The 115,343-nt window shown below is 52.4% G+C and carries 95 protein-coding genes, 6 tRNA genes, 6 rRNA genes, 1 pseudogene and 1 riboswitch (2 of these 109 running past the window's edge); of the genes and pseudogenes, 64 read left to right on the top strand and 44 right to left on the bottom strand.

Annotated elements, in window-relative coordinates; genetic code table 11:
- Positions 1–383, top strand: the 3' portion of a protein-coding gene (oxyR, locus tag SK33_RS22465; RefSeq protein ID WP_003028858.1) for a DNA-binding transcriptional regulator OxyR. Its footprint begins 535 nt before the window's first position; 383 of the gene's 918 nt are visible here — the last part of the coding sequence; the start codon falls outside the window, past its left edge; its stop codon occupies positions 381–383.
- On the opposite strand, the gene sthA is transcribed toward oxyR, so the two are convergent.
- A complete protein-coding gene (gene sthA / locus SK33_RS22460) occupies positions 366–1,766 on the bottom strand; it encodes a Si-specific NAD(P)(+) transhydrogenase (RefSeq protein ID WP_003028860.1) in 1,401 nt (466 codons plus the stop codon). The two genes, oxyR and sthA, sit on opposite strands and share 18 nt — an antisense overlap.
- Before the next feature lie 191 nt (positions 1,767–1,957).
- Here sthA and fabR point away from each other — a divergent pair, with 191 nt between their 5' ends.
- The gene (fabR, locus tag SK33_RS22455; protein ID WP_003028862.1) at positions 1,958–2,593 is read left to right on the top strand and encodes an HTH-type transcriptional repressor FabR; all 636 of its coding nucleotides are present in this window, start codon (positions 1,958–1,960) and stop codon (positions 2,591–2,593) included.
- Positions 2,594–2,608: 15 nt separating this feature from the next.
- Positions 2,609–2,968, top strand: a complete 360-nt coding sequence (locus SK33_RS22450; RefSeq protein ID WP_048220125.1) for a YijD family membrane protein — start codon at positions 2,609–2,611, stop codon at positions 2,966–2,968.
- A gap of 82 nt (positions 2,969–3,050) precedes the next feature.
- Here SK33_RS22450 and trmA read toward each other — a convergent pair whose 3' ends face one another.
- Positions 3,051–4,151 (bottom strand): tRNA (uridine(54)-C5)-methyltransferase TrmA, encoded by a 1,101-nt coding sequence (gene trmA / locus SK33_RS22445; RefSeq protein ID WP_003028866.1) that lies wholly within the window; start codon positions 4,149–4,151, stop codon positions 3,051–3,053.
- Between the two features lie 115 nt (positions 4,152–4,266).
- A riboswitch (cobalamin riboswitch) is annotated at positions 4,267–4,453 on the top strand.
- Between the two features lie 65 nt (positions 4,454–4,518).
- On the opposite strand from trmA, the gene btuB reads away from it, so the two are divergent.
- The 9 genes from btuB to birA all read left to right on the top strand — a co-directional run bounded on the left by btuB (position 4,519) and on the right by birA (position 15,122).
- Positions 4,519–6,375 (top strand): TonB-dependent vitamin B12 receptor BtuB, encoded by a 1,857-nt coding sequence (btuB, locus tag SK33_RS22440; RefSeq protein ID WP_003028868.1) that lies wholly within the window; start codon positions 4,519–4,521, stop codon positions 6,373–6,375.
- Entirely contained in the window at positions 6,320–7,171 is an 852-nt protein-coding gene (murI, locus tag SK33_RS22435; RefSeq protein ID WP_003847829.1) for a glutamate racemase, read from the top strand. The genes btuB and murI overlap by 56 nt, the downstream gene beginning before the upstream one ends.
- A gap of 377 nt (positions 7,172–7,548) precedes the next feature.
- Positions 7,549–9,090, top strand: a 16S ribosomal RNA gene (locus SK33_RS22430).
- A gap of 71 nt (positions 9,091–9,161) precedes the next feature.
- Positions 9,162–9,238 (top strand) — tRNA-Ile (locus SK33_RS22425).
- A 105-nt stretch (positions 9,239–9,343) separates the two neighbouring features.
- Positions 9,344–9,419, top strand: a tRNA-Ala gene (locus SK33_RS22420).
- Between the two features lie 206 nt (positions 9,420–9,625).
- A 23S ribosomal RNA gene (locus SK33_RS22415) occupies positions 9,626–12,530 on the top strand.
- Between the two features lie 92 nt (positions 12,531–12,622).
- Positions 12,623–12,738: ribosomal RNA gene (gene rrf, locus SK33_RS22410) — 5S ribosomal RNA — on the top strand.
- Together the 16S, 23S and 5S rRNA genes with 2 tRNA genes alongside form the textbook arrangement of a ribosomal RNA operon.
- A gap of 396 nt (positions 12,739–13,134) precedes the next feature.
- Positions 13,135–14,163: a UDP-N-acetylmuramate dehydrogenase gene (gene murB / locus SK33_RS22405; RefSeq protein WP_178317644.1), complete on the top strand. Its 1,029-nt coding sequence runs from the start codon at positions 13,135–13,137 to the stop codon at positions 14,161–14,163.
- Entirely contained in the window at positions 14,160–15,122 is a 963-nt protein-coding gene (gene birA, locus SK33_RS22400; protein WP_003031105.1) for a bifunctional biotin--[acetyl-CoA-carboxylase] ligase/biotin operon repressor BirA, read from the top strand. Before murB ends, birA begins: the two co-directional genes overlap by 4 nt.
- Positions 15,123–15,153: 31 nt before the next feature.
- Here birA and coaA read toward each other — a convergent pair whose 3' ends face one another.
- Both coaA and SK33_RS26505 read right to left on the bottom strand, forming a co-directional pair.
- Complete coding sequence (coaA, locus tag SK33_RS22395; protein ID WP_003031107.1) at positions 15,154–16,104, bottom strand: type I pantothenate kinase; 951 nt, start codon at positions 16,102–16,104, stop codon at positions 15,154–15,156.
- A gap of 290 nt (positions 16,105–16,394) precedes the next feature.
- A pseudogene (locus tag SK33_RS26505) lies at positions 16,395–16,475 on the bottom strand (hypothetical protein); the annotation flags it as partial.
- 19 nt (positions 16,476–16,494) lie between these two features.
- On the opposite strand from SK33_RS26505, the gene SK33_RS22390 reads away from it, so the two are divergent.
- The 13 genes from SK33_RS22390 (at position 16,495) to rpoC (ending at position 30,684) form a co-directional block, all read left to right on the top strand.
- Positions 16,495–16,570 (top strand) — tRNA-Thr (locus SK33_RS22390).
- 8 nt (positions 16,571–16,578) lie between these two features.
- A tRNA-Tyr gene (locus tag SK33_RS22385) sits at positions 16,579–16,663 on the top strand.
- A 114-nt stretch (positions 16,664–16,777) separates the two neighbouring features.
- A tRNA-Gly gene (locus SK33_RS22380) sits at positions 16,778–16,852 on the top strand.
- A 5-nt stretch (positions 16,853–16,857) separates the two neighbouring features.
- Positions 16,858–16,933 (top strand) — tRNA-Thr (locus tag SK33_RS22375).
- A 118-nt stretch (positions 16,934–17,051) separates the two neighbouring features.
- The gene (gene tuf, locus SK33_RS22370; protein ID WP_003031109.1) at positions 17,052–18,236 is read left to right on the top strand and encodes an elongation factor Tu; all 1,185 of its coding nucleotides are present in this window, start codon (positions 17,052–17,054) and stop codon (positions 18,234–18,236) included.
- 230 nt (positions 18,237–18,466) lie between these two features.
- Positions 18,467–18,850 carry a preprotein translocase subunit SecE gene (secE, locus tag SK33_RS22365; protein ID WP_003033128.1) on the top strand — a complete coding sequence of 128 codons (384 nt, stop codon included), beginning with the start codon at positions 18,467–18,469 and terminating at the stop codon, positions 18,848–18,850.
- Position 18,851: 1 nt separating this feature from the next.
- The gene (gene nusG, locus SK33_RS22360; RefSeq protein ID WP_003033125.1) at positions 18,852–19,397 is read left to right on the top strand and encodes a transcription termination/antitermination protein NusG; all 546 of its coding nucleotides are present in this window, start codon (positions 18,852–18,854) and stop codon (positions 19,395–19,397) included.
- Positions 19,398–19,551: 154 nt separating this feature from the next.
- Positions 19,552–19,980 (top strand): 50S ribosomal protein L11, encoded by a 429-nt coding sequence (gene rplK, locus SK33_RS22355; RefSeq protein WP_048219986.1) that lies wholly within the window; start codon positions 19,552–19,554, stop codon positions 19,978–19,980.
- A gap of 3 nt (positions 19,981–19,983) precedes the next feature.
- Entirely contained in the window at positions 19,984–20,691 is a 708-nt protein-coding gene (gene rplA, locus SK33_RS22350; protein WP_003033119.1) for a 50S ribosomal protein L1, read from the top strand.
- A 414-nt stretch (positions 20,692–21,105) separates the two neighbouring features.
- Positions 21,106–21,603, top strand: a complete 498-nt coding sequence (gene rplJ / locus SK33_RS22345) for a 50S ribosomal protein L10 (RefSeq protein WP_001207203.1) — start codon at positions 21,106–21,108, stop codon at positions 21,601–21,603.
- Between the two features lie 66 nt (positions 21,604–21,669).
- On the top strand, positions 21,670–22,035 hold the full coding sequence (rplL, locus tag SK33_RS22340) for a 50S ribosomal protein L7/L12 (RefSeq protein ID WP_003033114.1): 366 nt from the start codon (positions 21,670–21,672) through the stop codon (positions 22,033–22,035).
- A gap of 320 nt (positions 22,036–22,355) precedes the next feature.
- Positions 22,356–26,384, top strand: a complete 4,029-nt coding sequence (gene rpoB, locus SK33_RS22335) for a DNA-directed RNA polymerase subunit beta (RefSeq protein WP_003033111.1) — start codon at positions 22,356–22,358, stop codon at positions 26,382–26,384.
- A 76-nt stretch (positions 26,385–26,460) separates the two neighbouring features.
- Complete coding sequence (gene rpoC, locus SK33_RS22330; RefSeq protein WP_003033107.1) at positions 26,461–30,684, top strand: DNA-directed RNA polymerase subunit beta'; 4,224 nt, start codon at positions 26,461–26,463, stop codon at positions 30,682–30,684.
- 111 nt (positions 30,685–30,795) lie between these two features.
- Here the strand turns inward: rpoC and SK33_RS22325 are convergent, their stop codons facing one another.
- Entirely contained in the window at positions 30,796–31,113 is a 318-nt protein-coding gene (locus SK33_RS22325; RefSeq protein WP_003033104.1) for a PTS lactose/cellobiose transporter subunit IIA, read from the bottom strand.
- A gap of 4 nt (positions 31,114–31,117) precedes the next feature.
- Complete coding sequence (locus SK33_RS22320; protein WP_048219987.1) at positions 31,118–31,423, bottom strand: PTS sugar transporter subunit IIB; 306 nt, start codon at positions 31,421–31,423, stop codon at positions 31,118–31,120.
- Between the two features lie 1,092 nt (positions 31,424–32,515).
- Between SK33_RS22320 and cspG the strand changes: the two genes are divergently transcribed.
- On the top strand, positions 32,516–32,728 hold the full coding sequence (gene cspG / locus SK33_RS22315) for a cold shock protein CspG (protein WP_003033098.1): 213 nt from the start codon (positions 32,516–32,518) through the stop codon (positions 32,726–32,728).
- A gap of 119 nt (positions 32,729–32,847) precedes the next feature.
- On the opposite strand, the gene thiH is transcribed toward cspG, so the two are convergent.
- The 7 genes from thiH to SK33_RS22280 form a co-directional block, all read right to left on the bottom strand.
- Entirely contained in the window at positions 32,848–33,981 is a 1,134-nt protein-coding gene (thiH, locus tag SK33_RS22310) for a 2-iminoacetate synthase ThiH (protein ID WP_048219989.1), read from the bottom strand.
- Positions 33,978–34,748 carry a thiazole synthase gene (gene thiG, locus SK33_RS22305; RefSeq protein ID WP_003842025.1) on the bottom strand — a complete coding sequence of 257 codons (771 nt, stop codon included), beginning with the start codon at positions 34,746–34,748 and terminating at the stop codon, positions 33,978–33,980. The genes thiH and thiG overlap by 4 nt, the downstream gene beginning before the upstream one ends.
- Position 34,749: 1 nt before the next feature.
- Complete coding sequence (gene thiS / locus SK33_RS22300; RefSeq protein ID WP_003033088.1) at positions 34,750–34,950, bottom strand: sulfur carrier protein ThiS; 201 nt, start codon at positions 34,948–34,950, stop codon at positions 34,750–34,752.
- Positions 34,931–35,689, bottom strand: a complete 759-nt coding sequence (locus tag SK33_RS22295) for a HesA/MoeB/ThiF family protein (RefSeq protein ID WP_048219991.1) — start codon at positions 35,687–35,689, stop codon at positions 34,931–34,933. Before SK33_RS22295 ends, thiS begins: the two co-directional genes overlap by 20 nt.
- Positions 35,682–36,317, bottom strand: a complete 636-nt coding sequence (thiE, locus tag SK33_RS22290) for a thiamine phosphate synthase (protein ID WP_048219993.1) — start codon at positions 36,315–36,317, stop codon at positions 35,682–35,684. The genes SK33_RS22295 and thiE overlap by 8 nt, the downstream gene beginning before the upstream one ends.
- Entirely contained in the window at positions 36,317–38,215 is a 1,899-nt protein-coding gene (thiC, locus tag SK33_RS22285) for a phosphomethylpyrimidine synthase ThiC (protein WP_032950754.1), read from the bottom strand. Before thiC ends, thiE begins: the two co-directional genes overlap by 1 nt.
- Before the next feature lie 357 nt (positions 38,216–38,572).
- Complete coding sequence (locus tag SK33_RS22280) at positions 38,573–39,061, bottom strand: Rsd/AlgQ family anti-sigma factor (protein WP_003033077.1); 489 nt, start codon at positions 39,059–39,061, stop codon at positions 38,573–38,575.
- A 96-nt stretch (positions 39,062–39,157) separates the two neighbouring features.
- Here SK33_RS22280 and nudC point away from each other — a divergent pair, with 96 nt between their 5' ends.
- From nudC to SK33_RS22250, 6 genes are all read left to right on the top strand, one after another.
- Entirely contained in the window at positions 39,158–39,931 is a 774-nt protein-coding gene (gene nudC, locus SK33_RS22275; protein WP_003033074.1) for an NAD(+) diphosphatase, read from the top strand.
- A gap of 50 nt (positions 39,932–39,981) precedes the next feature.
- On the top strand, positions 39,982–41,046 hold the full coding sequence (gene hemE, locus SK33_RS22270; RefSeq protein ID WP_003826889.1) for a uroporphyrinogen decarboxylase: 1,065 nt from the start codon (positions 39,982–39,984) through the stop codon (positions 41,044–41,046).
- Positions 41,047–41,055: 9 nt separating this feature from the next.
- The gene (nfi, locus tag SK33_RS22265; RefSeq protein ID WP_048219996.1) at positions 41,056–41,736 is read left to right on the top strand and encodes a deoxyribonuclease V; all 681 of its coding nucleotides are present in this window, start codon (positions 41,056–41,058) and stop codon (positions 41,734–41,736) included.
- Positions 41,737–41,769: 33 nt separating this feature from the next.
- Positions 41,770–42,360 carry a YjaG family protein gene (locus SK33_RS22260; protein WP_003842015.1) on the top strand — a complete coding sequence of 197 codons (591 nt, stop codon included), beginning with the start codon at positions 41,770–41,772 and terminating at the stop codon, positions 42,358–42,360.
- A 186-nt stretch (positions 42,361–42,546) separates the two neighbouring features.
- Positions 42,547–42,819, top strand: a complete 273-nt coding sequence (gene hupA, locus SK33_RS22255) for a nucleoid-associated protein HU-alpha (protein WP_001044509.1) — start codon at positions 42,547–42,549, stop codon at positions 42,817–42,819.
- Positions 42,820–42,830: 11 nt separating this feature from the next.
- Entirely contained in the window at positions 42,831–43,523 is a 693-nt protein-coding gene (locus SK33_RS22250) for a DUF1481 domain-containing protein (RefSeq protein WP_003033064.1), read from the top strand.
- Positions 43,524–43,584: 61 nt separating this feature from the next.
- Here SK33_RS22250 and zraP read toward each other — a convergent pair whose 3' ends face one another.
- Together zraP and SK33_RS22240 are read right to left on the bottom strand one after the other, a co-directional pair.
- On the bottom strand, positions 43,585–44,028 hold the full coding sequence (gene zraP / locus SK33_RS22245; RefSeq protein WP_048219998.1) for a zinc resistance sensor/chaperone ZraP: 444 nt from the start codon (positions 44,026–44,028) through the stop codon (positions 43,585–43,587).
- 18 nt (positions 44,029–44,046) lie between these two features.
- Positions 44,047–44,235 carry a hypothetical protein gene (locus SK33_RS22240; RefSeq protein ID WP_128299017.1) on the bottom strand — a complete coding sequence of 63 codons (189 nt, stop codon included), beginning with the start codon at positions 44,233–44,235 and terminating at the stop codon, positions 44,047–44,049.
- A gap of 57 nt (positions 44,236–44,292) precedes the next feature.
- Between SK33_RS22240 and zraS the strand changes: the two genes are divergently transcribed.
- Both zraS and zraR read left to right on the top strand, forming a co-directional pair.
- A complete protein-coding gene (gene zraS / locus SK33_RS22235; protein ID WP_048220000.1) occupies positions 44,293–45,678 on the top strand; it encodes a two-component system sensor histidine kinase ZraS in 1,386 nt (461 codons plus the stop codon).
- Positions 45,679–45,683: 5 nt separating this feature from the next.
- Positions 45,684–47,009: a sigma-54-dependent response regulator transcription factor ZraR gene (gene zraR, locus SK33_RS22230; RefSeq protein WP_032937287.1), complete on the top strand. Its 1,326-nt coding sequence runs from the start codon at positions 45,684–45,686 to the stop codon at positions 47,007–47,009.
- On the opposite strand, the gene purD is transcribed toward zraR, so the two are convergent.
- Both purD and purH read right to left on the bottom strand, forming a co-directional pair.
- Positions 47,006–48,295, bottom strand: coding sequence for a phosphoribosylamine--glycine ligase (gene purD / locus SK33_RS22225; RefSeq protein ID WP_003033057.1), 1,290 nt, complete (start codon positions 48,293–48,295; stop codon positions 47,006–47,008). The two genes, zraR and purD, sit on opposite strands and share 4 nt — an antisense overlap.
- Before the next feature lie 15 nt (positions 48,296–48,310).
- Positions 48,311–49,900 (bottom strand): bifunctional phosphoribosylaminoimidazolecarboxamide formyltransferase/IMP cyclohydrolase, encoded by a 1,590-nt coding sequence (purH, locus tag SK33_RS22220; RefSeq protein WP_048220002.1) that lies wholly within the window; start codon positions 49,898–49,900, stop codon positions 48,311–48,313.
- A gap of 621 nt (positions 49,901–50,521) precedes the next feature.
- On the opposite strand from purH, the gene SK33_RS22215 reads away from it, so the two are divergent.
- The 3 genes from SK33_RS22215 (at position 50,522) to rrf (SK33_RS22205) (ending at position 55,412) form a co-directional block, all read left to right on the top strand.
- Positions 50,522–52,063, top strand: a 16S ribosomal RNA gene (locus tag SK33_RS22215).
- Positions 52,064–52,298: 235 nt separating this feature from the next.
- Positions 52,299–55,204, top strand: a 23S ribosomal RNA gene (locus SK33_RS22210).
- Between the two features lie 92 nt (positions 55,205–55,296).
- Positions 55,297–55,412: ribosomal RNA gene (rrf, locus tag SK33_RS22205) — 5S ribosomal RNA — on the top strand.
- A gap of 294 nt (positions 55,413–55,706) precedes the next feature.
- On the opposite strand, the gene SK33_RS22200 is transcribed toward rrf (SK33_RS22205), so the two are convergent.
- Positions 55,707–56,144: an acetyltransferase gene (locus SK33_RS22200; protein WP_048220004.1), complete on the bottom strand. Its 438-nt coding sequence runs from the start codon at positions 56,142–56,144 to the stop codon at positions 55,707–55,709.
- A gap of 156 nt (positions 56,145–56,300) precedes the next feature.
- On the opposite strand from SK33_RS22200, the gene metA reads away from it, so the two are divergent.
- From metA to aceK, 4 genes are all read left to right on the top strand, one after another.
- Entirely contained in the window at positions 56,301–57,230 is a 930-nt protein-coding gene (gene metA / locus SK33_RS22195) for a homoserine O-acetyltransferase MetA (RefSeq protein WP_003031605.1), read from the top strand.
- A gap of 268 nt (positions 57,231–57,498) precedes the next feature.
- On the top strand, positions 57,499–59,100 hold the full coding sequence (aceB, locus tag SK33_RS22190) for a malate synthase A (protein WP_032948287.1): 1,602 nt from the start codon (positions 57,499–57,501) through the stop codon (positions 59,098–59,100).
- 31 nt (positions 59,101–59,131) lie between these two features.
- Positions 59,132–60,436, top strand: coding sequence for an isocitrate lyase (aceA, locus tag SK33_RS22185; protein WP_003031609.1), 1,305 nt, complete (start codon positions 59,132–59,134; stop codon positions 60,434–60,436).
- 102 nt (positions 60,437–60,538) lie between these two features.
- Positions 60,539–62,287, top strand: a complete 1,749-nt coding sequence (aceK, locus tag SK33_RS22180) for a bifunctional isocitrate dehydrogenase kinase/phosphatase (protein WP_048220005.1) — start codon at positions 60,539–60,541, stop codon at positions 62,285–62,287.
- 21 nt (positions 62,288–62,308) lie between these two features.
- Here aceK and iclR read toward each other — a convergent pair whose 3' ends face one another.
- Positions 62,309–63,133, bottom strand: coding sequence for a glyoxylate bypass operon transcriptional repressor IclR (gene iclR, locus SK33_RS22175; protein ID WP_003031613.1), 825 nt, complete (start codon positions 63,131–63,133; stop codon positions 62,309–62,311).
- 194 nt (positions 63,134–63,327) lie between these two features.
- On the opposite strand from iclR, the gene metH reads away from it, so the two are divergent.
- On the top strand, positions 63,328–67,011 hold the full coding sequence (metH, locus tag SK33_RS22170; protein ID WP_048220008.1) for a methionine synthase: 3,684 nt from the start codon (positions 63,328–63,330) through the stop codon (positions 67,009–67,011).
- A gap of 239 nt (positions 67,012–67,250) precedes the next feature.
- Positions 67,251–68,882, top strand: a complete 1,632-nt coding sequence (locus SK33_RS22165) for a Na/Pi cotransporter family protein (protein ID WP_003031618.1) — start codon at positions 67,251–67,253, stop codon at positions 68,880–68,882.
- Between the two features lie 65 nt (positions 68,883–68,947).
- On the opposite strand, the gene pepE is transcribed toward SK33_RS22165, so the two are convergent.
- Positions 68,948–69,637 carry a dipeptidase PepE gene (gene pepE / locus SK33_RS22160; protein WP_003841421.1) on the bottom strand — a complete coding sequence of 230 codons (690 nt, stop codon included), beginning with the start codon at positions 69,635–69,637 and terminating at the stop codon, positions 68,948–68,950.
- Between the two features lie 213 nt (positions 69,638–69,850).
- Here pepE and SK33_RS22155 point away from each other — a divergent pair, with 213 nt between their 5' ends.
- The gene (locus tag SK33_RS22155) at positions 69,851–70,210 is read left to right on the top strand and encodes a type II toxin-antitoxin system RelE/ParE family toxin (RefSeq protein WP_048220009.1); all 360 of its coding nucleotides are present in this window, start codon (positions 69,851–69,853) and stop codon (positions 70,208–70,210) included.
- Complete coding sequence (locus tag SK33_RS22150) at positions 70,200–70,517, top strand: helix-turn-helix domain-containing protein (protein ID WP_003031625.1); 318 nt, start codon at positions 70,200–70,202, stop codon at positions 70,515–70,517. The genes SK33_RS22155 and SK33_RS22150 overlap by 11 nt, the downstream gene beginning before the upstream one ends.
- A 9-nt stretch (positions 70,518–70,526) precedes the next feature.
- Here the strand turns inward: SK33_RS22150 and SK33_RS22145 are convergent, their stop codons facing one another.
- Entirely contained in the window at positions 70,527–70,805 is a 279-nt protein-coding gene (locus SK33_RS22145) for an addiction module antidote protein (protein ID WP_008324306.1), read from the bottom strand.
- 57 nt (positions 70,806–70,862) lie between these two features.
- Here SK33_RS22145 and SK33_RS26500 point away from each other — a divergent pair, with 57 nt between their 5' ends.
- Positions 70,863–71,045 (top strand): hypothetical protein, encoded by a 183-nt coding sequence (locus SK33_RS26500; RefSeq protein WP_234400788.1) that lies wholly within the window; start codon positions 70,863–70,865, stop codon positions 71,043–71,045.
- A 51-nt stretch (positions 71,046–71,096) separates the two neighbouring features.
- Here the strand turns inward: SK33_RS26500 and SK33_RS22135 are convergent, their stop codons facing one another.
- The 8 genes from SK33_RS22135 to SK33_RS22100 all read right to left on the bottom strand — a co-directional run bounded on the left by SK33_RS22135 (position 71,097) and on the right by SK33_RS22100 (position 77,636).
- Positions 71,097–71,909 (bottom strand): shikimate 5-dehydrogenase, encoded by an 813-nt coding sequence (locus SK33_RS22135; protein WP_032948295.1) that lies wholly within the window; start codon positions 71,907–71,909, stop codon positions 71,097–71,099.
- Position 71,910: 1 nt separating this feature from the next.
- Positions 71,911–73,134 carry an L-sorbose 1-phosphate reductase gene (gene sorE, locus SK33_RS22130; RefSeq protein ID WP_003031639.1) on the bottom strand — a complete coding sequence of 408 codons (1,224 nt, stop codon included), beginning with the start codon at positions 73,132–73,134 and terminating at the stop codon, positions 71,911–71,913.
- A gap of 67 nt (positions 73,135–73,201) precedes the next feature.
- The gene (locus SK33_RS22125; protein ID WP_003031641.1) at positions 73,202–74,026 is read right to left on the bottom strand and encodes a PTS system mannose/fructose/sorbose family transporter subunit IID; all 825 of its coding nucleotides are present in this window, start codon (positions 74,024–74,026) and stop codon (positions 73,202–73,204) included.
- Between the two features lie 11 nt (positions 74,027–74,037).
- On the bottom strand, positions 74,038–74,835 hold the full coding sequence (locus SK33_RS22120; protein ID WP_003841402.1) for a PTS mannose/fructose/sorbose transporter subunit IIC: 798 nt from the start codon (positions 74,833–74,835) through the stop codon (positions 74,038–74,040).
- A 65-nt stretch (positions 74,836–74,900) separates the two neighbouring features.
- Positions 74,901–75,395, bottom strand: coding sequence for a PTS system mannose/fructose/N-acetylgalactosamine-transporter subunit IIB (locus SK33_RS22115; protein ID WP_003031646.1), 495 nt, complete (start codon positions 75,393–75,395; stop codon positions 74,901–74,903).
- On the bottom strand, positions 75,395–75,802 hold the full coding sequence (locus SK33_RS22110) for a mannose/fructose/sorbose PTS transporter subunit IIA (protein WP_003031647.1): 408 nt from the start codon (positions 75,800–75,802) through the stop codon (positions 75,395–75,397). The genes SK33_RS22115 and SK33_RS22110 overlap by 1 nt, the downstream gene beginning before the upstream one ends.
- Positions 75,803–75,811: 9 nt before the next feature.
- Entirely contained in the window at positions 75,812–76,618 is an 807-nt protein-coding gene (locus SK33_RS22105; protein ID WP_003031649.1) for an SDR family oxidoreductase, read from the bottom strand.
- Between the two features lie 70 nt (positions 76,619–76,688).
- Complete coding sequence (locus SK33_RS22100) at positions 76,689–77,636, bottom strand: sugar-binding transcriptional regulator (protein WP_048220054.1); 948 nt, start codon at positions 77,634–77,636, stop codon at positions 76,689–76,691.
- A 349-nt stretch (positions 77,637–77,985) separates the two neighbouring features.
- Here SK33_RS22100 and rluF point away from each other — a divergent pair, with 349 nt between their 5' ends.
- Positions 77,986–78,867, top strand: a complete 882-nt coding sequence (rluF, locus tag SK33_RS22095; RefSeq protein WP_032948298.1) for a 23S rRNA pseudouridine(2604) synthase RluF — start codon at positions 77,986–77,988, stop codon at positions 78,865–78,867.
- On the opposite strand, the gene SK33_RS22090 is transcribed toward rluF, so the two are convergent.
- The 7 genes from SK33_RS22090 to rtcR all read right to left on the bottom strand — a co-directional run bounded on the left by SK33_RS22090 (position 78,864) and on the right by rtcR (position 86,147).
- On the bottom strand, positions 78,864–79,136 hold the full coding sequence (locus SK33_RS22090) for a DUF3811 domain-containing protein (protein WP_032948299.1): 273 nt from the start codon (positions 79,134–79,136) through the stop codon (positions 78,864–78,866). The genes rluF and SK33_RS22090 overlap by 4 nt on opposite strands.
- Before the next feature lie 62 nt (positions 79,137–79,198).
- Positions 79,199–79,957, bottom strand: coding sequence for a DeoR/GlpR family DNA-binding transcription regulator (locus SK33_RS22085; protein WP_005132777.1), 759 nt, complete (start codon positions 79,955–79,957; stop codon positions 79,199–79,201).
- Positions 79,944–80,801: a Cof-type HAD-IIB family hydrolase gene (locus tag SK33_RS22080; RefSeq protein WP_044702271.1), complete on the bottom strand. Its 858-nt coding sequence runs from the start codon at positions 80,799–80,801 to the stop codon at positions 79,944–79,946. Before SK33_RS22080 ends, SK33_RS22085 begins: the two co-directional genes overlap by 14 nt.
- Before the next feature lie 17 nt (positions 80,802–80,818).
- Positions 80,819–81,658: a histidine biosynthesis protein gene (locus SK33_RS22075; RefSeq protein WP_044702272.1), complete on the bottom strand. Its 840-nt coding sequence runs from the start codon at positions 81,656–81,658 to the stop codon at positions 80,819–80,821.
- A gap of 27 nt (positions 81,659–81,685) precedes the next feature.
- Positions 81,686–83,272 carry a PTS sugar transporter gene (locus tag SK33_RS22070; RefSeq protein WP_044702274.1) on the bottom strand — a complete coding sequence of 529 codons (1,587 nt, stop codon included), beginning with the start codon at positions 83,270–83,272 and terminating at the stop codon, positions 81,686–81,688.
- A gap of 244 nt (positions 83,273–83,516) precedes the next feature.
- The gene (panS, locus tag SK33_RS22065; RefSeq protein ID WP_044702276.1) at positions 83,517–84,455 is read right to left on the bottom strand and encodes a ketopantoate/pantoate/pantothenate transporter PanS; all 939 of its coding nucleotides are present in this window, start codon (positions 84,453–84,455) and stop codon (positions 83,517–83,519) included.
- Positions 84,456–84,566: 111 nt separating this feature from the next.
- Positions 84,567–86,147 carry an RNA repair transcriptional activator RtcR gene (rtcR, locus tag SK33_RS22060; protein ID WP_048220013.1) on the bottom strand — a complete coding sequence of 527 codons (1,581 nt, stop codon included), beginning with the start codon at positions 86,145–86,147 and terminating at the stop codon, positions 84,567–84,569.
- 448 nt (positions 86,148–86,595) lie between these two features.
- Between rtcR and SK33_RS22055 the strand changes: the two genes are divergently transcribed.
- Positions 86,596–87,723, top strand: coding sequence for a slipin family protein (locus tag SK33_RS22055; protein WP_048220015.1), 1,128 nt, complete (start codon positions 86,596–86,598; stop codon positions 87,721–87,723).
- Positions 87,724–87,728: 5 nt separating this feature from the next.
- Positions 87,729–88,514 (top strand): nucleotidyltransferase domain-containing protein, encoded by a 786-nt coding sequence (locus SK33_RS22050; RefSeq protein ID WP_003031665.1) that lies wholly within the window; start codon positions 87,729–87,731, stop codon positions 88,512–88,514.
- A 42-nt stretch (positions 88,515–88,556) separates the two neighbouring features.
- On the opposite strand, the gene lysC is transcribed toward SK33_RS22050, so the two are convergent.
- Positions 88,557–89,906 carry a lysine-sensitive aspartokinase 3 gene (lysC, locus tag SK33_RS22045; RefSeq protein WP_003031667.1) on the bottom strand — a complete coding sequence of 450 codons (1,350 nt, stop codon included), beginning with the start codon at positions 89,904–89,906 and terminating at the stop codon, positions 88,557–88,559.
- Between the two features lie 314 nt (positions 89,907–90,220).
- On the opposite strand from lysC, the gene pgi reads away from it, so the two are divergent.
- From pgi to SK33_RS22020, 5 genes are all read left to right on the top strand, one after another.
- A complete protein-coding gene (gene pgi / locus SK33_RS22040; protein ID WP_003031668.1) occupies positions 90,221–91,870 on the top strand; it encodes a glucose-6-phosphate isomerase in 1,650 nt (549 codons plus the stop codon).
- 419 nt (positions 91,871–92,289) lie between these two features.
- Positions 92,290–92,532, top strand: a complete 243-nt coding sequence (gene yjbE, locus SK33_RS22035) for an exopolysaccharide production protein YjbE (protein WP_003826562.1) — start codon at positions 92,290–92,292, stop codon at positions 92,530–92,532.
- A 119-nt stretch (positions 92,533–92,651) separates the two neighbouring features.
- Positions 92,652–93,290 carry a YjbF family lipoprotein gene (locus tag SK33_RS22030; protein ID WP_048220017.1) on the top strand — a complete coding sequence of 213 codons (639 nt, stop codon included), beginning with the start codon at positions 92,652–92,654 and terminating at the stop codon, positions 93,288–93,290.
- A complete protein-coding gene (locus tag SK33_RS22025) occupies positions 93,287–94,024 on the top strand; it encodes a capsule biosynthesis GfcC family protein (protein WP_048220019.1) in 738 nt (245 codons plus the stop codon). The genes SK33_RS22030 and SK33_RS22025 overlap by 4 nt, the downstream gene beginning before the upstream one ends.
- On the top strand, positions 94,024–96,120 hold the full coding sequence (locus tag SK33_RS22020; RefSeq protein WP_048220021.1) for a YjbH domain-containing protein: 2,097 nt from the start codon (positions 94,024–94,026) through the stop codon (positions 96,118–96,120). The genes SK33_RS22025 and SK33_RS22020 overlap by 1 nt, the downstream gene beginning before the upstream one ends.
- A 97-nt stretch (positions 96,121–96,217) precedes the next feature.
- Here SK33_RS22020 and SK33_RS22015 read toward each other — a convergent pair whose 3' ends face one another.
- Positions 96,218–96,670, bottom strand: a complete 453-nt coding sequence (locus SK33_RS22015) for an acyltransferase (RefSeq protein WP_003031673.1) — start codon at positions 96,668–96,670, stop codon at positions 96,218–96,220.
- Positions 96,671–96,808: 138 nt separating this feature from the next.
- On the opposite strand from SK33_RS22015, the gene psiE reads away from it, so the two are divergent.
- Complete coding sequence (gene psiE, locus SK33_RS22010; RefSeq protein ID WP_003031674.1) at positions 96,809–97,219, top strand: phosphate-starvation-inducible protein PsiE; 411 nt, start codon at positions 96,809–96,811, stop codon at positions 97,217–97,219.
- Between the two features lie 75 nt (positions 97,220–97,294).
- On the opposite strand, the gene nhaC is transcribed toward psiE, so the two are convergent.
- The 5 genes from nhaC to malE form a co-directional block, all read right to left on the bottom strand.
- Entirely contained in the window at positions 97,295–98,746 is a 1,452-nt protein-coding gene (gene nhaC, locus SK33_RS22005; protein ID WP_047389614.1) for a Na+/H+ antiporter NhaC, read from the bottom strand.
- Positions 98,739–99,917 (bottom strand): MalY/PatB family protein, encoded by a 1,179-nt coding sequence (locus tag SK33_RS22000; RefSeq protein ID WP_032948311.1) that lies wholly within the window; start codon positions 99,915–99,917, stop codon positions 98,739–98,741. Before SK33_RS22000 ends, nhaC begins: the two co-directional genes overlap by 8 nt.
- Before the next feature lie 302 nt (positions 99,918–100,219).
- A complete protein-coding gene (gene malG / locus SK33_RS21995) occupies positions 100,220–101,110 on the bottom strand; it encodes a maltose ABC transporter permease MalG (RefSeq protein ID WP_003031677.1) in 891 nt (296 codons plus the stop codon).
- 14 nt (positions 101,111–101,124) lie between these two features.
- On the bottom strand, positions 101,125–102,669 hold the full coding sequence (malF, locus tag SK33_RS21990; RefSeq protein ID WP_003841377.1) for a maltose ABC transporter permease MalF: 1,545 nt from the start codon (positions 102,667–102,669) through the stop codon (positions 101,125–101,127).
- A 131-nt stretch (positions 102,670–102,800) separates the two neighbouring features.
- Positions 102,801–103,991: a maltose/maltodextrin ABC transporter substrate-binding protein MalE gene (malE, locus tag SK33_RS21985; protein WP_003031680.1), complete on the bottom strand. Its 1,191-nt coding sequence runs from the start codon at positions 103,989–103,991 to the stop codon at positions 102,801–102,803.
- Positions 103,992–104,351: 360 nt separating this feature from the next.
- Here malE and malK point away from each other — a divergent pair, with 360 nt between their 5' ends.
- The 9 genes from malK to SK33_RS21940 all read left to right on the top strand — a co-directional run bounded on the left by malK (position 104,352) and on the right by SK33_RS21940 (position 115,223).
- Positions 104,352–105,461, top strand: coding sequence for a maltose/maltodextrin ABC transporter ATP-binding protein MalK (gene malK / locus SK33_RS21980; RefSeq protein ID WP_003031682.1), 1,110 nt, complete (start codon positions 104,352–104,354; stop codon positions 105,459–105,461).
- A 78-nt stretch (positions 105,462–105,539) separates the two neighbouring features.
- Positions 105,540–106,895: a maltoporin gene (locus SK33_RS21975; protein WP_003031683.1), complete on the top strand. Its 1,356-nt coding sequence runs from the start codon at positions 105,540–105,542 to the stop codon at positions 106,893–106,895.
- Between the two features lie 113 nt (positions 106,896–107,008).
- The gene (gene malM / locus SK33_RS21970) at positions 107,009–107,956 is read left to right on the top strand and encodes a maltose operon protein MalM (protein WP_048220023.1); all 948 of its coding nucleotides are present in this window, start codon (positions 107,009–107,011) and stop codon (positions 107,954–107,956) included.
- Positions 107,957–108,136: 180 nt separating this feature from the next.
- Positions 108,137–108,634, top strand: coding sequence for a chorismate lyase (gene ubiC / locus SK33_RS21965; protein ID WP_003031688.1), 498 nt, complete (start codon positions 108,137–108,139; stop codon positions 108,632–108,634).
- Between the two features lie 13 nt (positions 108,635–108,647).
- On the top strand, positions 108,648–109,520 hold the full coding sequence (gene ubiA, locus SK33_RS21960) for a 4-hydroxybenzoate octaprenyltransferase (RefSeq protein WP_003031690.1): 873 nt from the start codon (positions 108,648–108,650) through the stop codon (positions 109,518–109,520).
- A 725-nt stretch (positions 109,521–110,245) separates the two neighbouring features.
- A complete protein-coding gene (locus SK33_RS21955) occupies positions 110,246–110,809 on the top strand; it encodes a fimbrial-like protein (protein WP_048220025.1) in 564 nt (187 codons plus the stop codon).
- 83 nt (positions 110,810–110,892) lie between these two features.
- Complete coding sequence (locus SK33_RS21950) at positions 110,893–113,427, top strand: fimbria/pilus outer membrane usher protein (RefSeq protein WP_048220027.1); 2,535 nt, start codon at positions 110,893–110,895, stop codon at positions 113,425–113,427.
- 15 nt (positions 113,428–113,442) lie between these two features.
- The gene (locus SK33_RS21945; protein WP_008324293.1) at positions 113,443–114,180 is read left to right on the top strand and encodes a fimbrial biogenesis chaperone; all 738 of its coding nucleotides are present in this window, start codon (positions 113,443–113,445) and stop codon (positions 114,178–114,180) included.
- Entirely contained in the window at positions 114,180–115,223 is a 1,044-nt protein-coding gene (locus SK33_RS21940; protein WP_178317652.1) for a pilus assembly protein, read from the top strand. Before SK33_RS21945 ends, SK33_RS21940 begins: the two co-directional genes overlap by 1 nt.
- Before the next feature lie 39 nt (positions 115,224–115,262).
- Here the strand turns inward: SK33_RS21940 and plsB are convergent, their stop codons facing one another.
- Positions 115,263–115,343, bottom strand: partial view of a glycerol-3-phosphate 1-O-acyltransferase PlsB gene (plsB, locus tag SK33_RS21935; RefSeq protein ID WP_003841366.1) — the 3' end only. 2,340 nt of this gene lie beyond the right edge of the window; 81 of the gene's 2,421 nt are visible here — the last part of the coding sequence; its start codon lies beyond the right edge, outside the window; its stop codon occupies positions 115,263–115,265.

Here is a 115,343-nt window from a genome sequence, read left to right as displayed (position 1 = left end):
ACTGTGTACCGATGTCCGATCTGGCGGGTGAAAAACTGCTGATGCTGGAAGATGGCCACTGCCTGCGCGATCAGGCAATGGGCTTCTGCTTTGAAGCGGGTGCTGATGAAGATACCCATTTTCGGGCAACCAGTCTGGAAACGCTGCGTAACATGGTGGCGGCAGGAAGCGGTATTACCTTACTGCCTGCGCTGGCTGTTCCGCCGGAGCGTAAGCGTGATGGTGTCGTTTATCTGCCATGCATTAAACCCGAACCGCGTCGTACGATTGGTCTGGTGTACCGTCCTGGTTCGCCGCTGCGCAGCCGTTATGAACAGTTGGCAGAGGCCATCCGTGGATCAATGGATGGCCATTTCGACAGTGCGTTAAAACAGGCGGTTTAAGCCATTTAGCGCTGCTACCCGATAGGCTTCTGCCATGGTTGGGTAGTTAAAGGTGGTGTTAACGAAGTACTCGATAGTGTTACCACCACCTTTTTGCTCCATTATCGCTTGTCCGATGTGAATAATTTCGGCAGCGCGCTCCCCAAAGCAGTGGATCCCCAGAATCTCTTTGGTTTCGCGATGGAACAGGATCTTCAGCGTTCCGACACTCATACCCACGATTTGCGCACGTGCCAGATGCTTAAACTGGGCGCGGCCAACCTCGTATGGAACTTTCATTGCCGTGAGTTGCTGTTCGGTTTTACCAACGGAGCTGATTTCTGGAATGGTATAAATCCCGGTCGGGATATCTTCAATCAGATGCGCGGTGGCTTCGCCTTTTACCAACGCCTGGGCGGCAATGCGTCCCTGGTCGTAGGCTGCCGATGCCAGGCTCGGATAACCGATCACATCCCCTACAGCATACACATGCGGCAGCGCCGTCTGGTACATGCTATTCACTTTGAGCTGCCCACGGCTGTCGGTTTTCAGGCCAATGTTTTCCAGCGCCAGCGAATCGGTATTACCGGTACGGCCATTGGCGTACAACAGGCAGTCTGCCTTCAGTTTCTTACCGGATTTCAGGTGCATGATGACGCCGTCATCGCAGCCTTCAATCTTCTCATACTCTTCGTTGTGGCGAATGACCACACCGCTGTTCCAGAAGTGGTAAGAGAGCGAGTCGGACATCTCTTGATCTAGGAACGCCAGCAGACGATCGCGGGTGTTGATTAAATCAACTTTGACGTCCATTCCACGGAAGATCGACGCATATTCACAGCCAATGACCCCCGCGCCATAAATCAGCACATGGCGGGGTTCGTGGTGCAGGCTCAGGATAGAGTCGCTGTCGTAAACCCGGGGATGCGAAAAGTCGACATCAACAGGGCGATAAGGACGCGAACCGCAGGCAATAACAAACTTATCCGCAGTCAGCGTTTCCACCGTACCGTCGTGACATTCCAGGGCGATCGTGTGTTCATCAACAAAACGGGCATTCCCCTGCAAAATTTCGCAGTGATTGCGCTCGTAAAATCCTTGCCGCATACGCGTTTGCTGATTAATAACGTTATCAGCGTGGTTGAGAATATCGGCAAAAGAAGAACGAAGGAGTCGGGAGTGGTCGCTGTACAGTGGGTTCTGATTGAATTCAATAATGCGGCTGACGGCGTGGCGGAGGGCTTTCGACGGGATCGTGCCCCAGTGGGTACAGCCTCCGCCGACGTTATGATAGCGCTCAATCACCGCGACGCGCGCTCCTTGCTTAACCAGACCCATTGCAGCGCCTTCGCCGCCGGGACCGGAACCTATTACTATTGCATCGTAATCGTAGGAATGTGACATGGTCAGGCTTACCTGTTCTTATACATAAAAGCAACAGAATAGTAACATCGTTGTCAGGATAACCCAATTATCGTTGTGCTTTTTTGCGAAGTCGAAGCACAAACTGCGCGTAAACAATCATTCACAAAGCCATGCCAACCGCCTAATCTCTGGTATAGTGCCAGCAAGGTATGTGGAAGGATTCAGACATCGTGATGGGCGTTAGAGCGCAACAAAAAGAAAAAACCCGGCGTTCGCTGGTAGAAGCCGCATTTAGTCAACTGAGCGCTGAGCGTAGTTTTGCCAGCCTCAGTTTACGCGAAGTTGCTCGTGAAGCGGGCATTGCGCCAACCTCGTTTTATCGCCATTTCCGCGATGTGGATGAACTCGGCCTGACGATGGTGGACGAAAGCGGTCTGATGCTGCGTCAATTGATGCGCCAGGCGCGCCAGCGTATCGCGAAGGGCGGGAGTGTGATCCGCACCTCGGTCTCAACATTTATGGAGTTCATCGGCAACAATCCCAACGCCTTCCGTTTATTATTGCGCGAGCGTTCGGGGACATCCGCAGCGTTTCGTGCAGCGGTCGCACGTGAAATTCAGCACTTCATTGCGGAACTTGCGGACTATCTGGAACTCGAAAACCATATGCCTCGTGCGTTTACTGAAGCGCAAGCCGAAGCCATGGTAACCATTGTTTTCAGCGCCGGGGCAGAAGCACTGGATGTTGGCGCTGAACAGCGTCGACAGCTAGAAGAGCGGCTGGTATTGCAACTGCGCATGATCGCGAAAGGCGCATTTTATTGGTACCGCCGTGAACAAGAGAAGATGACGCACCACTCCGAGTAACGAGAAGGACAAGCAATGAAACAGTCAGGTCAAGATAAAGGTACGCTGCTGCTGGCGCTGGTTGCTGGCTTATCGATCAATGGTACATTTGCGGCGCTGTTTAGCTCCATTGTGCCATTCTCCGTATTCCCGATTATTTCGCTGGTGCTGACGGTTTATTGTTTGCATCAACGCTATCAGAACCGCACCATGCCTGTGGGATTGCCGGGCCTGGCCGCCGCCTGTTTTATTCTCGGTGTTCTGCTGTACAGCACCGTGGTACGCGCTGAATATCCGGATATTGGCTCTAACTTCTTCCCGGCGGTGCTGTCGGTGATTCTGGTGTTCTGGATCGGCTTTAAAGTGAGTAACCGTAAACAGGAAATTGTGGAGTAATAGTTGTCGCTGTAGGCCGGATAAGGCAAAGCCGCTATCCGGCAATCTGAACCGGTAGTGCTTATCCGGCCTCCGTTCAGTCTTACTTCTTCGTTAACAGTACTCCGCACTCCATATGGTGCGTATACGGGAACTGATCGAATAGCGCCAGACGTGAAACATTGTGCGTCTGGCTTAACGTTTCCAGGTTCTTACACAGCGTCTCCGGATTGCAGGAGATGTACAGAATGCGCGGATACGCCTGCACCATTTTCTCCGTTTCGCTGTCCAGACCGCTGCGCGGTGGGTCAACGAAGATAGTTTCACACTGGTAACTCTTCAGATCGATTCCCTGCAAACGGTTGAACTCGCGAACGCCGTTCATCGCCTGTGTAAACTCTTCGGCCGCCATGCGGATAATTTGTACGTTATCAATATGGTTAGCCGCGATGTTGTACTGTGCAGCAGCCACGGACGGTTTGGCGATTTCAGTGGCCAGTACGCGGTTGAAGTTTTGCGCCAGGGCTAACGAGAAATTGCCATTGCCGCAATACAGCTCCAGCAGGTCGCCTTTTGAGCCCCTGGTGACATCAATCGCCCACTCCAACATCTGAATATTCATGGCGGCGTTCGGCTGGGTGAAGCTGTTCTCAACCTGGCGGTAGATAATCTCTTTACCTGCAACCGGCAAGCGTTCGTCAATGTAGTCCTGGTCCAGCTCAATTTTGGTTTTGGTAGCCCGACCAATCAAATGCACGTTCAGGTTTTGCGCCCGCAGCGCATCTCGCAGCGCTTCGGCTTCCTTACGCCATTCATCATCCAGCTTTTTATGGTACAGCATCGAAACCACCGCCTGATCGCTCAGGGTTGTGAGGTAATCAATCTGAAACAGTTTGTGGCGCAGGACGTGGTTGTTGCGAACGCCGTCGATCATTGCCGTCATCAACGTGTTGATGAGCTCGCTGGCTGCCGGGAAGCTGTCGACGCGAATACGGTTTTTGGTCTGGCTGTCGAACATGATGTGGTACAGGTCATCACCGTCATGCCACAGGCGGAATTCGGCGCGCATACGGTAATGGCTGACCGGTGAGCGAAACACTTCCGGAGCCTGTGCATAAAATGGCGTCATTAAGCTCTGCAGACGCACTACTTTCTCAGCTAACTGGGCGTCGTACTGTTCTGTCGGAAGGTGTTCGGGGGTCATGATGCGTCCTGAAAAATAAAAGTACGCGGGGATTGTAGGGATTGCTCAACAGATGTCCAGTCATTGATGATTTCCGATAATGTGATACGCGGTCTGGACACCAGGTTGTAACATACTGTAGCATCCGTTTTCCGGTCCTGTGAGTTAAAAGGGAATCCAGTGTAAATCTGGAGCTGACGCGCAGCGGTAAGGAAGGTAAGAGATGAGCGCACCTGGTGCAGACACTGCGGATTGCCGCGGGAAGTCATCGTCTCTTTAAGTCGCCTCCAAGCCCGAAGACCTGCCGGCTAACGTCGCATCTGGTTTTCATCATCGCGTACTATCGGTGGGACCTGCGGCATCCTTCTTAAATTGTGGATGCTTTACAATGATCAAAAAATCATTGCTGTGCACGGCGCTGTCCGTCACGGCATTTTCTGGTTGGGCACAGGACACTCGCCCGGATACTCTCGTCGTCACTGCCAACCGTTTTCAGCAGCCTGTTAATACTGTTCTTGCCCCCACCGATGTGGTCACGCGTGAAGATATTCAGCGCTGGCAGTCAAAAGATCTGAATGATGTCATGCGTCGATTGCCGGGGGTAGATATCTCACAGACCGGTGGGATGGGGAGCAGCTCTTCTCTATATGTGCGTGGGACTGAAGCGCGTCATGTGCTGGTACTGATTGACGGTGTTCCAATGGCACGGCCAGGCATTTCCAATGGTGTTGATATTGGCCAGATTCCGGTATCGCTGGTGCAGCGGGTTGAATACATTCGCGGACCGCGTTCAGCGGTGTATGGATCTGGTGCGATCGGTGGTGTGGTTAACATCATTACGATGAGTGATGAAGAGAAATCGCAGATCAACGCAGGCATGGGTAGTAACGGTTATCAGACTTACGATGGCGCTATCAACAAGCGTTTCGGCGACACGGTGGTGACCGCTGCCGGCGCATATCAGACGACGAAAGGCTTTAACATTCAGCCCGATTCACCCTACAGCGGTGACAGCGACCGGGATGGTTACCGTAACAAGTTGTTCTGGGGCGCGGTACAGCATAAGTTCGACAATAATTTCTCCGGTTTTTTCCGTGGCTACGGCTACACCGCGAATAGCGATTATGACCAAGGGGCGTGGGGTTATCCGGGCGGTAATGACGAAGCCCAGAATTACAACCAGTCCTGGGATACGGGTTTACGGTACAACTCTGGCATTTACTCTTCTCAGTTAATTGCTAACTACCAGCGCCTGAAGGATTACAACTACAGTAACGAGCTTGGCCGCTACGCAGGAGATGCCACGCTGGATGATATGGAACAGCGTTATATCCAGTGGGGGAATAGCATTGAGGTTGGACATGGGGCGATCAACGGCGGTGTTGACTGGAAACAGGAAAAACTGACCTCCAGTAGCACGACGTTATCCGACAGCTATAAACGTGATACGACCGGGCTTTATCTGACCGGACAGCAACAAATTGACAGCGTCACGCTGGAAGCTTCGGGGCGTGAAGATCATGACGAACAATTCGGCTGGCATGGCACCTGGCAGACCGCAGCCGGCTGGGAGTTTGTTGATGGTTATCGCGCAACGCTCTCTTACGGTACTGGTTTCCTGGCACCCTCGCTGGGTCAGCAGTACGGGGCGACGCGCTTTGCCTCATCCTATGGGCCGGGTATTGCCGCCAACCCGAACCTGAAACCGGAAGAATCCAAACAGTGGGAAGCAGGAATTGATGGATTGACAGGGCCGCTTGATTGGCGTCTTTCCGCATACCACTATGAAATTCAAAACCTGATCGACTACAAGAATAACCAGTACGTCAACGTTAAATCAGCCACGATTAAGGGGCTGGAATGGACCGGAAACATTACGACTGGCCCTGTAGAACATCATCTAACGCTACAATACGTTGATCCGCGCGATGATGACACAAACAAGGTGCTCTATCGCCGTGCAAAACAGCAGGTTAAGTATGAGTTAACCGGACAGGTCCAGGATCTGGGCTGGAACGTTGCGTATCAATATATAGGTGAACGTTACGATAATGATTACGACAATAATCGTGATGTTAAATTGGGCGGCGTCAGCTTATGGGATATCGGATTATCATATCCAATCACCTCACAGCTGACAGTTCGTGGTAAAATCGCCAACCTGTTCGATAAAGATTACGAGACAGTTTATGGCTACGCAACTGCAGGACGGGAATACACCTTGTCTGGCAGCTACACCTTCTGATCCCCGTCCCACCGTGCTGGTGTTTGATTCCGGCGTCGGTGGGTTGTCGGTCTATGACGAGATCCGGCGTCTTCTGCCGGATCTCCACTATATCTACGCTTTCGACAACGTCGCCTTTCCTTATGGAGAGAAGAGCGAGGAGTTTATCGTCGAGCGTGTTGTTGAGATTGTGACTGCTGTCCAGCAGCGCTATCCCCTTTCTCTTGCGGTCATCGCATGTAATACAGCAAGCACGGTGTCGCTTCCTGCGTTACGTGAGAAGTTTGCCTTCCCGGTTGTGGGCGTGGTGCCTGCGATTAAACCGGCGGCGCGACTCACGGCGAATGGCGTAGTGGGGCTGCTGGCTACGCGTGCAACGGTGAAGCGCTCGTATACCCATGAGCTGATTGCGCGGTTTGCTAACGAATGCCAAATTGCAATGTTGGGTTCCGCCGAGCTGGTGGAACTGGCGGAAGCGAAGCTGCACGGTGAAACAGTTTCTCTGGAAGAGCTGCGGCGTATTCTGCGTCCGTGGCTGCGGATGTCGGAACCACCCGACACGGTAGTGCTCGGGTGCACTCATTTCCCTCTATTACAGGAAGAGCTTTTACAGGTCCTGCCCGAGGGGACGCGGCTGGTGGATTCTGGTGCCGCGATTGCGCGCCGCACGGCCTGGTTATTAGAACATGAAGCGCCAGATGCGAAATCAACAGATGAGAACGTTGCATTTTGTATGGCAATGACGACAGAAGCCGAACAACTATTGCCCGTGCTACAGCGCTATGGCTTTAAAACGCTCGAAAAACTGTCAGTTTAAGTTGTTTTGATGAAAAAATACGCACTCGGAAGATTATTTTAAATTTCCCCTTGTCAGCCCGAAATAACTCCCTATAATGCGCCTCCACTGACACGGAATAACGGATTACAAGCCGCCGGGTCAGCGGGGTTCCACTGAGAATCTCGTAGAGAAAAGCAAAAATAAATGCTTGACTCTGAATGAGGAAAACGTAATATACGGGACCTCGCGACAGAGCGCTAAAGCGCGTCGCAACTGCTCTTTAACAATTTATCAGACAATCTGTGTGGGCACTCGAAGATACGGATTCTTAACGTCGCAAGACGAAAAATGAATACCAAGTCTCTGAGTGAACATACGTAATTCATTACGAAGTTTAATTCACGAGCATCAAACTTAAATTGAAGAGTTTGATCATGGCTCAGATTGAACGCTGGCGGCAGGCCTAACACATGCAAGTCGAACGGTAGCACAGAGGAGCTTGCTCCTTGGGTGACGAGTGGCGGACGGGTGAGTAATGTCTGGGAAACTGCCCGATGGAGGGGGATAACTACTGGAAACGGTAGCTAATACCGCATAACGTCGCAAGACCAAAGAGGGGGACCTTCGGGCCTCTTGCCATCGGATGTGCCCAGATGGGATTAGCTAGTAGGTGGGGTAACGGCTCACCTAGGCGACGATCCCTAGCTGGTCTGAGAGGATGACCAGCCACACTGGAACTGAGACACGGTCCAGACTCCTACGGGAGGCAGCAGTGGGGAATATTGCACAATGGGCGCAAGCCTGATGCAGCCATGCCGCGTGTATGAAGAAGGCCTTCGGGTTGTAAAGTACTTTCAGCGAGGAGGAAGGCGTTGTGGTTAATAACCGCAGCGATTGACGTTACTCGCAGAAGAAGCACCGGCTAACTCCGTGCCAGCAGCCGCGGTAATACGGAGGGTGCAAGCGTTAATCGGAATTACTGGGCGTAAAGCGCACGCAGGCGGTCTGTCAAGTCGGATGTGAAATCCCCGGGCTCAACCTGGGAACTGCATCCGAAACTGGCAGGCTAGAGTCTTGTAGAGGGGGGTAGAATTCCAGGTGTAGCGGTGAAATGCGTAGAGATCTGGAGGAATACCGGTGGCGAAGGCGGCCCCCTGGACAAAGACTGACGCTCAGGTGCGAAAGCGTGGGGAGCAAACAGGATTAGATACCCTGGTAGTCCACGCCGTAAACGATGTCGACTTGGAGGTTGTGCCCTTGAGGCGTGGCTTCCGGAGCTAACGCGTTAAGTCGACCGCCTGGGGAGTACGGCCGCAAGGTTAAAACTCAAATGAATTGACGGGGGCCCGCACAAGCGGTGGAGCATGTGGTTTAATTCGATGCAACGCGAAGAACCTTACCTACTCTTGACATCCAGAGAACTTAGCAGAGATGCTTTGGTGCCTTCGGGAACTCTGAGACAGGTGCTGCATGGCTGTCGTCAGCTCGTGTTGTGAAATGTTGGGTTAAGTCCCGCAACGAGCGCAACCCTTATCCTTTGTTGCCAGCGGTTCGGCCGGGAACTCAAAGGAGACTGCCAGTGATAAACTGGAGGAAGGTGGGGATGACGTCAAGTCATCATGGCCCTTACGAGTAGGGCTACACACGTGCTACAATGGCATATACAAAGAGAAGCGACCTCGCGAGAGCAAGCGGACCTCATAAAGTATGTCGTAGTCCGGATTGGAGTCTGCAACTCGACTCCATGAAGTCGGAATCGCTAGTAATCGTGGATCAGAATGCCACGGTGAATACGTTCCCGGGCCTTGTACACACCGCCCGTCACACCATGGGAGTGGGTTGCAAAAGAAGTAGGTAGCTTAACCTTCGGGAGGGCGCTTACCACTTTGTGATTCATGACTGGGGTGAAGTCGTAACAAGGTAACCGTAGGGGAACCTGCGGTTGGATCACCTCCTTACCTTAAAGAAGCGTTCTTTGAAGTGCTCACACAGATTGTCTGATGAAAATTAGCAGTAAGAAAATCTCTGCAGGCTTGTAGCTCAGGTGGTTAGAGCGCACCCCTGATAAGGGTGAGGTCGGTGGTTCAAGTCCACTCAGGCCTACCAAATTCTTTCTGATACCGCGTTGTGAAACGACTCGCATACTTCAGTATGCTTCGCCGCTCCACGCCTTGTCTCAGCAGGAATTAAGGTGAATGAGATAACTACGATGGGGCTATAGCTCAGCTGGGAGAGCGCCTGCCTTGCACGCAGGAGGTCTGCGGTTCGATCCCGCATAGCTCCACCATCTTTACTGCAAAAACACAAGAAAACTTCAGAGTGTACCTGAAAAGGTTCACTGCGAAGTTTTGCTCTTTAAAAATCTGGATCAAGCTGAAAATTGAAACGACACACTGTTTCATTTCTCCGTAATAAGAAATGAAAAGCGGTGTGTTCGAGTCTCTCAAATTTTCGCAACACGATGATGTTTTACGAAACATCTTCGGGTTGTGAGGTTAAGCGACTAAGCGTACACGGTGGATGCCCTGGCAGTCAGAGGCGATGAAGGACGTGCTAATCTGCGATAAGCGTCGGTAAGGTGATATGAACCGTTATAACCGGCGATTTCCGAATGGGGAAACCCAGTGTGATTCGTCACACTATCATTACGTGAATACATAGCGTAATGAAGCGAACCGGGGGAACTGAAACATCTAAGTACCCCGAGGAAAAGAAATCAACCGAGATTCCCCCAGTAGCGGCGAGCGAACGGGGAGCAGCCCAGAGTCTGAATCAGCTTGTGTGTTAGTGGAACGGTCTGGAAAGTCCGACGGTACAGGGTGATAGTCCCGTACACCAAAATGCACAGGTTGTGAACTCGAAGAGTAGGGCGGGACACGTGGTATCCTGTCTGAATATGGGGGGACCATCCTCCAAGGCTAAATACTCCTGACTGACCGATAGTGAACCAGTACCGTGAGGGAAAGGCGAAAAGAACCCCGGCGAGGGGAGTGAAAAAGAACCTGAAACCGTGTACGTACAAGCAGTGGGAGCCTCTTTATGGGGTGACTGCGTACCTTTTGTATAATGGGTCAGCGACTTATATTCTGTAGCAAGGTTAACCGTATAGGGGAGCCGAAGGGAAACCGAGTCTTAACTGGGCGTTAAGTTGCAGGGTATAGACCCGAAACCCGGTGATCTAGCCATGGGCAGGTTGAAGGTTGGGTAACACTAACTGGAGGACCGAACCGACTAATGTTGAAAAATTAGCGGATGACTTGTGGCTGGGGGTGAAAGGCCAATCAAACCGGGAGATAGCTGGTTCTCCCCGAAAGCTATTTAGGTAGCGCCTCGTGAATTCATCTTCGGGGGTAGAGCACTGTTTCGGCTAGGGGGTCATCCCGACTTACCAACCCGATGCAAACTGCGAATACCGAAGAATGTTATCACGGGAGACACACGGCGGGTGCTAACGTCCGTCGTGAAGAGGGAAACAACCCAGACCGCCAGCTAAGGTCCCAAAGTCATGGTTAAGTGGGAAACGATGTGGGAAGGCACAGACAGCCAGGATGTTGGCTTAGAAGCAGCCATCATTTAAAGAAAGCGTAATAGCTCACTGGTCGAGTCGGCCTGCGCGGAAGATGTAACGGGGCTAAACCATGCACCGAAGCTGCGGCAGCGACACTATGTGTTGTTGGGTAGGGGAGCGTTCTGTAAGCCGTTGAAGGTGTACTGTGAGGTATGCTGGAGGTATCAGAAGTGCGAATGCTGACATAAGTAACGATAATGCGGGTGAAAAACCCGCACGCCGGAAGACCAAGGGTTCCTGTCCAACGTTAATCGGGGCAGGGTGAGTCGACCCCTAAGGCGAGGCCGAAAGGCGTAGTCGATGGGAAACAGGTTAATATTCCTGTACTTGGTGTTACTGCGAAGGGGGGACGGAGAAGGCTATGTTAGCCGGGCGACGGTTGTCCCGGTTTAAGCATGTAGGCGGAGGTTCCAGGTAAATCCGGTACCTTTTAACGCTGAGGTGTGATGACGAGGCACTACGGTGCTGAAGTAACAAATGCCCTGCTTCCAGGAAAAGCCTCTAAGCATCAGGTAACACGAAATCGTACCCCAAACCGACACAGGTGGTCAGGTAGAGAATACCAAGGCGCTTGAGAGAACTCGGGTGAAGGAACTAGGCAAAATGGTGCCGTAACTTCGGGAGAAGGCACGCTGATATGTAGGTGAAGTGTTTACTCATGGAGCTGAAATCAGTCGAAGATACCAGCTGGCTGCAACTGTTTATTAAAAACACAGCACTGTGCAAACACGAAAGTGGACGTATACGGTGTGACGCCTGCCCGGTGCCGGAAGGTTAATTGATGGGGTTATCCGTAAGGAGAAGCTCTTGATCGAAGCCCCGGTAAACGGCGGCCGTAACTATAACGGTCCTAAGGTAGCGAAATTCCTTGTCGGGTAAGTTCCGACCTGCACGAATGGCGTAATGATGGCCAGGCTGTCTCCACCCGAGACTCAGTGAAATTGAACTCGCTGTGAAGATGCAGTGTACCCGCGGCAAGACGGAAAGACCCCGTGAACCTTTACTATAGCTTGACACTGAACACTGGTCCTTGATGTGTAGGATAGGTGGGAGGCTTTGAAGTGTGGACGCCAGTCTGCATGGAGCCATCCTTGAAATACCACCCTTTAATGGCTGGTGTTCTAACGTGGACCCGTAATCCGGGTTGCGGACAGTGTCTGGTGGGTAGTTTGACTGGGGCGGTCTCCTCCTAAAGAGTAACGGAGGAGCACGAAGGTTAGCTAATCCTGGTCGGACATCAGGAGGTTAGTGCAAAGGCATAAGCTAGCTTGACTGCGAGAGTGACGGCTCGAGCAGGTGCGAAAGCAGGTCTTAGTGATCCGGTGGTTCTGAATGGAAGGGCCATCGCTCAACGGATAAAAGGTACTCCGGGGATAACAGGCTGATACCGCCCAAGAGTTCATATCGACGGCGGTGTTTGGCACCTCGATGTCGGCTCATCACATCCTGGGGCTGAAGTAGGTCCCAAGGGTATGGCTGTTCGCCATTTAAAGTGGTACGCGAGCTGGGTTTAGAACGTCGTGAGACAGTTCGGTCCCTATCTGCCGTGGGCGCTGGAGAATTGAGGGGGGCTGCTCCTAGTACGAGAGGACCGGAGTGGACGCATCACTGGTGTTCGGGTTGTCATGCCAATGGCATTGCCCGGTAGCTAAATGCGGAAGAGATAAGTGCTGAAAGCATCTAAGCACGAAACTTGCCCCGAGATGAGTTCTCCCTGAGACTTAAAGTCTCCTGAAGGAACGTTAAAGACGATGACGTTGATAGGTCGGGTGTGTAAGCGTAGCGATACGTTGAGCTAACCGATACTAATGAACCGTGAGGCTTAACCTTACAACGCCGAAGATGTTTTGGCGAAGAGACGACATTCAGCTTGATTACAGATTACATCAGAACGCATAAGGCGGTCTGATAAACAGAATTTGCCTGGCGGCTGTAGCGCGGTGGTCCCACCTGACCCCATGCCGAACTCAGAAGTGAAACGCCGTAGCGCCGATGGTAGTGTGGGGTCTCCCCATGCGAGAGTAGGGAACTGCCAGGCATCAAATAAAAGCGAAAGGCCCGGTCGAAAGACCGGGCCTTTTGTTTTATCTGTGGTCTGTCGGTGAGCGCTCTCCTGAGGAGGACAAATCCGCCGGGAGCGGATTTGAACGTTGCGCAGCAACGGCCCGGAGGGTGGCGGGCAGGACGCCCGCCATAAACTGGCAGGCATCAAATAAAGTGAAGAAGCCCATCCTGACGGATGGGCTTTTTTGTGTGTGTGCGGGGTAAAAACCGCCGGGCTGAACGTATTGTGCAGGCCTGATAAGCGCAGCGCATCAGGCACATCACGACACCGCACCATCGGGTGCAAAGCAATATCCTGAGCCTCCATAACACAAGCCATTCTGCAGTATATGCGGTAAACTAGGCGCGATTTTGCATCAGGAAAGCGTCTATGAATCACTCCCTTAAAGCCTGGAACACCTTCGGTATCGATCAGCAAACGAATGAACTTGTCTGCGCCGAAAATGAACAACAATTACTGAATGCCTGGCAATCAGCCAATGCATCGCATCATCCAGTACTGATTCTGGGCGAAGGGAGTAACGTCCTGTTTCTTGATACCTTCCAGGGTACGGTGATCGTCAATCGTATTAAGGGTATTGAGATTACAGAGCAACCTGATGCGTGGCATTTGCACGTAGGCGCGGGTGAAAACTGGCATCAGTTGGTGTGCTATGCGCTGGAGCGCAACATGCCTGGCCTGGAAAATCTGGCACTCATTCCCGGCTGCGTGGGTTCATCGCCAATCCAGAATATTGGTGCCTATGGCGTAGAGCTGCAGCGCGTCTGCGAATACGTAGACTGCGTTGAGCTTTCGACTGGCAAACATCTGCGCGTTAACGCAGCAGAATGCCGTTTTGGTTACCGTGACAGCATCTTCAAGCATGAATACCAGGATCGTTTCGCAATTGTAGCCGTTGGTCTGCGCTTACCTAAACAGTGGCAGCCCGTTTTGACTTACGGTGACTTGACACGTCTGGATCCTACAACAGTTACACCTCAGCAGGTTTTTGATTCTGTCTGCCATATGCGCACGACAAAACTACCCGATCCGAAAGTAAACGGTAATGCGGGTAGCTTCTTTAAAAACCCTGTTGTCACTGGGAGTATTGCGCAGGAGCTCCTGGCTAAATTCCCAACAGCACCTCATTACCCGCAGGCTGATGGTTCTGTGAAACTGGCAGCAGGCTGGCTTATCGATCAGTGCCAGCTAAAAGGTATGCGCATTGGTGGCGCGGCGGTACATCAGCAGCAGGCACTGGTGCTGATCAATGCAGATAATGCGACGAGTCAGGATGTAGTGCAACTTGCACACCATGTGCGCCAAAAAGTCGGTGAGAAATTTAATGTCTGGCTCGAACCAGAGGTCCGGTTTATTGGTCCGCAGGGTGAAATGAATGCTGTGGAGATCATTGCATGAAGGATAATACCGTCCCTCTGACGCTTATTTCATTATTGGCCGATGGAGAATTTCATTCCGGTGAGCAGCTCGGTGAAACGTTGGGAATGAGCCGTGCCGCAATCAATAAGCATGTCCAGACGTTGCGCGACTGGGGGGTTGATGTCTTTACTGTTCCAGGTAAAGGATACAGCTTACCGGAGCCTATCCAACTATTAGATGCCTCACTTATTCATTCTCAATTGGATGGTGGAAATATCACTGTCCTGCCGGTTATCGATTCAACCAATCAGTACCTGATGGACCGAATAGGTCAGCTGGAGTCAGGGGATGCCTGCGTCGCTGAATATCAACAGGCCGGGCGCGGCCGCCGTGGTCGGAAATGGTTTTCACCGTTTGGTGCCAACCTTTACCTCTCAATGTTCTGGCGGCTGGAACAAGGACCGGCCGCCGCGATTGGCCTGAGTCTGGTTATTGGTATCGTCATGGCTGAGGTTTTGCGTGATCTGGGTGCGGATAAAGTCCGTGTAAAATGGCCCAACGACCTCTATTTACTCGACCGTAAACTGGCAGGGATCCTGGTTGAACTGACAGGTAAGACAGGTGATGCCGCGCAAATTGTTATTGGCGCGGGTATTAATATGTCTATGCGCCGGGTTGAAGAAAATGTGGTTAATCAAGGCTGGATTAACCTGCAGGAAGCGGGCATTAACATTGACCGCAATACCCTTGCTGCCCGACTGATACGTGAGTTGCGCGCTGCGTTGGTGCTCTTTGAGCACGAAGGTTTAGCACCGTATCTGTCTCGCTGGAAGAAACTGGATAACTTTATCGACCGCCCGGTAAAACTTATTATTGGTGATAAAGAAATATTTGGTATCTCTCGTGGAATAGACGCGCAAGGTGCATTATTGCTTGAACAAAATGGCGAGATCAAACCCTGGATGGGTGGAGAAATATCGCTGAGAAGTGCTGAATAATAAGAAGGGGAGCTGAGGCTCCCCTTTTTATTTATTTACGTAGCCTGACTTGCTCAACGGCATGATTGGCGCTTTTAGTCATAATCAAGCTGGCTCTTTCACGTGTTGGTAAAATGTTTTGCTTTAAATTCAGCCAGTTAATTTCTTTCCATAGCGATGTGGCAGTATTGATAGCCTCATCTTCTGATAATTTTGCATAGTTATGGAAATAAGAGTCCGGGTTGGTAAACGCCCCTTCACGGAATTTCAGAAAGCGGTTGATATACCACGTCTGGAGTAATTCTTCTGGCGCATCAACATAAATAGAAAAGTCGACAAAGTCAGAAACAAATACATGATGTGGATCGTGAGGATAGTCCATCCCGCTTTGTAATACATTTAACCCTTCGAGTATTAATATGTCGGGCTGGGCAACGGTTTTGTCGCCATCAGGGATCACATCATAGATGAGATGGGAATAGACCGGCGCCGTGACGTTAGGTACGCCTGATTTCAGATCGGAAACGAATTTAACCAAGCGATGCATATCATAGGACTGGGGGAAGCCTTTCTTCTTCATTAGTCCACGATCTTTCAATACCTGGTTAGGGTGGAGAAAGCCATCGGTAGTAATCAATTCAACCTTACGATGCTCTGGCCAGCGACTGAGTAAGGCCTGCAAAACACGCGCTGTCGTACTTTTACCGACGGCAACGCTGCCAGCAATACTAATAATATAAGGAATACGCTCGCCATTCGTGCCTAAAAATTGCTCCAGCACTGCCTGACGTCGCAGGTTTGAACTGATGTAAAAGTTTAGCAAACGCGAGAGAGGCAAATAAATCTCGGCAACTTCTTCCAGCGATAAGTCTTCGTTAATGCCTTTAAGACGAGCAATCTCTTCCTCGGTCAGGGTCATCGGCACGGAATCACGAAGCGCAGCCCACTGGTTGCGATCAAACTGTAGGTAAGGCGACGTTAACGCTTGCTCTTTTATACTCATACGCATGGTCTGGCTGTCATTGCTATATCAGGTCTGCGGTAAAAAACGAAATCATCCCCGGTACGCAATGGCACGCACATTTCAGTTAATTTGGACAATGGGCAGGAGGGTAACACCAGATGAAGGGGAATAATAAGAAAAAATCATCCTCTGAAATGCAATGTGACGGGTATTCCAGATGTATAAAGATGTGCTTTCTCTCTATCGACGCGTGCATGCTGGAGCAAAATTCCTCCCTGAGGTGGCACCTGGCGTTGGAAATTTGTCCAATCCAAAGAAGAAATAGATTATTTATCGGTCGCATAGTGCAAAATGTGAGCGATAGAACATTTTATGCAATTTTTTAGTTGCATGAGTGCGCATGTCTCCATAAAATGCGCGCTACTTGATGCCGACTTAGCTCAGTAGGTAGAGCAACTGACTTGTAATCAGTAGGTCACCAGTTCGATTCCGGTAGTCGGCACCATCAAGTCCGGTGGGGTTCCCGAGCGGCCAAAGGGAGCAGACTGTAAATCTGCCGTCACAGACTTCGAAGGTTCGAATCCTTCCCCCACCACCACTTTCTGGCAGCGTTATCGCCGCCTGAGTTGATTAAAAAATTAATCAGCTCGAACAGAAAAGAGAGAAATCTCTTTTTTGTTACAGAAAGAACTGGGTAGCCGAGTTTCAGGATGCGGGCATCGTATAATGGCTATTACCTCAGCCTTCCAAGCTGATGATGCGGGTTCGATTCCCGCTGCCCGCTCCAGACGTGCTGATATGGCTCAGTTGGTAGAGCGCACCCTTGGTAAGGGTGAGGTCCCCAGTTCGACTCTGGGTATCAGCACCACTTCACTTCTCCTTCCCGTTTCTCTCTGTTTACTTTTAAAAGCATTCAACAGCTCAGGTATATTGCCTGGTTGATGTGGTGATATCACCGATTTATCCGTGTCTTAGAGGGACAATCGATGTCTAAAGAAAAATTTGAACGTACTAAACCGCACGTTAACGTCGGTACTATCGGCCACGTTGACCATGGTAAAACAACGCTGACCGCTGCAATCACTACCGTACTGGCTAAAACCTACGGCGGTGCTGCTCGCGCATTCGATCAGATCGATAACGCGCCGGAAGAAAAAGCACGTGGTATCACCATCAACACTTCTCACGTTGAATATGACACCCCGACTCGCCACTACGCACACGTAGACTGCCCGGGCCACGCCGACTATGTTAAAAACATGATCACCGGTGCTGCGCAGATGGACGGCGCGATCCTGGTTGTTGCTGCGACTGACGGCCCGATGCCGCAGACTCGTGAGCACATCCTGCTGGGTCGTCAGGTAGGCGTTCCGTACATCATCGTGTTCCTGAACAAATGCGACATGGTTGATGACGAAGAGCTGCTGGAACTGGTAGAAATGGAAGTTCGTGAACTTCTGTCTCAGTACGATTTCCCGGGCGACGACACTCCGATCGTTCGTGGTTCTGCTCTGAAAGCGCTGGAAGGCGAAGCAGAGTGGGAAGCGAAAATCATCGAACTGGCTGGCTTCCTGGATTCTTACATCCCAGAACCAGAGCGTGCGATTGACAAGCCGTTCCTGCTGCCTATCGAAGACGTATTCTCCATCTCCGGTCGTGGTACCGTTGTTACCGGTCGTGTAGAGCGCGGTATCATCAAAGTTGGTGAAGAAGTTGAAATCGTTGGTATCAAAGAGACTGCTAAGTCTACCTGTACTGGCGTTGAAATGTTCCGCAAACTGCTGGACGAAGGCCGTGCTGGTGAGAACGTTGGTGTTCTGCTGCGTGGTATCAAACGTGAAGAAATCGAACGTGGTCAGGTACTGGCTAAGCCGGGCTCTATCAAGCCGCACACCAAGTTCGAATCTGAAGTGTACATTCTGTCCAAAGACGAAGGCGGCCGTCATACTCCGTTCTTCAAAGGCTACCGTCCGCAGTTCTACTTCCGTACTACTGACGTGACTGGTACCATCGAACTGCCGGAAGGCGTAGAGATGGTAATGCCGGGCGACAACATCAAAATGGTTGTTACCCTGATCCACCCGATCGCGATGGACGACGGTCTGCGTTTCGCAATCCGTGAAGGCGGCCGTACTGTTGGTGCGGGCGTTGTTGCCAAAGTAATGAGCTAATTGCCGAATAACATTTGACGCAATGCGCAATAAAAGGGCATCATTTGATGCCCTTTTTGCACGCTTTCACACCAGAACCTGGCTCATCAGTGATTTTTTTTGTCATAATCATTGCTGAGACAGGCTCTGAAGAGGGCGTTTAGTCCGAAACGCACCAGAGCATTTCGGTTTGGATCTCCTCGCTTACGCGGGGTGAAAATGTTTGTAGAATACTTCTGACAGGTTGGTTTATGAGTGCGAATACCGAAGCTCAAGGAAGCGGGCGCGGCCTGGAAGCGATGAAGTGGGTTGTTGTCGCTGTATTGCTGCTTGTAGCTATCGTTGGCAACTACCTCTATCGTGACATGATGCTGCCGCTGCGTGCGCTGGCCGTAGTGATTCTGATTGCCGCAGCGGGTGGTGTCGCGCTGTTGACAACAAAAGGTAAAGCGACCGTTGCTTTTGCCCGTGAAGCGAGAACCGAAGTCCGTAAGGTCATTTGGCCAACTCGCCAGGAAACATTGCACACCACATTAATTGTGGCTGCGGTTACCGCAGTAATGTCACTGATCCTGTGGGGACTGGATGGTATTCTGGTTCGCCTGGTATCCTTTATCACTGGCCTGAGGTTCTAAGATGTCTGAAGCCCCTAAAAAGCGCTGGTACGTCGTTCAGGCGTTTTCCGGTTTTGAAGGCCGCGTAGCCACGTCGCTGCGCGAATATATCAAGTTACAAAATATGGAAGAGCTGTTTGGCGAAGTCATGGTGCCGACCGAAGAAGTGGTCGAAATCCGTGGTGGCCAGCGTCGCAAGAGCGAACGTAAATTCTTCCCGGGCTATGTACTGGTCCAGATGGTGATGAATGACGCAAGCTGGCACCTGGTGCGCAGCGTGCCGCGTGTGATGGGCTTTATCGGCGGTACATCTGACCGTCCGGCGCCGATCAGCGACAAAGAAGTTGATGCGATCATGAACCGTCTGCAGCAGGTTGGTGATAAACCGCGTCCGAAAACGATGTTTGAGCCAGGTGAAATGGTTCGCGTTAGTGACGGTCCGTTTGCTGACTTTAACGGCGTGGTTGAAGAAGTGGACTACGAGAAGTCCCGCCTGAAAGTCTCTGTTTCTATCTTTGGTCGTGCGACCCCGGTAGAACTGGACTTTGCCCAGGTAGAAAAAGCCTAAACAGCGATCAAAAAAGCGGCGATTTAATCGTTGCACAAGGCGCGAGATTGGAATACAATTTCGCGCCTTTTGTTTTTATGGACCCTGTCCGTAAAACGAATTTAATCACGGGGAGCCTCCTTGAGGCGCTATAACCCAACTAGAGGAATTTAGAATGGCTAAGAAAGTCCAGGCCTACGTCAAGCTGCAAGTTGCAGCTGGTATGGCTAACCCGAGTCCGCCGGTAGGTCCAGCACTGGGTCAACAAGGCGTGAACATCATGGAATTCTGCAAAGCGTTCAACGCAAAAACTGATTCCATGGAAAAAGGTCTGCCGATCCCGGTTGTTATCACCGTTTACGCTGACCGTTCTTTCACTTTCGTTACCAAAACGCCTCCGGCAGCAGTTCTGCTGAAGAAAGCGGCTGGTATCAAGTCTGGTTCCGGTAAGCCGAACAAAGACAAAGTGGGTAAAATTTCCCGCGCTCAGCTGCAGGAAATCGCGCAGACCAAAGCTGCCGACATGACTGGTTCCGACATTGAAGCGATGACTCGCTCCATTGAAGGTACTGCACGTTCCATGGGCCTGGTAGTGGGGGACTAAGAAATGGCTAAACTGACCAAGCGTATGCGCGTGATCCGTGACAAAGTTGATGCAACTAAACAGTACGACATCAACGAAGCTATTGCTCTGCTGAAAGAGCTGGCCACTGCTAAATTCGTAGAAAGCGTAGACGTTGCCGTTAACCTCGGCATCGATGCTCGTAAATCTGACCAGAACGTACGTGGTGCAACTGTACTGCCGCACGGTACTGGCCGTTCCGTTCGCGTAGCCGTATTTGCCCAGGGCGCAAACGCTGAAGCTGCTAAAGCTGCAGGCGCTGAGCTGGTAGGTATGGAAGATCTGGCTGACCAGATCAAGAAAGGCGAAATGAACTTTGACGTTGTTATTGCTTCCCCGGATGCAATGCGCGTTGTTGGCCAGCTGGGCCAGGTTCTGGGCCCGCGCGGCCTGATGCCAAACCCGAAAGTTGGTACTGTAACCCCTAACGTTGCTGAAGCGGTTAAGAACGCTAAAGCAGGTCAGGTTCGTTACCGTAACGACAAAAACGGCATCATCCATACCACCATCGGTAAAGTGGATTTTGACGCTGACAAACTGAAAGAAAACCTGGAATCTCTGCTGGTTGCGCTGAAAAAAGCGAAACCGACTCAGGCTAAAGGCGTGTACATCAAGAAAGTTAGCATCTCCACCACCATGGGTGCTGGTGTTGCCGTTGATCAGTCCGGTCTGACTGCGACTGTGGCGAACTAATATTCGCCTTTACGTGGGCGGTGATTTTGTCTACAATCTTACCCCCACGTTTCTGCTAATTGCAGACGTATATCCGAGATATTCAGGCTGTGGCAAGGCGACAACTGAGTGAATCGCCAGGAGCATAGTTAACTATGTGACTGGTGTGAACGAAGGCAGTCAACGCCGGCACAGATTGAATAGCGACAGATAGACAGGATTTGTTCGTTGGAGCCTGGCCTATCCAGGCCTCCGTCGAAGACCGCAGGTGTTTCGTAAGAAACTTAATGCCCTGCGTAGACGGTGACAGAACGCTAAGATTATTTCTGATACTCTGGCTTGTTTCTGCTCACCGTATTTAGACGCTCTCTCCGTTGGGGAGAGTGAAGTGAGTTCCGGAACATGAGTTCCGGCAAACATCCAGGAGCAAAGCTAATGGCTTTAAATCTTCAAGACAAACAAGCGATTGTTGCTGAAGTCAGCGAAGTAGCCAAAGGCGCGCTGTCTGCAGTAGTTGCGGATTCCCGTGGCGTAACTGTAGATAAAATGACTGAACTGCGTAAAGCAGGTCGTGAAGCTGGCGTATACATGCGTGTTGTTCGTAACACCCTGCTGCGCCGCGTCGTTGAAGGTACTCAGTTCGAGTGCCTGAAAGACACGTTTGTTGGTCCGACCCTGATTGCATACTCTATGGAACACCCGGGCGCTGCTGCTCGTCTGTTCAAAGAGTTCGCGAAAGCGAATGCAAAATTTGAGGTCAAAGCCGCAGCCTTTGAAGGTGAATTGATCCCGGCATCGCAAATCGATCGCCTGGCAACTCTGCCGACCTACGAAGAAGCAATTGCACGCCTGATGGCAACCATGAAAGAAGCTTCGGCTGGCAAACTGGTTCGTACTCTGGCTGCTGTACGCGATGCGAAAGAAGCTGCTTAATCGCAGTTATTTTTCTCAAGCATCTGCTTACGTATAAACTTATTCTGATTTTCAGGAACAATTTAAATGTCTATCACTAAAGATCAAATCATTGAAGCAGTATCCGCTATGTCCGTAATGGACGTTGTAGAACTGATCTCTGCAATGGAAGAAAAATTCGGTGTTTCCGCTGCTGCTGCTGTAGCTGTAGCTGCTGGCCCGGCTGAAGCTGCTGAAGAAAAAACTGAATTCGACGTAATTCTGAAAGCTGCTGGCGCTAACAAAGTTGCTGTTATCAAAGCAGTACGTGGCGCAACTGGCCTGGGTCTGAAAGAAGCTAAAGACCTGGTAGAATCTGCTCCGGCTGCCCTGAAAGAAGGCATCAGCAAAGACGACGCAGAAGCACTGAAAAAATCTCTGGAAGAAGCTGGCGCTGAAGTTGAAGTTAAATAAGCCAACTTTTCTGGTTGCAGCCTAAGAAATTAGGCTGATGGCTGGTGACTTTTTAGTCACCAGCCTTTTTGCGCTGTAAGGCGCCAGTAGCATTTCACACTGTTTGACTACTGCTGTGCCTTTCAATGCTTGTTTCTATCGACGTCTTAATATACTGCGACAGAGCATCAGTTCTGTGTAAATCGCAATGAAATGGTTTAAGCGTGATAGCAACAGGCATTGCGGAAAGTATTCGATTTTCCGGTCAACAAAATAGTGTTGCACAAACTGTCCCTTCGTCGGACAGATGGGTCGACTTGTCAGCGAGCTGAGGAACCCTAATGGTTTACTCCTATACCGAGAAAAAACGTATTCGTAAGGATTTTGGTAAACGTCCACAAGTGTTGGACATACCTTATCTCCTTTCTATCCAGCTTGACTCGTTTCAGAAGTTCATCGAGCAAGATCCTGAAGGGCAGTATGGTCTGGAAGCAGCTTTCCGTTCCGTTTTCCCGATTCAGAGCTACAGCGGTAATTCCGAGCTGCAATACGTCAGCTACCGCCTTGGCGAACCGGTGTTTGACGTTCAGGAATGTCAGATCCGTGGCGTGACCTATTCCGCACCGCTGCGCGTAAAACTGCGTCTGGTGATCTACGAGCGCGAAGCGCCGGAAGGCACCGTAAAAGACATTAAAGAACAAGAAGTCTACATGGGCGAAATTCCGCTCATGACTGACAACGGTACCTTTGTAATCAATGGTACTGAGCGTGTTATCGTTTCTCAGCTGCACCGTAGTCCTGGCGTCTTCTTTGACTCCGACAAAGGTAAAACCCACTCTTCGGGTAAAGTGCTGTATAACGCGCGCATCATCCCTTACCGTGGTTCCTGGCTGGACTTCGAATTCGATCCGAAGGACAACCTGTTCGTACGTATTGACCGTCGCCGTAAACTGCCTGCGACCATTATTCTGCGTGCACTGAACTACACCACTGAGCAGATCCTTGACCTGTTCTTTGAAAAAGTTGTTTTCGAAATTCGCGACAACAAGCTGCAGATGGAACTGGTGCCGGAACGCCTGCGTGGTGAAACCGCCTCCTTTGACATTGAAGCTAACGGCAAAGTCTACGTCGAAAAAGGCCGTCGCATCACTGCGCGCCACATTCGCCAACTGGAAAAAGACGATATCAAACATATCGAAGTTCCGGTTGAATACATTGCTGGTAAAGTTGCGGCTAAAGACTACGTTGACGAATCTACTGGCGAGCTGATCTGCGCAGCTAACATGGAGCTGAGCCTGGATCTGCTGGCTAAGCTGAGCCAGTCTGGTCACAAGCGTATCGAAACGCTGTTCACTAACGATCTGGACCACGGTCCGTACATTTCTGAAACTGTACGCGTCGACCCTACCAACGATCGTCTGAGCGCGCTGGTAGAAATCTACCGCATGATGCGCCCTGGTGAGCCGCCGACTCGTGAAGCTGCTGAAAGCCTGTTCGAGAACCTGTTCTTCTCCGAAGACCGCTATGACCTGTCTGCGGTCGGTCGTATGAAGTTCAACCGTTCTCTGCTGCGCGACGAAATCGAAGGTTCCGGTATCCTGAGCAAAGACGACATCATCGAAGTGATGAAGAAGCTCATCGATATCCGTAACGGTAAAGGCGAAGTCGATGATATCGACCACCTCGGCAACCGTCGTATCCGTTCCGTAGGCGAAATGGCGGAAAACCAGTTCCGCGTTGGCCTGGTACGTGTTGAGCGTGCGGTGAAAGAGCGTCTGTCTCTGGGCGATCTGGATACCCTGATGCCTCAGGATATGATCAACGCCAAGCCGATTTCTGCAGCAGTGAAAGAGTTCTTTGGTTCCAGCCAGCTGTCTCAGTTTATGGACCAGAACAACCCGCTGTCTGAGATTACGCACAAACGTCGTATCTCTGCACTCGGCCCAGGCGGTCTGACCCGTGAACGCGCAGGCTTCGAAGTTCGAGACGTACACCCGACTCACTACGGTCGCGTATGTCCAATCGAAACGCCTGAAGGTCCGAACATCGGTCTGATCAACTCCCTGTCCGTGTATGCACAGACTAACGAATACGGCTTCCTCGAGACTCCGTACCGTAAAGTGACCGACGGTGTTGTAACTGACGAAATTCATTACCTGTCTGCTATCGAAGAAGGCAACTACGTTATCGCTCAGGCGAACTCCAACCTGGATGACGAAGGCCACTTTGTAGAAGATCTGGTTACCTGCCGTAGCAAAGGCGAATCCAGCTTGTTCAGCCGTGATCAGGTTGACTACATGGACGTATCCACCCAGCAGGTGGTATCCGTCGGTGCGTCCCTGATCCCGTTCCTGGAACACGATGACGCCAACCGTGCATTGATGGGTGCGAACATGCAACGTCAGGCGGTTCCGACTCTGCGCGCTGATAAGCCGCTGGTTGGTACCGGTATGGAACGTGCTGTTGCCGTTGACTCCGGTGTTACTGCAGTTGCTAAACGTGGCGGTACTGTTCAGTACGTGGATGCTTCCCGTATCGTTATCAAAGTTAACGAAGACGAGATGTACCCGGGCGAAGCAGGTATCGACATTTATAACCTGACCAAATACACCCGTTCTAACCAGAACACCTGTATCAACCAGATGCCTTGCGTATCTCTGGGCGAGCCGGTTGAACGTGGTGATGTGCTGGCAGACGGTCCGTCCACCGACCTCGGTGAACTGGCGCTGGGCCAGAACATGCGTGTGGCATTCATGCCATGGAATGGTTACAACTTCGAAGACTCCATTCTCGTATCCGAGCGTGTTGTCCAGGAAGACCGTTTCACCACCATCCATATTCAGGAACTGGCATGTGTGTCCCGTGACACCAAGCTGGGGCCAGAAGAGATCACCGCTGACATCCCGAACGTGGGTGAAGCAGCGCTCTCCAAACTGGATGAATCCGGTATCGTTTATATCGGTGCGGAAGTGACCGGTGGTGACATTCTGGTTGGTAAGGTAACGCCGAAAGGTGAGACCCAACTGACGCCAGAAGAGAAGCTGCTGCGTGCGATCTTCGGTGAAAAAGCGTCTGACGTTAAAGACTCTTCTCTGCGCGTGCCAAACGGTGTTTCCGGTACGATTATCGACGTTCAGGTCTTTACTCGCGATGGCGTAGAAAAAGACAAACGTGCGCTGGAAATCGAAGAGATGCAGCTGAAGCAGGCGAAAAAAGACCTGTCTGAAGAACTGCAGATCCTCGAAGCTGGCCTGTTCAGCCGTATCTACGCTGTGCTGGTTTCTGGTGGTGTTGAAGCTGAGAAGCTCGACAAACTGCCGCGTGACCGCTGGTTAGAACTCGGCCTGACCGACGAAGAAAAACAGAATCAGCTGGAACAACTGGCTGAGCAGTACGACGAACTGAAACACGAATTCGAGAAAAAACTCGAAGCGAAGCGCCGTAAAATCACTCAGGGCGATGATCTGGCACCGGGCGTGCTGAAGATTGTTAAGGTTTATCTGGCGGTTAAACGTCGGATCCAGCCTGGTGATAAGATGGCAGGTCGTCACGGTAACAAGGGTGTAATCTCTAAGATCAACCCGATCGAAGATATGCCACACGATGCTAACGGTACGCCGGTAGATATCGTACTGAACCCGCTGGGCGTACCATCGCGTATGAACATCGGTCAGATCCTTGAAACCCACCTGGGTATGGCTGCAAAAGGTATCGGCGATAAGATCAACGCCATGCTGAAACAGCAACAGGAAGTCGCGAAACTGCGCGAATTCATCCAGCGTGCTTACGATCTGGGTTCAGATGTTCGTCAGAAAGTTGACCTGAATACCTTCAGTGATGAAGAAGTTCTGCGTCTGGCTGAAAACCTGAAAAAAGGTATGCCGATCGCAACGCCGGTATTCGACGGTGCGAAAGAGTCTGAAATCAAGGAACTGTTACAGCTGGGTGGCCTGCCGACTTCCGGTCAGATCACACTGTTCGACGGTCGTACCGGTGAGCAGTTCGAGCGCCAGGTTACCGTTGGCTACATGTACATGCTGAAACTGAACCACCTGGTTGATGACAAGATGCATGCGCGTTCTACCGGTTCTTACAGCCTGGTTACTCAGCAGCCGCTGGGTGGTAAGGCGCAGTTCGGTGGTCAGCGCTTCGGGGAGATGGAAGTGTGGGCGCTGGAAGCATATGGCGCAGCATACACCCTGCAGGAAATGCTCACCGTTAAGTCTGATGACGTGAACGGTCGTACTAAGATGTATAAAAACATCGTGGACGGCAACCATCAGATGGAACCAGGCATGCCGGAATCCTTCAACGTACTGTTGAAAGAGATTCGTTCGCTGGGTATCAACATCGAGCTGGAAGACGAGTAACTCTCGATCAAACAGGTCACTGGTGCTGGCGTAACAGCCAGCGCCAGATTGTGCTAACTCCGACGGGAGCAAATCCGTGAAAGATTTATTAAAGTTTCTGAAAGCGCAGACTAAAACCGAAGAGTTTGATGCGATCAAAATTGCTCTGGCCTCGCCAGACATGATCCGTTCATGGTCTTTCGGTGAAGTTAAGAAGCCGGAAACCATCAACTACCGTACGTTCAAACCTGAACGTGACGGCCTTTTCTGCGCCCGTATCTTTGGGCCGGTAAAAGACTACGAGTGCCTGTGCGGTAAGTACAAGCGCCTGAAACACCGTGGTGTGATCTGTGAGAAGTGCGGCGTTGAAGTGACCCAGACTAAAGTACGCCGTGAGCGTATGGGCCACATCGAGCTGGCGTCTCCGACTGCTCACATCTGGTTCCTGAAATCTCTGCCGTCCCGTATCGGTTTGCTGCTTGATATGCCGCTGCGTGATATCGAACGCGTACTGTACTTCGAATCTTATGTGGTTATCGAAGGCGGTATGACTAACCTGGAACGTCAACAGATCCTGACTGAAGAGCAGTATCTGGACGCGCTGGAAGAGTTCGGTGACGAATTTGACGCGAAGATGGGTGCGGAAGCAATCCAGGCCCTGCTGAAGAGCATGGATCTGGAGCAAGAGTGTGAAACTCTGCGCGAAGAGCTGAACGAAACCAACTCCGAAACCAAGCGTAAGAAGCTGACCAAGCGTATCAAACTGCTGGAAGCCTTCGTACAGTCTGGCAACAAGCCAGAGTGGATGATCCTGACCGTTCTGCCGGTTCTGCCGCCAGATCTGCGTCCGCTGGTTCCGCTGGATGGTGGTCGTTTCGCAACGTCGGATCTGAACGATCTGTATCGTCGCGTTATCAACCGTAACAACCGTCTGAAGCGTCTGCTGGATCTGGCTGCGCCGGACATCATCGTACGCAACGAAAAACGTATGCTGCAGGAAGCGGTTGACGCCCTGCTGGATAACGGTCGTCGCGGTCGTGCGATCACCGGTTCTAACAAACGTCCTCTGAAATCTTTGGCCGACATGATCAAAGGTAAGCAGGGTCGTTTCCGTCAGAACCTGCTCGGTAAGCGTGTTGACTACTCCGGTCGTTCTGTAATCACCGTAGGTCCATACCTGCGTCTGCATCAGTGCGGCCTGCCGAAGAAAATGGCACTGGAACTGTTCAAACCGTTCATCTACGGCAAGCTGGAACTGCGTGGCCTGGCCACCACCATCAAAGCCGCTAAGAAAATGGTTGAGCGTGAAGAAGCTGTCGTTTGGGATATCCTGGACGAAGTTATCCGCGAACACCCGGTACTGCTGAACCGTGCACCAACACTGCACCGTCTGGGTATCCAGGCATTTGAACCGGTACTGATCGAAGGTAAAGCTATCCAGCTTCACCCGCTGGTTTGTGCGGCATATAACGCCGACTTCGATGGTGACCAGATGGCTGTTCACGTACCGCTGACGCTGGAAGCCCAGCTCGAAGCGCGTGCGCTGATGATGTCTACCAACAACATCCTGTCTCCGGCGAACGGCGAACCTATCATCGTTCCGTCTCAGGACGTTGTATTGGGTCTGTACTACATGACCCGTGACTGTGTTAACGCCAAAGGCGAAGGCATGGTGCTGACTGGCCCGAAAGAAGCTGAGCGTATCTATCGCGCAGGTCTGGCCTCTCTGCATGCGCGCGTTAAAGTGCGTATCACTGAATACGAAAAAGATGAAAACGGCGAATTCGTTGCGCACACCAGTCTGAAAGACACGACCGTTGGTCGCGCCATTCTGTGGATGATCGTACCGAAAGGTCTGCCTTTCTCCATCGTCAACCAGGCGCTGGGCAAGAAAGCTATCTCCAAAATGCTGAACACCTGTTACCGCATTCTGGGCCTGAAGCCGACCGTTATCTTCGCTGACCAGACAATGTACACCGGCTTTGCTTATGCAGCGCGTTCAGGTGCATCTGTTGGTATTGATGACATGGTCATCCCAGAGAAGAAACACGAGATCATCTCTGAAGCGGAAGCTGAAGTTGCTGAGATCCAGGAGCAGTTCCAGTCCGGTCTGGTAACCGCGGGCGAACGCTATAACAAAGTTATCGATATCTGGGCTGCGGCAAACGATCGTGTATCCAAAGCGATGATGGATAACCTGCAAACCGAAACCGTTATTAACCGTGACGGCGTAGAAGAGCAGCAGGTTTCCTTCAACAGCATCTACATGATGGCCGACTCCGGTGCGCGTGGTTCTGCAGCACAGATTCGTCAGCTGGCCGGTATGCGTGGTCTGATGGCGAAGCCAGATGGCTCCATCATCGAAACGCCAATCACCGCGAACTTCCGTGAAGGTCTGAACGTACTCCAGTACTTCATCTCTACTCACGGTGCGCGTAAAGGTCTGGCGGATACCGCACTGAAAACAGCGAACTCCGGTTATCTGACTCGTCGTCTGGTCGACGTTGCGCAGGACCTGGTTGTTACTGAAGACGATTGCGGCACTCTGGAAGGCATCACCATGACCCCGGTTATCGAGGGTGGTGATGTTAAAGAGCCGCTGCGCGATCGCGTTCTGGGTCGTGTGACTGCTGAAGACGTTCTGAAGCCGGGTACGGCGGATATTCTGGTTCCACGCAACACGCTGCTGCACGAACAGTGGTGTGACCTGCTGGAAGAGAACTCCGTTGACTCCGTCAAAGTCCGTTCTGTTGTATCTTGTGACACCGACTTTGGTGTATGTGCGCACTGCTACGGTCGTGACCTGGCGCGTGGCCACATCATCAACAAAGGTGAAGCAATCGGCGTTATCGCGGCACAGTCCATCGGTGAACCGGGTACACAGCTGACGATGCGTACGTTCCACATCGGTGGTGCGGCATCTCGTGCGGCTGCTGAATCCAGCATTCAGGTGAAAAACAAAGGTAGCATCCGTCTGAGCAATGCGAAGTCGGTTGTGAACTCCAGCGGCAAACTGGTTATCACCTCACGTAACACCGAACTGAAACTGATCGACGAATTCGGCCGTACCAAAGAAAGCTATAAAGTGCCTTACGGCTCCGTTATGGCGAAAGGTGATGGCGAACAGGTTGCTGGCGGCGAAACCGTAGCAAACTGGGATCCGCACACCATGCCGGTTATCACCGAAGTGAGTGGTTTTGTCCGCTTCACTGACATGATCGACGGCCAGACCATTACTCGTCAGACCGACGAGCTGACCGGTCTGTCTTCTCTGGTGGTTCTGGATTCTGCAGAGCGTACTGCGGGTGGTAAAGACCTGCGTCCGGCACTGAAAATTGTTGATGCTCAGGGCAACGACGTTCTGATCCCAGGCACCGATATGCCTGCTCAGTACTTCCTGCCGGGTAAAGCGATTGTTCAGCTGGAAGATGGCGTACAGATCAGTTCTGGTGACACCCTGGCGCGTGTTCCGCAGGAATCCGGCGGTACCAAGGATATCACCGGTGGTCTGCCGCGCGTTGCTGACCTGTTCGAAGCACGTCGTCCGAAAGAGCCGGCAATCCTGGCTGAAATCAGCGGCATCATTTCCTTCGGTAAAGAAACCAAAGGTAAACGTCGTCTGGTTATCACCCCGGTAGACGGTAGCGAACCGTACGAAGAGATGATTCCGAAATGGCGTCAGCTCAACGTGTTCGAAGGTGAACGTGTAGAACGTGGTGACGTTGTTTCCGACGGTCCGGAAGCGCCGCACGACATCCTGCGTCTGCGTGGTGTGCATGCTGTAACTCGTTACATCGTTAACGAAGTTCAGGACGTATACCGTCTGCAGGGTGTTAAGATTAACGATAAACACATCGAAGTTATCGTTCGTCAGATGCTGCGTAAAGCCACCATCGAAAGCGCTGGTAGCTCCGACTTCCTGGAAGGCGAGCAGGTTGAATACTCCCGCGTCAAGATCGCTAACCGCGAGCTGGAAGCGAACGGCAAAGTGGGTGCAACGTTCTCCCGCGATCTGCTGGGTATCACCAAAGCGTCTCTGGCAACCGAGTCCTTCATCTCTGCAGCATCGTTCCAGGAAACCACGCGTGTCCTGACCGAAGCCGCTGTTGCAGGTAAACGTGATGAACTGCGCGGTCTGAAAGAGAACGTAATCGTGGGTCGTCTGATCCCGGCAGGTACCGGTTACGCGTACCACCAGGATCGTATGCGCCGTCGTGCAGCGGGCGAACTGCCAGCTGCACCGCAGGTGACTGCTGAAGATGCGTCTGCCAGCCTGGCAGAACTGCTGAACGCAGGCCTGGGCGGTTCTGACAACGATTAATCGTTGCCGACCATAATAAAAAACCCGCTTCGGCGGGTTTTTTTATGTCCAGGTTTATTTCTGATGGCGCTTATCTGGTCTATGAGGCTACGAAGCCATCCGGCAGTGTCATTAATTTACCGGCGGTAACCGCCGATAAAGCTCAATCATATCTCCCGCCAAATCCTGAATCACCATCGCGTTCATCAGGTGATCCTGCGAATGGACGGTGATGAGATTAACCGGTAGCTTGCCGGTTCCTTCGTCAATTCCGATCAGCTGGGTCTGGATTTTATGCGCTTGTTTAACGTACTCGCGTGATTCCGTCATCGCTTGTTCTGCACCGGAGAAATCACCTTTACGCGCCAGTTGCAATGCCGTCAGGGCCTGGCTGCGTGCAGCGCCAGCGTTTACCAATAACTCCATGATGATCGTTTCTAACTCTTCCATACCATCACTCCAGTAGTTTCAGCGCCTTGTCCAGTACCGCATCGCCTTTCATCATGCCGTAATCCATCATGTCGATAACGGCGACCTTTTTGCCTAGTGGGTCGGCGATCGCCTGTAGCTTGGCCTGTTCATACTTAACCTGTGGACCGAGCAAAACGATATCCGCTGTAGCGATATTCTCTTCAAACTCGGCCACCGGGACGGCTTTGATAGTAACGTCGACGCTTTTTTTCTGGGCGGCATCTTTCATCCTTTGCACCAGCATGCTGGTGGACATTCCGGCGGCACAGCATAAAACGATGTTTTTCATAAGCAGTCTCGATCAACATGTGTGAGTTGATAATTATCGCGAGCCAGCTATAGCAACAACTGCTTTGCAACGATTGTGTGCAAGGCATCACAAAGAAAACCGCTTTTTCTGAAACCGGTTACAAAAAGAGGCCAAACCCTGCGATCTGGACCGGGACCAGCGGCTTTTTGACTCGCTTATCACATGCTGGAATATATAATTACTGTCAATAAAGACATGTTATAAAAAACAGTATTGACAGCGTTTTTTAAACCCGTATGTTAATACTTAACAGCGGAGAAATTGTAGTTTGCTGTTAACGTAGTAAGTGTTAGTAGAGCTTGATTGGGGTTTGCGATAAAGGCCATGAAGTATTTTTGTATGGGATAGTCGATGCTGAAAACGCTATTTTTTCACCTCGACAATGCTTTCAGGCCACGTAGTTGATATATCTAATCGCAAAAAATCAGTAAAACGCGACGATGTAACGCCATGATTTAATAGTAATTGTTCGTGATTTCTGCTTTTTTGGTTATCACGAGGGAAATAAGGCAACGCATCAAAGAGTATATGTCGCGAGGGGAAGTGTACTTGTTTAGGTCACCAGCCTTGAGTTCTATTATCAAGCGGGTGGAATGTGTTTAACGGTAAATAGAGGAAAGCTTTAGTTAGTATCAATATCCAATATTATCTGTAGTAAACGTGTACATTTTAAAGTAGTACCATCAGCAGTATTAAATCGTTAAGTTTATTAATGTTAAATTTGAAGTGTGTAGTAACGTAAAGCCCTGACTGCAATAGTCGGGGCTTTTGTTCATTGTAGATCAAGCTGTTATCCAGGATGCTTAGCCGCGTTGGTTCAACAATCCATCACTCAGTGGGTATTAAAAAAATTAATGCTTGCTTAATGATTAGAAGTAGGTCTACTATAGCGGCATCGGTTTGGAACACAGACCTTATGCAAGCAGTTTTAGTAAAGCAGTTCTCAGTTCAAGCGTTATCCTCAGATACTCTTCTTCATGAGCCTCCTCCCTAAGTGCCCCATAAGTTAATTTCTGCAAAACAGGCCATCTTCGCTGCATAAGCGGCTCAAAAACATGAAAGGAAGTATCTATGTCTAACAAAATGACTGGTTTAGTAAAATGGTTTAACTCTGATAAAGGCTTCGGCTTTATCACTCCTCAGGACGGTAGCAAGGATGTGTTTGTGCATTTTTCCGCTATCCAGAGTAACGATTTTAAAACGTTAGACGAAGGTCAAAAGGTGGAGTTCTCCGTGGAGAATGGCGCTAAAGGCCCGTCTGCTGTTAACGTTGTCGCGCTGTAAACGCCGATAATTTCACGAAGGCTTACGATAGCGATGAAGGCCAGAGCCCGAGCAGTTAAGCACCAGTGAAGAAAAAACCCGCGAAAGCGGGTTTTTTTGTTTATGCGATAGCGTTGGGCTTAGGGCATCTGTGCCGCGCGTCCCAGATAGCTGTCCCAGTCTTTCCACACGGGCTGTAATCCCTGCGCCATCAGTGCTTCAGCAACGGCTTCCGGGCGACGATCGTCGTGCGGGGAGAACTGTTCCAGTTCGGGGTGGTTATCGGCATAACCACCGGGCTGGGTTTTTGAGAAGGCGCTGACGTTGTTGATTGCCAACGGGATCACATGGTCACGAAACCATGGCGATTCGCGGGTGGAGAGCGACAGCTCAATTTCTGGTGCCAGTAAACGAAACGCGCAAATGGTCTGGACCAGCTGTCGCTCATCCATGATCGATGCAGGCTCAACGCCTCCGGTGCATGGGCGCAGGCGAGGGAAGGAGATAGAGTAGCGGCTCTGCCAGTAATGCTGCTGCATCCACAGCAGATGTTCAGCTACCATATAGCAGTCAACCCGCCAGCTGTCGGACAAACCAATCAACGCGCCAAGACCGATTTTGTCGATCCCTGCGCGGCCCAGCCGGTCCGGCGTTTCCAGTCGCCAGAAGAAATCCTGCTTTTTCCCCTTCAGATGGTGGCGGGCGTAAATCGCCTCATGATAGCTCTCCTGATACACCATCACGCCATCCAGCCCCAGCGTCTTCAGCTCCGCATATTCAGCCTCTGACAGCGGCTGTACTTCCATCTGTAAAGAGGCAAACTGGCGGCGAATGGCAGGCAAATGGCGACGAAAGTAATCCATCCCCACTTTGGCCTGATGTTCACCGGTGACCAGTAGCAGATGCTCAAAGCCCAGCTCACGGATAGCCGCACACTCACGTTGTATCTCATTTTCGTCCAGCGTTTTGCGTTTGATACGGTTGCTCATCGAAAAACCGCAGTAGGTGCAGTCGTTGGCACAAAGGTTGGAGAGATACAACGGCACGTAAAAGCTCACCGTGTTGCCAAAACGCTGACGGGTGAGCTTTTGCGCCCGTTGCGCAAGCGGCTCCAGATAATCGGCGGCGGCAGGAGAGAGCAATGCCATCAGATCGTCGCGACTAAGATGCGAAGCGTTGAGGGCGCGCTCCACGTCAGCGGCGGTTTTACCGTTGATGCGCAGGCGGATGTCGTCCCAGTCCAGCTGTCGCCAGCGATCGCTGAACGTTTTCATGCGAAGGCCTCCAGGAATCCGGTTAGCGGGCTTGTGGGATTTGCCTGCGAGCTTTTGCTTCCAGGTACCGCCTGGCGCGCCAAAAGGCCTGCTTCAACTGCCAGACGGAAAGCGGTGGCCATCATCACCGGGCTGTCGGCTACCGCGATTGCCGTGTTGACCAGCACCGCGTCGGCGCCCATTTCCAGTGCCTGCGTGGCGTGGCTGGGGACGCCGATGCCTGCATCAACCACCACCGGCACGGTCGCCTGTTGGATAATAATCTCCAGCATCGCTTTGGTTTCCAGCCCCTGGTTGGAGCCGATAGGCGCGCCGAGCGGCATCACCGCCGCGCAGCCCACGTCTTCCAGCCGCTTGCACAGTACCGGATCCGCGCCGCAGTAGGGCAGCACCACAAAGCCCTGTTTCACCAGCGCTTCGGCAGCTTTTAGTGTTTCAATCGGATCCGGCAATAGCCAGCGGGCATCCGGGTGGATTTCTAATTTCAGCCAGTTTGTGCCCAGCGCTTCACGCGCCAGTTGGGCGGCGAAAATCGCCTCTTCAGCGGTTTTCGCTCCGGAGGTGTTAGGCAGCAGCGTCACGCCCGCGTCGATAAGCGGGGCCAGAATGGCATCGTTATGCTGGCGCAAATCCACGCGCTTCATGGCCAGCGTGACCAACTGGCTGCCGGAGGCGCGAATCGCCTCGACCATCAGCTGCGATGAGGCAAATTTTCCGGTACCGGTGAACAGATGTGAATCAAACGTTTTGTCGGCAATACGTAACATATCAACCCCCTGCAATAACCTGAAAAAGCAGGATCTGGTCGCCTTCCTGCACGATTTGCTGCTGCCACTGCTCGCGCGGCAGGATCTGCTGATTGAGCGCCAGCGCCGCGCCCGGTTTAAGCTGATTAAGCTCGGTGAGCAGCCCGCTGACGGTTTGTCCCTCGGCGCACTGCATCGGCTCATCATTGAACTGAATCTGCATGTTGCCCTCCACATACCGGGCAGCCATTGGCCCGACGCAGCGCAAGGCTGCGCCATTGGCTGGTTTTACCGTCAAACAGGCGTAACTCGCCGCTGGGCGTCGCAATGCCGCTAAGCAGCTTGATGGCTTCCAGCGCCTGCAAGGTGCCCATCACGCCGACAACCGGGCCGACGATACCGGCGGTACGGCAGTTGCGCTCAGGTTCGACATCATCCGGCCACAGGCAGCGGTAACAACCTTGTTCCCACGGTGGCGTGAGCACCATCAACTGGCCGCCGAAACCGACGGCGCTGGCGGTAACCAAAGGTGTATTCAGCGACACGCAGGCGGCGTTAATTTCCTGACGCGTGGCCATGTTGTCGGTACAGTCGAGCACCACATCGGCACGCGCTACCGCATGTCGGAGCGCATCGCCTTTCAGTCGCTGCTGGAGTGATACCAGTTCGATATCCGGGTTGAGCCGCGTCAGGCGCTGCTGGGCAATCTGCGATTTTGAACGCGCGATATCATCAGTGGTAAACAGGATCTGGCGCTGCAGATTGCTCAAATGAATGTCGTCATCGTCTACCAGCGTCAGTTTGCCGATACCTGCTCCCGCCAGATACAGCGCGGCAGGCGAACCTAACCCGCCTAAACCGACAATCAGCACATGGCTGTCGAGCAGCTTTTGTTGGCCCTCAATCGCGATATCGCCGAGCAGGATCTGCCGGCTGTAGCGCATAAAGTCGCGGTCATTCATCGCCGACTCCCGCGATATCCAGCAGTTGCGCCGTGGCTGCCTGCCAGTCAGCCGCCTGGGTAATGGCGCTGACCACGGCAATGCTGCCGACGCCGGTTGCCAGCACCGCGGGCGCACGTTCCAGGCTGATGCCGCCAATGGCGACGGTCGGGTAATCGGCCAGTCGTTCAATATGACTTGCCAGCTGCGTCAGCCCCTGCGGGGAGGAAGGCATATGCTTGGTTTGCGTGGGGAAGACGTGGCCGAGTGCGATATAAGAAGGCTTAGCCGCCAGCGCGACGTCGATCTCCATATCATCGTGAGTGGATACACCCAGGCGCAGCCCCGCCGCCTGAATCGCCTTCAGATCGGTGGTTTCAAGGTCTTCCTGGCCCAGATGCACGCCGTAAGCGTGGTGCTTAATCGCCAGCCGCCAGTAGTCGTTGATAAACAGGCGGGCGTCATAGCGACGCCCCAGTTCAATGGCGGCCATGACGTCGGCTTCGACCTCTTCATCACGCTTATCTTTAATGCGCAGTTGGATCGTGCGTACGCCCGCCAGCAGCAGGCGTTCAATCCACGCCACGCTGTCCACCACCGGGTAAAGCCCGAGGCGGAACGGCACGGTCGGGAAATCAGGCTGGTACATTATGCCTCCTCTTTTTTGAGGTAGATTTCACCGCCTTTGGCGCGGAAGTTCTCCGACATATCTGCCATTCCCACTTCAATAGTCTGCGCGGCGGCGTAGTCGCGTACTTCCTGGCTGATTTTCATCGAGCAGAACTTCGGCCCGCACATGGAGCAGAAATGGGCGACTTTGCCGGACTCCTGCGGCAGGGTTTCATCGTGATAAGCGCGGGCAGTGAACGGGTCGAGCGCGAGGTTAAACTGGTCTTCCCAGCGGAATTCGAAGCGCGCTTTCGACATCGCGTTATCGCGGATCTGCGCGCCCGGGTGGCCTTTGGCTAAATCCGCGGCGTGAGCGGCAATCTTGTAGGTAATCAGCCCTTGCTTCACGTCTTCTTTGTTAGGCAGGCCGAGGTGCTCTTTTGGCGTGACGTAGCACAGCATCGCGCAGCCAAACCAGCCGATCATCGCCGCGCCAATGCCGGAGGTGAAGTGGTCATAGCCCGGCGCGATATCTGTCGTCAACGGCCCTAAGGTGTAGAACGGCGCTTCGTGGCAGCTCTCCAGCTCTTCGGTCATGTTGCGTTGGATCATATGCATCGGCACATGCCCTGGGCCTTCAATCATCACCTGCACATCGTATTCCCAGGCGATTTTGGTTAGCTCGCCCAGCGTATGCAGTTCGGAGAACTGCGCTTCGTCGTTGGCATCCTGAATCGAACCCGGGCGCAGGCCGTCACCGAGAGAGAGCGAGACATCGTAGGCGGCGCAGATTTCACAAATTTCGCGGAAATGTTCAAACAGGAAGTTTTCTTTGTGATGAGAAAGGCACCATTTCGCCATAATTGAACCGCCGCGCGAGACAATTCCGGTCAGGCGTTTAGCGGTCATCGGCACGTAGCGCAGCAGTACGCCCGCATGGATAGTGAAGTAGTCGACGCCCTGTTCGGCCTGTTCCAGCAACGTATCGCGGAACGCTTCCCAGGTGAGATCTTCGGCGATCCCGTTGACCTTCTCCAGCGCCTGGTAGATCGGTACGGTGCCGATCGGCACCGGGCTGTTACGCAGGATCCACTCGCGGGTTTCGTGAATATAGCGACCGGTGGAAAGGTCCATCACCGTATCTGCGCCCCAGCGGGTCGACCACACCAGTTTTTCGACCTCTTCTTCGATAGAGGAAGTGACCGCCGAGTTACCGATGTTGGCATTCACCTTCACCAGGAAGTTGCGGCCGATGATCATCGGCTCGGATTCCGGGTGGTTGATGTTGGCGGGAATAATCGCCCGGCCCGCAGCGACTTCATCACGCACGAATTCCGGGGTGATATTTTCCGGCAGACGCGCGCCAAAGTTCATCCCCGGATGCTGGTGGCGCAGCACTTCACTACGAATACGCTCGCGGCCCATATTTTCACGGATGGCGATAAACTCCATCTCCGGCGTGACGATCCCCTGACGGGCGTAGTGCAACTGGGTCACGCGCTTTCCGGCTTTGGCGCGCTTTGGCGTCAGCAGGCCGCTGAAACGCAGCTCGTCCAGGCCATCGTCGGCCAGGCGCTCTTTGGTGTAAGCGGAGCTGCGGTCGTCTAATTCTTCGCTGTCGTTACGCGCCGCAATCCACGGCTGGCGCAGTTTCGCCAGGCCCTGCTGGACGTTAATCGCCACGTCAGGATCGCCATACGGCCCGGAGGTGTCGTACACCGGCACGGCTTCGTTGTCTTCAAATTGCGGGTTGTCTTTGCTGCCGCCAATCAGCGTCGGGCTAAGCTGGATTTCGCGCATCGGAATGCGGATATCCGGCTGCGAACCGGTAATATAAATGCGTTTTGAGTTAGGGAAGGCGGTCCCTTCCAGGGTATCGATAAAGTGTTGGGCTTGCGCGCGCTGTTCGCGGCGTGATGGTTTAGTAGTGGCAGACATAGCTCATTCCAAAAAAGTAAGGACGTGGCTTGTCAGACGACGGATGAAGCAAGAGAGGCGATCACCCAAAGGCGAACGGTTGTAGATTGACTCTTGTTCCCTTCGCAGGTCTTAACCTGATCAGGTTCCGCGGATCCCGAATTAACGGTCTCAGCCTTTTCCACGTCATCCTTCGCGCTGCCTCTTTGTTGGCTTCGTCCGCTCACTCCAGTCACTTACTTAGGTAAGCTCCTGGAGATTCACTGACTTGCCGCCTTGACGCATCACGAATGCTTTTGTGGAAAATAAGCACTCCGACAAGAAGTAACCTCTATCTTAGAGGTAATGAATGTAAACTACGCGTTAATGCGACAAATCTCAAGCAGGACGTTTGAGAGTGCCACTCTCGTGCATCGCATCAAATACCAGCATGATCAGCTTATCTTCGAGCACGAACCGGGCTTCCAGCGCTTCGCCGAGATCCGATAAAACCTTTTGAAACTCAAGGAAGTTATCATGATCAATCGCAGTTTCCAGGCTGGAGTCATAGTAGTCCATGATCAGCTGCGTATTGGCTTCCAGCAGCGGCCAAATTTTTGTGGCTTTTAAAAGCTGCCCGTTGCCTTCCAATTTATGGAGAATACGTTCATAAATACTGAAGTGTCCGGTGGAGAGGTAATCGACCAGGCTCTGACAAAAATCATCCAGCGCCTTTTCATTGAGTCGCATGTACGATTCTTTGCCAGGCTTAATGCCAACCAGATTGTAGTAAGCCACGAGCAGGTGCTTACGTACATGTAGCCAGCGATCAACCAGTTTATTACTTCCTCCGACGTGCTCCGTCAGGCTTTCCAGCTGGTTTAGCATGATTGACTCCGCAAGATGGTGTTTAGGAACTGCTCACCCGTAAATGTAAAAATAATGTAAACAACATGCCTGTGAAGCAAAGGTTGCGCAAGAGATATGGATCGTATAATTGAAAAATTAGATAGCGGCTGGTGGATTGTCAGTCATGAGCAAAAGTTATGGTTACCTCATGGCGAGCTACCTTATGGCGACGCAGCCCGTTTTGATCTGATTGGTCAGCGCGCGCTGCCAATAGGCGAGTGGGAAGGGGAAACTGTCTGGCTGGTGCAGCAGCAGCGTCGACACGATATGGGGTCGGTGCGCCAGGTCATTGACCAGGACGTTGGCCTGTTTCAACTGGCCGGACGAGGCGTACAGCTGGCAGAGTTTTACCGCTCGCATAAATTCTGCGGTTACTGCGGCCATCCCATGCACCCGAGTAAAACGGAGTGGGCGATGCTCTGTAGTCACTGCCGCGAACGTTATTACCCGCAAATTGCTCCCTGCATAATCGTCGCTATTCGCCGAGATGATTCCATCCTGCTCGCCCAACATGTTCGCCATCGCAACGGCGTGCATACCGTGCTGGCGGGTTTTGTCGAAGTGGGCGAGACCCTCGAGCAGGCGGTGGCGCGTGAAGTCATGGAAGAGAGCGGCATCAAGGTGAAAAACCTGCGTTATGTCACTTCTCAGCCGTGGCCGTTCCCACAGTCTTTGATGACCGCATTTATGGCGGAGTATGATAGCGGCGAAATCGTCATCGACCCGAAAGAGCTGCTGGAAGCGAACTGGTATCGCTATGACGATTTACCGCTCTTGCCCCCGCCGGGTACTGTCGCGCGTCGATTGATTGAAGATACTGTGGCAATGTGTCGGGCTGAGTACGAGTAAAGAGCGAGTGGTGATACACTGATGGACTGACGCAATAAGGAACTGCAAAAATGACCGAACTGAAGAACGATCGTTATCTGCGTGCGCTGCTGCGCCAGCCCGTTGATGTCACTCCGGTATGGATGATGCGCCAGGCAGGCCGTTATCTACCGGAATACAAAGCTACCCGTGCCGAAGCGGGCGATTTTATGGCGCTGTGCAAAAATGCCGAGCTGGCCTGCGAAGTCACGCTGCAGCCGCTTCGTCGCTATAAACTTGATGCCGCGATCCTCTTCTCCGATATCCTGACGATCCCGGATGCGATGGGACTCGGGCTGTATTTTGAAGCAGGAGAAGGTCCACGCTTCACCTCTCCGATTACCAGCAAGGCTGACGTCGACAAACTGCCGATCCCGGACCCGGAAGATGGGCTTGGATACGTGATGAACGCGGTGCGCACTATCCGCCGTGAACTGAAAGGCGAAGTGCCGCTGATCGGCTTCTCCGGTAGCCCGTGGACGCTGGCGACCTACATGGTTGAAGGCGGCAGCAGCAAAGCCTTCACCGTGATTAAAAAGATGATGTATGCCGACCCTAAAGCGCTGCATCTGCTGCTTGATAAGCTGGCGAAGAGCGTCACGCTGTACCTGAACGCGCAGATCAAAGCGGGCGCGCAGTCGGTGATGATTTTCGATACCTGGGGCGGTGTGCTGACCGGTCGCGATTATCAGCAGTTCTCCCTGTACTACATGCACAAAATCGTCGATGGCCTGCTACGCGAGAACGAAGGTCGTCGCGTACCTGTGACCCTGTTTACCAAAGGTGGTGGTCAGTGGCTGGAAGCGATGGCGGAAACCGGCTGTGATGCGTTAGGTCTCGACTGGACCACTGACATTGCCGATGCGCGTCGTCGTGTAGGTCATAAAGTGGCGCTACAGGGCAATATGGATCCGTCCATGCTATATGCACCGCCAGCCCGCATCGAAGAAGAGGTGGCGACAATTCTGGCCGGATTCGGTCAGGGCGAAGGGCATGTCTTTAACCTGGGTCACGGCATTCATCAGGACGTCCCGCCAGAACATGCGGGTGTCTTTGTGGAGGCGGTACATCGGTTGTCCGAACAGTACCACCGTTAAGGAGTCATTATGGATCTCGCGTCATTACGCGCGCAGCAGCTTGAACTGGCCTCTTCATTGATCCGCGAGGATCGTCTGAAGTACGATCCGCCGGATCTGATCGGCGGGGCGGACGTTGGGTTTGAGCAGGGTGGCGAAGTGACGCGAGCCGCGATGGTCTTACTGAAGTATCCCACGCTTGAACTGGTTGAATATAAGGTGGCGCGTATCGCCACTACCATGCCCTACATTCCCGGTTTTCTCTCCTTTCGTGAAACCCCCGCGCTGATGGCCGCCTGGCAACTGCTCTCGCACAAGCCAGATCTGCTGTTCGTTGACGGGCACGGCATTTCGCACCCGCGCCGTCTGGGCGTGGCCAGCCATTTTGGCCTGCTGGTGGACGTCCCAACGATCGGTGTGGCGAAAAAACGGCTGTGTGGCAAGTTTGAACCGCTCGCTGCTGAACCCGGTGCGCTAGTGCCATTGCTGGATAAAGGCGAACAGCTGGCATGGGTCTGGCGCAGCAAAGCGCGCTGTAACCCGTTGTTTATTTCTACGGGCCACCGCGTGAGTTTGGACAGCGCACTGGCGTGGGTACAACGCTGTATGAACGGCTATCGTCTGCCGGAACCAACGCGCTGGGCAGATGCGGTGGCATCCGAACGCCCGGCTTTTACGCGGCTTGCAGCAAAAGCGCCCCATATCGGGTAAACTGCGGCTAATTTCCGTATTTGAGAACTCATCATGTTACAAAATCCGATTCACCTGCGTCTGGAGAAGCTGGAAAGCTGGCAGCACGTCACGTTTATGGCCTGTCTGTGCGAACGCATGTACCCGAATTACGCCATGTTCTGCAAGCAAACTGAATTTGGTGATGGACAGATTTACCGCCGAATTCTGGATCTGATTTGGGAAGCGCTGACGGTTAAAGACGCGAAAATCAATTTCGACAGCCAGCTGGAAAAGTTTGAAGAGGCCATTCCTTCTGCAGACGATTACGATCTGTACGGCGTTTATCCGGCGATTGATGCCTGTGTGGCATTAAGCGAACTGATGCATTCACGTCTTAGCGGTGAAACGCTGGAGCATGCAATTGAAGTTAGTAAAGCTTCGATTACGACGGTAGCGATGCTGGAAATGACCCAGGCTGGTCGCGAAATGACCGATGAAGAGCTCAAAGAGAACCCTGCCGTTGAGCAAGAATGGGATATTCAGTGGGAAATTTTCCGACTTTTAGCCGACTGTGAAGAACGCGATATTGAGCTGATAAAAGGGCTGCGTGCAGACCTGCGCGAGGCTGGCGAGAGCAATATTGGTATAAATTTTCAGCAATGACACCACAAAACGTGATTTAACGCCTGATTTGTCGTGCCTGAAGGCTTCCCATCCGCCCCCGGTCTGGTCTACATTTGGGGGGCGAAAAAAAGTGGCTATCGGTGCGTGTATGCAGGAGAGTGCTTTTCTGGCATTTCCGTCGCACTCGATGCTTAGCAAGCGATAAACACATTGTAAGGATAACTTATGAACAAGACTCAACTGATTGATGTAATTGCAGACAAAGCAGAACTGTCTAAAACACAGGCTAAAGCTGCTCTGGAATCCACTCTGGCTGCTATTACTGAGTCTCTGAAAGAAGGCGATGCTGTACAACTGGTTGGTTTCGGTACCTTCAAAGTGAACCACCGTGCTGAGCGCACTGGCCGCAACCCGCAGACCGGTAAAGAAATCAAAATTGCCGCAGCTAACGTACCGGCATTTGTTTCTGGTAAAGCACTGAAAGACGCGGTTAAGTAATTCGCGTGGCAGTGAACAGTTTTAACGAAGGGGCGGTTTCGCCCCTTTTGTCCATCTGGCGTCATACGCTTTGGCTTTCAGGTGTTCTGTTACTGTCTGCCTGCGGTAGCCATTCTGAGCTTCCTCCGTTCACGGCCAGCGGCTATGTTGGCGATCAGGGGGCGGTACGCATTTGGCGTAAAGACTCCGGTGACGATGTTCACTTGCTCTCGGTATTTAGTCCGTGGCGAAAAGGCGAAACCACTACCAGTGAATACCGCTGGCAGGGTGATTCGCTCTCTCTGATAGAACTCAACGTTTACAGTAAACCGGCTGAACATGTCCGTATACGCTTCGATGACCGGGGCGAACTGAGCTTCATGCAGCGTGAAGTCGACGGGCAAAAGCAGCAGCTTTCCAGCGATCAAATCGCGCTTTACCGCTATCGCGCCGATCAAATTCGCCAGACCAGCGATGCGCTGCGTCAGGGACGGGTGATATTGCGTCAGGGACGTTGGCATGCGGATAACACGGTCACAACCTGTGAAGGTGAAACGCTGAAGCCAGACCTGGAGTCGTGGGCGATAAACCATATCGAGCGCCGCCAGAAACATTCATCCGTAGAGGTGAGTGTGGCATGGCTGGAAGCGCCCGAAGGGTCGCAGATACTGCTAGTCGCCAATGAAGATTTTTGTCACTGGCAGCCTACAGCCAAAACTTTCTGAAAACCTGAAGACAGGTAGTCAGCAGGCCTGAACCGTATGGCGTCATTAGGCATTAAGTCTTTTACCAGTGACCCATTCCCATATGGCCGCCGCCGCGATGGTTACTGCCACCGCCGCATCCGCCGTAGCCCATTCCCGCGCCACGTGGCACGCCAGCCTGCGCCATTGCGACATCGCGTTTAACGCGCTGCTCGTCCAGAGACTGATTCAACGCTTCCATCTCTTTTGCAACGGCATTAATTTTTGCCGTGTCCGGCGAGCTGGCCGTTAATAGTGCATTGTACTCATAACGTTTGGATGTCAGCTGTTGGCGCAACGCGCTGGTCTGGGAGTAGTAATCATCATAGATTTTCTGTGCGGCAGCCTGCTGCTCAGCGGTCATTGGGGTACCGCCCCGTTGCTGCATTCCATCACCATATCCCCAGTGATTCTGCGCCAGTACCGGGGTGGAGCCCAGTGCGATCAGAGAAAGTGCAATCAGTGCCAGTTTGTTGTTCCGTTTCATCGTTCGTTCTCCTGTTGGTTAGCTTACATTCCCTATTGCATCTTCCGTGCCAAAGCGGCAATCCCAGTCCTGCGGGCGTCGTACCCGCCGTCTTTGCAGGAAAACGAGTAAAAATGACTCGCCAGAACGCGCCAGCGAGTCATTTTTACCCGGTACTTTCAGCTGTTTGTGTCTGAGGGCAGGGTTATCAGGGGGAAAAAATGGCATGATTTCTGCTGTATACCTGCAACGATGAAAGGAACAAGTGGGATAAAGGGAGAGCGTATGCGTCTTTATAAGGATACGGTGGCAAAGTGGTTGAGCCGACTCTTGCTGGCGGCAATCCTGATTTTGGTCGGCTGGTTTTCGATTATGACTATTCGGGACTATGGGCGGGAAAGTGGTGCCGCGCGGCAAACGCTACTGGAAAAAGGCAGCGTGCTCATTCGCGCTCTGGAGTCTGGTACGCGTGTAGGCATGGGGATGCGCATGCATCATGCCCAGCAGCAGACGCTACTGGAGGAAATGGCCGTACAACCAGGCGTGCTATGGTTTGCCGTCGTCGATGAGCATGGTGTCATTATTACTCACAGCAATTCCGCGATGGTCGGAAAAACGCTCTATTCACCGGATGTCCTGCGACAGCTTAGTCCTGGGGAGCAAGAAAGCTGGCGGAATATTGAAATTCCAGCGAGGGATGGTGAAAAAACGCCGGCCCTGGAAATTTATCGCCAGTTTCAGCCGATGTATGGTCCAGGACGCCACGGCATGGCGCGCTGTGCCAGCAATGACGGGCAGCTTATCACCCCAGCGCAAATCATATTTATCGCCTTTGATGCCAGCGATCTGACAGCGACTCAGGCAAGAGAGTGGCGTAACACACTGATAGTCCTCTGTGCGCTGGCGGCTGTGTTGCTGGCCACCGTACTGACGTTCTTCTGGTATCAGCGCTATCAGCGTTCGTACAAAGAACTTCAGGATGCGATGAAGCGTAAAGAAAAACTGTTAGCGCTCGGGCATCTTGCGGCTGGAGTGGCGCATGAAATTCGTAACCCGCTTTCATCGATCAAAGGTCTGGCGAAGTATTTTGCCGAGCGAACCCCGGCAGGAGGCGAGTCGCATGAGCTGGCACAGGTGATGGCAAAAGAGGCGGATCGTTTAAATCGGGTGGTGAGCGAGCTGCTGGAGCTGGTGAAGCCTGCACATCTGACGCTGCAACAGGTGGATCTCAATGAGGTTATCACCCACTCATTACACCTGGTGGGTCAGGATGCGGCAAGCAGGGAAATCCAGCTCCGCTTTTCGGCCAATTCTACGCTGCCCGCTATCCAGGCCGATCCTGACCGACTGACTCAGGTTTTGTTGAATCTGTATCTGAACGCCATTCATGCGATTGGTCGTCAGGGCACGATCACGGTTGAAGCGAATGAAAGCAGCGGCGATCGCGTTAAAATTGTGGTTACCGATAGCGGGAAGGGAATTGTAGCGGAACAGTTGGAGGCCATTTTTACGCCTTACTTTACAACCAAAGCTGACGGAACCGGCCTCGGGCTGGCGGTAGTGCAGAACATTATCGAACAGCATGGTGGCACCATTCAGGTGGCAAGCGTTGAGGGCAAAGGTGCGACCTTTACCCTTTGGCTGCCGACCAAAGCGAAACAACAGGATTAACAAGGATGACGCGCGGAAAAATCAATATTCTGGTAGTAGATGACGATATCAGCCACTGCACCATTTTACAGGCGCTGCTGCGCGGCTGGGGTTATGAGGTCGCGCTGGCCTATAGCGGGCGAGCGGCGCTGGAACAGGTGCGCGAACGCGTATTTGATTTAGTGCTGTGTGATGTACGCATGGCGGAGATGGACGGTATCGCAACGCTGAAAGAGATTAAAGCGCTGAATCCGGCGATTCCGGTCTTGATCATGACGGCGTTCTCCAGCGTAGAGACCGCCGTTGAGGCGCTTAAAACCGGGGCGCTGGACTACTTAATCAAGCCGCTGGATTTTGACCGTCTGCAGGAGACGCTGGAAAAGGCGCTGGCGCATACGCGGGAAATGGGCGCTGAATTGCCGTCAGCGTCGGCTGCGCAGTTTGGCATGATTGGCAGCAGTCCGGCGATGCAGAAGTTGCTCAATGAAATCGCGATGGTTGCGCCCTCAGATGCGACAGTGCTCATTCACGGAGACTCCGGCACGGGCAAAGAACTGGTGGCCCGGGCGCTGCATGCCAGCAGCGCCCGTCGCGATAAGCCGCTGGTGACGCTCAACTGCGCGGCGCTTAATGAATCGCTGCTGGAGTCCGAACTTTTTGGTCACGAGAAAGGGGCGTTTACCGGGGCGGATAAACGCCGGGAAGGGCGCTTTGTGGAAGCCGATGGTGGCACGTTATTTCTTGATGAAATTGGCGATATCTCACCGCTGATGCAGGTGCGTTTGCTGCGGGCTATCCAGGAGCGAGAAGTGCAGCGAGTTGGTAGCAATCAGACCATTGCGGTTGATGTCCGGCTGATAGCCGCTACGCATCGCGATCTAGCAGAGGAAGTCAGCGCCGGGCGCTTTCGTCAGGATCTCTACTATCGTCTGAACGTCGTCACCATTGAAATGCCAGCGCTGTGCCAGCGCCGGGAAGATATTCCGCTGTTAGCCGAACATTTTCTCCAGCGTTTTGCCGCGCGTAACCGTAAAGCGGTGAAAGGCTTTACTCCGCAGGCGATGGATCTGCTGATCCACTACGACTGGCCGGGCAATATTCGTGAGCTGGAAAATGCGATTGAGCGCTCGGTGGTGCTGCTGACGGGGGAATATATTTCCGAACGTGAACTGCCGATGGCGATTGCCGCGACGCCGATAAAAACGGAATTCAGTGGCGAGATCCAACCGCTGGTGGATGTCGAAAAGGAGGTGATTCTGGCGGCGCTTGAAAAAACGGGCGGCAATAAAACGGAAGCCGCCCGTCAGTTAGGCATTACGCGTAAAACGCTGCTGGCGAAAATTTCGCGTTAGCGTTGCTCGCGTTCAATGGCGCGCCAGCCGATGTCGTTACGGCTGAAGCTGCCATCCCAGCGGATGTCGGTCATCAGGGCGTAAGCGCGTTTCTGCGCTTCAGCCACGGTGTTGCCCAGCGCGGTGGCGCACAGCACGCGACCACCGTTGGTCAGCACGCGATCGTCAGCAGACAGTTTGGTGCCCGCGTGGAACACTTTACCGTCAGCGACGTCTTCCAGCGGCAGACCGTGGATCTCATCGCCGGTATTGTAATTACCCGGATAACCTCCGGCGGCAATGACCACACCCAGCGAGGCGCGTTCGTCCCACTCGGAGGTTTTCTCATCCAGCTTGCCGTCACAGGCGGCGAGGCACAGCTCCACCAGATCGGACTTCATGCGCAGCATGATCGGCTGGGTTTCCGGATCGCCGAAGCGGCAGTTAAACTCGATAACCTTTGGGTTGCCCTGCTTGTCGATCATCAGGCCCGCATAAAGGAAACCGGTGTAGGTGTTACCTTCCGCCGCCATGCCTTTCACGGTTGGCCAGATGATGCGTTCCATGGTGCGCTGATGCACTTCATCAGTTACCACCGGCGCTGGTGAGTAAGCACCCATCCCGCCGGTGTTTGGGCCGGTATCGCCATTGCCCACGCGCTTGTGGTCCTGGCTGGTGGCCATCGGCAGCACGTGCTCACCGTCGACCATGACAATAAAGCTCGCTTCTTCACCGTCGAGGAACTCTTCAATCACGATGCGGTGGCCCGCGTCGCCAAACGCGTTGCCGGCCAGCATGTCATGAACCGCGGCTTCGGCTTCCTCCAGCGTCATCGCCACGATAACGCCTTTCCCGGCAGCCAGACCGTCAGCTTTGATAACGATCGGCGCGCCTTTCTCGCGCAGGTAAGCCAGCGCAGGTTCGATTTCGGTGAAGTTCTGATATTCCGCCGTCGGAATCTGGTGACGGGCGAGGAAATCTTTGGTGAAGGCTTTGGAGCCTTCCAGCTGCGCGGCACCTTCGGTTGGGCCGAAGATTTTCAGACCGGCGGCGCGGAACGCATCGACCACGCCAATCACCAGCGGCGCTTCCGGGCCAACGATGGTCAGATCGATCTTCTCGTTCTGGGCAAAGTCCAGCAGCGCTGGAATATCGGTTACGCCGATGGCCACGTTTTGCAGCGTGGGTTCCAGCGCGGTGCCCGCATTGCCCGGGGCGACAAATACTGTTTCGACTTTTGGCGACTGCGCCGCTTTCCACGCCAGGGCGTGCTCGCGCCCGCCGTTGCCAATCACTAATACTTTCATCGTCTGCTCCGTGGATTAATGGCGGAAGTGGCGCATATCGGTAAATACCATCGCAATGCCGTGTTCATTGGCGGCGGCAATCACTTCGTCATCGCGAATAGAACCACCCGGCTGGATCACGCAGGTCACACCGGCGGCAGCAGCGGCATCAATCCCGTCGCGGAACGGGAAGAAAGCGTCAGAAGCCATTGCAGAACCTTTCACTTCCAGGCCTTCGTCGGCCGCTTTGATCCCGGCGATTTTCGCGGAGTACACGCGGCTCATCTGGCCTGCGCCTATGCCAATAGTCATGTTCTCTTTGGCATAAACAATGGCATTGGATTTCACGAACTTCGCCACTTTCCAGCAGAACAGCGCATCGCGCAGCTCCTGCTCGGTCGGCTGGCGTTTGGTCACTACGCGCAGTTCAGCTTCGCTCACCATACCCAGGTCACAGTCCTGAACCAGCAGGCCGCCGTTTACGCGCTTGAAGTCCAGGCCCGGAACGCGCTGCGCCCATTGGCCGCAGACCAGCACGCGAACGTTCTGCTTGGCAGCGGTAATGTTCAGTGCTTCTTCGGTGGCGGATGGCGCGATGATCACTTCCACGAACTGGCGGGAGATAATCGCCTGCGCGGTTTCAGCATCCAGCTCGCGGTTAAAGGCGATGATGCCGCCGAACGCGGAGGTCGGGTCGGTTTTGTAGGCACTGTCGTAAGCGTCGAGAATAGAAGTGCTTACCGCCACGCCACACGGGTTAGCGTGCTTAACGATCACACAGGCTGGCTCGTTGAATTCTTTCACGCACTCCAGCGCCGCATCGGTATCGGCGATGTTGTTGTAGGAAAGTGCTTTGCCCTGTACCTGCTGCGCAGTGGCAACGGAGGCTTCTTTAACATTTTCTTCTATATAGAAGGCAGCCTGCTGGTGGCTGTTCTCGCCGTAGCGCATATCCTGCTTCTTAATGAAGTTCAGGTTCAGCGTACGTGGGAAGCGACCGGCGGCTTCTTTGCTTTCGCCGTGGTAAGCCGGAACCATGCTGCCGAAGTAATTGGCAATCATGCTGTCGTAAGCGGCGGTGTGTTCGAAGGCTTTAATCGCGAGATCGAAACGGGTGTCGAGGGTCAGAGAACCGTCGTTGGCATCCATCTCTTTAATAATGGCGTCGTAGTCGCTGCTCTTCACAACGATAGCTACATCTTTATGATTCTTCGCGGCGGAGCGCACCATGGTCGGGCCGCCGATATCGATGTTCTCTACTGCATCTTCCAGCGAGCAGCCTTCGCGTGCGACGGTCTCGGCGAACGGATACAGGTTAACGACAACCATATCGATAGGAGCAATGTGGTGTTGTTCCATAATGGCATCATCCTGGCCGCGACGACCGAGGATGCCGCCGTGGACCTTCGGATGCAGGGTCTTCACGCGTCCATCCATCATTTCCGGGAAACCGGTGTAATCGGAAACTTCGGTTACCGGCAGACCTTTCTCTGCTAACAGGCGCGCAGTGCCACCTGTAGACAGCAGCTCCACACCACGTGCGGAAAGTGCCTGGGCGAATTCGATGATACCGGCCTTGTCAGAAACACTGAGCAGAGCGCGGCGGACTGGACGACGTTGTTGCATGGTAAATCCCCTGGATTTGACTATTACAGAGAGCGTTAGGTGAATTCTTGGCTAAAAACTCAGCTAACGCCCCTTACGGGGCATCCTTGTTGTGCGGGGGCATTGTAACGAAAACGTTTGCGCAACGCTCGCGAATTTTTAATTTTCGATTTTGACCTCTTCTTTTTCAGTTGAAAGAGGCTGATATAACGAGAGGATCGTAGAAACGATCGTGTGGTTTGTGGATAACTCTGTGCGTAAATGGGTATAAGACGGGGTTTTGCTGTGGAATGCAGCAGTCAGTCATTTTTCTGTCATTTAAGGGTTGCGGGCCACAGGAAACTCCCTATAATGCGCCTCCATCGACACGGCGGATGTGAATCACTTCACACAAACAGCCGGTTCGGTTGAAGAGAAAAACCTGAAAATGAGGGTTGACTCTGAAAGAGGAAAGCGTAATATACGCCACCTCGCGACAGAGCGCTAAAGCGCGTCGCAACTGCTCTTTAACAATTTATCAGACAATCTGTGTGGGCACTCGAAGATACGGATTCTTAACGTCGCAAGACGAAAAATGAATACCAAGTCTCTGAGTGAACATACGTAATTCATTACGAAGTTTAATTCACGAGCATCAAACTTAAATTGAAGAGTTTGATCATGGCTCAGATTGAACGCTGGCGGCAGGCCTAACACATGCAAGTCGAACGGTAGCACAGAGGAGCTTGCTCCTTGGGTGACGAGTGGCGGACGGGTGAGTAATGTCTGGGAAACTGCCCGATGGAGGGGGATAACTACTGGAAACGGTAGCTAATACCGCATAACGTCGCAAGACCAAAGAGGGGGACCTTCGGGCCTCTTGCCATCGGATGTGCCCAGATGGGATTAGCTAGTAGGTGGGGTAACGGCTCACCTAGGCGACGATCCCTAGCTGGTCTGAGAGGATGACCAGCCACACTGGAACTGAGACACGGTCCAGACTCCTACGGGAGGCAGCAGTGGGGAATATTGCACAATGGGCGCAAGCCTGATGCAGCCATGCCGCGTGTATGAAGAAGGCCTTCGGGTTGTAAAGTACTTTCAGCGAGGAGGAAGGCGTTGTGGTTAATAACCTCAGCGATTGACGTTACTCGCAGAAGAAGCACCGGCTAACTCCGTGCCAGCAGCCGCGGTAATACGGAGGGTGCAAGCGTTAATCGGAATTACTGGGCGTAAAGCGCACGCAGGCGGTCTGTCAAGTCGGATGTGAAATCCCCGGGCTCAACCTGGGAACTGCATCCGAAACTGGCAGGCTAGAGTCTTGTAGAGGGGGGTAGAATTCCAGGTGTAGCGGTGAAATGCGTAGAGATCTGGAGGAATACCGGTGGCGAAGGCGGCCCCCTGGACAAAGACTGACGCTCAGGTGCGAAAGCGTGGGGAGCAAACAGGATTAGATACCCTGGTAGTCCACGCCGTAAACGATGTCGACTTGGAGGTTGTGCCCTTGAGGCGTGGCTTCCGGAGCTAACGCGTTAAGTCGACCGCCTGGGGAGTACGGCCGCAAGGTTAAAACTCAAATGAATTGACGGGGGCCCGCACAAGCGGTGGAGCATGTGGTTTAATTCGATGCAACGCGAAGAACCTTACCTACTCTTGACATCCAGAGAACTTAGCAGAGATGCTTTGGTGCCTTCGGGAACTCTGAGACAGGTGCTGCATGGCTGTCGTCAGCTCGTGTTGTGAAATGTTGGGTTAAGTCCCGCAACGAGCGCAACCCTTATCCTTTGTTGCCAGCGGTCCGGCCGGGAACTCAAAGGAGACTGCCAGTGATAAACTGGAGGAAGGTGGGGATGACGTCAAGTCATCATGGCCCTTACGAGTAGGGCTACACACGTGCTACAATGGCATATACAAAGAGAAGCGACCTCGCGAGAGCAAGCGGACCTCATAAAGTATGTCGTAGTCCGGATTGGAGTCTGCAACTCGACTCCATGAAGTCGGAATCGCTAGTAATCGTGGATCAGAATGCCACGGTGAATACGTTCCCGGGCCTTGTACACACCGCCCGTCACACCATGGGAGTGGGTTGCAAAAGAAGTAGGTAGCTTAACCTTCGGGAGGGCGCTTACCACTTTGTGATTCATGACTGGGGTGAAGTCGTAACAAGGTAACCGTAGGGGAACCTGCGGTTGGATCACCTCCTTACCTTAAAGAAACGTTCTTTGTAGTGCTCACACAGATTGTCTGATGAATGATGAACTTCTGAATGTACTTTCGAGTGCATTAAGAAGTTTTGCTCTTTAAAAATCTGGATCAAGCTGAAAATTGAAACGACACACTGTTTCATTTCTCCGTAATAAGAAATGAAAAATGGTGTGTTCGAGTCTCTCAAATTTTTGCAAGTCGATGATGAATCGAAAGAAACATCTTCGGGTTGTGAGGTTAAGCGACTAAGCGTACACGGTGGATGCCCTGGCAGTCAGAGGCGATGAAGGACGTGCTAATCTGCGATAAGCGTCGGTAAGGTGATATGAACCGTTATAACCGGCGATTTCCGAATGGGGAAACCCAGTGTGATTCGTCACACTATCATTACGTGAATACATAGCGTAATGAAGCGAACCGGGGGAACTGAAACATCTAAGTACCCCGAGGAAAAGAAATCAACCGAGATTCCCCCAGTAGCGGCGAGCGAACGGGGAGCAGCCCAGAGTCTGAATCAGCTTGTGTGTTAGTGGAACGGTCTGGAAAGTCCGACGGTACAGGGTGATAGTCCCGTACACCAAAATGCACAGGTTGTGAACTCGAAGAGTAGGGCGGGACACGTGGTATCCTGTCTGAATATGGGGGGACCATCCTCCAAGGCTAAATACTCCTGACTGACCGATAGTGAACCAGTACCGTGAGGGAAAGGCGAAAAGAACCCCGGCGAGGGGAGTGAAAAAGAACCTGAAACCGTGTACGTACAAGCAGTGGGAGCCTCTTTATGGGGTGACTGCGTACCTTTTGTATAATGGGTCAGCGACTTATATTCTGTAGCAAGGTTAACCGTATAGGGGAGCCGAAGGGAAACCGAGTCTTAACTGGGCGTTAAGTTGCAGGGTATAGACCCGAAACCCGGTGATCTAGCCATGGGCAGGTTGAAGGTTGGGTAACACTAACTGGAGGACCGAACCGACTAATGTTGAAAAATTAGCGGATGACTTGTGGCTGGGGGTGAAAGGCCAATCAAACCGGGAGATAGCTGGTTCTCCCCGAAAGCTATTTAGGTAGCGCCTCGTGAATTCATCTTCGGGGGTAGAGCACTGTTTCGGCTAGGGGGTCATCCCGACTTACCAACCCGATGCAAACTGCGAATACCGAAGAATGTTATCACGGGAGACACACGGCGGGTGCTAACGTCCGTCGTGAAGAGGGAAACAACCCAGACCGCCAGCTAAGGTCCCAAAGTCATGGTTAAGTGGGAAACGATGTGGGAAGGCACAGACAGCCAGGATGTTGGCTTAGAAGCAGCCATCATTTAAAGAAAGCGTAATAGCTCACTGGTCGAGTCGGCCTGCGCGGAAGATGTAACGGGGCTAAACCATGCACCGAAGCTGCGGCAGCGACACTATGTGTTGTTGGGTAGGGGAGCGTTCTGTAAGCCGTTGAAGGTGTACTGTGAGGTATGCTGGAGGTATCAGAAGTGCGAATGCTGACATAAGTAACGATAATGCGGGTGAAAAACCCGCACGCCGGAAGACCAAGGGTTCCTGTCCAACGTTAATCGGGGCAGGGTGAGTCGACCCCTAAGGCGAGGCCGAAAGGCGTAGTCGATGGGAAACAGGTTAATATTCCTGTACTTGGTGTTACTGCGAAGGGGGGACGGAGAAGGCTATGTTAGCCGGGCGACGGTTGTCCCGGTTTAAGCATGTAGGCGGAGGTTCCAGGTAAATCCGGTACCTTTTAACGCTGAGGTGTGATGACGAGGCACTACGGTGCTGAAGTAACAAATGCCCTGCTTCCAGGAAAAGCCTCTAAGCATCAGGTAACACGAAATCGTACCCCAAACCGACACAGGTGGTCAGGTAGAGAATACCAAGGCGCTTGAGAGAACTCGGGTGAAGGAACTAGGCAAAATGGTGCCGTAACTTCGGGAGAAGGCACGCTGATATGTAGGTGAAGTGATTTACTCATGGAGCTGAAATCAGTCGAAGATACCAGCTGGCTGCAACTGTTTATTAAAAACACAGCACTGTGCAAACACGAAAGTGGACGTATACGGTGTGACGCCTGCCCGGTGCCGGAAGGTTAATTGATGGGGTTATCCGTAAGGAGAAGCTCTTGATCGAAGCCCCGGTAAACGGCGGCCGTAACTATAACGGTCCTAAGGTAGCGAAATTCCTTGTCGGGTAAGTTCCGACCTGCACGAATGGCGTAATGATGGCCAGGCTGTCTCCACCCGAGACTCAGTGAAATTGAACTCGCTGTGAAGATGCAGTGTACCCGCGGCAAGACGGAAAGACCCCGTGAACCTTTACTATAGCTTGACACTGAACACTGGTCCTTGATGTGTAGGATAGGTGGGAGGCTTTGAAGTGTGGACGCCAGTCTGCATGGAGCCATCCTTGAAATACCACCCTTTAATGGCTGGTGTTCTAACGTGGACCCGTAATCCGGGTTGCGGACAGTGTCTGGTGGGTAGTTTGACTGGGGCGGTCTCCTCCTAAAGAGTAACGGAGGAGCACGAAGGTTAGCTAATCCTGGTCGGACATCAGGAGGTTAGTGCAAAGGCATAAGCTAGCTTGACTGCGAGAGTGACGGCTCGAGCAGGTGCGAAAGCAGGTCTTAGTGATCCGGTGGTTCTGAATGGAAGGGCCATCGCTCAACGGATAAAAGGTACTCCGGGGATAACAGGCTGATACCGCCCAAGAGTTCATATCGACGGCGGTGTTTGGCACCTCGATGTCGGCTCATCACATCCTGGGGCTGAAGTAGGTCCCAAGGGTATGGCTGTTCGCCATTTAAAGTGGTACGCGAGCTGGGTTTAGAACGTCGTGAGACAGTTCGGTCCCTATCTGCCGTGGGCGCTGGAGAATTGAGGGGGGCTGCTCCTAGTACGAGAGGACCGGAGTGGACGCATCACTGGTGTTCGGGTTGTCATGCCAATGGCATTGCCCGGTAGCTAAATGCGGAAGAGATAAGTGCTGAAAGCATCTAAGCACGAAACTTGCCCCGAGATGAGTTCTCCCTGAGACTTAAAGTCTCCTGAAGGAACGTTAAAGACGATGACGTTGATAGGTCGGGTGTGTAAGCGTAGCGATACGTTGAGCTAACCGATACTAATGAACCGTGAGGCTTAACCTTACAACGCCGAAGATGTTTTGGCGAAGAGACGACATTCAGCTTGATTACAGATTACATCAGAACGCATAAGGCGGTCTGATAAACAGAATTTGCCTGGCGGCTGTAGCGCGGTGGTCCCACCTGACCCCATGCCGAACTCAGAAGTGAAACGCCGTAGCGCCGATGGTAGTGTGGGGTCTCCCCATGCGAGAGTAGGGAACTGCCAGGCATCAAATAAAAGCGAAAGGCCCGGTCGAAAGACCGGGCCTTTTGTTTTATCTGTGGTCTGTCGGTGAGCGCTCTCCTGAGGAGGACAAATCCGCCGGGAGCGGATTTGAACGTTGCGCAGCAACGGCCCGGAGGGTGGCGGGCAGGACGCCCGCCATAAACTGGCAGGCATCAAATAAAGTGAAGAAGCCCATCCTGACGGATGGGCTTTTTTGTGTGTGTGCGGGGTAAAAACCGCCGGGCTGAACGTATTGTGCAGGCCTGATAAGTGCAGCGCATCAGGCAATAAGTACGGCTACCCGTGTACGAGGTTGAGTAACGGGTATGCTCGTCCGAGATCGTCCACCTCTGTACGTCCCGTCACAGTAAATCCCATCTTCTTATAGAATCCAACTGCCTGCTCATTCTGTTCATTAACGTTGGTTGTCAGCGTTGAACTCATTGATAAAGCATGTTCAATCAGCAGTTTACCAACGCCACTACCACGCACATCCGGATCGACAAACAACGCATCCATATGCTGATCGGTCAGAAGCATAAAGGCGACAGGCTCATCTTGTTCTGTCACTGCAACCCATAGCGGAGCTTCTGGTAAAAATGAACTTACCAGCTCTTCCAGCTCAATCCGATACTCCGCAGAGAGGAAACGGTGCGTCGCATCGACAGAACGACACCAAATAGATATGAGCTTATCACCTTCGTCCTTACGCGAACGACGAATGGTAAAGGGCATAGCATTCTCCTTTTATCTTTACTGCACTATTCTACAGCAAGGGCCGTGAAACTTTCTCAACTTGAGGATGCAGGCTCGACATTCGCATGATTCCTGGGTATCTTCAGCTATCTGGATGTCTAAACGTTTAAACGTATGTAGTGAGGTTATCAGGTTATGCCAATTCGCGTGCAGGACGAGCTACCCGCCGTCAATTTCTTGCGTGAGGAAAACGTCTTTGTGATGACGACATCCCGCGCTTCCGGTCAGGAAATTCGACCACTGAAGGTGCTCATCCTCAACCTGATGCCCAAGAAGATTGAAACGGAAAACCAGTTCCTGCGCTTACTGTCTAACTCACCGCTACAGGTAGATGTTCAGCTATTGCGCATCGATGCTCGCGAGTCACGTAACACCCCTACGGAGCATCTGAATAACTTTTACTGTAATTTCGAGGATATCTGCGAGCAGAACTTTGACGGACTGATCGTGACCGGCGCGCCGTTGGGTCTGGTTGAATTTAATGACGTGGCTTACTGGCCGCAGATTCAACAAGTGCTTGAATGGGCGAAAGATCACGTTACCTCAACGCTATTTGTTTGTTGGGCGGTGCAGGCCGCGCTGAATATCCTGTACGGAATTCCTAAGCAAACCCGTACGGACAAACTTTCAGGCGTCTATGAGCACCATATTCTGCATCCTCATGCGCTGCTGACGCGTGGATTCGATGATGCGTTCCTGGCTCCGCATTCGCGCTATGCCGATTTTCCTGCTGCGCTTATTCGCGACTACACCGATCTCGAGATTTTTGCTGAAACCGAAGAGGGAGATGCCTACCTGTTTGCCAGCAAAGATAAACGAATTGCCTTTGTGACGGGCCATCCGGAATATGATGCCCATACGCTCGGCAGTGAGTATTTTCGTGACGTCGAAGCGGGCCTAACGCCGGAAGTGCCCTATAACTATTTCCCGAAAGATGACCCGCAAAACAAACCGCGGGCAACCTGGCGTAGCCACGGTAATCTGTTGTTTACCAACTGGCTCAACTATTACGTCTACCAGATCACGCCATATGATCTGCGTCACATGAATCCAACGCTGGATTAATCTTCTGTAGCAGACGATCCTTAAGCGTTTCAGCATATTGAATCAGGCACCTTCGGGTGCCTTTTTTATTTCCGAAACGCACCTCACAGTGTAATTAAATTTTATTTATATTGTTATCAATAGGTTAATCGATAATTAAATTAAAAATGGAAATTGTTTTTGATTTTGAAATTTAAATGAGTAGTCTTAGTTGTGCTGAACGAAAAGCGCACAACGATCCTTCGTTCGCATTGGGGATGTGTTTGGATCAATGACGAGGAACTACGCAATGAATCAACAGGCAACGACAACCGATGAACTGGTCTTCACCAGGCCGCGTGGCGAACAGGAGCAACAAATTCTGACCGCTGAAGCAGTAGAGTTTCTGACTGAACTGGTGACAAGATTTACGCCAAAACGCAATAAACTTCTGGCTGCACGTATTCAGCAGCAGCAGGATATTGATGACGGTAAGTTGCCTGATTTTATTTCGGAAACAGCTTCCATTCGTGAGGGTGACTGGAAGATTCGCGGTATTCCTGATGATTTACTGGATCGCCGCGTAGAGATAACCGGACCCGTTGAGCGCAAGATGGTTATCAACGCGCTCAACGCGAACGTCAAAGTCTTTATGGCTGACTTCGAAGATTCGCTGGCTCCTGAGTGGAGCAAAGTTATCGACGGGCAGATAAACCTGCGCGATGCGGTCAATGGCACCATTAGCTATACCAACGAAGCGGGTAAAATTTACCAGCTCAAACCTAATCCGGCTCTGTTGGTATGCCGCGTTCGTGGTCTGCATCTGCCGGAAAAACACGTCACCTGGCGTGGCGAATCCATCCCGGGCAGCCTGTTCGATTTTGCCCTCTATTTCTTCCACAACTACAAAACGTTGCTGGCAAAAGGCAGCGGCCCTTACTTCTACCTGCCAAAAACGCAAGCCTGGCAAGAAGCAGCATGGTGGAGCGAAGTGTTCAGCTATGCAGAAGATCGCTTTAATCTGCCGCGCGGCACCATCAAAGCGACTCTGCTGATTGAAACGCTGCCGGCTGTCTTCCAGATGGACGAAATTCTGCACGCCCTGCGTGACCATATTGTGGGTCTGAACTGCGGTCGCTGGGACTACATTTTCAGCTATATCAAAACGCTGAAGAACCATCCGGATCGCGTGCTGCCGGACCGTCAGGTGGTGACGATGGATAAGCCATTCCTCAGCGCCTATTCGCGTCTGCTGATTAAAACCTGTCATAAACGTGGCGCATTCGCGATGGGCGGCATGGCAGCGTTCATTCCCAGCAAAGATGCGGAACGTAACAACCAGGTTCTGACCAAGGTAAAAGCGGACAAAGCGCTGGAAGCCAATAACGGTCATGACGGCACATGGATTGCCCATCCGGGACTGGCAGATACAGCAATGGCGGTGTTCAACGACGTGCTCGGTGAAAACAAAAATCAGCTGTTCGTGACCCGTGAAGAAGATGCGCCGATTACTGCAGAACAACTGCTGGCGCCTTGTGAAGGTGAGCGTACTGAAGAAGGCATGCGCGCCAACATTCGTGTTGCGGTGCAGTACATCGAAGCGTGGATCTCCGGTAACGGCTGCGTACCGATTTACGGTCTGATGGAAGATGCGGCCACTGCCGAAATCTCCCGTACCTCCATCTGGCAGTGGATCCACCACCAGAAGACGCTCAGCAACGGCAAGCCGGTTACCAAACCGCTGTTCCGTCAGATGCTGGCCGAAGAGATGCTGGTGATTCAGGACGAGCTGGGCGAACACCGCTACAGCAGCGGACGTTTTGACGATGCCGCGCGCCTGATGGAGCAAATCACTACCTCTGATGAATTGATCGATTTCTTGACCCTGCCAGGCTACCGCCTGCTGGCGTAATCCACCACATAACAATATGGAGCATCTGCACATGAAAACCCGTACTCAACAAATCGAAGAATTACAGAAAGAATGGACTCAACCGCGCTGGGAAGGCATCACCCGTCCATATAGCGCGGAGGAAGTGGTGAAATTACGTGGCTCGGTCAACCCGGAATGCACGCTGGCTCAGCTTGGCGCGGCGAAAATGTGGCGTCTGCTGCACGGCGAATCGAAGAAAGGTTATATCAACAGCCTCGGCGCGCTGACTGGCGGTCAGGCGCTGCAGCAGGCGAAAGCCGGTATTGAAGCGGTCTACCTTTCAGGCTGGCAGGTGGCGGCAGATGCCAACCTGGCATCCAGCATGTACCCGGACCAATCGCTGTATCCGGCGAACTCCGTCCCGGCAGTGGTGGATCGGATCAACAACACATTCCGTCGCGCCGATCAGATCCAATGGTCAACCGGTATTGAACCGAACGATCCGCGCTATGTGGATTACTTCCTGCCGATCGTTGCCGATGCGGAAGCGGGTTTTGGCGGCGTACTGAACGCGTTTGAACTGATGAAATCGATGATTGAGGCTGGTGCAGCGGCCGTTCACTTCGAAGATCAGCTCGCATCGGTAAAAAAATGTGGTCACATGGGCGGCAAAGTTCTGGTGCCGACTCAGGAAGCTATCCAGAAACTGGTGGCCGCCCGTCTGGCAGCCGACGTCATGGGTGTTCCGACGCTGGTTATTGCGCGTACTGATGCTGACGCAGCCGATCTGATAACGTCTGACTGCGACCCATACGACAGCGAGTTCATCACCGGCGAACGTACCAGCGAAGGGTTCTACCGTACGCATGCGGGTATTGAGCAGGCGATCAGCCGTGGTCTGGCCTATGCACCTTATGCGGATCTGGTGTGGTGTGAAACCTCCACGCCGGATCTCGAACTGGCGAAGCGCTTTGCCGATGCGATTCACGCGAAATTCCCCGGCAAACTGCTGGCCTACAACTGTTCGCCGTCATTTAACTGGCAGAAAAACCTGGACGACAAAACTATTGCCAGCTTCCAGCAGCAACTGTCGGATATGGGTTACAAATACCAGTTCATTACCCTGGCGGGCATCCACAGCATGTGGTTCAACATGTTCGACCTCGCACACTCCTATGCGCAGGGTGAAGGCATGCGCCACTATGTTGAGAAGGTTCAGCAGCCAGAATTTGCGGCGGCTAAAGACGGTTACACCTTCGTGTCCCATCAGCAGGAAGTGGGTACAGGCTACTTCGACAAAGTAACTACTATCATTCAGGGCGGCGCTTCCTCGGTGACCGCGCTGACCGGCTCGACCGAAGAATCGCAGTTTTGATTAATGCCCGGTGGCGCTGTGCTTACCGGGCCTACGAAGGGATGTAGGCCGGATAAGCGAACGCGCCATCCGGCATGACGTTGTGCCGGATGGGAGAAGTCGATGACGCGTGGCCTGGAATTACTGATTGCTCAGACGATTTTGCAAGGTTTCGACGCCCAGTACGGGCGTTTTCTGGAAGTCACCTCCGGCGCGCAGCAGCGTTTTGAACATGCCGACTGGCATGCGGTTCAGCAGGCGATGAAAAGCCGTATTCACCTTTACGATCATCACGTAGGTCTGGTGGTGGAGCAGTTGCGCTGCATTACAGACGGCAAAAGTACCGACGCGGATTTTTTACTTCGCGTGAAAGAGCATTACACCCGGCTACTGCCGGATTACCCGCGCTTCGAGATTGCGGAGAGCTTTTTTAACTCCGTTTACTGTCGGTTATTTGACCACCGCTCGCTGACTCCCGAGCGGCTGTTTATTTTCAGTTCTCAGCCAGAGCGTCGTTTCCGCACGATCCCACGCCCGTTGGCGAAAGACTTTTTTCCTGATACCGGCTGGGAGTGGCTGCTAACTCGCGTCCTTAGCGATCTTCCCCTACGTCTTCCATGGCAGAATAAACATCGTGATATCCACTACATCATCGAACACCTGACCGAAACCCTGGGAACGGATGTATTGCCAGGCTGCCATTTACAGGTGGCGAATGAACTGTTTTATCGTAACAAGGCCGCCTGGCTGGTCGGTAAGCTGATTACCCCTTCTGGAACGCTGCCGTTTTTACTGCCAATCCACCGGACAGAAGAAGGCGAATTGTTTGTCGATACCTGCCTGACCACGACGGCGGAGGCGAGCATTGTGTTTGGCTTCGCCCGCTCCTACTTTATGGTGTATGCCCCGCTGCCCGCGGCACTGGTGGAGTGGTTGCGCGAGATCCTGCCCGGTAAAACCACCGCTGAATTGTATATGGCGATTGGCTGTCAGAAGCATGCAAAAACGGAAAGTTATCGGGAGTATCTGCTCTACCTGGTCAACTGTGATGAGCAGTTTATTGAAGCGCCGGGGATCCGCGGTATGGTGATGCTGGTGTTTACCCTGCCGGGCTTTGACCGGGTGTTTAAAATCATTAAAGACAAATTTGCGCCGCAAAAAGAGATGTCTGCCGCCCACGTCCGCGCCTGTTATCAACTGGTCAAAGAGCACGATCGTGTAGGGCGGATGGCTGACACCCAGGAGTTCGAGAATTTTGTGCTGGATAAACGGCAAATCGATCCGGCGCTGATGGCGCTGTTATTGCAGGAAGCCCCGGAAAAAATTACCGATCTTGGCGATCAGATTGTCATTCGCCATCTGTATATCGAACGACGGATGGTGCCGCTGAATATCTGGCTGGAGCAGGTCGAAGGTCAACAACTGCGCGATGCCATTGAAGAGTACGGCAACGCGATTCGTCAGCTGGCCGCCGCCAATATTTTCCCCGGCGATATGCTGTTTAAGAACTTCGGCGTCACCCGTCACGGGCGCGTGGTGTTCTACGACTACGATGAAATCTGCTACATGACGGAGGTTAATTTCCGTCATATCCCGCCGCCACGCTACCCGGAAGATGAGATGAGCGCTGAGCCGTGGTACAGCGTATCGCCTGGAGATGTCTTCCCGGAAGAGTTTCGCCACTGGCTATGTGCCGACCCGCGTATCGGGCCGCTATTTGAAGAGATGCACGCTGACTTGTTCAGCGCCGACTACTGGCGGGGTTTGCAAACGCGGATTAAAAACGGGCATGTGGAAGATGTTTACGCTTACCGACGCAAACAGCGTTTCAGCGTGCGTTATGAAACAGACCGTAGGCCGGGTAAGGCGTAGCTGCCACCCGGCAACCCCATCTTAACGAAATCCGCCGTACGCCAGCGTGACTTCTTTCGCTGCTTTGATTGCCATGGCGCCAAACTCGGTCACACGGTCATCGGTAATGCGTGAGATTGGCCCGGAAATGGAGATGGCGGCGAACGGCTGACGGTGCTCGTCATAAATGCACGACGCCACGCAGCGCAGACCCAGCGCATGTTCCTCATCATCAAAGGAATAGCCGCGCTTGCGCGTCTGAGCCAAATCCTCTTTCAGATGCACTGGCGACACCAGCGTGGCGTGGGTATAAGCGTGTAGTCCTTTGCGGTGCAGCAGCCCTGTCACCTGTTCTTCGCTCAGTTGGGATAAAAACGCCTTACCCGCGCCGGAAGCATGCATCGGCAGTTTGCCGCCGATAGGCGCGGACATGCGCATCAGTTGGGTGCACTGCACCTGGTCGATAATAATGGCCTGATGATCGCTTTGATCCAGCACGGCGAGGTTGACTGTCTCACCGGAGTCTTCCATCAGCTTGCGCAGGATTGGATGCACAATCGCCAGCAGATTACGGCTTTGCAAAAAGCTGCTGCCGACGATAAACGCATGTGCACCCACGGCCCAATGCCCTAATTCACCGACCTGACGAACAAATCCCTGCTGCTGCATGGTGGTCAATAATCGGTGAGTCGTGGAGTTTGGCAGGCCGGCCTGTTGCGCCAGCTCGGTCAGCGCCACGCTGCCGTTGGATTCCGCAATCCACTCCAGTAGCTTCAGGCCGCGCGTCAGGGACTGAACCTGCCCGGTTGCGGGCGCAGTAGTAGCGGCGGGTTTTCTACCGCGTTTCGCGGGAACGGGGGCAACCATGGCAGACTCCTTTTCTGTATCGTGGAAATCATTTTCGTTTTATTCAATTATAATGCAAGAATTCCTGTACTGATCGGATGAGTGAAGCTGAACATGTCTCATGTTGGCCGTTGTTCTCTTTTCCGCCTCTCAGGTTTGTGCCAGTATGGCCTGTTGAGTTTTTTCGGTCTGGTTGAGCGTTGTCGGGAGCGAGTGTGAGCAGCAAAGTAGAACAATTACGTCAGCAGTTAAATGAACGTATTCTGGTGCTGGACGGCGGTATGGGCACCATGATCCAGGGATATCGTCTGAGCGAAGAGGATTTCCGCGGCGAACGCTTTGCCGAATGGCCGTGCGATCTGAAAGGCAACAACGACCTGTTGGTGCTCAGCAAACCGGAGGTGATCGCCGCGATTCACAACGCCTACTTCGAGGCGGGCGCGGACATAATCGAAACCAACACCTTTAACTCCACGACTATCGCCATGGCGGATTACCAGATGGAATCCCTGTCGGCGGAAATCAACTTTGCGGCAGCCAAACTGGCGCGCGCGGCGGCAGATGAATGGACGGCACGCACGCCGAACAAACCGCGCTACGTCGCGGGCGTGCTTGGCCCAACCAACCGTACGGCGTCTATCTCGCCCGACGTCAACGACCCGGCTTACCGCAATATTACCTTTGATCAGCTGGTGGCCGCCTACCGCGAATCCACCAAAGCGCTGGTGGAAGGCGGCAGTGACCTGATCCTGATTGAAACCGTTTTCGATACCCTCAACGCCAAAGCCGCTATTTTCGCGGTTAAAACTGAATTCGAAGCGCTGGGCGTTGAGCTGCCGATTATGCTCTCCGGCACCATCACCGACGCTTCCGGGCGTACGCTCTCCGGCCAGACCACCGAAGCATTCTACAACTCCCTGCGCCACGCCGATGCGCTGACTTTTGGTCTGAACTGTGCCTTAGGCCCGGACGAACTGCGCCAGTACGTGCAGGAACTGTCGCGTATTGCCGAATGCTACGTTACCGCACACCCGAACGCCGGTCTGCCGAACGCCTTTGGTGAGTACGATCTCGATGCCGACACCATGGCGGCGCAAATCCGCGAATGGGCCGAGGCGGGCTTCCTGAATATTGTTGGCGGCTGCTGCGGCACCACGCCGGAACACATCGCCGCCATGAGTCGCGCAGTGGACGGACTGCCGCCACGCCGCTTGCCGGAAATCCCGGTTGCCTGCCGCCTTTCCGGCCTTGAGCCGCTGAACATCGGCGACGACAGCCTGTTTGTGAACGTCGGCGAGCGTACCAACGTTACCGGTTCGGCGAAGTTTAAACGCCTGATCAAAGAAGAGAAATACAGCGAAGCGCTGGATGTCGCCCGTCAGCAGGTGGAAAGCGGCGCGCAGATCATCGATATCAACATGGATGAGGGGATGCTCGACGCCGAAGCGGCGATGGTTCGTTTCCTCAACCTGATTGCCGGTGAACCGGATATCGCCCGCGTGCCGATTATGATCGACTCCTCGAAATGGGAAGTAATCGAAAAAGGACTGAAGTGCATTCAGGGTAAAGGCATCGTTAACTCCATCTCGATGAAAGAGGGGGTTGAGACCTTTATCCATCACGCGAAGCTGCTGCGTCGCTACGGTGCTGCAGTGGTGGTGATGGCCTTTGACGAGCAGGGCCAGGCCGACACCCGCGCGCGTAAAATTGAGATCTGCCGTCGGGCGTACAAGATTCTTACCGAAGAGGTGGGCTTCCCGCCGGAAGATATTATCTTTGACCCGAACATCTTTGCGGTGGCGACCGGCATTGAGGAACACAACAACTATGCGCAGGACTTTATCGGGGCCTGTGAAGACATCAAACGCGAACTGCCGCACGCGCTGATCTCCGGCGGCGTTTCTAACGTTTCATTCTCGTTCCGTGGCAACGACCCAGTACGTGAAGCCATTCACGCGGTATTCCTCTACTACGCCATTCGCAACGGCATGGACATGGGGATCGTCAACGCCGGACAACTGGCAATTTACGACGACCTGCCCACCGAGCTGCGCGATGCGGTTGAAGATGTGATCCTCAACCGCCGTGACGATGGCACCGAACGACTGCTGGAGCTTGCTGAGAAGTATCGCGGCAGTAAAACCGACGACACGGCGAATGCCCAGATGGCGGAGTGGCGCAGTTGGGATGTGAAAAAGCGCCTCGAATACTCGCTGGTGAAAGGCATAACCGAGTTTATTGAGCTGGATACCGAAGAAGCTCGCCAGCAGGCCGCGCGCCCGATCGAGGTTATTGAAGGACCGCTGATGGACGGCATGAACGTGGTTGGCGACCTGTTCGGCGAGGGCAAAATGTTCCTGCCGCAGGTGGTGAAATCCGCCCGAGTGATGAAGCAGGCGGTGGCGTACCTTGAACCGTACATTGAGGCCAGCAAAGAGAAAGGTTCCAGCAACGGCAAAATGGTCATCGCAACCGTGAAGGGCGACGTGCACGATATCGGTAAAAATATCGTCGGCGTAGTGCTGCAATGTAACAACTACGAAATCGTCGATCTTGGCGTGATGGTGCCCGCGGAGAAAATCCTCAGAACGGCGCGTGAAGTGAATGCCGATCTGATTGGCCTTTCCGGGCTGATTACCCCATCGCTGGACGAAATGGTCAACGTGGCGAAAGAGATGGAGCGTCAGGGCTTCACTATTCCGCTGCTGATTGGCGGCGCCACCACCTCGAAAGCGCACACCGCGGTGAAAATTGAGCAGAACTACAGCGGCCCGACGGTGTACGTGCAGAACGCCTCGCGTACCGTTGGCGTCGTCGCTGCGCTGCTCTCTGACACCCAGCGTGATGACTTTGTCGCCCGTACGCGTAAAGAGTATGAAACCGTGCGTATCCAGCATGCGCGTAAGAAACCGCGTACTCCGCCCGTAACGTTACAGGCTGCCCGCGACAACGATCTGGCCTTTGACTGGGAAAACTACACCCCGCCGGTGGCGCACCGTCTGGGCGTACAGGAAGTGGAAGCCAGCATCGAAACCCTGCGCAACTACATCGACTGGACGCCGTTCTTTATGACCTGGTCGTTGGCCGGGAAATATCCGCGAATCCTCGAAGATGAAGTAGTGGGCGAAGAGGCGAAGCGCCTGTTCAAAGATGCCAACGACATGCTGGATAAACTCAGCGCTGAGAAGACGCTGAATCCGCGTGGCGTGGTGGGTTTATTCCCGGCCAACCGCGTGGGTGACGACATCGAGATTTACCGTGACGAGACGCGTACGCACGTCATCAACGTGAGTCATCACCTGCGCCAGCAGACGGAAAAAGTCGGTTTCGCCAACTACTGCTTGTCTGACTTTGTTGCGCCGAAACTGAGCGGTAAAGCGGATTACATCGGTGCTTTTGCGGTCACTGGTGGTCTGGAAGAAGACGCGCTGGCAGATGCTTTTGAAGCGCAACATGACGACTACAACAAGATCATGGTGAAAGCGATCGCTGACCGTCTGGCGGAAGCGTTTGCAGAATATCTGCATGAGCGCGTGCGTAAAGTCTACTGGGGCTATGCGGCGAATGAGAATCTCAGTAACGAGGAGCTGATCCGCGAAAACTACCAGGGGATTCGCCCGGCACCGGGCTATCCGGCGTGTCCGGAACACACCGAAAAAGCCACCATTTGGGAACTGCTGGACGTGGAGGCGCATACCGGGATGAAGCTCACCGAATCCTTCGCCATGTGGCCAGGTGCGTCGGTTTCCGGCTGGTATTTCAGTCATCCGGACAGCAAGTACTACGCTGTGGCGCAAATCCAGCGCGATCAGGTTGAAGATTATGCCTTCCGTAAAGGGATGAGCGTGGCAGAAGTGGAACGCTGGTTAGCGCCGAACCTCGGCTACGACGCCGACTGATTCACAAAACTGTCATCTTTCTTTACAACAAACAGGGCGCTCAATGAGTGCCCTGTCTCTTTATTACGTTTAAACCCTTATACTGAAAGAAGGTTCGCGAGCGCTATTTGCCGGCTGGCGGCGTAAACGCCTTATCCGGCCTACAAGGGACATTCTGTAGGCCTGATAAGCGCAGCGCCATCAGGCACGCTATCTGCGCCGAGCCCAGGAACATATAACGATAAGGAGTACTTGATTCCGTGTTAACTCTGTTACACCTGCTTTCTGCCGTCGCGATGCTGGTTTGGGGTACGCATATTGTGCGTACCGGCGTGATGCGCGTCTTCGGCGCCCGCTTGCGTACCGTGCTCAGCCGTAGCGTTGAAAAGAAGCCGCTCGCCTTTTGTGCGGGTATCGGCGTGACTGCGCTGGTGCAAAGCAGCAACGCCACCACCATGCTGGTGACCTCGTTTGTTGCACAAGATCTCGTGGCGCTGACTCCTGCGCTGGTGATTGTGCTCGGTGCCGATGTGGGGACCGCGCTGATGGCGCGTATCCTGACCTTCGATCTCTCCTGGCTGTCGCCACTGCTGATTTTTATCGGCGTGATCTTCTTTCTCGGCCGTAAGCAGTCCCGTGTGGGGCAACTGGGGCGGGTCGGTATTGGACTGGGGCTGATTTTACTGGCGCTGGAGCTGATTGTGCAGGCAGTAACGCCGATCACTCAGGCTAATGGCGTACAGGTTATTTTCGCCTCACTTACCGGCGATATCATGCTGGATGCGCTGATTGGCGCCATGTTTGCGATTATCAGTTACTCCAGCCTGGCGGCGGTACTGTTGACGGCAACGCTGACCGCGGCGGGCATTATCTCGTTCCCGGTAGCGTTGTGTCTGGTGATTGGCGCCAACCTCGGCTCTGGTCTGTTGGCGATGCTCAACAACAGTGCTGCGAATGCTGCTGCTCGTCGTGTAGCGCTCGGCAGCCTGCTGTTTAAGCTGGTGGGCAGCCTGATTATCCTGCCGTTTGTTCATCCGCTGGCCAATCTGATGGATGAACTGCCACTGCCGAAATCTGAACTGGTTATCTACTTCCACGTCTTCTACAACCTGGTTCGCTGCGTGGCGATGGTGCCGTTCGCCGAACCGATGGCGCGTTTTTGTAAGCGCATCATCCGCGATGAGCCGGAGCTGGATGCACATCTGAAGCCCAAACATCTGGACGTCAGTGCGCTGGATACGCCGACGCTCGCTCTGGCTAATGCCGCCCGCGAAGCGCTGCGTATTGGCGACGCAATGGAGCAGATGATGGACGGGTTGAAGAAGGTGATGCACGGCGAGCCGCGCGAAGAGAAAGAGTTGCGCAGGATGGCGGATGACATCAACGTGCTGTACACGGCGATTAAGCTCTATCTGGCGCGGATGCCAAAGGATGAACTGGCGGAAGAGGAATCACGCCGTTGGGCGGAGATTATCGAAATGTCGCTCAACCTCGAACAGGCTTCCGATATCGTTGAACGTATGGGCAGCGAGATTGCCGATAAGTCGCTGGCCGCCCGTCGGGCATTCTCGGTAGAAGGGCTGAAAGAGCTGGATGCACTTTACGATCAGCTGCTCAGCAATCTGCAGCTGGCGATGTCGGTGTTCTTCTCGGGCGATGTGACCAGTGCCCGTCGTCTACGCCGCAGCAAGCACCGTTTCCGTATTCTCAACCGTCGTTATTCGCACGCGCACGTTGACCGTCTGCATCAGCAGAACGTGCAAAGCATCGAGACCAGTTCCCTGCACCTGGCGCTGTTGGGCGATATGCAGCGTCTGAACTCGCTGTTTTGCTCCGTGGCCTACAGCGTGCTGGAACAGCCGGATGAAGACGATGAGCGGGATGATTATTGAGTGAGGTGAAGCGGTAGGCCGGATAAGGCATTTATGCCGCCATCCGGCATCAGACAACAAATCAACTAAAAGCAGTGGCCTGCTTCAACAGCAACCGCCTCTTCACCCGCTTTAAAGATATACGTGGTGTTCGGGCCGCCGAGCACGGACTTACCGTTACTCACCTTGATCCAGTTACCTTCCGGCAAGCCAATCACCGTCAGCTCCGGTGCCACAACCAGCAGTTCGCGGATACGCTGTTCACGCGTTTCGCCTTTGTGGCCTTCCGGCAGCGCGTTGGTGAAATGTGGGTTAATCTGCAGCGGGAACAGACCCAGCGCATCAAAGCCTTTGGGATCGACAATCGGCATGTCGTTGGTGGTGCGGATGGTCTGGCAGGCAAGGTTGGAACCCGCGCTCCAGCCGATGTACAGCGCACCGCGTTTGACGACATCCACGATCGGCGCCAGCAACCCGCGCTCACGACTCTCTTTCAGCAGCTGGAAGGTATTCCCGCCGCCGACAATCACCAGCTCGGCGTTTTCAATGGCTGCAATTGGATCGGCAACGGTATGAATACCGGTAACGTTAACGCCCATTGGCGCAAAGATGGCTGCCGTTTTCGCCGTGTACTCATCCCAGGTTTGCGTCACGCCGGCGAACGGAATAAACACCGCCGTACGGCGACCATTCAGTTGTTCAGCAATCAGCGGCAGCGCATGTTCCATCCAGCCTTTGCCCGGCAGCGTCGAGTTACTCAATAAAAGCAGTTCCATCATTTCTCCATGTAATCAGAAAATTACAAACCGCGCTAATGCTACCACTATCAGCCTGACGCCTTACTGATATGGCTCACGATGTTGGAAGTGAGGTTCTGGAAAGCGCCTCGCAGACTGGCGTTTTATTTCGGCTGAAAGGGAGATTGTTGATTTATTCTTCTGGTGGGCAATGGCATTTTATACCTAAATGGATATAATTAAGGGGGGAGGATGACGAAACCACTTTACTGGGTTGGGCATGCCTGGAAAGATCTACAGGGAATGCCAGAACATGTTCGGGATACGTTTGGGTTTGCTCTTTGGCTTGCGCAGCAGGGTAAACAGCATTCACAGACTAAACCATTAAAAGGATTTGGTGGCGCGGGGGTTCTGGAAGTCGTTGAGGATTATCACGGCAACACCTGGCGGGCGGTTTACACCATCCAGTTGAAAAATGCGGTTTATGTTCTCCATGTTTTTCAGAAGAAGTCCGTTGCCGGGAAGGCAACGCCCAAACCTGAAATTGACCTGATTTATCAGCGGCTCAAGGCTGCACAGCGCCATGCGCAGGAGAGTGGATATGTCACATGAAGTTGAAGCCAGTAGCGGAAATGTTTACGCCGATTTAGGCGTGTATGACGCAGAACAGATGCAGTTGAAAGCGCAACTGGCAATGGTGATTGGTGAGATTTTGCAACGCAAAGGGTTAACGCAGCAGCAGTCCGCGCAGCTACTGGGAATGACGCAGCCTAAACTTTCCAACCTGCTACGTGGTCAGTTTCGTGGTATCAGTGAAGTAAAGATGCTCGAATGCCTGGTGAGACTGGGTCGTGATGTAGAGATTGTTGTTGGGAAAGAGGGCAATATGTCAGGAAAGCTGAAAGTGAAATTTGGCTGATATCCAATTTCAAACCTTAACTGTCAATCCAATACCGAGCGCCTTCATCACTGCCAGCGTGGTTTTCAGCGTCGGGTTTCCTTTCTCACTAAACGAGCGGTAGAGTTGTTCGCGGGATAATCCCGTTTCTGCCGCGATGTTCGCCATTCCTTTAGCGCGTGCCACCACGCCCAACGCTTTTGCAATGTACGTTGCATCGCCTGTTTTGCGTCTTCTTCTCTCATACCGCAAGCCGATCTGTTTTATTCTCCACTCGCCGAGGCGTTTCGCCATCTTGATTGTCGCCATCTCACCACCGAAGAAAATCTGGCGCTATCGTTTGGCTGTGAAGAGGTGCTGGCAGGGTTGTACCAGACGCTGAATTTTATGGGCGAAAGCCTGCTGACTATGTCAGGTGAAAGTCAGGGACATTTTTCCCATGAGAGCGTATGCCAGTTAGGACACAGTCTGGTAAACATCAGCCAGTTGATTCCCGCGCTGGCGCGGTTGGAAGCGAAAGCCGATCAAACGCTGCTTGCTGTTGCGTAGAACTTAAAAATGTAAAAGAGCGCCCATCCCCGGCGCTCTGTTCCTGCTCCTTTACCCCGCCCGCGCAAATTCTGCTGCTTCGGCAATCAGCGCGTCATCCGGGCGCACGTCGGTGTACATAGCGAATTGCTCTACGGCCTGTAAGGCAATCACCTCTGCGCCGCTGATGGTCTTTTTACCCAACTGCTGTGCCAGCTTAATCACCGGCGTTTCCGGCGGCAGAGCGACCACGTCAAACACTATGCTGGCGGTCGCAACCATCGCTTCGCTGTAGGCCAGTTCATCACACTCTTTCCCGCCCGCCATGCCGACGGGCGTCACGTTGACCAGAATATCGCAGGCAATTCCATCCGGCTGCGGCTGCCACTGGAAACCGTACTGTTTTGCCAGCGTAGTGCCGCTCTCTCGATTACGTGCGGCAATGATTACATCCGTAAACCCCGCATCGCGAAAGGCGGCAATCACAGCTTTGCCCATGCCGCCGCTGCCGCGAATCATGACGCGTGCGCTGCTATTGAGCTGGTGGCTGGCAATCAGACTTTTTACCGCAATATAGTCGGTGTTAAATCCTGTCAGCGTACCGTTGTCATTGACGATGGTATTGACGGAATCAATGACGCTTGCGGAAGGATCGATGGCATCCAGAAACGGCATGCAGCTCTCTTTAAACGGCATTGAGACCGCGCAACCGCGGATACCCAGCGCGCGAACGCCTTTCACTGCGGCCTCAATATCCTGCGTGGTAAAGGCTTTGTAGATAAAATTTAACCCTAATTTTTCATACAGATAGTTGTGAAAGCGAGTGCCAAAGTTGCCGGGGCGACCGGCAAGCGACATGCACAACTGGGTGTCGCGGTTAATCATGTTAAATTTCCTCGGCGTGAGACAATATGTACTGTTCGGCTTCCTGCGACCAGACCCCCTGATGACGCTCCAGGATATCGCGCAAGGCTGGATCATCAATCTGAGTGAGCGCGGTTAATGGTAAGGCTTTGCCGGTGTAAACCAGTTTTTTCCCGCCGCCGATTTTTGGCAGTTCCAGCGTTGTTTCACCTGCCGCATTTAACCCCAGAATGTGCGTCACCACTTTTGCCGCCTGAACTTTCTTCTCTTCGATCAGTTTTACCGCCGCGCGCATGTCGTCGGTATTGCCGCCAGACGTCCCAACATAATGGGTGAAGGCGTAGTGTACGTCGTAGAAGTTAATCGGCGCGCTAAACTGCTTATCCTGCGGACCAGCAAAGAAGTTCATGCAACCATCGGCAGCCAGCAGGGAAGAGGCCAGCGTAACCAGCTGTTCGTTGGGCACAAACACAAAGATGTCATCAAACCCGTGCCCGCCGCTCAGCGCCATCAAGGTGTCATAACTCGCATCCTGGGCGTGGAGATAATGGATCAACGTTTGTGGTTCTGATGGATAGTGCTTGCGGGCGTAGCTCAACTTGTCGTTATTGGTGTCGGTTACCACCAGCAGCGCCGGGTTAACCGGGCCATGCAGTGCATAGTCGATCGCCAGTAGTCCCATCGGACCGGTGCCGCCGAGTATCAGTGTATGTCCCTGCGGACGAATGCCCATCTTATGGTTATAAGAGCCTTCCTGCAGGTGATAGTTGGCGTTGAATGCGCCAATCACGCAGGATAGCGGCTCAACCAGCGAACCTTCAAAATAGGTTTCACCTTCGTAGGCCAACAGGCAGTCCTGCTCCATGACTTCATCAGGAATGATGACGTGCGTGGCTTCACCGCCCACCCACGGGAAGGAGTAGCCGGGACAGTCCGGGCGATCCGGCAGTTGCAGGTTAGCCTGAATGACATAGCGCTGGCCGGGCTGAAACTTATGCTGCCATTTTTTGCCTACGGCAATAATGTCGCCGCAAAACTCATGACCGATGATGATCGGGTTGGTGGCCACATCGTCCGGCACCTTTTTGTGGTTCTCGCCCTGGTTAGCCTCTTTCCAGGAAGAAAGGCACAGGCTGTCGGTTACGACTGAGGCCAGAATTTCGTCATCCCGCATTTCAGGAAGGTCGAAAGTTTCCAGGCGCAGATCGCGTTTACCATAAAGACGTAAAGCTGTTGTTGTTTGCATTGTTACCACCTCTTCCTCTTTCGAGGACTATTTGTTGAAGTTGCCCCGGCATTGCCGGAGCGAAAAATCAGGACAGGAAGCCCAGTGCGTTACCGATAATTCCCAGCGCAAACAGGGCGAATATTAGCCATACCGGATTAATTTTCTTGTTGAGCAGACGCACCATCAGCAGCGTCAGACCCAACGCCAGCAGGCCGGGGCAGAGTTGGTCGAGAATGTTCTGCACGGTCATGGTGACGGTGGTGCCGTCTGCGCCAGGCGTTTGCGATACCACCAGCGGCACGTTGATGCTGGTCCATTTGGTGACCAATACTCCCATCACAAACAGGCCGAGAATCGATGCGCCTTCGGTCAGTTTCTGTAGCAGGTTGCCGCCCATGTCGCTGACGATGTTGACCCCTTTACGAAAGCCAAGCTGTAAGCCGTACCACTTCATTGCCAGACGTACTGCATTGAAAATAAAGAAGAACAATAGTGGGCCGAGAATGTTGCCGGACAGCGCCAGCGATGCGCCGAGCGCGGCGGTAATCGGGCGCAGCGTTCCCCATACCAGCGGATCGCCGACGCCGGCCAGCGGACCCATCAGCCCAACTTTGATACCGTTGATGGCACCGTCGTCAATTTCCGCACCGTTGGCGCGAGCTTCTTCCATCGCGGCGGTCACGCCAATCACCGGGCCGCAAACGGCAGGTGTGGTATTGAAGAACACCAGGTGCCGTTTGAGTGCTGCAACCTGGTCTTCTTTCAGCGGATACAGGCGCTTGATGGCAGGGATCATGTCGTAGCAAAAGCCCAACCCATGAATGCGTTCAAAGTTGAATGACGCCTGTTGCAGGTTGGAGCGAACGAACATGCTAAACAGGTCGGATTTGGTCAGTTTTTTCTGTTCCATGGCTGGCTCCATTAGTCATCAAGCTGATCGATAGCTTGAGAAGAGGCGGGTTGCGCCTGCGGTTCGGCTTTACGCCACTGTGGGTTCAACTGGATGTAGACCAGCGCGATAATCACGCCAACCCCACCGAAAGCCAGCAGGCTCAAATCGAGATAACCCCCAGCGATAAACCCGAGGAAGAAGAAGGGCATCAGGTACTTCACCCCCATCATGCGCAGCACCATGGCGTAGCCGACCACCACGATAAAGCCACCGGCAATCTGCAATCCGCGGGTGACGAATTCCGGAATGGCATTGAGCATATTGCTGACCATATCGGCGCTGACAAACAGCGAGACGATTAATGCAGGAATGGCAACGCGCAGCGCCTGTACACCGAGAGCGGAAACGTGCAGCATGTCGATGGTACGAAAGCGGGCGTCTTCGGCGGCTTTATCCGCCGCGTGCTGGAACACCACGGTGATGGTACGGGCGAATACCGTCAGTACCTGACCTGCCGCCGCCACCGGCAGGGCGATGGCGATACCGGTAGCAATGCTTTGCTGACCGACGATAACCAGAATGGCAGAGATAATACTGGCGAGCGCCGAATCGGGAGACTGCGCTGCGCCGACGTTCATCCAACCCAGAGCGATTAACTCCAGCGTGCCGCCGAGCATAATCCCGGTTTTTAAATCACCGAGGATCAGGCCGATAACGGTACAAGCAATTAGCGGACGGTGGGTCTGGAACTCATCCAGCACGCTACCCATTCCGGCAATACAGGAAAATAGAAATATGGCGATAATTTGTAGGGTACTTATTTCCATAATATGTCACCTTGTGAATGTGATCATCCCTGCCTGTTAAAGCATAAGTACACAGGCATTTTTATTTATTCAGCGAACGATTGTTCTTCTATTTTTTCGAGAATATTAATAGATGGATCGGATGCGACGACGCGTAAATCCAGCGTGACACCCAGTTTATCTAACTCACGAAACGCATGAATATCGTCGTTATCTAAAGAAACGGCTTTGGTTAATTGTTTTTTACCTGGTCGCCAGGCCATGCCGCCAATATTTAATGTGGTGATTTTTACCCCTTGTTTTACCATTGCTAATGCATCCTGTGGGCGGGTAAATAGATAAAAAACGGTTTCGTTCTGGTATTGCGGATTATGGTAAACTGCGACCGCCTTTTCGATATTAACAACGTTCACTTTCATTCCCGGCGGGGCGGCCTGACGTAATAATGTACGACGTACTTCATCGTTATAAACGTCGTCATTACAGATAATAATCCGTTGGGCATTTGCCACCTTCGACCAGACGGTGGTGACCTGACCGTGGATCAGGCGGTCATCAATACGAGCAAGGGTAATGTTCATCAGAAATCCTCTTCGGCCGTTTCCAGATGTTTCCAGACGACACAGGTTTGTTGAGCAATGGTCGTCAGGTGTTCGCACAGTTCATCCACATTCATGCTGCTTTGGTTGTCTACCAGCTCCAGCGCCAACGGCAGTGATAACCCGCTAATGACCCGTATCGCCGGATTGTGCATTGCCAGCGTCGCGGCAGCATTCCAGGGACTGCCACACTGCAAATCGACGGCAATCAGCCATTCATCGCCAGTGTGAATACTTACTAACTTTTTCAGCTTTTCCACGATGTCGCTGGCGTTCTCTCCGGGGACAAATGCCACGGCTTCAACGTTGGCATCACCGTAGACCATCTGTACCGATTCCAGCATGGCGCAGGCCAGTTTGCCGTGAGCACAGAAGATTGCATTGACCATAAAACCTCCTTAGCCGCGCGTTTTTCCGCCAGCAATGTTAGTGGTTACTCCGGTTATGTAACTGGCGCGCTCAGACAAAAGATAACAAACAAAATCAGCGACTTCGCTTAAGCGCCCTGAGCGACCAATTGGGATCGCGTTCTTGGTGTAGCCCTCGCGCAGCTGTTCGACGGTGATGTTGCGAGTCCAGGCCAGCGCTTCTTCATATTCGGGGGTACGCAGTCCGGTTTTTTCCAGAATGCCAGGTGCAATGCCCACCACACGAATGCCGTGTTTGCCCAACTCTTTCGACCAGGAACGGGTAAAGCTATTCAATGCGGCTTTGGTGGCGGCATAGCAACTTTGGCCCTCTGAACCTTCCAGCCCGCTTTCTGAAGAGACATTCACAATCACGCCGTTACGCTGTTTTACCATTTGGCGTGCCGCTGCTTGCGACATTAAGAACACACCTTTCTGGTTGATATTCACCATTTTTTCAAAAGCGGCTTCGTTGAGTTCATATTGCCCGGCGGGGGCTTTTTCATCGACCAGCAGCCGCGGAAAATTAACGCCTGCGTTATTCACCAAACCATCGATACGCCCATAGCGGTGGATAATTTCGGTAACGGTATGATTAACTTCTTTGGCGCTGGAAATATCTGTCGGCCAGAAATGATATCCATTATGGCCTTCATATTTACCGTCACCACCGTGAATATCCGCCATTTGCACATTAGCGCCCTGCGCTAATAACTCTTCAACAATCGCCAGCCCAATACCGGATGCACCACCGGTAACAATAATGACTTTGCCCTGCAAGTTTAACCACGTTTGCATAATTAACTCCCGATTTCAGATAAGGGGATCCCACATAAAATTAATTATGGCAGGACCAATTAGAATTTATTTACTTCAACAATAATTCAGCGGTATGGCTGTTGGTGACTAAACAGTTAATATAATTCCCACGTAATGCGCCTAATATCCCACTGTATTTTTCTTCACCCATTGCAATGCCAATGGAGTAACGCGTCTGTTTTAATTTATTGGTTTCGATGGAGAGCGTCTTTTCACTCATATTGGTTTCTACGGTTGCACCGTTGATATCGTAAAAGCGCGAGCAAATGTCTCCGGCGACCTGGCGAGCATGCAGGTCATCACTCTCTTCACTGCCGTAAAAAGCGTGCCAGTTGGCGCCATCACGTATTGCCGGAGATCCAATCCCGACCAGCGCGATGTCCAGATTATCCCAATAAGCGGAAATCGATTTAAAATGTCGTGACTGCATGATCCCGTTACGGATCAGCGGGTTTTCCAGCAGTGCCGGGAAATCTGCCAGGTGTGATTCCCCTTTGAGCTTTGCCGCAGCGCCGTAGGTCAACGTATTGACGTGGTAGCGGCTTTCAAGCTTGCCGGACGGTCCGCCGATAATCGGCACACAGATCAGCTGGCGCGACTGGCTGGCAGGGGATAACCCTTCCACCAGTCCCCGCACCGCGCGTCCCCATGAGAACCCGATAATGTCCCCAGGTTCCAGCAAGCGTTCCAGCAACTGTGCGCCGTGCACACCCATCATTGTGAGCTGTTCATCTTCCTGTTCGCTGTCGCAGGAGACCACCACCGCTTCTTTCAGGCCAAATTTCTGTTTTAGCTGCTGTTCCAGCCACAGATTTTCGTTGTAGTCGTAATTAATGGCGATGGTGACGATACCCTGCTCGCGTCCACGTTTTAGCAAACGGCTGATCGTCGTGCGGTAAATACCCAGCTCGCGGGCGATTTGCGCTTGTGTCATATCCTGCTCGTAATACAGCTGCGCTATCTTTACGATTAGGCGGATATCATCGCTGTTTTCCATCGCCATTTTTGGACTCCTGCACATTTGTGCAAATCACGAAATTGTCTTCTTGATCTGATATAACCCCAACTGTTCTCCATCTCAAAGCTATTTTCACTTATTTCAGTGCCCTGTAATGACCGATTGTGTTGCACATTTGATGTGGTGATGGCGTGCTGTCGGCACAGATGTGCTTGTCTCTCTAATGTATTGATTCCGCTTGTTTTCACCCAACAAAATTGCAGGGATGAATCGCTGACACTTTTGTGTCAAAAGGTGTGACGGATCACAAATAGCGCGTGGGCAGTCGAGCACGATTATTTTTTATCGTCCGCAAGGTAGGGTATATTTCGCTGTCAAAGGAGAAATTATGCTGCCCGACTCATCCATCCGATTAAATAAATACATCAGTGAAAGCGGAATCTGCTCGCGTCGCGAGGCGGATCGCTTTATCGAACAAGGGAATGTCTTCCTGAATGGTAAACGCGCCACCATCGGCGATCAGGTGATGCCTGGCGACGTCGTAAAAGTGAATGGTCGGTTGATTGAGCCGCGTGAAGCGGAAGATCTGGTTTTTATCGCGCTGAACAAGCCGGTAGGAATTGTCAGCACCACCGAAGACAGCGAACGCGACAACATTGTTGATTTCGTGAATCACAGTAAGCGCGTGTTCCCTATTGGCCGTCTGGATAAAGATTCCCAGGGGCTAATCTTTCTGACCAACCACGGCGACCTGGTGAATAAAATCCTGCGTGCCGGTAACGATCACGAAAAAGAGTATCTGGTGACGGTAGATAAGCCGGTCACTGATGATTTTATCCGTGGGATGGGGGCTGGTGTGCCAATCCTCGGCACCGTCACCAAGAAATGTAAGGTGAAGAAAGAAGCGCCGTTTGTGTTTCGCATCACGCTGATTCAGGGGCTGAACCGTCAGATCCGTCGTATGTGCGAACACTTTGGCTATGAAGTTACCAAGCTTGAGCGCACACGCATCATGAACGTGAGTTTGTCCGGCTTGCCACTGGGTGAATGGCGTGACCTGACGGATGACGAACTGATCGATCTGTTCAAGCTGATTGAGAATTCATCCTCAGAAGCTAAACCGAAGGCGAAAGCGAAGCCAAAAGCCGCCACAGCAGGCATCAAGCGTCCGGTAGTGAAAATCGAAAAATCGGCGGAGAAAGAGAAATCGCGCCCGGCGGCAAACGGCAAGCGTTTTACCTCGCCGGGGCGTAAGAAGAAAGGACGTTAACGTCTGCCGCGCGTTGGCGTATTCGCCGACCAGGAGAATGACGCGTCTGAATCCGGTTTATAAGCCTGCTTTTTCTTCAATTGGCGGGCTTTTTTAGCTTCTGCTTCGCGCAAGGCCATCAGTTTATCGATGTACTCTTTCTTGATGCTGTTTGTTTCAGCGTTGGTCAGCAGGCGACCATGTGCAATGCGCGCGCGGTCAAGCAGCGTTTTCAGTTCACGCTGTTCGCGCTCGGTCATCTCTTTTTGGGTAATGCGGGGGAGTGCCATACGGGTGCCCTCTGTTAGCCGATATCCTCAGTGTACGGTAATCCTGGCCAGGCTGATAGCGCTCAATAGGCAATACGCAATTTTCCGCCAAAGTCCTGCTGGGTATAACCCGTTGTTTTGAATCCTTTATCCGTGATGATGCTATCGATTTCTTTTAACGTGGCGATACACATCACCCCATCCTGACCAAATTTGGTATGGTCGGCGAGAATTACCGCTTTTTTGCTCATGGCAATCATGGACTTCGCCACGTACGCCTCATCAAAACTTTTTACCAGCACTCCATGCTGAGGCGAAATTCCACCTGCGCCAATAAAGCAGATATCGGCGTGAATGGCGTTAATTTGCTGACAAACCGAGACACCGAGATTGGCGCGAAAATGGTAGTCATATTCACCGCCTAAGACGTAAACGCGGGCCTGAAGATTATGCTCTTTAATTTTATCCGCAATTAACGCTGAGTTGGTAATAACAGAATAAGCGAGTGGGGGTAATAGTTCAGCAAGAATTAAGTTAGTCGTACAGGAGTCAATAAACAGCGTATCGCGTTCGCTAACCATCGTGGCGGCAATTTTACCAATTGCCATTTTTTCATCACGGTGTATATCAATCCGCGCGCCGAACTCATCTTCCTGAACGACCTGTTTTTTGACAGCCCCGCCATGGATTTTGGTAATTTGTCCTTCGGACTCCAGTATCGAGAGGTCACGGCGAATGGTCTCTGATGTAACTTTTAGCGTTTCCGATAATTTGATGACTGTGACTTCACCGAACTTATTTAATTCATCAAGAATATGTTTTCTTCTTTTAATCGGGTTCATTATTTTCCGCCAATGTCGTGCTTTGGCGCATGGTAACTGGATGCGCAAAGCAACGCAACCACTCCAGTGCACAGACAATACCTTCATCATCATTAGAGGCCGTTACATAGCTGGCGTGTTGTTTTACTGCATCAGGCGCATTGCCCATGGCGATACCGATGTTCGCAGCGGTAAACATACTGATATCGTTCTGCTGATCGCCAATCGCCGTAACCTGTTCGGTCGCTATATTTAGCTGTTGCCTTAACATGTTTATAGCATAGCCTTTGTTTATTTCAGTACGTTGGATGTCAATATAATTCCCTCCGGTGATTGTCGCCATATAACCATAGGGTAATTCATTATTCATTGCCGTACATAATGCATTTACTTTTGATTGTTCTGCCACTAATGTGATCTTATAAATGTCATGCTGATTAAAAATATATTCAGGCGCTGCCGAAATAAAGGGTAGCTCAAATAAGTTGGCCTCATAAGTCGTCCATGGTGCCACGAGTCGGTCATCACGATGATAAATAGCATCGGCGCTAAAAAAATGATGGGGGTAGCAGGAAAGAGATTGGTCAATCTCCCGGAGAGCCATGCAAGAGAGTGTCGCAGTATGAATCATATGCTGCGACGTCATCTCCAGAATTTGCCCGCCATTAAAACCGGCGCACCAGGCAAACAATTTATCTACCTGTTGCTGTTGTAACAGGCGCACCATAGAGGAGACCGGCCTGGCGGAACAGGCTGCCAGCAGACCGCCACGCTGGCGGAACTCAACCAGCGCCTGACGCGTGCGCGGGCTGATTGTTTTCTGTGATGTCAGTAACGTTCCATCCAGATCGGTCACCAGCAACATTTCTCTTTCCTCTGCGTTTACTGAGCAATAAACGGCGTGACGGCCTCTTTGGCGGCGTTGCAGACCATATTGTCGATTGCCGTACCGACGACCAGAATATTGACCCCGGTATCTTTAAACGCTTTGGCGTTGGCGAGGTTAATACCGCCTTCTGCCAGCGTCGGTACATCAACCGCGCCAACCAGCGCTCGCAGCCTTTCTTTAATGGCCTGTGGAATGTCGCCTGCGGCTACGCCTTCATAGCTCATACCGGTCATCAAGCCGATCATATCGACGCCAATTTCCTGCATCCGCTTCGCCACGCTGGAAACCTCTTCCGGCGTGCGCGCAGGAATACCGAAAGTATGCAGATCGTCCGGGTGACCAATATAGGCGTCAACGGTCAGACCATATTGATGGGCGAGATTAACGATATCCTGCAGATCGTCCCAGTCGGATTTATGCGTGTGCAAACCATCGGCTCCGGCACGGGCAATCTCCAGAATCTCAGTGTCACTGAGCGGCACGGGCAAGGTTTCGGTAAAACCTCCCGCAATACCCACGGTAATGAAAATATCGTCAGGAACCACGTTACGCACGCCGTGTACCGCTTCAGCCATTTGCCCGTTGGTGATTTCATGGCGGATCTGCTCCGCTGCATGCATATTGCTCACGCCTTTGTGTCCACGCGCCAGCGCCAGTGCTGGGTGGTTTGGTTCCAGCAGCTTAACGCCTGCCTCACACACCGCTTTCGCCAGACGCGCATCGTCGCCAGTGATCCCGGTACTGAGGATGGTTTGTCCGCCGTGGAGCGCAATGGCGTCTTTCACTTTCTGTAACGCTTTGGCGCGTTTTTTATTCATATCGCCTTTAAACATGGTGTACCTCTGGTGTTGGTGCATTAATTAACGGGCTGACGCTGCAGGTTCGCTCTGTACGACAGCCTTAAAACGGTTAGCAATAATGGTGGTAATACAGGTCATCGCCATTGTTGTGATCATCACGATGGCCATCTGAAGCGCATTGCTGGACAAGAACGGCGAGGCAAAAGCGGGAACATAGGCCACGCCTTTAACGTTAAAGAAGCCCAGCATCATGCCGCCCATTCCGGCCCAGAAAATGGCGGAGCCAAAGACAATTTTGTTGGCGAACATGAAGGGGTAGGCAGATTCCACGAAGGTTCCGAAACCCAGGTTTATAAGCAGCCCCGGTGTGGCGACGGCGGCTTCACTTTTTTCACGAGGGGCGATAACGTTGGCAAGGTTAATCCCTGCGGCAACCATCACCAGACCCACCATATCGACTGCGCCGAGGAAGCTTACGCCGGATTTTTCCATCTCCAGCAGAACCAGCGGCAGGATGACCGCATGATAGACACCGCCCAGGATGGCTGGCCAGATAACCAGCCCTGCCAGCAGTCCGGCAAGAACAGGACTGAAAGCCAGGGTGCTTTCGATAGCCAGTTTGATGTAATTACCTGCTGACAACGCCAGCGGACTCAATAGATAGTGCATGATCAACCCGGCGGCAAGACCTGAAATCCCACCGGCAACGATGTTGACGGTGGTCATCGGAAAGCGCCAGTTCAGGCATAATTCAAACAGCCAACGAACGAAAATCCCGGCCATCAAACCACCGATGATCCCGCCAATCAGGCCCCCCTCGACGGACAGCACCCCGGCGACGACCCCGGCAACGATTGAGACTTCATCCAGCTCAGAAATCTGTTTTGCCGCCAGCACGGCAACCAATACCGGCAGGCCTTTCAGCAGGATTTCAAAAATATCGTTAAGTTTTTCCAGACCCGGGATGTGGCTCAGGGCGAGAACAATCGCCATCGCGATAAAGCCAGGCAGCGCAGGGATCATAATGCTGCGAATGTTAAAGCGTTTGAGCAGGCTCTTTCCGGAGCCACCCTGGGAGGGTGAAGCGTTACCCAACTGCGGCTTGTACTTAATGCCCCAGTGTTTACACAGAGACGCCACGAAAGAGACTGCGCGGGTTCGGCTGGTGGTGCCGGTCGTACCAGAGGTAGCGACAATATTTGCCCCTTTTGCAGCCACCAGCGCCATTGACGTTCCGCCGGTGCCAACGATCGGCGTTTTCATTTCAACGGCAGCGGTGAAGACTTCGTGGTTCGCTTTTCCCGGATCGGCGCTCATCACAACGATTCCGTCGATCGCGCCGCTACGGATCATCTCAGCAATCTGGCGATCGCTTTCGACCACCGATGCGTTCACCTCTGAAAGTTTGCCCTGAAATATCCTTTGTGGTTTTTGTTGGTTTTCTGTGGTTAATGCATACACGGATGCCGGTGTGTGGGGTTTGGCTACATCCATCGAAGCTTCCGCCGCGATAAACTGCACGGCGGCAACTTCCACACCTGCGGCTTCGCACTGCTGATAGATTTCCTGGAGTAACTTCTCTGGCTCTGCGCCACCCAGGTTGTAGAGGTTGCCTCCACTGCTTCCAATAATCGCAATTTTTTTCATAGCGGCCTCGAAGATAGGGTAAGGGTTTATCTGTGTTGTAGTGACAGCATATTCCCAATTAAAACAAACAAAATCAACATCTATGAAGTGGGTTTATTTGAGTTTTAAACTGTATTTTTTATATATACAATTGAAATATAACAATTAAATAATTATTTTGTTTTATGTTGATGTTTGTTGTTTTGTGATGAGGTTCAAATGCAGATAGGGAGAAATGGAGGATGCCTCCTCCATTTTATAGAGATCAGTGTTGTTTTACTGCGTGCGGTTTCTCTTCAATCGCCTTCCCGGACCAGTAACCCGCCAGTAGCGAACCAGAAAGGTTGTGCCAGACGGAAAATAGCGCGCCGGGCAAAGCGGCGAGCGGACCGAAGTAGATTTTGCCCAGCGCAGCGGCGAGGCCGGAGTTTTGCATGCCGACTTCAATCGCCAGTGTGCGGCAGGTGGATTCATCAAAGCCGAACAGTTTCCCGCCCCAGTAGCCGCCAAGCAGGCCAATGGTGTTATGCAGAATAACGGCGATAATTACCACAAAGCCGACTGACGCTATGTGCGACGCAGAACCTGCCACAACAGCGCTGATAATCGCCAGGATGCACACCATAGAAAACGCGGGCAGATACGGTTCTACGGCTTTCACGACGCGTGGGAACAGATGGTGAATGACCAGACCCAAAGCAATCGGAATAACCACGATCTGCAGAATACTCAGCAGCATACCCATCACATCCACCTGGATATGCGCGTCGACGTAAAGACGGGTGAGCAGCGGCGTGGCGACAACACCGACCAGCGTTGAAACCGATGAAATCGTCACGGAGAGCGCCACATCGCCTTTCGCCAGGTAGATCATTACGTTAGATGCCGTTCCGCTGGCCACGCTACCGACCAGCACCATACCTGCGGACAATTCCGGCGGCATATTAAAAGCCAGCGCCAAAATCCATGCGGCGAGCGGCATCACCAGATAGTGCAGGAAAATACCCGCCGCGACCGGGGCCGGGCGTGAGAGTACGCGTTTAAAGTCATCCACCTTCAGGTGCACGCCCATACCGAACATAATCAGCATCAGTAACGACGGCACGAATGGCCCGACAGGCGTAAAGGTGGAGGGTGTGTAATACGCAATAACAGAGAGCAGCAGCGCCCATAACGGGAACAGCCGCGTGAGAGTAGCGAGCATGTTGTATTCCTTGCGATTGAAATGTGTTGTGTTGTTATAAAAAAGCCGGGATCGAGCCCGACCATAGTTATGGTTTATCGCGTGATGGAATATTATTCAAACAAATTATGTTTATGTTCCGCAGTGAATGTTTTCCCAGCTCAGCCCGAAGCGGGCGAGATATTTTCGCAGGCGGTCTGCATCGTTAGGATTGGCTTTTTTCTGCCGCGAGACGGCAAAAAGCTCGCGTCCGGCTTCCGACAGCGACGCGCAGCGGCGGCACACTTCCAGTACCGTTTCTAACTGGCGGCGATCGAACAGGTCAATGTCCATATTCAGTTCAGGCTGCGGAGTTGCTATCTGCCAACTCTCCTTTAGCAGCGCAATCTCTTCTTCGACAAGGGATAAGGTGATGCGACCTTGTTCGGCAAGCGTCGCCATGCGCGCGATGGATGAACTTAGCTCGCGAAAGTTGCCGCGCCATTGCGCCTGTGGGGAGCAGGCAAATGCCAGATAGGAAGCGCGGGCTTCTTTATCGAAACGGATTTGCGTCTGTTTGCTGCTGGAGAAACGTTGCAGCTCATACTCGACGTTCGGCGCGATATCTTCCCGCCGCTGCGCCAGACCGGGCAGAGCGAAGCTCCACATATTGATACGCGCGTAGAGATCCTCGCGAAAACGGCCTTCAGATACCCATTGCCGCATGTCGCGATGGGTGCCGGCAATCAGCTGAAAATCGCTGCGTACCTCTTTGTCCGATCCAAACGGGAAAAAGGTTTTTTCTTCAATCGCTTTTAGCAGCATGGCCTGCTCATCCAGCCCTAATTCGGCGATTTCATCGAGAAACAGCACGCCGCCATCGGCCTCTCGCAGTAATCCGCTACGCGCCGTGAGCGCACCGGTAAAGGCTCCCTTCACGTGACCGAACAGCGTGGACATCGCATTGTCGCCGCGCAGGGTCGCGCAGTTAACCGCCACCAGTTTTCCCGCTACCAGATGCCGCGACTGGCGTAGCTGGAAAATGCGTTTCGCGAGGAAGGATTTGCCCGCGCCGGTAGGGCCGGTGAGCAGGATCGGGTCGGTCGAACGCAGAGCGACCCGCTCAATGCGATCGATCAGTTTATTGAAGGTGGCGTTGTGCGTATCAATCCCGGCTTTCAGAAAAGAGACTGACTGCTGCTGTTCGCGCTGAAAACGGCTGGTGAGCGTGGCGTAGCGGCTTAAATCGAGATCGATAACCGAGCAGACGCCAGCGGCGACGGCCTCATCTGATGAACCGCGTGGCGCCGGGCTGGTTTGCAGCAGGCTGGCGGGCAGGTAGCGGGCTTCCGTCAGCAAAAACCAGCAGATTTGTGCCACGTGAGTGCCGGTGGTGATGTGCACCAGATACTCTTCGTTTTCCGTATCAAATTCATAATGCGTGGCAAAGTCGAGAAACGCGGCGTAGACCTCTTCAAAGTCCCACGGATCGTTAATGGTGACGGCATGCGGGCGAACCTGGGTGTGCGGCGAAAGCAGCGCGACGTCTTCAATCAACCGTTGCGCCATGCTCTCATCGCGTGGCTGGTGGAGGAGTTCCAGCCTGTCGACAGGGAAATCGGGTTGTTGGCATAGCCCAACCGTGGGTCGCCACTTCTTAAACCGATTGGCCCGCTTGCCGCGCTTATCGAGCACCGTTCCCAGTACGCCAATCACTACCCGCCGTTTTTTCATGGTTTATCCAAAAAGATAAATAAGAGAAGAAAAGATAAAAAAATTAACCCGTCGAGACAACCGCCATTATTGGCATCAATAATTAAAATTATAAAAATCAATTAATTAACAATTAAATATGCCTTTTTTAATTCCTGGCACGCTTCTGGCAATAACACTTGCGTCAATCACGCTGAAAGCGCAGGGGGTTAAACCCCGCCGGCACGTCAGGAACGGCACAGGCTGTTTTCCGGGAGTGTTCCGTCAGCCGATGACACACAGTGGGTTCGATTCCCAATTTCATCCCCGAATGAAAACTGGTTGTTAATCATAGAAATAAAGCGGAGTGATGTGCAGTTAGCACGCTCCAGAACAGGCTGCCGGTAAAGATGCCGTGTGACAGGCAAAAGGGAATTCCCCTGTCGCTTCGCCCCTGCACCCGCGCCTGAACGATATTAAGGAATATACAATGGCTAAGAAAATCACTATTCAAAAAGCGCAGTTAGGTCTTTTATCCCGCGAGGGTGATTACTATCAGGTGTTGGAAGCGGGTCAGCATCGTTTACCGTGGTTTAACACCCCGGAAGTGCTGATCGTCAACAGGGATGGCGGCGAAGTACCGCAGGCATTAGCGGAGTATTTACGCCGCTTTCAGCCCGAGTGGGTGGCGCGTTTCTGCCTGGTCGCGGATACAACGGATACCGAAGCCGCGGCGCTGTATATCAACGGCGTTTTGCAGGAGATCCTGCCACCGGCATCGCGCCGTCTGTACTGGAGAGCCGACGAAGCGTTAACGCTGGTACGTATGGATACGCGCGAGGTTCAGGTGCCAACGGACGTCATGAATGCAGTATTACAGCCCCGTCGCAGCGGTGCGGTGAAAGGTCGCGAAGCAATCTTAACGGTGCAGGTTCCGGCGTGGCACGTCGGTGTGCTGAAAATTGACGGTGAAACTCAGGCGCTGTTGCCGCCGGGGTTAACAGCATACTGGAAGGTAAACCATCTGATTGAAGCGGAAGTAGTGGATACCCGCTTGCAGGTGCTGGAGGTTGGCGGCCAGGAGATACTGACCAAAGATAAGGTCAACCTGCGTTTGAACCTGGCGGCGAACTGGCGTTATCGCGATGTGCTGCTGGCATTTGGTCAACTGACTAAACCGCTGGATCACCTGTACCGGGAATTGCAGTTTGCGCTGCGTGAAGCGGTGGGAACGCGCACGCTGGACGAATTGCTGGAAGATAAGCAGGCGATCGATGAAGTGGTGAGCGCGCAGGTGAAAGCCCGCATGACGCCGTTTGGTATCGAAGTGGCTTCACTGGGGGTGAAGGATATTGTCCTGCCCGGCGATATGAAGGCTATTTTATCGCAACTGGTTGAAGCGGAAAAATCCGCCCAGGCCAACGTGATCCGACGTCGTGAAGAGACGGCCGCCACGCGATCGCTGTTAAATACGGCAAAAGTGATGGAAAACAACCCGGTAGCGCTGCGCTTAAAAGAACTGGAAACCCTCGAAAGAGTTGCTGAGCGTATCGATAAAATCTCGGTGTTCGGGGGCCTGGATCAGGTGCTGCACGGCCTTGTGAACATAAAAGGATAAGAATAATGAGTTACAACACAGTGGACGGCGCAATGCGTGAAAGGGTATTGCGCCAGCTAAAAGAGGTTGAGCAGCGCTATGGCGTCAGGGTGCTGTATGCCTGTGAATCCGGCAGCCGTGGCTGGGGATTTGCCTCGCCGGACAGCGACTACGACGTGCGATTTCTCTATGTTCATCCCCCTGAATGGTATCTGCGGATCGAAGCGCCACGCGATGTTATTGAGCTGCCGATAGATGATGAGCTGGACGTGTGCGGCTGGGAATGGCGCAAGGCGCTGGGGTTACTCAAAGGCGCAAACCCGACGCTTATCGAGTGGCTGGATTCGCCGGTGGTCTATCAGCAGGATGACGTGACCGTTTCGGCGCTGAAAGCGCTGGTGCCCAAATGGTTTTCTCCGCTACGTGCCCGCTGGCACTACTACTCTATGGCGCGGAAAAACTTCCGTGGTTATTTGCAGGGTGACGACGTGCGATTGAAGAAGTACTTCTACGTTCTGCGACCCCTGTTGGCGGTGCGTTGGGTGGAAGCGGGCAAGGGCGTACCGCCGATGCGTTTTGCCGACCTGCTGGCGGGAAGTGAACTGGATGCGCCATTGCGTCATGAAATTGATGAGCTGTTGGAGCGCAAGCAGTGTGCGGGTGAAGCGGAGTACGGCCCGCGTCGTCCACTGTTGCATGCGTTTATCCGCGCCGAGCTGGAAAGAGGAGAGATTCCACCGGCGTTACCGGATTGCCGGGAAGGCGATGTCAGGGAGCTGGACAGATTGTTATATGAAACGGTGATGCGGTGAAAATGCCCGATGGCCTAAGAACCATCGGGCGTTGACGTCTACTTATTCAAACAAGTTATGGTGTAGCTTCTGTACAACCTGCTCGGCTTCAGTACCGGGTACCAGGAAGCACAGGTTATGGCTGGACGCGCCGTAGCAAATCATTCGAATGTTGAATGGCTCCAGTACGCCGAACACCTCTTTACCCACGCCACAGGCTTTGGACAGGTCATTGCCAATCAACGCCACCAGCGCCAGGCCTTCTTCCACTTCAACCCGACACAGGGCAGACAGTTCCATCAGCAGAGACTGTGTTAACAGTGTATCGCCGGTGGACGTTGAACCAGTGGTATCCAGCGTCAGCGCGACGCTGACTTCGGATGTGGTAATTAAATCGACCGAGATATTGTGGCGTGCCAGGATGCCGAACACTTCCGCCAAAAAGCCGCGAGAGTGCAGCATATTCAGGCTATGCAGCGTCAGCAGCGTCTGCTTACGGCGTAATGCCAGCGCCCGGAACAGCGGTGGATTCGCGGTTTTATTACATACCAGCGTACCGCCTGCTTTTGGATCCTTACTGGAGCCCACAAACACCGGAATATCGCTACGTACGGCTGGCAACAGGGTTGCCGGATGCAGCACTTTCGCGCCAAAGGTCGCCATTTCCGCGGCCTCTTCAAAGGCAATTTCATCAATACGCTGCGCAGCCGGAACCACGCGCGGATCGGTCGTGTAAATGCCGGGAACGTCGGTCCAGATATCAACGCGCGTTGCGTGTAGGGCTTCTGCCAGTAAGGCGGCGGTATAATCGCTGCCGCCGCGTCCCAGCGTGGTGGTGCGGCCCTTGCCTTCACTGCCGATAAAGCCCTGAGTAATCACCAGACCTTCGCTCAGACGCGGGGCCAACTGGAGCGTTGCCAGTTCAGCCAGCGCCGTGACGTCGGGTTCTGCACGACCAAAACGATCGTTGGTGCGCATCACTTTACGCACGTCAAACCACTGCGCTTGCACGTTGCGTTCACGCAGGATCTCGACGAACAGCAGGGTAGACATCAGTTCACCGTGGCTGACCAGTTCGTCGGTCAGCGCGGTTGAGGTCGCCAGTGACGCCGCTTCTGCCAGTGTGGTGATGTTTTCCAGCAGACGTTCGATCTCTTCACGGATCACGTTTGGATAACGCAGGCGTTCCAGAATATTGAACTGAATTTGACGAATGGCATCGAGTTTTTCGAAGCGCGCGGTTGGCTCCAGCCCTTCAGCCAGTGCGACCAGCAGGTTGGTGATTCCCGCAGAAGCGGAAAGTACCACCACACGGACGTTAGCATCAGAAAGCACTACATCAGCGCTGCGATTCATGGCATCAAAATCCGCCACGCTGGTACCACCAAACTTGGAGACAACTACATCAGTCATAACTACCTCGTGTCAGGGAATGAATAGAGCGACCATGGCACATAAGGCAGAACGAAAACCGGTGCAGGCGCAAATGCAAATACCGTATTTATAAATAAAATGTGTAGCTTGCACTGTCAACGCTGGGATTATGCGGATTTTTCATGCTGCAACTGCGTTGAGTAACGGTACTAATAACAACGCTGATAACCGCTATACTTTTTAGCCACGTTTGGCGGATGCCCTGGCAATGGCATTAAAACAATCACACTTTTCTGTGACTGGCGTTACAATCGATCTCAGTCACAATTCTCAAAATCAGAAGAGTATTGCTAATGAAAAACATCAATCCAACGCAGACCTCAGCCTGGCAGGCACTACAAAAACACTTTGAAGAAATGAAAGACGTTACTATCGCGGATCTTTTCGCGAAAGATAGCGATCGTTTCACTAAATTTTCCGCGACGTTTGACGATCTGATGCTGGTGGATTTTTCCAAAAACCGCATCACTGAAGAGACGCTGGCTAAACTGCAGGATCTGGCGAAAGAAACCGATTTGGCGGGTGCCATCAAGTCCATGTTCTCCGGTGAGAAAATCAACCGTACTGAAGACCGTGCCGTGCTGCACGTGGCGCTGCGTAACCGTAGCAATACGCCGATCATCGTTGACGGCAAAGATGTGATGCCGGAAGTGAATGCGGTACTGGAGAAGATGAAATCTTTCTCTGAAGCGATCATCTCCGGAAGCTGGAAAGGCTATACCGGCAAAGCCATCACTGATGTAGTAAACATCGGTATCGGCGGTTCTGACCTTGGCCCGTTCATGGTGACCGAAGCGCTGCGTCCGTATAAAAATCACCTGAACATGCACTTTGTGTCGAACGTCGATGGTACGCACATCGCCGAAGTGCTGAAAAAAGTGAACCCGGAAACCACGCTGTTCCTGGTCGCTTCCAAAACCTTCACCACCCAGGAAACCATGACCAACGCCCACAGCGCGCGCGACTGGTTCCTGGCGACCGCTGGCGACAACAAGCACGTAGCCAAACACTTCGCAGCGCTTTCCACTAACGGTAAAGCGGTTGGCGAGTTTGGTATTGATACTGCCAATATGTTCGAGTTCTGGGACTGGGTTGGCGGTCGTTACTCCCTGTGGTCTGCAATCGGTCTGTCCATCATCCTGTCCGTAGGCTTCGACAATTTTGTTGAGCTGCTCTCCGGCGCACATGCGATGGACAAACACTTCTCCACCACCCCGGCTGAGAAAAACCTGCCGGTGCTGCTGGCGCTGATCGGTATCTGGTACAACAACTTCTTCGGTGCCGAAACCGAAGCGATTCTGCCGTATGACCAGTATATGCACCGTTTCGCGGCCTACTTCCAGCAGGGCAACATGGAATCCAACGGTAAATACGTTGACCGTAACGGCAATGCGGTGGATTACCAGACTGGCCCAATCATCTGGGGTGAGCCGGGTACTAACGGCCAGCATGCGTTCTACCAGCTGATCCACCAGGGTACCAAAATGGTGCCGTGCGATTTCATCGCGCCGGCAATCACCCACAATCCGCTGTCGGATCACCATCCGAAACTGCTGTCTAACTTCTTCGCGCAAACCGAAGCGCTGGCTTTTGGTAAATCTCGTGAAGTGGTTGAGCAGGAATATCGCGACCAGGGTAAAGATCCGGCTACGCTTGAGCACGTTGTGCCGTTCAAAGTGTTCGAAGGTAACCGTCCAACGAACTCCATTCTGCTGCGCGAAATCACGCCGTTCAGCCTGGGTGCGCTGATTGCGCTGTACGAACACAAAATCTTCACTCAGGGCGCGATCCTGAACATCTTCACCTTTGACCAGTGGGGCGTTGAGCTGGGCAAACAGCTGGCGAACCGCATTCTGCCAGAGCTGAACGATGATAAAACTGTTTCTTCCCATGATGTTTCTACTAATGGGTTGATTAACCGTTACAAAGCCTGGCGCGCCTGATGGCGCTGCGCTTATCCGGCCTACAGGCACATATCCTGTAGGCCGGATAAGGCGTTTCGCCGCCATCCGGCATTAATGAAATAAAAAAGCCGATATTAATATCGGCTTTTTTATAAGATTACTCCAGGATATCTACGTTTTTACTTCACCCTTTAATTGAGCTTAATCCTAAAATAATTTATTCAACGTTATCCTATTTCTGATATTTTCAGATTTACCGGGTATTGTGTTTTTATTATTATATTTTAACTCTTTGAATTAAGTTGTTTTTATTATTTGTTGTTAATCATATTTTCTCTCGTTATCTAATTGTCCTAAATTCCCTCTCGACCTAATTTGCATACTTCGCTTGTGTATACTCGATCTCGCCCGAAATTCTTTTGGGTAAATCTCCATTCATACAATGAAGGGAATTTGTGATGAAAAAAGTTCTGTATGGCCTTTGGGCTATATCTGCGCTTGCGGCGACCTCTGTCTATGCCGCCCCCGTTCAGGTGGGTGAGGCTGCAGGGTCGGCTGCTGCGTCGGTTTCGGCAGGAAGTTCCTCCGCAACCAGCGTGAGCACCGTAAGTTCTGCGGTGGGGGTTGCCCTGGCGGCGACCGGCGGCGGCGATGGTTCTAATACCGGAACCACAACTACCACAACCACCAGTACCCAGTAATAAAGGTACGTTTAATTCTAACCACACTTCGGTGTGGTTATTTTGGAATTGCCAAAAGTCTGTGGGATTTGTAGGCCGGGTAAGCGTCGCGCCACCCGGCAATAATGCGGAGAAACGTCGTGAAGCGACCAGCGATCATAATGGTTTGCCTGCTACTGCAGGCGTGCTCAGCCACTACCGAAGGGCTGGGTCATTCGCTGTGGGATAGCGTGTTTGGTACTCCCGGCGTACAGATGACGGACGATGAAATTCAAAACATGCCTTACGCCAGCCAGTACATGCAGCTCAACGGCGGTCCCCAACTGTTTGTGGTACTCGCGTTTGCAGAAAACGGACAGCAGAAATGGGTGACTCAGGATCGGGCTATTCTCGTCACGCAGCATGGGCGCATTGTGAAAACGCACCTTGGCGGGGACAACCTAATCGAGGTGAATAATCTGGCGACAGACCCGCTCATCAAGCCAAATCAGATAGTCGACGGCGCAACGTGGATCCGCACGATGGGCTGGACTGAACATCAGCAGGTACGCTATGCCACCGCGCGCTCGGTTTTCACATGGGATGGCGCCGACACCATCAAAGTCGGCAGCGATAACACGCCGGTACGGATCCTTGATGAAGAGGTCACCACCGATCAAACGCGCTGGCATAACCGCTACTGGGTAGACAGTGACGGCATGATTCGCCAGTCGGAACAGTATCTTGGCGCAGGTTTCTTCCCGGTGAAAACCACGCTGATTAAGGCGGCAAAACCATGATGAAACAAATGATTACTGCGCTGACATTCAGCCTGTGCGCGGCATCTGTTTTTGCTGCGGGCAGCGTAAAAGTGATTACGACAGGTAGCACAGAAGCAAAAACGCTGACCGGGGCTGAACATCTGCTCGACCTGGTTGGACAGCCGCGGTTGAGCAATAGCTGGTGGCCAGGCGCGGTTATCAGCGAAGAGCGGGCAACAACTGAGGCACAACGTCAGCAGCAGGCATTACTGGCTCGTCTGGCGACGTTGAGCGCTGAAGCAAGCGGTGAGGATGCTAGCGCTATCAACGCATTACGCCAGCAAATTCAGGCGCTGAAGGTGGCCGGTAGACAGACGATTAATCTCGACCCGGATGTAGTGCGTACCAGTGAGCCAGGCAACCCGCCGTTGCAGGGTAATTACACACTGTGGGTCGGACCGCAGCCCACGGATATCACGCTGTTGGGTTTGCTAAGCCACACGGGTAAACAGCTGTTTATACCCGGACGTGATGTTGCCAGCTATCTCGATGGGCAGCATCGGCTCAGCGGCGCGGATCGTAGCTACGCCTGGGTTGTCTATCCCGACGGACGCACACAAAAAGTACCGGTCGCCTACTGGAACAAACGTCACATTGAGCCGATGCCCGGCAGCATCATTTTTGTCGGGCTGTCGGACTCTGTCTGGAGCAGCACCCCGGATGAAATCAATGCCGACATTCTTCGCACCCTGACCCAGCGGATACCCGAATAATGAGAAAAACTTATCTGCTCAGCCTGTTGGCGCTGGGTATTAGTGCGGCCTGTCACGGTGAAACGTATCCTGCACCGATTGGTCCTTCCCAGTCCGATTTTGGCGGCGTGGGGCTGCTGCAAACCCCAACCGCACGCATGGCGCGTGAGGGCGAAATGAGCCTTAACTACCGCGATAACGATCAGTACCGCTATTACTCTGCGTCGGTGCAGCTCTTCCCGTGGTTGGAAACCACGCTGCGCTATACCGATGTGCGTACCAAACAATACAGTAGCGTGGAGTCGTTTTCTGGCGATCAGACTTACAAGGATAAAGCTTTTGATCTCAAACTACGTCTGTGGGAAGAGAGCTACTGGATGCCGCAGGTGGCAGTTGGCGCGCGAGATATTGGCGGAACGGGCCTGTTCGATGCGGAGTATATTGTGGCGAACAAAGCCTGGGGACCGTTTGATTTCTCACTCGGTCTTGGCTGGGGATACCTCGGGACCAGCGGCAACGTCAGCAATCCGTTTTGCTCATACAGCGATAAATTCTGTCATCGCGATAACAGTTACAAGCAGGCGGGTTCCATTGACGGCAGCCAGATGTTCCACGGCCCGGCGTCGCTGTTTGGTGGCGTGGAATATCAGACACCCTGGCAGCCGCTGCGTCTGAAACTGGAGTATGAGGGTAATAATTACCAGCAGGATTTTGCGGGCAAGCTGGATCAGAAGAGCAAGTTTAACGTCGGCGCTATTTATCGCGTCACCGATTGGGCCGACGTTAACCTCAGCTATGAGCGCGGCAACACCTTTATGTTTGGGGTCACGCTGCGGACTAACTTTAACGATCTGCGACCACACTATAACGACAACGCCCGCCCGGAATATCAGCCGCAGCCGCAGGATGCTATCCTGCAACATTCGGTGGTGGCGAATCAGCTAACGCTGCTGAAATACAATGCCGGGCTGGCGGATCCTAAAATCCAGGTGCAGGGCGATACGCTGTATGTAACAGGCGAACAGGTGAAATACCGTGATTCGCGCGAGGGGATCGAGCGTGCCAACCGGATCGTGATGAACGATCTTCCTGACGGGATCCGCACGATCCGTATTACGGAAAATCGCCTTAACTTGCCGCAGGTGACGACCGAAACAGAGGTTTCCAGCCTCAAGCGCCATCTGGAAGGCGAGCCGTTGGGCCATGAGACTCAACTGGCGCAAAAACGCGTGGAGCCCGTGGTGCCGAAAACGACCGAGCAGGGCTGGTATATCGATAAGTCGCGCTTCGATTTCCATATCGATCCGGTGTTAAACCAGTCGGTGGGCGGCCCGGAAAATTTCTATATGTATCAGTTGGGCGTGATGGGTACGGCGGATTGGTGGGTGACCGATCATCTGCTGACCACCGGGAGTTTGTTCGCCAACCTCGCCAATAACTATGACAAGTTTAACTACACCAACCCGCCGCAGGATTCGCATTTGCCGCGTGTGCGTACCCATGTACGTGACTACGTGCAAAACGATGTTTACGTGAATAACCTGCAGGCCAACTACTTCCAGTCACTCGGCAACGGCTTTTACGGACAGGTGTACGGCGGCTATCTGGAGACCATGTACGGCGGCGCGGGGGCAGAAGTGCTCTATCGTCCGCTGGACAGCAACTGGGCGTTTGGTGTTGATGCCAACTACGTGAAACAGCGTGACTGGCGTAGCGCGCAGGATATGATGAAATTCACCGACTACAGCGTGAAGACCGGGCATTTGACCGCGTACTGGAATCCTTCTTTCGCCCAGGATGTGCTGGTGAAAGCCAGCGTGGGTCAGTATCTGGCCGGGGATAAGGGCGGAACGTTGGAGATCGCCAAACGCTTCGACAGCGGTGTCGTGGTGGGTGGTTATGCGACTATCACTAACGCCTCGCCGGATGAGTATGGCGAGGGTGATTTTACAAAAGGGGTGTACGTTTCCGTGCCGCTGGATCTGTTCTCGTCTGGTCCGACCCGCAGCCGTGCGGCGATTGGCTGGACGCCGTTAACACGTGATGGCGGTCAGCAGCTTGGGCGTAAGTTTGGTCTGTACGATATGACCAGCGATCGCAGCGTGAATTTTCGGTAATCGAGCCGTTTGCCAGCCGGATGGCGCTACGCTTATCCGGCCTACAAAGAGCCTGTATTGCAGGCCGGATAAGGTATTTACGCCGTCATCAGGGAAGTTACAGGCGACGCAATAATTTTGCCGGGTTTCCCGCGTACACGCCTTTCTCGGTGATTGATTTGGTCACTACGCTTCCTGCGCCGATGACCGCGCCATCGCAGACAGTGACCGCCAGAATGGTCGCTCCACTGCCGATCGAAACATCGTCGCCAATCGTAATGCGTCCCCAGCTGTTGCGGTCGGCGTTGGGTTTTCCTTCGCGGAACATATCGTTGGCGAACATCACGCCATGCCCGATAAAACAGCGGGCGCCGAGGGTGACATATTCGCAGATGAAGGTGTGCGACTGAATTTTGCTGTCTGCGCCAATCTGTGTGTTGCCCTGGATTTCAACAAATGGTCCGACAAAAACGTTGTCTCCCAATGTGCAATCGTAGAGATTGGCGGGTTCATAAATCACCACGTTCTCACCGCAGGTAACGTTGCGGACAGCGGATTGTCTTAGCTGCATAATTCATCCTGTGAAATGTATCGTGGCATTCATCATTCTCCGTTGACCTTTCTTGCACAAAATATAAACAAAAAATGTAGATCTCTGTCACATTTTTGCGTTATACAGGAACCTCGCCACTGAGTAAGAGGTGCTGTTATGACGTCGCTATCTCGTCCGCGCGTGGAGTTTATCTCCACTATTTTACAGACCGTGTTGAATCTGGGACTGCTGAGTCTGGGCCTGATCCTGGTTGTATTCCTCGGGAAAGAAACGCTGCATCTGGCGGACGTGCTGTTCGCCCCGGAACAAACCAGCAAGTATGAGCTGGTGGAAGGGCTGGTGGTTTACTTCCTCTACTTTGAATTTATCGCGTTGATTGTGAAGTACTTTCAGTCAGGGTTTCACTTTCCGTTGCGCTACTTTGTCTATATCGGGATCACCGCGATTGTGCGGTTGATCATTGTCGATCATAAAGCGCCGATGGATGTGCTGATCTATTCTGCAGCGATCCTGCTGCTGGTGATCACCCTGTGGCTGTGTAATTCCAAACGGCTGAAGCGAGAGTAAAAGACAACACGCCGCAATCGGGCTGCGGCGTGTAGACGTAGTTAATAATTGGCAAATATCTTAATCAGGCTGGTACTACTTGCTTTCATTTGCTGCTTTCATCATGAGCTGTTGCTGCTTTTCTTTGGATAAGCGAGCAATGCCAAAACCAGTGAACCCCCATAACGTCGCAAAGAAAATGCCACTCCAGCAGAGAATCGCCCACGGAAGATAGCTTAATGTTGCAACACCAAGCGTACCTGCCATGTAGGCTCCCGCCGCAGTCCAGGGCAGAATCGGCTCGAATATGGTGGCAGAGTCTTCTACTGTCCTTGCCAGATTTTTTGGGTGTAGCCCGCGCTCAATATAAGCGCTTCGTAGCATTTCAATCGGAATCAGGATTGAGATCTGACCATTACAGGTCACGCTAATCATTGTTAAACCACAGGCAATAGTCGCAAGAATCATGGTACCTGTGGAATGAACTAATTTAAGTAGGTTGTGGACAATGACTTCTAAAGCACCGCTCAGAGCCAATGTTCCCGCAAATGAAAGGGCGCAGAAACAAATCAGCAGCGTACTCATCATCGAGTTCATGCCACCACGGTTAAGCAAATTACCCAATAGGGGATTAACATCTTTATCGGCAAGCATTGAAACGTTAAATCCGTCTACGGCGCTTTTTACAATATCGTGCAGAGTGAAACCCTGAATGACGCTGGCGTTGATCATGGCAACCAGTGCCGAAACTAACATAATTGGAATGGTTGGTTTCTTGGTAATCGAGCCGTACAAGACAATAGCAATGGGTAACAGTAACAACAAATTAAAATGGTAAATTCCCTTTAATCCCTCTGTAATTAACTGAACTTTATCGGGAACGGTTGAGCCGCCGAGATCGCCATTCATACCATAGAGGGTCATGACAACAGCAGAAAGGATCAAGGAAGGAAGGGTTGTGTAAAGTAAATGAGCGATATGTTCATAGAGATCTATCTGGGCGGCCATCGCTGCCAGGTTTGTGTCACCAGAAAGGGGAGACAGTTTGTCCCCGAAGTAAGCTCCCGCCACAATAGCGCCAGCAGTTGCTGCCAGATTAGCCTCCATTCCGATGGCCACGCCCATAAACGCTACACCGACTGTGCCCGCTGAGCCCCAGGATGTTCCTGTGCACACAGAGACGACTGCAGTGACAAGCAGGGCTGTCACATAGATCATTGAAGGGTTTATCAGATTAAGGCCGTAATAAATCATCAGCGGAATAGTGCCGCCTATCATCCATGTCCCAATCAGTAGGCCCACGCTGATCAAAATTAAGAGAGCGGGCATCGTTTTGGCGATTTTCTGCGAAATTGATTCAAGGATTGCGTTGTAGCCGTACCCCAAACGCTTAACCAATAGTGCCGCAATGACGGTCGAAAGGACCATTAATGGCTCAGGTGGTAGATCGAAAGCCGCATAACCGACCCCCAGCAATAAGACCATCGCCAGTATCGGTAACATTGATTCCACCAGAGTTGGTGTTCTTGGAGTATTGTTATTATTCATGGAGGGAAACTCCTTTAGTGTAGGGTATGCTCTGATAAATCCGTTCAAATGCTTCTTTAAGAATGGTTCTCGGCGTGGCAATGTTCACACGGAAAAAACCAAGTCCTTCATCGCCAAAATCTGATCCCCAACTCATCTCAACACCTGCGAGCGAAACAAACCAATGGCGTAGCTGTTCTTCGCTGATGTTCATCGCTCGGTAGTCAATCCACAACATGTAAGTTCCGCCACCAGAGGCTAAAACCCAGTCTGGAAAATGAGTCTGGCAAAAGGATTGAACCCAGCTCCTGTTTTCGGCTAAATAATCTTTTAATGCTGCTAACCAAGAATCACCATGGCGGTAAGCACAGAGAAATGCAGGAACAGAGAAATAACCAGGATTATGGATACCTGCTGCAATAAGAGCTGATTTAAACTTTTCTCGACACTTATCATTAGCAATAACAATATTGGCGATTTCAAGTCCGGCCATATTGAATGTTTTTGCCGGAGATGTACAAATAAATGAGTTTTGTGCAACGTATGAACTTATCGAAGAAATTGTTTGATGTTGTTTTTTGATGAAATTGAAGTCTGCATGAACATCATCAGAAATAATAAAAACGTTGTATTTCTCTGCTAATGAAGCTATTTTTCTTAGATTATCTTCTGACCAGATTGTTCCTGTTGGATTATGCGGCGATATTAGAATGAAACAACAAGCCGTTTTAAACTTATCTTCGAGATCCGCAAAGTCTATTTCATAGGAGCGGTCACGATAAAGCAACGCACTTTCCAGCAATACTCTATGGTTGACTTCAACTGCATGGCTAATAGGATGATAGGCTGGTGCCAGGCTGACAATAGCATCTCCCGGTTGGGTAAAATTCTGGATATATAATGAAACGGCTTGTACCACTCGTGGGCAAAAAACAATGTGTTCAGGGTTGACCTTCCACGAGTAATGGCGTTGATACCACTGTGCTGTCACTTGCTGCCAGTCATCACTTAATAATGTATAACCGTAGATACCTTTCTGATTTGCGACTGATAATTCAGAAACCATAAAATCAGCTACCGGGATATCCATATCAGCTACAGATAGAGGGATGATTTCACGCCCCTTGTTATTATATTTAGCGCTATAGGTTCCGTCGCGTGAAATAACTTTATCAAAATTATAAACTTTCATATTTGTTACTCGCCCGATTTCATCTTTAGAGTAATGTAATATTTCGAGGGTGGAAGTGTTATTCTGTATTTTGTTTTCGTCATTATGAAAATTTGCATATGTGATGCTTATCACAAAGATGTTAACTATCTGTCAATAAAAATAATCCGGCGAGTGTAAACGTTTTACATCGCTTAACCGCCTGGAATTTACATAAAAAAAGGGCGCTCCGTAGAGCGCCGAATAACAGTCACAGGTTGGGATAACATAAGTTGAGGGTTGCAGTGGCATTGCCCGTTGCCGGGCAGTTACTTCGGTAAAACTTAACCTTTCACACCACCTGCCGTCAGTCCGTTGACCAGCCAGCGCTGCGCCAGCAAGAACACCAGAGTGATCGGAATGGCTGAAAGTACAGCTGCGGCGGCAAAGTCGCCCCACAAATAGTTCTGTGGATTGAGGTACTGCTGCATACCTACCGCGAGGGTATAGCTGTTCACATCACGCAGCAGCAGTGACGCGACCGGTACTTCGGTAATAGCGGCAATGAAAGACAGAATAAACACGACCGCCAGAATCGGAACGGAAAGTGGTAGCAGCACCAGGCGGAATGCCTGCCACGGCGTTGCGCCATCCAGCGCGGCCGCTTCTTCCAGCGAACCGTCGATGGTTTCGAAATAACCCTTAATCGTCCATACATGCAGCGCAATACCGCCAAGATAGGCGAAGATCACGCCGCCGTGCGTGTTCAGGCCGATAAACGGAATGTACTGACCCAGGCGGTCAAACAAAGCATATAACGCGACCAGAGACAGCACCGCCGGGAACATCTGGAAAATCAGCATCCCTTTCAGCAGGGTTGCTTTGCCCGGGAAACGCATACGCGCAAAGGCGTAAGCACAGGTGGTGGAAAGCGTCACGATACCGATCGCGGTAATGCTGGCCACTTTCACCGAGTTCCACAGCCATAACAATACCGGGAATGGCGGTGGCGTCACGCGGCCATCCGCGTGTTCAACGCTAAAGCCCAGCGCCAGTTTCCAGTGTTCCCAGGAGATGTTTTCCGGGATCAAACTGCCGGTGGCAAAGTTACCTTCGCGCAGCGAGATAGCGATAACCATCAGCAACGGGAACATGATCGCCGCGATGAAAATCAGCAGCAGCAGGTGCGTTGTTAAGAGACGCAGTTTCTGAGATTTGGGTTGTACCATAGCCATGTTCGTTGTCTCCCTTAATCAAACTTCATACGTGTGGCTTTCAGGTTCACAATCGCCAGCGCGCCGACCAGCAGGAAGATCAGCGTGGCAATCGCCGCCGCCAGACCGAAGTCCTGACCACCGCCGCCTTCAAAGGCAATACGGTAGGTGTAGCTCACGAGCAGGTCGGTATAACCGGCTGGCGTGGTGGTGCCGAGTCGGTCCGGGCCACCGTTGGTCAACAGCTGAATCAGCACGAAGTTGTTAAAGTTAAAGGCGAAGCTGGCGATCATCAGCGGTGTCAACGGCTTAATCAGCAGCGGTAGCGTTATCTTAAAGAAGTTCTGGAACGGACCTGCACCATCCATCGCCGAGGCTTCATACAGATCGTCAGGAATCGCTTTCAGCAGACCCATGCACAGGATCATCATGTATGGATAACCGAGCCAGGTGTTGACGATAATAATCATCGAGCGTGCGGTGGTTGGGTCGCTGAACCAGGCCGGTTTGATACCAAACAGTGCGCTCAGCATCATGTTGATTTCACCAAAGCTCTGGTTGAATAAGCCCTTGAAAATCAGAATCGAGATAAACGACGGTACGGCATACGGAAGAATCAACAGGACACGGTAAATCGCTTTGCCTTTGAGAGATTCCCACTGTACGAGACAGGCCAGCACCATCCCCACAGCAACGGTGAGGATCACCGTCAGAACGGAGAAGACCACCGTCCAGACAAAGATGGCGAAGAACGGTTTCTGGATGCCTTCGTCGGTAAACACGCGAGTGAAGTTATCCCAGCCGATGGCAACGGTATAGCCTGGACTGAGTTTTTCGCTACCCCAGTTACCGTCAGCGTTAATCGCCTGATAATAACCAATATCGTTATTGGCGCGGTATTTTACGCCGCTCTGGCTGTTGGTGAGCGTACCGTCATCAGCGAGCGTATAAAGTGGCTGCGTGCCGGAAAACTGGCGCAGTGAACTCATAATCACTTTGCTTTCATCCGGCAGGATGGCGGTCAATTGGGTTAATGCCTGGCGATTTTGCGTGATGATGCGCAGCGTTGCACGCTCGCCCGCTGGCAGCGCTTCGGCTTCTTTCAACTGCAGTTTCTGTTCGCCGCCAAATTTAAAGGCGTCGGAGAGATAATTCTTGCCGGTTTCACCGTCGGTGAGAGCCAGTTGCCACTCATCACCCGCCGGATACAGGCCAAAGTTGTAGGTTTTCCCAGCCTGATACGAACGATCCATCAGGACTTCCTGAGCGCGTTCAAAGGTCAGTTGGTTGGTACTGCTGTAGTTGGTAAAGGCAATGGCGATCGTACAAATCAGCGGAAACAGGACAAACAGCCCCATACCGGCAACGCCCGGGTAAACATAGCGCCAGGCATAGGCTTTACGGTTAGCGAAAATATACAGGCCAGCAGAGCTTAAAATCAGCGTCATGATGGCAAACAGGTACTCCCCCTGAGCGTACATCAAAACAACAAGGTAACCGACCAGCAGCCCAAGCAGACCCATCACTGACCATTTCAGCGTGTCGCTTTGCCACCAGTGTTTCTTTTTAATGACATCCATGGGGTTCAATCCTCAACAACAATGAAAACCTGTTGGTCAGCGTGCCTGATGGCGCTGCGCTTATCAGGCCTACGGTGTGTTGTAGGCCGGATAAGGCATTTATGCCGCCATCCGGCACGTGTGCTACAGCATTACTTGGTGATACGACCTTGTGCATCTTTCAGCGCGGCATCGACGGTCTGACGGCCGCTGGCTGCGTTGATCACTGCGGTACGAACGGCATACCAGAATGCGGACATCTGTGGGATGTTCGGCATGATTTCGCCTTTCTGGGCGTTATCCATGGTGGCGGCGATGCGTGGGTCTTTCGCTAACTGATCCTGGAAGGATTTCAGCGCAACGGCGCCCAGCGGCTTGTCCTTGTTCACTTCATCCAGACCCTGATCGGTCAGCAGGTAGTTTTCGAGGAACTCTTTCGCCAGTTCTTTGTTCGGGCTGGCGGCGTTGATACCAGCGCTCAGAACGCCAACAAACGGTTTAGACGCTTTGCCTTTGAAGGTTGGCAGCAGCGTGACGCCGTAGTTGATTTTGCTCTTGTCGATGTTGGACCACGCCCACGGACCGTTGATGGTCATCGCGGTATCGCCCTTGTTAAAGGCCGCTTCGGCGATGGAGTAATCCGTATCCGCGTTCATATGTTTGTTCTTGATCAGGTCAACCAGGAAAGTCAGGCCCGCTTTCGCGCCGGCGTTATCCACGCCCACGTCTTTCACATCGTACTTGCCGTTTTCAAACTTGAATGCGTAACCGCCGTCGGCGGCAATCAGCGGCCAGGTGAAGTACGGCTCTTGCAGGTTGAACATCAGCGCGGATTTACCTTTCGCCTTCAGCTCTTTATCCAGCGCAGGAATTTCTTCCCAGGTTTTCGGTGGGTTTGGCACGAGGTCTTTGTTGTAAATCAGCGACAGCGCTTCAACCGCGATCGGGTAGGCAATCAGTTTGCCGTTATAGCGTACGGCATCCCAGGTGAACGGATAGAGTTTGTCCTGGAACGCTTTGTCAGGCGTGATTTCAGCCAGCAGGCCAGACTGAGCGTAACCGCCAAAACGGTCATGAGCCCAGAAGATGATGTCCGGGCCGTCGCCGGTCGCGGCAACCTGCGGGAATTTCTCTTCCAGTTTGTCCGGGTGCTCAATAGTGACTTTGATCCCGGTGTCTTTCTCGAATTTTTTGCCCACTTCAGCGAGGCCGTTATAGCCTTTGTCGCCGTTAATCCAGATAACCAGCTTACCTTCTTCAATCTTGGCGAGAGCCGAGGCGGAAAACATCATCGTCGTTAATGCAGACAATGCGAGGATGCGTGCGCCAGTTTTGATTTTCATAGTTCCCATCCTGTTTGGTGATTTTGCAGAGGTGGCTTAACGGTTACTAGTTTCTTTATACGACAACCTCTTTCCATCCTCCTTACCCCTACGCCCCACCCGCTCTTTATGTGATCTGTGTTACATAAATGTGAGTATTGCGTACTGGCGCACATAAAAACCCACCGATTTTTGCAGGCTGCATCACGAAATTCCTCTGAGGCGGGTAGCCCGGGTCTCAGACGCTGCTCTCTCATCCTCCCGCCTCCTCCCCCATAAAAAAGCCGGGGGGTGGAGGATTCACGCAGTCAAGTGATCGCGCATAGTCAGCCCATCATGAATGTTGCTGTCGATGACAGGTTGTAACGAAGGGAGAAGGGCATGGCGAGCGTACAGCTGCGAAATGTAACAAAAGCCTGGGGTGACGTGGTGGTATCGAAAGATATCAATCTCGACATTCACGAAGGGGAATTCGTGGTGTTTGTCGGACCGTCAGGCTGCGGTAAGTCGACCTTGCTGCGTATGATCGCCGGGCTTGAAACCATCACCAGTGGTGACTTGTTTATCGGGGAGACCCGGATGAACGACATTCCGCCCGCCGAACGCGGTGTGGGCATGGTCTTTCAGTCCTATGCGTTATACCCCCATTTATCTGTCGCGGAAAACATGTCATTCGGCCTCAAACTGGCTGGGGCGAAAAAAGAGGTGATGAACCAGCGTGTGAACCAGGTTGCGGAAGTTCTGCAACTGGCGCACCTGCTGGAGCGTAAACCAAAAGCGCTTTCCGGCGGACAACGTCAGCGTGTGGCGATTGGCCGTACGCTGGTCGCCGAACCGCGTGTATTCCTGCTGGACGAACCGCTGTCAAACCTCGACGCCGCGCTGCGCGTGCAGATGCGTATTGAAATCTCCCGCCTGCATAAACGTCTTGGTCGCACGATGATTTACGTCACCCACGATCAGGTCGAAGCGATGACCCTGGCTGACAAAATTGTGGTGCTGGATGCCGGTCGCGTAGCGCAGGTCGGTAAACCGCTGGAGCTATACCACTACCCGGCTGACCGCTTTGTTGCCGGGTTTATTGGCTCGCCGAAGATGAACTTCCTGCCGGTGAAAGTCACCGGGACGGCCATCGATCAGGTGCAGGTTGAACTGCCTAACCGCCAGCAAATATGGCTCCCGGTAGACAGCCATGCGGTGCAGGTTGGCGCCAACATGTCTTTAGGTATCCGCCCGGAACATCTGCTGCCCAGCGATATCGCCGATGTCACCCTCGAAGGTGAAGTGCAGGTGGTCGAGCAGCTTGGTCACGAAACACAAATTCATATCCAGATCCCCGCCATCCGTCAAAACCTGGTTTACCGCCAGAACGACGTGGTGTTGGTAGAAGAGGGTGCCACATTCGCTATCGGCCTGCCGCCAGAGCGTTGCCATCTGTTCCGTGAGGATGGCAGTGCATGTCGTCGGTTGCATCAAGAGCCGGGTGTTTAAGGTATCCCATTAAAAAAAAGCGCAAAACCGTCAAGGTGAAGCGTTTAAAGAAAAGCAATGATCTCAGGAGATAGAACGATGATTACTCTGCGCAAACTCCCTCTGGCGGTTGCTGTGGCGGCAGGCATTATGTCTGTTCAGGCAATGGCTGTGGATTTCCATGGCTATGCACGTTCCGGTATTGGCTGGACGGGTAGCGGCGGTGAACAACAGTGTTTCCAGGCAACCGGCGCCCAAAGTAAATACCGTCTTGGTAACGAATGTGAAACCTATGCGGAAATTAAATTAGGTCAGGAAGTGTGGAAAGAGGGCGATAAGAGCTTCTACTTCGACACTAACGTTGCCTATTCCGTCGCACAGCAGAATGACTGGGAAGGGACTGACCCGGCCTTCCGTGAAGCCAACGTGCAGGGTAAAAACCTGATTGAATGGCTGCCAGGCTCCACTATCTGGGCAGGTAAGCGCTTCTATCAGCGTCATGATGTTCACATGATCGACTTCTACTACTGGGATATTTCAGGTCCTGGTGCTGGTATTGAAAACATCGATCTGGGCTTCGGTAAACTGTCTCTGGCCGCGAGCCGTTCACAGGAAGCGGGTGGCTCATATGCTTTCAGCAGCCAGAATATCTATGATCGTACCAAAGACACCGCCAACGACGTATTTGACGTTCGTTTAGCGCAGTTGGCAACTAACCCGGATGGGATGTTGGAACTGGGCGTTGACTATGGTCGCGCGAATACCACCGATGATTACCACCTGGCAGACGGCGCATCTAAAGACGGTTGGATGTTCACCGCTGAACATACCCAGAGCATGCTGAAGGGCTACAACAAGTTTGTTGTTCAGTACGCGACAGATTCTATGACCACTCAGGGTAAAGGTCTGAACCAAGGGTCTTACGGTTCATCCTCCTTCACTGTTACTAACCCAGACGGTAGTAAAACGAATTACGCCAATAACGTTATTAATAACAACGGTAGCCTGTTCCGCGTACTTGACCACGGTGCAATCTCCCTGGGCGACAAATGGGATCTGATGTACGTCGGTATGTACCAGAACCTCGATATGGATAACGACCTGGGGACCGAATGGTACACCGTCGGTATCCGTCCGATGTACAAATGGACACCGATCATGAGCACCCTGCTGGAAGTCGGTTACGACAACGTCAAATCTCAGCAGACTGGCGATCGCAACAGCCAGTACAAAATCACCCTGGCGCAACAGTGGCAGGCTGGCGACAGCATCTGGTCCCGCCCGGCAATTCGTGTCTTTGCAACCTATGCCAAATGGGATGAAGAGTGGGGCTACGTTAAAAATGGTAACGACGTAACCAAATACGCCGCTGCAACCAACTCTGGTATCAGCACAACCAGCCGTGGCGACAGCGATGAGTGGTCCTTCGGTGCCCAGATGGAAATCTGGTGGTAATTCAGCACTAACCTGACGTAAAGACCGAAAGAGGGGCGCCAGCCCCTCTTGATTACGGTTTAGCGCGCTATTGCCTGGCCACCGCTGAACCCATGCTATCTGAGGTGATAACAATGAAAATGAAGAAAAGTCTCGTTGCCCTTTGTTTATCTGCAGGGTTATTTGCCAGCGCGCCTGGCATCAGCCTGGCCGATGTAAATATTGTTCCGCAGAACACCACCGCGGCTCCAACTATTCCCACTGCTGCGCTACAACAGTTAACCTGGACGCCGGTTGATCAATCTAAAACCCAGTCAACACAACTCGCGGCAGCGGGTCAGCGTCTGGATGTTGCTGGTATTACTGGCCCAGTCGCCGCGTACAGCGTCCCCGCGAATATTGGTGAGTTAACCCTGACGCTGACCAGTGAAGTCAACAAACAAACCAGTGTATTTGCACCAAACGTTTTAATTCTTGATCAGAACATGACGCCATCTGCGTTCTTCCCCAGCAGCTATTTCACCTACCAGGAACCCGGCGTGATGAGTGCCGATCGTCTGGAAGGCGTAATGCGTCTGACGCCAGCGCTGGGCCAGCAAAAGCTCTATGTTCTGGTCTTTACCACAGATAAAGATCTCCAGCAGACCACGACCCTGCTTGACCCGGCAAAAGCCTATGCCAAGGGTGTAGGTAACGCTGTTCCGGATATCCCTGACCCGATCGCCCGTCATACCACCGACGGTCTGCTGAAGCTGAAAGTCAAAACCAGTTCCTCCTCCAGCGTGCTGGTAGGGCCGCTGTTTGGCTCATCCGGCCCTGGCCCTGTCACGGTGGGTAATACCGCAGCGCCTGCAGTTACTTATGCGGCTCCGGCGGCAGCCGTTGCCGCTCCAGCGCCACAACCGGTGAAGAAAAGTGAGCCGATGTTAAATGACACGGAAAGTTATTTTAACCAGGGCATTAAGGATGCCGTGGCGAAAGGCGATGTCGATAAAGCGCTGAAGCTGCTTGATGAAGCTGAACGTCTGGGATCCAAATCTGCCCGATCCACCTTTATCAGCAGTGTAAAAGGCAAGGGGTAAACGTCTCCCCGCAGTGCTGATTTTGCAACAACTGGTGCGTCTCCTGGCGCACCTTTTTTTATCCTTCGGTGCTAATTGTTACACTTATGTTGCTCTGACGATCACTTAATTGTGTTTGCTCACCCCGTAATGCATTTTCTGCGATACAATGCCTTCAGGTTATAAATCGGAGAGTAAGGCATGCCACACCCTGCGTTAACGCAACTGCGTGCGCTGCGTTATTTTGATGCGATCCCGGCGCTGGACCCCCAACTGCTCGACTGGTTGTTACTGGAAGATTCCATGACCAAACGTTTTGAGCAGCAGGGGAAAAAGGTCACCGTAACGTTGATTCGCGAAGAATTCGTTGGGCAAAATGAGGTGGCTGAAGAACTGACGCTGCTGCCTAAAGAGTCTCGCTATTGGTTACGTGAAATCCTGTTATGTGCGGATGGTGAACCCTGGCTTGCCGGACGGACCGTGGTGCCTGAATCAACCTTGTGCGGCCCTGAACTGGCCTTACAGAACCTGGGGAAAACCCCGCTCGGACGCTACCTGTTTACGTCATCGACATTGACCCGAGATTTTATTGAGATTGGCCGCGATGCAGCGCTATGGGGGCGTCGTTCCCGCCTACGGCTGAGCGGTAAGCCGCTGATGCTTACCGAGCTTTTTCTGCCTGCATCGCCGTTGTACTAAGAGGAAGATAAAGATGGAGTGGAGTCTGACGCAGAATAAGCTGCTGGCGTTTCACCGCTTGATGCGTACGGATAAGCCGATCGGCGCCTTACTGCTGCTCTGGCCAACGCTATGGGCATTGTGGGTGGCGACCCCAGGCATGCCGCAACTGTGGATCCTGGCGGTATTTGTCGCCGGCGTTTGGTTAATGCGCGCCGCTGGATGCGTGGTAAATGATTATGCCGACAGGAAGTTTGACGGACACGTTAAACGCACCGCGAATCGACCGCTGCCGAGCGGTGCTGTCACCGAAAAAGAAGCCCGAACGCTGTTCGTCGTATTGGTGTTGCTCGCCTTCCTGCTGGTTTTGACGCTCAACACGATGACCATTTTGTTGTCCGTTGCGGCGCTAGCGCTGGCGTGGGTCTATCCCTTCATGAAACGCTACACGCATCTGCCGCAGGTGGTGCTGGGCGCGGCGTTTGGCTGGTCTATACCGATGGCGTTTGCCGCCGTGAGCGAGTCTGTACCACTGAGCTGCTGGCTGATGTTCCTCGCCAACATTCTCTGGGCGGTGGCCTATGATACACAGTATGCGATGGTTGATCGGGATGATGACCTGAAGATTGGCATTAAATCGACCGCGATCCTGTTCGGCCAGAACGACAAACTCATTATTGGTATTCTGCAGGTCGGTGTACTGGTGCTGATGGCGCTGGTTGGGTGGCTGAACGGACTGGCGTTAGGCTATTACTGGTCTTTGCTGGTGGCGGGTGCGCTGTTTGTGTATCAACAAAAGCTGATTGTTCACCGTGAACGTGATGCCTGCTTTAAAGCGTTTATGAACAATAATTATGTAGGGCTGGTACTGTTTTTAGGACTGGCGATGAGCTACTGGCATCTTTGATCGCTTTTGTGAGACAAAAAACCGGTCGTTGACCGGTTTTTTTATGCCCTATCGGTTTCATATGCAAACACCCATGAAAGCGGATTTGGCTTTAATTAACGTTCAAACGGTCACCTCAACGGCTTTGTGTGATGAGGTAGTCATTGCCATTGGCGAAAAAAACACCGCATCAATACTTCTGCTAATAATGTGATATATCAATTTTCCCCCTCTATAAAAGAGCTATTTTATAAAACATAAGCAATTCTAAACGAATCGTCTTTTGTCCTCTGGATATGTAAATTTTCGTTTCACCGGTAATAATCTTTAAGTCTTAACATATCTAAAATTTATTGTTATTTTGTAATCTAATGTTTTTTGTTGTTACATTTGGTCGATAAATATTTATTGGTGAAATAGTTAAGAAAATCGTGACTATCCAATGATGCTGATGAGTTGATGCTCGTCAAAATGCTGCTTTATAACGTGGGGTGTTTAAGGATTTCCTTATTTTTAGCTAAGCCTTGGTCTTTTTTGATATATTTATTATGAATATATGTAGATTTTCTAAAAATGAATTTAGTTTATCTAACGTGATAAATAAAATCCTCCATGATAAATTCTCTCCTGTCATTCAGTACTCGATTAAATTTTAATCTTATCGACGGCTCTGTTTGTTATCATCAAATCAGTATCTAACTCTATAAAAGTATTTTGATTTTATTTATTGTAAAGGATTATACACAATGTTTAAGAAAACACTGTTAGCTGTTGCTGCAACTTCTCTTCTTTCCAGCATGGCTTTTAATGCATCAGCTGCTGATCAGGGGCATGGTAAAATTTCTTTTGAAGGTATCGTAATTTCCGCGCCTTGCTCTATTGCTCCGGGTGACGAAGACCAGACTATTAGCTTGGGTGAAGTGGCTGATACCGCTCTGAACGGCGGTAAATTCTCCCTGCCGGTTCCTGTTCAGATCCACCTGCAGGATTGTACCCTGACTGGCGGTACCACTGAAGCGCCGACCACTATCACTAAGGCAACAGTTACATTCTCTTCTGCTAACGCAGATGCAGATAGCCTGCTGAAAAACACCGCTGAAGGCAACTATGGTGGCGCTGAGCACGTAGGCGTGCGTCTGCTGACAGAAGGCAATGACAAGGTGGTAATGGGAACTCCGGTTGAATTCGCTCTGATGGCTGATAACTCTTATCAGGTGCTGAACTTCAAAGCTCGTATGGAGTCTCCGACTACTAATGCGACAGCGGGTAACGTAGCCTCTGACGTTAATTACGTTCTGGCATACCTGTAATTATTTTTATATAGATGATTGTATGAATCAAGCCGGTGGAGGAATCACCGGCTTTTTAGGCTTTTTTAACTGAAAAGGATTTTATGAAAAATACAATTATAAAGGCCGGGTTAAGAAAGCTTCCTGTTTTAATTAAGCAATCTCTGCGTCCTGCAATTATTACCGCCATTATGTTTACCCCGGCTTGGGCGGTTGAATTTAACACGGGTATGATAGATGCTGAGGATAAAGAAAATATCGACCTCAGCCAGTTTGAAAAGAAAGGGTTTATCCCACCAGGACAATACATTACACGTGTTGAAATAAACAAAAAGAAGCTCCCGAATACATGGTCTTTTGAGTGGATTAAAGCGGACAACGAAAGTGGTTCGCAAATCTGTCTGACCAAAGATGATCTAATGTCTTTTGGCTTTGCTGATGAATTCATCCAGTCATTGCGCTCAATCAATGAGCGAGGATGTCTGGATCTCGCCAGTAAACCTGAACTGATTGTCAGGCTTGATAAGGGCGATATGGTTGTTACCATCATTGCACCTCAGGCATGGATGAAATATCAGGCAACAAACTGGACGCCGCCAGAATTCTGGGATGACGGTGTTGCGGGATTCATACTCGATTACAACGTTTATGCTAGTCAGTATAATCCGGACGAGGGCGATAAGAGCCAGAGTATCAGCTCCTACGGCACGCTTGGCTTCAACCTTGGCGCATGGCGCTTACGTTCTGATTACCAGTACGACAAATCCTACGAAGACGGCAAATCTGTTGGCAGTAACAGCAGCATGGATCGCACCTATCTGTTTCGCCCGATCCCGTCTATTGCCTCGAAATTGACGCTGGGTCAGTACGATCTGAATTCAGACATATACGATACATTTCATTTTACCGGTGCTTCGCTTGAGAGCGATGACAACATGCTGCCGCCAGATTTGCAGGGATATGCCCCGCAAATTACCGGTATCGCACAGACGAATGCCAAAGTTACAGTAACCCAGAACGGACGAATGGTTTATCAAACCACCGTCGCGCCGGGACCGTTTAACATTACTGATATTGGCGATACCTTTCAGGGCCAATTGGATGTCACCGTAGAAGAAGAAGATGGGCGCAAAAGCACCTTCCAGGTTGGGGCATCCTCGATACCGTTCCTGACGCGCAAAGGACAAGTACGCTACAAAATCTCTACCGGTAAACCGACAGCTGTAGGAAGTACGGATGTTAATAACCCGATGTTCTGGACCGGTGAGTTTTCCTGGGGTTGGACGGGGGATACCTCGCTTTACGGTGGGGCATTGCTGACGGCCGATGATTACCAGGCGACTACGGCGGGTATTGGTTTTAACCTGAACAGCTTTGGTTCTCTCTCTTTTGACGTGACTCGCGCAGAAGCCACTCTGCGTGGAGAAAATGATGAGAACAATGACAAGCAGCGTGGCTATAGCTACCGCGTGAACTATTCCAAGCGGTTTGAGTCCACAGGAAGCCAGGTGACATTTGCCGGCTACCGTTTCTCGGATAAAGAATATATCACCATGAACGAGTATTTAACGGCTCGCAGCGGTGATGACTCCTCCGGCAACCAAAAAGAGAGCTATGTGCTGTCTTTCAACCAGTATATTGAATCGCTGGCGATCAACACTTATCTCAATCTGACGCGTAACACTTACTGGGATGATTCTGCCAGCACTAACTATACGGTATCGATGAGTCGAAACTTCGACATTGGTAGCATAAGAGGGATCTCTTCTTCGTTTACGGTTGGTCGTTCCACATGGGATGACACAGAAGAGATGCAATACTATCTCTCGTTTTCTGTACCACTGGAGCAGAACCGCAGCCTCTCCTGGAGCATGCAGAAAAATGGCAGCGACAGTATGTCCCAGACGATGTCTTACTATGACTCTTCAGATCGCAACAACACCTGGAACATTTCTGCGACAGGCGATGCGAGTGATTTCCGCGAGGCCGAACCTGCTATTCGCGGGGGCTACCAGCACTATTCGCCTTATGGTCGCCTGAGCGTTAACGGCAGCGTACAGCCTAATGTATACCGTTCAATCACGGCGGGCTGGAATGGTTCATTTACCGCTACACGTTACGGTATGGCATTGCATGATAACGCCTACGGCAACAACGCCCGCATGATGGTAGACGCGGACGGCGTTGCTGACGTTCCGCTGAGCGACAAGCGCACGGTAACCAATATGATGGGGATTGCCGTAACCAACTCGGTCAGTAACTACACCACCTCCGCGGTACGCGTCGACAGCAACAAATTGCCTGACGGCGTCGATATTAATAACTCCGTAATTAGCACTACGCTCACTGAAGGTGCTATTGGCTACGCGAAGCTGAACGCCACAAAAGGCTATCAGATCATCGGCATTGTCAGACTGGCAAATGGTCGCTTCCCTCCATTGGGCGTTACCGTCGTGGATATTGACAGCGGCAAGGACGTTGGCCTGATTGCTGAAGACGGTTACGTCTACCTCAGTGGGCTTCAGGAAGACAGTAAATTGCGTCTCCAGTGGGGGAATAACGTTTGCGAAATAACGCCGCCTAACCAAAGCAATACTGACGGTCAGGCAGTAATTTTACCTTGCAAAACAGTAAACTAATTCAGGATGAATAAGATGAAACCAACATTTATTGTGAAAGGACTTTTGGGTTTACTCAGCGTTTGCTCTGTGGCAAACGCGACGGTCTCACCAGACAGAACACGCATTATCTTTAATGAAACGGATAAAAGCGTCAGCATTAAATTAACGAACCAGAGCAAAACGCAGCCCTACTTGGCGCAGTCATGGGTTGAAGATAAAAATAATCAAAAAACGCGCGAATATATTTCGCCGTTACCACCGTTAGTACGCCTTGAAGCGGGAGAACAAACTCAGGTTCGCCTGATGGGACAGCCGACGTTGCAGCAGCTTCCTGCGGACAGAGAGTCGTTGTTTTTTTATAACATACGTGAAATTCCGCCGCGTACGGAACAAAAAAATACCATGCAACTGGCAATGCAAAGCCGCCTGAAATTATTCTGGCGACCCAAAGCCATTGTGCTGAAAGAAGGCCAGGCAGTACCGATGGAAAAAGTTGAGGTTTCGCGGACGGCTTCAGGCATAACGATTAAAAACGATACCCCTTACCACGTAACAGTGGGTTATATCGGCATTGACGGCAAAACGCTTTTACCGGGAGCCGATGGATTTATGGTCAACCCCTTTGAGCAGGCCACTTCAGAGATTAAAAATCTGCCGGCTAAATTTCAGATTGGCTATATCGGTGACTACGGTGGCTTAAATATGTTCAGCGTAAGCTGCACATCCGTCCAGCCCGTTTGCCATAGCGAACCTGCGCAGAAGGGTAAATGATGAAAACGATTTTAACCTTTCTGGGGGCCGTACTCTTACTGTGTTCATCTTCTGCCTGGGCAATAAACTGCTATAAAGATGTGGTGAATGGGCAAACATCGTTCGGTGTAGAATTACCCAGTTTTACCGTTCCGTCCAACGCGGTGCTTGGCAGTAAAATATGGGAAAGCTCGGATATCAACGTCACAGTGTATTGCGATGGTGCGACAGGCTGGAGCACAAGCAATCAGACGGAGGACATCTTTGCGTGGATTAAACTGACGGCTAAGAACAGTGCTGATGTGTTGAATAACCCTCTGTTTACCTTTGGAGTAACCTATAACGGTGTTGACCATGAGGGGATCGATGAGGGGATTGATACTGGCGCGTGCCTGGATACATTCGAGCAATATTACGATGGGATTTGGCATGACCCTGTCTGTAATGGAAGCACAGTGCAGAAGAATATTACCTTTCCAGCCCGTTTTCGTTTGTATGTAAAACTCAAAGGCTTTCCAGATGACCCTGATGCCATCTATAACCTTGATAATATTAACGTTCTACAGTTTGATGGTAAGGGAGGGGCGAACCTGGCGGCTAATGCGAAAAACCTGCGTTTTAACATTACTGGGATGAACAACGTTCACTTTCTCGACTGCGGCGTGGATATTCAAATCTTCCCTGAAAGCCAGGTGGCCAATTTTGGTCAGGTGAATAACGTTGAAGTGTTGTCGCAAAAAGCGCCGTTTAGCGTATCAACCATACGCGACGCAACTGCAGCCTGTTCTCAGCAGTTTGATGTCACCATGAGCTTTAACACCGACGATTTGTATGACACCAATCGTGTGGATATGGGGAATGGTTTGCTGATGCAAATTCGGGATGAAACGTTAGGCGAAGACCTCCTGATGAATACCTACTATCCGTTTGCCACCTACTATCCGGATGGCGGTGCCAGCACGGTTACCCATAATTACATGGCAAAACTGACGAAAAAACCGGGTAGTGATATACAGTTAGGACCGTTCAGCAAGGATCTTGTACTGAAAATAAACTATCAGTAGCCTAAAAAAAACCGGTCATTTCGACCGGTTTTTTTATGCTTACTCGCCCTGTGTGGCGCTCTCGATGGTCAGACGCACATCTGACGTCACCAGTTCGGCCAGCATCTGGTAGATCTTCAT

It is taken from the genome of Citrobacter sp. MGH103, assembly GCF_001034475.2.
GTDB classification, from domain to species: domain Bacteria; phylum Pseudomonadota; class Gammaproteobacteria; order Enterobacterales; family Enterobacteriaceae; genus Citrobacter; species Citrobacter freundii.
The sequence above is the reverse complement of the archived record's forward strand: the minus strand, read 5'-3'. Positions and strand labels throughout refer to the sequence as shown.

Excerpts from the sequence above, each read along its gene's own strand:
- sthA (WP_003028860.1), bottom strand. The coding sequence starts at position 1,766 with ATGTCACATTCCTACGATTACGATGCAATAGTAATAGGTTCCGGTCCC.
- SK33_RS22450 (WP_048220125.1), top strand. The coding sequence starts at position 2,609 with ATGAAACAGTCAGGTCAAGATAAAGGTACGCTGCTGCTGGCGCTGGTT.
- trmA (WP_003028866.1), bottom strand. The coding sequence starts at position 4,151 with ATGACCCCCGAACACCTTCCGACAGAACAGTACGACGCCCAGTTAGCT.
- btuB (WP_003028868.1), top strand. The coding sequence starts at position 4,519 with ATGATCAAAAAATCATTGCTGTGCACGGCGCTGTCCGTCACGGCATTT.
- murI (WP_003847829.1), top strand. The coding sequence starts at position 6,320 with ATGGCTACGCAACTGCAGGACGGGAATACACCTTGTCTGGCAGCTACA.
- murB (WP_178317644.1), top strand. The coding sequence starts at position 13,135 with ATGAATCACTCCCTTAAAGCCTGGAACACCTTCGGTATCGATCAGCAA.
- birA (WP_003031105.1), top strand. The coding sequence starts at position 14,160 with ATGAAGGATAATACCGTCCCTCTGACGCTTATTTCATTATTGGCCGAT.
- coaA (WP_003031107.1), bottom strand. The coding sequence starts at position 16,104 with ATGAGTATAAAAGAGCAAGCGTTAACGTCGCCTTACCTACAGTTTGAT.
- tuf (WP_003031109.1), top strand. The coding sequence starts at position 17,052 with ATGTCTAAAGAAAAATTTGAACGTACTAAACCGCACGTTAACGTCGGT.
- secE (WP_003033128.1), top strand. The coding sequence starts at position 18,467 with ATGAGTGCGAATACCGAAGCTCAAGGAAGCGGGCGCGGCCTGGAAGCG.
- nusG (WP_003033125.1), top strand. The coding sequence starts at position 18,852 with ATGTCTGAAGCCCCTAAAAAGCGCTGGTACGTCGTTCAGGCGTTTTCC.
- rplK (WP_048219986.1), top strand. The coding sequence starts at position 19,552 with ATGGCTAAGAAAGTCCAGGCCTACGTCAAGCTGCAAGTTGCAGCTGGT.
- rplA (WP_003033119.1), top strand. The coding sequence starts at position 19,984 with ATGGCTAAACTGACCAAGCGTATGCGCGTGATCCGTGACAAAGTTGAT.
- rplJ (WP_001207203.1), top strand. The coding sequence starts at position 21,106 with ATGGCTTTAAATCTTCAAGACAAACAAGCGATTGTTGCTGAAGTCAGC.
- rplL (WP_003033114.1), top strand. The coding sequence starts at position 21,670 with ATGTCTATCACTAAAGATCAAATCATTGAAGCAGTATCCGCTATGTCC.
- rpoB (WP_003033111.1), top strand. The coding sequence starts at position 22,356 with ATGGTTTACTCCTATACCGAGAAAAAACGTATTCGTAAGGATTTTGGT.
- SK33_RS22325 (WP_003033104.1), bottom strand. The coding sequence starts at position 31,113 with ATGGAAGAGTTAGAAACGATCATCATGGAGTTATTGGTAAACGCTGGC.
- SK33_RS22320 (WP_048219987.1), bottom strand. The coding sequence starts at position 31,423 with ATGAAAAACATCGTTTTATGCTGTGCCGCCGGAATGTCCACCAGCATG.
- cspG (WP_003033098.1), top strand. The coding sequence starts at position 32,516 with ATGTCTAACAAAATGACTGGTTTAGTAAAATGGTTTAACTCTGATAAA.
- thiH (WP_048219989.1), bottom strand. The coding sequence starts at position 33,981 with ATGAAAACGTTCAGCGATCGCTGGCGACAGCTGGACTGGGACGACATC.
- thiG (WP_003842025.1), bottom strand. The coding sequence starts at position 34,748 with ATGTTACGTATTGCCGACAAAACGTTTGATTCACATCTGTTCACCGGT.
- thiS (WP_003033088.1), bottom strand. The coding sequence starts at position 34,950 with ATGCAGATTCAGTTCAATGATGAGCCGATGCAGTGCGCCGAGGGACAA.
- SK33_RS22295 (WP_048219991.1), bottom strand. The coding sequence starts at position 35,689 with ATGAATGACCGCGACTTTATGCGCTACAGCCGGCAGATCCTGCTCGGC.
- thiE (WP_048219993.1), bottom strand. The coding sequence starts at position 36,317 with ATGTACCAGCCTGATTTCCCGACCGTGCCGTTCCGCCTCGGGCTTTAC.
- thiC (WP_032950754.1), bottom strand. The coding sequence starts at position 38,215 with ATGTCTGCCACTACTAAACCATCACGCCGCGAACAGCGCGCGCAAGCC.
- SK33_RS22280 (WP_003033077.1), bottom strand. The coding sequence starts at position 39,061 with ATGCTAAACCAGCTGGAAAGCCTGACGGAGCACGTCGGAGGAAGTAAT.
- nudC (WP_003033074.1), top strand. The coding sequence starts at position 39,158 with ATGGATCGTATAATTGAAAAATTAGATAGCGGCTGGTGGATTGTCAGT.
- hemE (WP_003826889.1), top strand. The coding sequence starts at position 39,982 with ATGACCGAACTGAAGAACGATCGTTATCTGCGTGCGCTGCTGCGCCAG.
- nfi (WP_048219996.1), top strand. The coding sequence starts at position 41,056 with ATGGATCTCGCGTCATTACGCGCGCAGCAGCTTGAACTGGCCTCTTCA.
- SK33_RS22260 (WP_003842015.1), top strand. The coding sequence starts at position 41,770 with ATGTTACAAAATCCGATTCACCTGCGTCTGGAGAAGCTGGAAAGCTGG.
- hupA (WP_001044509.1), top strand. The coding sequence starts at position 42,547 with ATGAACAAGACTCAACTGATTGATGTAATTGCAGACAAAGCAGAACTG.
- zraP (WP_048219998.1), bottom strand. The coding sequence starts at position 44,028 with ATGAAACGGAACAACAAACTGGCACTGATTGCACTTTCTCTGATCGCA.
- SK33_RS22240 (WP_128299017.1), bottom strand. The coding sequence starts at position 44,235 with ATGCCATTTTTTCCCCCTGATAACCCTGCCCTCAGACACAAACAGCTG.
- zraS (WP_048220000.1), top strand. The coding sequence starts at position 44,293 with ATGCGTCTTTATAAGGATACGGTGGCAAAGTGGTTGAGCCGACTCTTG.
- zraR (WP_032937287.1), top strand. The coding sequence starts at position 45,684 with ATGACGCGCGGAAAAATCAATATTCTGGTAGTAGATGACGATATCAGC.
- purD (WP_003033057.1), bottom strand. The coding sequence starts at position 48,295 with ATGAAAGTATTAGTGATTGGCAACGGCGGGCGCGAGCACGCCCTGGCG.
- purH (WP_048220002.1), bottom strand. The coding sequence starts at position 49,900 with ATGCAACAACGTCGTCCAGTCCGCCGCGCTCTGCTCAGTGTTTCTGAC.
- SK33_RS22200 (WP_048220004.1), bottom strand. The coding sequence starts at position 56,144 with ATGCCCTTTACCATTCGTCGTTCGCGTAAGGACGAAGGTGATAAGCTC.
- metA (WP_003031605.1), top strand. The coding sequence starts at position 56,301 with ATGCCAATTCGCGTGCAGGACGAGCTACCCGCCGTCAATTTCTTGCGT.
- aceB (WP_032948287.1), top strand. The coding sequence starts at position 57,499 with ATGAATCAACAGGCAACGACAACCGATGAACTGGTCTTCACCAGGCCG.
- aceA (WP_003031609.1), top strand. The coding sequence starts at position 59,132 with ATGAAAACCCGTACTCAACAAATCGAAGAATTACAGAAAGAATGGACT.
- aceK (WP_048220005.1), top strand. The coding sequence starts at position 60,539 with ATGACGCGTGGCCTGGAATTACTGATTGCTCAGACGATTTTGCAAGGT.
- iclR (WP_003031613.1), bottom strand. The coding sequence starts at position 63,133 with ATGGTTGCCCCCGTTCCCGCGAAACGCGGTAGAAAACCCGCCGCTACT.
- pepE (WP_003841421.1), bottom strand. The coding sequence starts at position 69,637 with ATGGAACTGCTTTTATTGAGTAACTCGACGCTGCCGGGCAAAGGCTGG.
- SK33_RS22155 (WP_048220009.1), top strand. The coding sequence starts at position 69,851 with ATGACGAAACCACTTTACTGGGTTGGGCATGCCTGGAAAGATCTACAG.
- SK33_RS22150 (WP_003031625.1), top strand. The coding sequence starts at position 70,200 with ATGTCACATGAAGTTGAAGCCAGTAGCGGAAATGTTTACGCCGATTTA.
- SK33_RS22145 (WP_008324306.1), bottom strand. The coding sequence starts at position 70,805 with ATGGCGACAATCAAGATGGCGAAACGCCTCGGCGAGTGGAGAATAAAA.
- SK33_RS22135 (WP_032948295.1), bottom strand. The coding sequence starts at position 71,909 with ATGATTAACCGCGACACCCAGTTGTGCATGTCGCTTGCCGGTCGCCCC.
- sorE (WP_003031639.1), bottom strand. The coding sequence starts at position 73,134 with ATGCAAACAACAACAGCTTTACGTCTTTATGGTAAACGCGATCTGCGC.
- SK33_RS22125 (WP_003031641.1), bottom strand. The coding sequence starts at position 74,026 with ATGGAACAGAAAAAACTGACCAAATCCGACCTGTTTAGCATGTTCGTT.
- SK33_RS22120 (WP_003841402.1), bottom strand. The coding sequence starts at position 74,835 with ATGGAAATAAGTACCCTACAAATTATCGCCATATTTCTATTTTCCTGT.
- SK33_RS22115 (WP_003031646.1), bottom strand. The coding sequence starts at position 75,395 with ATGAACATTACCCTTGCTCGTATTGATGACCGCCTGATCCACGGTCAG.
- SK33_RS22110 (WP_003031647.1), bottom strand. The coding sequence starts at position 75,802 with ATGGTCAATGCAATCTTCTGTGCTCACGGCAAACTGGCCTGCGCCATG.
- SK33_RS22105 (WP_003031649.1), bottom strand. The coding sequence starts at position 76,618 with ATGCAAACGTGGTTAAACTTGCAGGGCAAAGTCATTATTGTTACCGGT.
- SK33_RS22100 (WP_048220054.1), bottom strand. The coding sequence starts at position 77,636 with ATGGAAAACAGCGATGATATCCGCCTAATCGTAAAGATAGCGCAGCTG.
- rluF (WP_032948298.1), top strand. The coding sequence starts at position 77,986 with ATGCTGCCCGACTCATCCATCCGATTAAATAAATACATCAGTGAAAGC.
- SK33_RS22090 (WP_032948299.1), bottom strand. The coding sequence starts at position 79,136 with ATGGCACTCCCCCGCATTACCCAAAAAGAGATGACCGAGCGCGAACAG.
- SK33_RS22085 (WP_005132777.1), bottom strand. The coding sequence starts at position 79,957 with ATGAACCCGATTAAAAGAAGAAAACATATTCTTGATGAATTAAATAAG.
- SK33_RS22080 (WP_044702271.1), bottom strand. The coding sequence starts at position 80,801 with ATGTTGCTGGTGACCGATCTGGATGGAACGTTACTGACATCACAGAAA.
- SK33_RS22075 (WP_044702272.1), bottom strand. The coding sequence starts at position 81,658 with ATGTTTAAAGGCGATATGAATAAAAAACGCGCCAAAGCGTTACAGAAA.
- SK33_RS22070 (WP_044702274.1), bottom strand. The coding sequence starts at position 83,272 with ATGAAAAAAATTGCGATTATTGGAAGCAGTGGAGGCAACCTCTACAAC.
- panS (WP_044702276.1), bottom strand. The coding sequence starts at position 84,455 with ATGCTCGCTACTCTCACGCGGCTGTTCCCGTTATGGGCGCTGCTGCTC.
- rtcR (WP_048220013.1), bottom strand. The coding sequence starts at position 86,147 with ATGAAAAAACGGCGGGTAGTGATTGGCGTACTGGGAACGGTGCTCGAT.
- SK33_RS22055 (WP_048220015.1), top strand. The coding sequence starts at position 86,596 with ATGGCTAAGAAAATCACTATTCAAAAAGCGCAGTTAGGTCTTTTATCC.
- SK33_RS22050 (WP_003031665.1), top strand. The coding sequence starts at position 87,729 with ATGAGTTACAACACAGTGGACGGCGCAATGCGTGAAAGGGTATTGCGC.
- lysC (WP_003031667.1), bottom strand. The coding sequence starts at position 89,906 with ATGACTGATGTAGTTGTCTCCAAGTTTGGTGGTACCAGCGTGGCGGAT.
- pgi (WP_003031668.1), top strand. The coding sequence starts at position 90,221 with ATGAAAAACATCAATCCAACGCAGACCTCAGCCTGGCAGGCACTACAA.
- yjbE (WP_003826562.1), top strand. The coding sequence starts at position 92,290 with ATGAAAAAAGTTCTGTATGGCCTTTGGGCTATATCTGCGCTTGCGGCG.
- SK33_RS22025 (WP_048220019.1), top strand. The coding sequence starts at position 93,287 with ATGATGAAACAAATGATTACTGCGCTGACATTCAGCCTGTGCGCGGCA.
- SK33_RS22020 (WP_048220021.1), top strand. The coding sequence starts at position 94,024 with ATGAGAAAAACTTATCTGCTCAGCCTGTTGGCGCTGGGTATTAGTGCG.
- SK33_RS22015 (WP_003031673.1), bottom strand. The coding sequence starts at position 96,670 with ATGCAGCTAAGACAATCCGCTGTCCGCAACGTTACCTGCGGTGAGAAC.
- psiE (WP_003031674.1), top strand. The coding sequence starts at position 96,809 with ATGACGTCGCTATCTCGTCCGCGCGTGGAGTTTATCTCCACTATTTTA.
- nhaC (WP_047389614.1), bottom strand. The coding sequence starts at position 98,746 with ATGAATAATAACAATACTCCAAGAACACCAACTCTGGTGGAATCAATG.
- SK33_RS22000 (WP_032948311.1), bottom strand. The coding sequence starts at position 99,917 with ATGAAAGTTTATAATTTTGATAAAGTTATTTCACGCGACGGAACCTAT.
- malG (WP_003031677.1), bottom strand. The coding sequence starts at position 101,110 with ATGGCTATGGTACAACCCAAATCTCAGAAACTGCGTCTCTTAACAACG.
- malF (WP_003841377.1), bottom strand. The coding sequence starts at position 102,669 with ATGGATGTCATTAAAAAGAAACACTGGTGGCAAAGCGACACGCTGAAA.
- malE (WP_003031680.1), bottom strand. The coding sequence starts at position 103,991 with ATGAAAATCAAAACTGGCGCACGCATCCTCGCATTGTCTGCATTAACG.
- malK (WP_003031682.1), top strand. The coding sequence starts at position 104,352 with ATGGCGAGCGTACAGCTGCGAAATGTAACAAAAGCCTGGGGTGACGTG.
- SK33_RS21975 (WP_003031683.1), top strand. The coding sequence starts at position 105,540 with ATGATTACTCTGCGCAAACTCCCTCTGGCGGTTGCTGTGGCGGCAGGC.
- malM (WP_048220023.1), top strand. The coding sequence starts at position 107,009 with ATGAAAATGAAGAAAAGTCTCGTTGCCCTTTGTTTATCTGCAGGGTTA.
- ubiC (WP_003031688.1), top strand. The coding sequence starts at position 108,137 with ATGCCACACCCTGCGTTAACGCAACTGCGTGCGCTGCGTTATTTTGAT.
- ubiA (WP_003031690.1), top strand. The coding sequence starts at position 108,648 with ATGGAGTGGAGTCTGACGCAGAATAAGCTGCTGGCGTTTCACCGCTTG.
- SK33_RS21955 (WP_048220025.1), top strand. The coding sequence starts at position 110,246 with ATGTTTAAGAAAACACTGTTAGCTGTTGCTGCAACTTCTCTTCTTTCC.
- SK33_RS21950 (WP_048220027.1), top strand. The coding sequence starts at position 110,893 with ATGAAAAATACAATTATAAAGGCCGGGTTAAGAAAGCTTCCTGTTTTA.
- SK33_RS21945 (WP_008324293.1), top strand. The coding sequence starts at position 113,443 with ATGAAACCAACATTTATTGTGAAAGGACTTTTGGGTTTACTCAGCGTT.
- SK33_RS21940 (WP_178317652.1), top strand. The coding sequence starts at position 114,180 with ATGAAAACGATTTTAACCTTTCTGGGGGCCGTACTCTTACTGTGTTCA.